The organism is Klebsiella sp. C360 (assembly GCF_048822415.1).
GTDB classification, from domain to species: domain Bacteria; phylum Pseudomonadota; class Gammaproteobacteria; order Enterobacterales; family Enterobacteriaceae; genus Klebsiella; species Klebsiella quasipneumoniae.
Genome location: NZ_JBMEZZ010000008.1, coordinates 111,266 through 208,107, shown reverse-complemented (window position 1 = coordinate 208,107; position 96,842 = coordinate 111,266). Strand labels below are relative to the sequence as shown.

Annotated in this window: 88 protein-coding genes, 6 tRNA genes and 3 pseudogenes (1 of these 97 cut by a window edge); 63 read left to right on the top strand and 34 right to left on the bottom strand. The window is 50.0% G+C overall.

Annotated elements, in window-relative coordinates:
- From ACOI7D_RS20585 to ACOI7D_RS20575, 3 genes and pseudogenes are all read left to right on the top strand, one after another.
- Positions 1 to 1,112, top strand: a pseudogene (locus tag ACOI7D_RS20585) (hypothetical protein); the annotation flags it as partial.
- Positions 1,113 to 1,131: 19 nt separating this feature from the next.
- Positions 1,132 to 6,963 carry a DEAD/DEAH box helicase gene (locus ACOI7D_RS20580; RefSeq protein ID WP_203283443.1) on the top strand — a complete coding sequence of 1,944 codons (5,832 nt, stop codon included), beginning with the start codon at positions 1,132 to 1,134 and terminating at the stop codon, positions 6,961 to 6,963.
- A gap of 94 nt (positions 6,964 to 7,057) precedes the next feature.
- On the top strand, positions 7,058 to 7,471 hold the full coding sequence (locus ACOI7D_RS20575; protein WP_102004311.1) for a very short patch repair endonuclease: 414 nt from the start codon (positions 7,058 to 7,060) through the stop codon (positions 7,469 to 7,471).
- 309 nt (positions 7,472 to 7,780) lie between these two features.
- Here the strand turns inward: ACOI7D_RS20575 and ACOI7D_RS20570 are convergent, their stop codons facing one another.
- Both ACOI7D_RS20570 and pmrD read right to left on the bottom strand, forming a co-directional pair.
- The gene (locus ACOI7D_RS20570) at positions 7,781 to 9,235 is read right to left on the bottom strand and encodes an AMP nucleosidase (RefSeq protein ID WP_117140898.1); all 1,455 of its coding nucleotides are present in this window, start codon (positions 9,233 to 9,235) and stop codon (positions 7,781 to 7,783) included.
- A 129-nt stretch (positions 9,236 to 9,364) separates the two neighbouring features.
- Positions 9,365 to 9,610, bottom strand: a complete 246-nt coding sequence (gene pmrD, locus ACOI7D_RS20565) for a signal transduction protein PmrD (protein WP_023290305.1) — start codon at positions 9,608 to 9,610, stop codon at positions 9,365 to 9,367.
- A gap of 272 nt (positions 9,611 to 9,882) precedes the next feature.
- Here pmrD and ACOI7D_RS20560 point away from each other — a divergent pair, with 272 nt between their 5' ends.
- Complete coding sequence (locus ACOI7D_RS20560) at positions 9,883 to 11,505, top strand: alpha/beta hydrolase (RefSeq protein WP_060590218.1); 1,623 nt, start codon at positions 9,883 to 9,885, stop codon at positions 11,503 to 11,505.
- On the opposite strand, the gene ACOI7D_RS20555 is transcribed toward ACOI7D_RS20560, so the two are convergent.
- The 3 genes and pseudogenes from ACOI7D_RS20555 to ACOI7D_RS20545 form a co-directional block, all read right to left on the bottom strand.
- The gene (locus ACOI7D_RS20555; protein WP_048336040.1) at positions 11,416 to 12,348 is read right to left on the bottom strand and encodes a nucleoside recognition domain-containing protein; all 933 of its coding nucleotides are present in this window, start codon (positions 12,346 to 12,348) and stop codon (positions 11,416 to 11,418) included. The two genes, ACOI7D_RS20560 and ACOI7D_RS20555, sit on opposite strands and share 90 nt — an antisense overlap.
- A 118-nt stretch (positions 12,349 to 12,466) precedes the next feature.
- The gene (locus ACOI7D_RS20550; RefSeq protein WP_074442563.1) at positions 12,467 to 13,381 is read right to left on the bottom strand and encodes an MDR family oxidoreductase; all 915 of its coding nucleotides are present in this window, start codon (positions 13,379 to 13,381) and stop codon (positions 12,467 to 12,469) included.
- Positions 13,320 to 14,145 (bottom strand): annotated as a pseudogene (locus ACOI7D_RS20545) (TetR/AcrR family transcriptional regulator). The gene ACOI7D_RS20550 and the pseudogene ACOI7D_RS20545 overlap by 62 nt, the downstream one beginning before the upstream one ends.
- Positions 14,146 to 14,273: 128 nt before the next feature.
- Here ACOI7D_RS20545 and ACOI7D_RS20540 point away from each other — a divergent pair.
- Both ACOI7D_RS20540 and ACOI7D_RS20535 read left to right on the top strand, forming a co-directional pair.
- The gene (locus ACOI7D_RS20540) at positions 14,274 to 14,498 is read left to right on the top strand and encodes a hypothetical protein (RefSeq protein ID WP_142905849.1); all 225 of its coding nucleotides are present in this window, start codon (positions 14,274 to 14,276) and stop codon (positions 14,496 to 14,498) included.
- A 139-nt stretch (positions 14,499 to 14,637) separates the two neighbouring features.
- Positions 14,638 to 16,272 (top strand): Na+/H+ antiporter, encoded by a 1,635-nt coding sequence (locus ACOI7D_RS20535; protein WP_087827343.1) that lies wholly within the window; start codon positions 14,638 to 14,640, stop codon positions 16,270 to 16,272.
- Positions 16,273 to 16,366: 94 nt separating this feature from the next.
- Here the strand turns inward: ACOI7D_RS20535 and ACOI7D_RS20530 are convergent.
- Positions 16,367 to 16,442 (bottom strand) — tRNA-Asn (locus ACOI7D_RS20530).
- 330 nt (positions 16,443 to 16,772) lie between these two features.
- On the opposite strand from ACOI7D_RS20530, the gene nac reads away from it, so the two are divergent.
- The 3 genes from nac to ldtA all read left to right on the top strand — a co-directional run bounded on the left by nac (position 16,773) and on the right by ldtA (position 19,767).
- Complete coding sequence (gene nac, locus ACOI7D_RS20525; RefSeq protein WP_004203498.1) at positions 16,773 to 17,690, top strand: nitrogen assimilation transcriptional regulator NAC; 918 nt, start codon at positions 16,773 to 16,775, stop codon at positions 17,688 to 17,690.
- Positions 17,691 to 17,796: 106 nt separating this feature from the next.
- Positions 17,797 to 18,747: an HTH-type transcriptional regulator Cbl gene (gene cbl, locus ACOI7D_RS20520; RefSeq protein ID WP_023287797.1), complete on the top strand. Its 951-nt coding sequence runs from the start codon at positions 17,797 to 17,799 to the stop codon at positions 18,745 to 18,747.
- Between the two features lie 78 nt (positions 18,748 to 18,825).
- The gene (gene ldtA, locus ACOI7D_RS20515; RefSeq protein ID WP_109547146.1) at positions 18,826 to 19,767 is read left to right on the top strand and encodes a L,D-transpeptidase; all 942 of its coding nucleotides are present in this window, start codon (positions 18,826 to 18,828) and stop codon (positions 19,765 to 19,767) included.
- A 382-nt stretch (positions 19,768 to 20,149) separates the two neighbouring features.
- Here the strand turns inward: ldtA and ACOI7D_RS20510 are convergent, their stop codons facing one another.
- Positions 20,150 to 21,070 carry a LysR family transcriptional regulator gene (locus tag ACOI7D_RS20510; protein ID WP_023290297.1) on the bottom strand — a complete coding sequence of 307 codons (921 nt, stop codon included), beginning with the start codon at positions 21,068 to 21,070 and terminating at the stop codon, positions 20,150 to 20,152.
- Between the two features lie 140 nt (positions 21,071 to 21,210).
- Between ACOI7D_RS20510 and ACOI7D_RS20505 the strand changes: the two genes are divergently transcribed.
- From ACOI7D_RS20505 to ACOI7D_RS20475, 7 genes are all read left to right on the top strand, one after another.
- Complete coding sequence (locus ACOI7D_RS20505) at positions 21,211 to 21,600, top strand: RidA family protein (protein ID WP_101978053.1); 390 nt, start codon at positions 21,211 to 21,213, stop codon at positions 21,598 to 21,600.
- 682 nt (positions 21,601 to 22,282) lie between these two features.
- Positions 22,283 to 23,146, top strand: coding sequence for a DUF6387 family protein (locus tag ACOI7D_RS20500; RefSeq protein ID WP_000211446.1), 864 nt, complete (start codon positions 22,283 to 22,285; stop codon positions 23,144 to 23,146).
- A gap of 147 nt (positions 23,147 to 23,293) precedes the next feature.
- Positions 23,294 to 23,512, top strand: a complete 219-nt coding sequence (locus ACOI7D_RS20495) for a helix-turn-helix transcriptional regulator (RefSeq protein WP_002911792.1) — start codon at positions 23,294 to 23,296, stop codon at positions 23,510 to 23,512.
- Positions 23,513 to 23,527: 15 nt separating this feature from the next.
- Positions 23,528 to 23,857: a hypothetical protein gene (locus ACOI7D_RS20490; RefSeq protein WP_001588070.1), complete on the top strand. Its 330-nt coding sequence runs from the start codon at positions 23,528 to 23,530 to the stop codon at positions 23,855 to 23,857.
- A 13-nt stretch (positions 23,858 to 23,870) separates the two neighbouring features.
- Entirely contained in the window at positions 23,871 to 24,182 is a 312-nt protein-coding gene (locus ACOI7D_RS20485) for a hypothetical protein (protein ID WP_040177608.1), read from the top strand.
- A gap of 78 nt (positions 24,183 to 24,260) precedes the next feature.
- Positions 24,261 to 24,551, top strand: coding sequence for a hypothetical protein (locus tag ACOI7D_RS20480; RefSeq protein WP_002911787.1), 291 nt, complete (start codon positions 24,261 to 24,263; stop codon positions 24,549 to 24,551).
- Between the two features lie 52 nt (positions 24,552 to 24,603).
- Positions 24,604 to 24,984: a hypothetical protein gene (locus ACOI7D_RS20475; protein ID WP_004151487.1), complete on the top strand. Its 381-nt coding sequence runs from the start codon at positions 24,604 to 24,606 to the stop codon at positions 24,982 to 24,984.
- A gap of 125 nt (positions 24,985 to 25,109) precedes the next feature.
- Here the strand turns inward: ACOI7D_RS20475 and ACOI7D_RS20470 are convergent, their stop codons facing one another.
- The 6 genes from ACOI7D_RS20470 to ACOI7D_RS20445 form a co-directional block, all read right to left on the bottom strand.
- Complete coding sequence (locus tag ACOI7D_RS20470; RefSeq protein ID WP_065519845.1) at positions 25,110 to 25,514, bottom strand: H-NS family nucleoid-associated regulatory protein; 405 nt, start codon at positions 25,512 to 25,514, stop codon at positions 25,110 to 25,112.
- A gap of 158 nt (positions 25,515 to 25,672) precedes the next feature.
- Entirely contained in the window at positions 25,673 to 26,152 is a 480-nt protein-coding gene (locus tag ACOI7D_RS20465) for a DUF4756 family protein (RefSeq protein WP_040177610.1), read from the bottom strand.
- Positions 26,153 to 26,288: 136 nt separating this feature from the next.
- Entirely contained in the window at positions 26,289 to 27,269 is a 981-nt protein-coding gene (locus ACOI7D_RS20460; protein ID WP_001000495.1) for a competence protein CoiA family protein, read from the bottom strand.
- Positions 27,270 to 27,501: 232 nt separating this feature from the next.
- Positions 27,502 to 28,302 (bottom strand): hypothetical protein, encoded by an 801-nt coding sequence (locus ACOI7D_RS20455; RefSeq protein ID WP_000735922.1) that lies wholly within the window; start codon positions 28,300 to 28,302, stop codon positions 27,502 to 27,504.
- Positions 28,299 to 28,868 (bottom strand): replication/maintenance protein RepL, encoded by a 570-nt coding sequence (locus ACOI7D_RS20450; protein ID WP_000572028.1) that lies wholly within the window; start codon positions 28,866 to 28,868, stop codon positions 28,299 to 28,301. Before ACOI7D_RS20450 ends, ACOI7D_RS20455 begins: the two co-directional genes overlap by 4 nt.
- Before the next feature lie 906 nt (positions 28,869 to 29,774).
- Positions 29,775 to 30,104 carry a helix-turn-helix domain-containing protein gene (locus ACOI7D_RS20445; protein ID WP_001076107.1) on the bottom strand — a complete coding sequence of 110 codons (330 nt, stop codon included), beginning with the start codon at positions 30,102 to 30,104 and terminating at the stop codon, positions 29,775 to 29,777.
- A 203-nt stretch (positions 30,105 to 30,307) separates the two neighbouring features.
- On the opposite strand from ACOI7D_RS20445, the gene ACOI7D_RS20440 reads away from it, so the two are divergent.
- The 6 genes from ACOI7D_RS20440 (at position 30,308) to ACOI7D_RS20415 (ending at position 34,754) form a co-directional block, all read left to right on the top strand.
- Positions 30,308 to 30,862 (top strand): hypothetical protein, encoded by a 555-nt coding sequence (locus ACOI7D_RS20440; protein ID WP_000821761.1) that lies wholly within the window; start codon positions 30,308 to 30,310, stop codon positions 30,860 to 30,862.
- Positions 30,863 to 30,876: 14 nt separating this feature from the next.
- On the top strand, positions 30,877 to 31,428 hold the full coding sequence (locus tag ACOI7D_RS20435) for a DNA-directed RNA polymerase subunit beta (protein WP_281166496.1): 552 nt from the start codon (positions 30,877 to 30,879) through the stop codon (positions 31,426 to 31,428).
- A gap of 10 nt (positions 31,429 to 31,438) precedes the next feature.
- A complete protein-coding gene (locus tag ACOI7D_RS20430) occupies positions 31,439 to 31,714 on the top strand; it encodes a membrane protein (protein ID WP_000430100.1) in 276 nt (91 codons plus the stop codon).
- A gap of 889 nt (positions 31,715 to 32,603) precedes the next feature.
- A complete protein-coding gene (locus ACOI7D_RS20425; protein WP_000344776.1) occupies positions 32,604 to 32,789 on the top strand; it encodes a hypothetical protein in 186 nt (61 codons plus the stop codon).
- The gene (locus ACOI7D_RS20420; protein ID WP_001015146.1) at positions 32,779 to 33,798 is read left to right on the top strand and encodes a radical SAM protein; all 1,020 of its coding nucleotides are present in this window, start codon (positions 32,779 to 32,781) and stop codon (positions 33,796 to 33,798) included. Before ACOI7D_RS20425 ends, ACOI7D_RS20420 begins: the two co-directional genes overlap by 11 nt.
- Positions 33,798 to 34,754: a radical SAM protein gene (locus ACOI7D_RS20415; RefSeq protein ID WP_000654196.1), complete on the top strand. Its 957-nt coding sequence runs from the start codon at positions 33,798 to 33,800 to the stop codon at positions 34,752 to 34,754. Before ACOI7D_RS20420 ends, ACOI7D_RS20415 begins: the two co-directional genes overlap by 1 nt.
- A gap of 144 nt (positions 34,755 to 34,898) precedes the next feature.
- On the opposite strand, the gene mobQ is transcribed toward ACOI7D_RS20415, so the two are convergent.
- A complete protein-coding gene (mobQ, locus tag ACOI7D_RS20410; protein WP_000974114.1) occupies positions 34,899 to 36,380 on the bottom strand; it encodes a MobQ family relaxase in 1,482 nt (493 codons plus the stop codon).
- Positions 36,381 to 38,030: 1,650 nt separating this feature from the next.
- Between mobQ and ACOI7D_RS20405 the strand changes: the two genes are divergently transcribed.
- The 6 genes from ACOI7D_RS20405 to ACOI7D_RS20380 all read left to right on the top strand — a co-directional run bounded on the left by ACOI7D_RS20405 (position 38,031) and on the right by ACOI7D_RS20380 (position 42,604).
- Positions 38,031 to 38,345, top strand: coding sequence for a hypothetical protein (locus ACOI7D_RS20405; protein ID WP_135729933.1), 315 nt, complete (start codon positions 38,031 to 38,033; stop codon positions 38,343 to 38,345).
- Complete coding sequence (locus tag ACOI7D_RS20400; RefSeq protein WP_135729934.1) at positions 38,315 to 38,911, top strand: hypothetical protein; 597 nt, start codon at positions 38,315 to 38,317, stop codon at positions 38,909 to 38,911. Before ACOI7D_RS20405 ends, ACOI7D_RS20400 begins: the two co-directional genes overlap by 31 nt.
- A 99-nt stretch (positions 38,912 to 39,010) precedes the next feature.
- The gene (locus ACOI7D_RS20395; protein WP_000340984.1) at positions 39,011 to 39,334 is read left to right on the top strand and encodes a conjugal transfer protein TraD; all 324 of its coding nucleotides are present in this window, start codon (positions 39,011 to 39,013) and stop codon (positions 39,332 to 39,334) included.
- Positions 39,335 to 39,909: 575 nt separating this feature from the next.
- Positions 39,910 to 40,479: a type 4 pilus major pilin gene (locus tag ACOI7D_RS20390; protein WP_004151475.1), complete on the top strand. Its 570-nt coding sequence runs from the start codon at positions 39,910 to 39,912 to the stop codon at positions 40,477 to 40,479.
- 203 nt (positions 40,480 to 40,682) lie between these two features.
- Complete coding sequence (locus tag ACOI7D_RS20385; protein WP_244341698.1) at positions 40,683 to 42,224, top strand: prepilin-type N-terminal cleavage/methylation domain-containing protein; 1,542 nt, start codon at positions 40,683 to 40,685, stop codon at positions 42,222 to 42,224.
- A 161-nt stretch (positions 42,225 to 42,385) separates the two neighbouring features.
- On the top strand, positions 42,386 to 42,604 hold the full coding sequence (locus tag ACOI7D_RS20380) for a hypothetical protein (RefSeq protein ID WP_071606108.1): 219 nt from the start codon (positions 42,386 to 42,388) through the stop codon (positions 42,602 to 42,604).
- A gap of 490 nt (positions 42,605 to 43,094) precedes the next feature.
- Here the strand turns inward: ACOI7D_RS20380 and ACOI7D_RS20375 are convergent, their stop codons facing one another.
- Together ACOI7D_RS20375 and ACOI7D_RS20370 are read right to left on the bottom strand one after the other, a co-directional pair.
- The gene (locus tag ACOI7D_RS20375) at positions 43,095 to 46,055 is read right to left on the bottom strand and encodes a type III restriction-modification system endonuclease (protein WP_004199749.1); all 2,961 of its coding nucleotides are present in this window, start codon (positions 46,053 to 46,055) and stop codon (positions 43,095 to 43,097) included.
- A 9-nt stretch (positions 46,056 to 46,064) separates the two neighbouring features.
- Complete coding sequence (locus ACOI7D_RS20370; protein ID WP_249916591.1) at positions 46,065 to 47,915, bottom strand: site-specific DNA-methyltransferase; 1,851 nt, start codon at positions 47,913 to 47,915, stop codon at positions 46,065 to 46,067.
- 193 nt (positions 47,916 to 48,108) lie between these two features.
- On the opposite strand from ACOI7D_RS20370, the gene ACOI7D_RS20365 reads away from it, so the two are divergent.
- Positions 48,109 to 49,497 (top strand): hypothetical protein, encoded by a 1,389-nt coding sequence (locus ACOI7D_RS20365; RefSeq protein WP_004151471.1) that lies wholly within the window; start codon positions 48,109 to 48,111, stop codon positions 49,495 to 49,497.
- Positions 49,498 to 49,568: 71 nt separating this feature from the next.
- Here the strand turns inward: ACOI7D_RS20365 and ACOI7D_RS20360 are convergent, their stop codons facing one another.
- The 3 genes from ACOI7D_RS20360 to mtfA all read right to left on the bottom strand — a co-directional run bounded on the left by ACOI7D_RS20360 (position 49,569) and on the right by mtfA (position 52,000).
- The gene (locus ACOI7D_RS20360; RefSeq protein ID WP_065519843.1) at positions 49,569 to 50,843 is read right to left on the bottom strand and encodes a tyrosine-type recombinase/integrase; all 1,275 of its coding nucleotides are present in this window, start codon (positions 50,841 to 50,843) and stop codon (positions 49,569 to 49,571) included.
- Between the two features lie 180 nt (positions 50,844 to 51,023).
- Positions 51,024 to 51,099, bottom strand: a tRNA-Asn gene (locus ACOI7D_RS20355).
- Between the two features lie 100 nt (positions 51,100 to 51,199).
- Positions 51,200 to 52,000 (bottom strand): DgsA anti-repressor MtfA, encoded by an 801-nt coding sequence (gene mtfA, locus ACOI7D_RS20350; RefSeq protein ID WP_072096628.1) that lies wholly within the window; start codon positions 51,998 to 52,000, stop codon positions 51,200 to 51,202.
- Between the two features lie 90 nt (positions 52,001 to 52,090).
- On the opposite strand from mtfA, the gene ACOI7D_RS20345 reads away from it, so the two are divergent.
- Positions 52,091 to 52,180 (top strand) — tRNA-Ser (locus ACOI7D_RS20345).
- A gap of 275 nt (positions 52,181 to 52,455) precedes the next feature.
- On the opposite strand, the gene ompC is transcribed toward ACOI7D_RS20345, so the two are convergent.
- Positions 52,456 to 53,592 carry a porin OmpC gene (ompC, locus tag ACOI7D_RS20340; RefSeq protein ID WP_023290294.1) on the bottom strand — a complete coding sequence of 379 codons (1,137 nt, stop codon included), beginning with the start codon at positions 53,590 to 53,592 and terminating at the stop codon, positions 52,456 to 52,458.
- A gap of 542 nt (positions 53,593 to 54,134) precedes the next feature.
- On the opposite strand from ompC, the gene drpB reads away from it, so the two are divergent.
- The 4 genes from drpB (at position 54,135) to ACOI7D_RS20320 (ending at position 57,121) form a co-directional block, all read left to right on the top strand.
- Positions 54,135 to 54,416, top strand: coding sequence for a cell division protein DrpB (gene drpB, locus ACOI7D_RS20335; protein WP_023290293.1), 282 nt, complete (start codon positions 54,135 to 54,137; stop codon positions 54,414 to 54,416).
- Between the two features lie 42 nt (positions 54,417 to 54,458).
- Positions 54,459 to 55,169, top strand: coding sequence for a phosphohydrolase (locus ACOI7D_RS20330; protein ID WP_023290292.1), 711 nt, complete (start codon positions 54,459 to 54,461; stop codon positions 55,167 to 55,169).
- A gap of 76 nt (positions 55,170 to 55,245) precedes the next feature.
- Positions 55,246 to 56,646, top strand: a complete 1,401-nt coding sequence (locus ACOI7D_RS20325) for a DNA cytosine methyltransferase (protein ID WP_072199029.1) — start codon at positions 55,246 to 55,248, stop codon at positions 56,644 to 56,646.
- Positions 56,627 to 57,121 carry a very short patch repair endonuclease gene (locus ACOI7D_RS20320; protein WP_050533831.1) on the top strand — a complete coding sequence of 165 codons (495 nt, stop codon included), beginning with the start codon at positions 56,627 to 56,629 and terminating at the stop codon, positions 57,119 to 57,121. The genes ACOI7D_RS20325 and ACOI7D_RS20320 overlap by 20 nt, the downstream gene beginning before the upstream one ends.
- On the opposite strand, the gene yedA is transcribed toward ACOI7D_RS20320, so the two are convergent.
- Complete coding sequence (yedA, locus tag ACOI7D_RS20315) at positions 57,096 to 58,007, bottom strand: drug/metabolite exporter YedA (RefSeq protein ID WP_023290289.1); 912 nt, start codon at positions 58,005 to 58,007, stop codon at positions 57,096 to 57,098. The two genes, ACOI7D_RS20320 and yedA, sit on opposite strands and share 26 nt — an antisense overlap.
- Before the next feature lie 183 nt (positions 58,008 to 58,190).
- On the opposite strand from yedA, the gene ACOI7D_RS20310 reads away from it, so the two are divergent.
- Both ACOI7D_RS20310 and dgcQ read left to right on the top strand, forming a co-directional pair.
- Positions 58,191 to 59,102, top strand: a complete 912-nt coding sequence (locus ACOI7D_RS20310) for a DUF808 domain-containing protein (RefSeq protein WP_109547147.1) — start codon at positions 58,191 to 58,193, stop codon at positions 59,100 to 59,102.
- A gap of 116 nt (positions 59,103 to 59,218) precedes the next feature.
- Positions 59,219 to 60,898 carry a cellulose biosynthesis regulator diguanylate cyclase DgcQ gene (dgcQ, locus tag ACOI7D_RS20305; protein ID WP_109547148.1) on the top strand — a complete coding sequence of 560 codons (1,680 nt, stop codon included), beginning with the start codon at positions 59,219 to 59,221 and terminating at the stop codon, positions 60,896 to 60,898.
- Between the two features lie 299 nt (positions 60,899 to 61,197).
- Here the strand turns inward: dgcQ and yodD are convergent, their stop codons facing one another.
- Complete coding sequence (yodD, locus tag ACOI7D_RS20300) at positions 61,198 to 61,419, bottom strand: YodD family peroxide/acid resistance protein (RefSeq protein ID WP_004203478.1); 222 nt, start codon at positions 61,417 to 61,419, stop codon at positions 61,198 to 61,200.
- A gap of 138 nt (positions 61,420 to 61,557) precedes the next feature.
- On the opposite strand from yodD, the gene dsrB reads away from it, so the two are divergent.
- A complete protein-coding gene (dsrB, locus tag ACOI7D_RS20295; RefSeq protein ID WP_004203477.1) occupies positions 61,558 to 61,749 on the top strand; it encodes a protein DsrB in 192 nt (63 codons plus the stop codon).
- A gap of 32 nt (positions 61,750 to 61,781) precedes the next feature.
- Here dsrB and rcsA read toward each other — a convergent pair whose 3' ends face one another.
- Positions 61,782 to 62,405 (bottom strand): transcriptional regulator RcsA, encoded by a 624-nt coding sequence (rcsA, locus tag ACOI7D_RS20290; protein ID WP_023290286.1) that lies wholly within the window; start codon positions 62,403 to 62,405, stop codon positions 61,782 to 61,784.
- A gap of 374 nt (positions 62,406 to 62,779) precedes the next feature.
- On the opposite strand from rcsA, the gene yedD reads away from it, so the two are divergent.
- A complete protein-coding gene (gene yedD / locus ACOI7D_RS20285; RefSeq protein ID WP_074186081.1) occupies positions 62,780 to 63,214 on the top strand; it encodes a lipoprotein YedD in 435 nt (144 codons plus the stop codon).
- Positions 63,215 to 63,255: 41 nt separating this feature from the next.
- Here yedD and amyA read toward each other — a convergent pair whose 3' ends face one another.
- Positions 63,256 to 64,743, bottom strand: a complete 1,488-nt coding sequence (gene amyA, locus ACOI7D_RS20280; protein ID WP_109547149.1) for an alpha-amylase — start codon at positions 64,741 to 64,743, stop codon at positions 63,256 to 63,258.
- Between the two features lie 200 nt (positions 64,744 to 64,943).
- Here amyA and tcyJ point away from each other — a divergent pair, with 200 nt between their 5' ends.
- The 5 genes from tcyJ (at position 64,944) to sdiA (ending at position 69,295) form a co-directional block, all read left to right on the top strand.
- Positions 64,944 to 65,744 carry a cystine ABC transporter substrate-binding protein gene (gene tcyJ / locus ACOI7D_RS20275; RefSeq protein WP_004203468.1) on the top strand — a complete coding sequence of 267 codons (801 nt, stop codon included), beginning with the start codon at positions 64,944 to 64,946 and terminating at the stop codon, positions 65,742 to 65,744.
- A 95-nt stretch (positions 65,745 to 65,839) separates the two neighbouring features.
- Positions 65,840 to 66,826, top strand: a complete 987-nt coding sequence (dcyD, locus tag ACOI7D_RS20270; RefSeq protein WP_109547150.1) for a D-cysteine desulfhydrase — start codon at positions 65,840 to 65,842, stop codon at positions 66,824 to 66,826.
- Positions 66,827 to 66,841: 15 nt separating this feature from the next.
- Positions 66,842 to 67,510 (top strand): cystine ABC transporter permease, encoded by a 669-nt coding sequence (gene tcyL / locus ACOI7D_RS20265; RefSeq protein WP_008804215.1) that lies wholly within the window; start codon positions 66,842 to 66,844, stop codon positions 67,508 to 67,510.
- Positions 67,507 to 68,259 (top strand): L-cystine ABC transporter ATP-binding protein TcyN, encoded by a 753-nt coding sequence (tcyN, locus tag ACOI7D_RS20260; RefSeq protein WP_004203465.1) that lies wholly within the window; start codon positions 67,507 to 67,509, stop codon positions 68,257 to 68,259. Before tcyL ends, tcyN begins: the two co-directional genes overlap by 4 nt.
- A gap of 313 nt (positions 68,260 to 68,572) precedes the next feature.
- The gene (sdiA, locus tag ACOI7D_RS20255) at positions 68,573 to 69,295 is read left to right on the top strand and encodes a transcriptional regulator SdiA (protein ID WP_044524003.1); all 723 of its coding nucleotides are present in this window, start codon (positions 68,573 to 68,575) and stop codon (positions 69,293 to 69,295) included.
- Positions 69,296 to 69,362: 67 nt separating this feature from the next.
- Here the strand turns inward: sdiA and ACOI7D_RS20250 are convergent, their stop codons facing one another.
- Positions 69,363 to 69,587 (bottom strand): DUF2594 family protein, encoded by a 225-nt coding sequence (locus ACOI7D_RS20250; RefSeq protein ID WP_023290279.1) that lies wholly within the window; start codon positions 69,585 to 69,587, stop codon positions 69,363 to 69,365.
- 461 nt (positions 69,588 to 70,048) lie between these two features.
- On the opposite strand from ACOI7D_RS20250, the gene uvrY reads away from it, so the two are divergent.
- The 6 genes from uvrY (at position 70,049) to ACOI7D_RS20220 (ending at position 73,580) form a co-directional block, all read left to right on the top strand.
- Positions 70,049 to 70,705: a UvrY/SirA/GacA family response regulator transcription factor gene (gene uvrY, locus ACOI7D_RS20245; protein ID WP_002911539.1), complete on the top strand. Its 657-nt coding sequence runs from the start codon at positions 70,049 to 70,051 to the stop codon at positions 70,703 to 70,705.
- Positions 70,702 to 72,534, top strand: coding sequence for an excinuclease ABC subunit UvrC (gene uvrC, locus ACOI7D_RS20240; protein WP_109547152.1), 1,833 nt, complete (start codon positions 70,702 to 70,704; stop codon positions 72,532 to 72,534). Before uvrY ends, uvrC begins: the two co-directional genes overlap by 4 nt.
- Positions 72,535 to 72,591: 57 nt before the next feature.
- Complete coding sequence (gene pgsA / locus ACOI7D_RS20235; RefSeq protein ID WP_004141115.1) at positions 72,592 to 73,140, top strand: CDP-diacylglycerol--glycerol-3-phosphate 3-phosphatidyltransferase; 549 nt, start codon at positions 72,592 to 72,594, stop codon at positions 73,138 to 73,140.
- Positions 73,141 to 73,290: 150 nt separating this feature from the next.
- A tRNA-Gly gene (locus ACOI7D_RS20230) sits at positions 73,291 to 73,366 on the top strand.
- A 40-nt stretch (positions 73,367 to 73,406) separates the two neighbouring features.
- Positions 73,407 to 73,480, top strand: a tRNA-Cys gene (locus tag ACOI7D_RS20225).
- 13 nt (positions 73,481 to 73,493) lie between these two features.
- Positions 73,494 to 73,580, top strand: a tRNA-Leu gene (locus ACOI7D_RS20220).
- Between the two features lie 385 nt (positions 73,581 to 73,965).
- On the opposite strand, the gene ACOI7D_RS20215 is transcribed toward ACOI7D_RS20220, so the two are convergent.
- Positions 73,966 to 74,856 (bottom strand): DUF1796 family putative cysteine peptidase, encoded by an 891-nt coding sequence (locus tag ACOI7D_RS20215; protein ID WP_109547153.1) that lies wholly within the window; start codon positions 74,854 to 74,856, stop codon positions 73,966 to 73,968.
- 327 nt (positions 74,857 to 75,183) lie between these two features.
- Between ACOI7D_RS20215 and ACOI7D_RS20210 the strand changes: the two genes are divergently transcribed.
- Positions 75,184 to 76,065 (top strand): dihydrodipicolinate synthase family protein, encoded by an 882-nt coding sequence (locus ACOI7D_RS20210; RefSeq protein ID WP_109547154.1) that lies wholly within the window; start codon positions 75,184 to 75,186, stop codon positions 76,063 to 76,065.
- Between the two features lie 98 nt (positions 76,066 to 76,163).
- Positions 76,164 to 76,832 carry a YecA family protein gene (locus tag ACOI7D_RS20205; protein ID WP_004203454.1) on the top strand — a complete coding sequence of 223 codons (669 nt, stop codon included), beginning with the start codon at positions 76,164 to 76,166 and terminating at the stop codon, positions 76,830 to 76,832.
- A gap of 25 nt (positions 76,833 to 76,857) precedes the next feature.
- On the opposite strand, the gene tyrP is transcribed toward ACOI7D_RS20205, so the two are convergent.
- Positions 76,858 to 78,069, bottom strand: a complete 1,212-nt coding sequence (gene tyrP / locus ACOI7D_RS20200; RefSeq protein ID WP_049013750.1) for a tyrosine transporter TyrP — start codon at positions 78,067 to 78,069, stop codon at positions 76,858 to 76,860.
- 192 nt (positions 78,070 to 78,261) lie between these two features.
- Here tyrP and ACOI7D_RS20195 point away from each other — a divergent pair, with 192 nt between their 5' ends.
- A complete protein-coding gene (locus tag ACOI7D_RS20195) occupies positions 78,262 to 78,501 on the top strand; it encodes a YecH family metal-binding protein (protein WP_023290274.1) in 240 nt (79 codons plus the stop codon).
- 36 nt (positions 78,502 to 78,537) lie between these two features.
- Here ACOI7D_RS20195 and ftnA read toward each other — a convergent pair whose 3' ends face one another.
- Together ftnA and ACOI7D_RS20185 are read right to left on the bottom strand one after the other, a co-directional pair.
- On the bottom strand, positions 78,538 to 79,035 hold the full coding sequence (ftnA, locus tag ACOI7D_RS20190) for a non-heme ferritin (protein ID WP_109547155.1): 498 nt from the start codon (positions 79,033 to 79,035) through the stop codon (positions 78,538 to 78,540).
- 57 nt (positions 79,036 to 79,092) lie between these two features.
- Positions 79,093 to 79,203, bottom strand: a pseudogene (locus tag ACOI7D_RS20185) (hypothetical protein); the annotation flags it as partial.
- 242 nt (positions 79,204 to 79,445) lie between these two features.
- Here ACOI7D_RS20185 and ACOI7D_RS20180 point away from each other — a divergent pair.
- On the top strand, positions 79,446 to 80,084 hold the full coding sequence (locus tag ACOI7D_RS20180; protein WP_023290273.1) for an RpiB/LacA/LacB family sugar-phosphate isomerase: 639 nt from the start codon (positions 79,446 to 79,448) through the stop codon (positions 80,082 to 80,084).
- Between the two features lie 37 nt (positions 80,085 to 80,121).
- On the opposite strand, the gene ACOI7D_RS20175 is transcribed toward ACOI7D_RS20180, so the two are convergent.
- Positions 80,122 to 81,543 carry an MFS transporter gene (locus ACOI7D_RS20175; protein ID WP_065812676.1) on the bottom strand — a complete coding sequence of 474 codons (1,422 nt, stop codon included), beginning with the start codon at positions 81,541 to 81,543 and terminating at the stop codon, positions 80,122 to 80,124.
- 146 nt (positions 81,544 to 81,689) lie between these two features.
- Between ACOI7D_RS20175 and ACOI7D_RS20170 the strand changes: the two genes are divergently transcribed.
- Positions 81,690 to 81,941 (top strand): DUF2766 family protein, encoded by a 252-nt coding sequence (locus ACOI7D_RS20170; protein ID WP_004203448.1) that lies wholly within the window; start codon positions 81,690 to 81,692, stop codon positions 81,939 to 81,941.
- 37 nt (positions 81,942 to 81,978) lie between these two features.
- On the opposite strand, the gene ACOI7D_RS20165 is transcribed toward ACOI7D_RS20170, so the two are convergent.
- Entirely contained in the window at positions 81,979 to 83,490 is a 1,512-nt protein-coding gene (locus ACOI7D_RS20165; RefSeq protein ID WP_032453400.1) for an MFS transporter, read from the bottom strand.
- Positions 83,491 to 83,555: 65 nt separating this feature from the next.
- On the opposite strand from ACOI7D_RS20165, the gene ACOI7D_RS20160 reads away from it, so the two are divergent.
- Positions 83,556 to 83,690, top strand: coding sequence for a succinate dehydrogenase (locus tag ACOI7D_RS20160; RefSeq protein WP_065805780.1), 135 nt, complete (start codon positions 83,556 to 83,558; stop codon positions 83,688 to 83,690).
- A 103-nt stretch (positions 83,691 to 83,793) separates the two neighbouring features.
- On the opposite strand, the gene ACOI7D_RS20155 is transcribed toward ACOI7D_RS20160, so the two are convergent.
- The gene (locus ACOI7D_RS20155; protein ID WP_032453399.1) at positions 83,794 to 84,303 is read right to left on the bottom strand and encodes a non-heme ferritin-like protein; all 510 of its coding nucleotides are present in this window, start codon (positions 84,301 to 84,303) and stop codon (positions 83,794 to 83,796) included.
- Between the two features lie 892 nt (positions 84,304 to 85,195).
- On the opposite strand from ACOI7D_RS20155, the gene ACOI7D_RS20150 reads away from it, so the two are divergent.
- The 5 genes from ACOI7D_RS20150 (at position 85,196) to otsA (ending at position 91,095) form a co-directional block, all read left to right on the top strand.
- The gene (locus tag ACOI7D_RS20150) at positions 85,196 to 86,176 is read left to right on the top strand and encodes an arabinose ABC transporter substrate-binding protein (RefSeq protein ID WP_004203441.1); all 981 of its coding nucleotides are present in this window, start codon (positions 85,196 to 85,198) and stop codon (positions 86,174 to 86,176) included.
- A 60-nt stretch (positions 86,177 to 86,236) separates the two neighbouring features.
- Positions 86,237 to 87,751: an L-arabinose ABC transporter ATP-binding protein AraG gene (gene araG, locus ACOI7D_RS20145; protein WP_109547156.1), complete on the top strand. Its 1,515-nt coding sequence runs from the start codon at positions 86,237 to 86,239 to the stop codon at positions 87,749 to 87,751.
- Positions 87,752 to 87,765: 14 nt separating this feature from the next.
- Complete coding sequence (gene araH / locus ACOI7D_RS20140) at positions 87,766 to 88,746, top strand: L-arabinose ABC transporter permease AraH (protein ID WP_109547157.1); 981 nt, start codon at positions 87,766 to 87,768, stop codon at positions 88,744 to 88,746.
- A gap of 161 nt (positions 88,747 to 88,907) precedes the next feature.
- Complete coding sequence (gene otsB / locus ACOI7D_RS20135) at positions 88,908 to 89,696, top strand: trehalose-phosphatase (protein ID WP_023290265.1); 789 nt, start codon at positions 88,908 to 88,910, stop codon at positions 89,694 to 89,696.
- A complete protein-coding gene (otsA, locus tag ACOI7D_RS20130; RefSeq protein ID WP_109547158.1) occupies positions 89,671 to 91,095 on the top strand; it encodes an alpha,alpha-trehalose-phosphate synthase in 1,425 nt (474 codons plus the stop codon). The genes otsB and otsA overlap by 26 nt, the downstream gene beginning before the upstream one ends.
- A 23-nt stretch (positions 91,096 to 91,118) precedes the next feature.
- On the opposite strand, the gene uspC is transcribed toward otsA, so the two are convergent.
- Positions 91,119 to 91,547 (bottom strand): universal stress protein UspC, encoded by a 429-nt coding sequence (gene uspC / locus ACOI7D_RS20125; RefSeq protein WP_004203433.1) that lies wholly within the window; start codon positions 91,545 to 91,547, stop codon positions 91,119 to 91,121.
- A gap of 356 nt (positions 91,548 to 91,903) precedes the next feature.
- Between uspC and ACOI7D_RS20120 the strand changes: the two genes are divergently transcribed.
- Together ACOI7D_RS20120 and ACOI7D_RS20115 are read left to right on the top strand one after the other, a co-directional pair.
- Positions 91,904 to 93,487 (top strand): MFS transporter, encoded by a 1,584-nt coding sequence (locus ACOI7D_RS20120; RefSeq protein WP_023290263.1) that lies wholly within the window; start codon positions 91,904 to 91,906, stop codon positions 93,485 to 93,487.
- 4 nt (positions 93,488 to 93,491) lie between these two features.
- Positions 93,492 to 94,631 carry a glycoside hydrolase family 88/105 protein gene (locus tag ACOI7D_RS20115; protein ID WP_048336026.1) on the top strand — a complete coding sequence of 380 codons (1,140 nt, stop codon included), beginning with the start codon at positions 93,492 to 93,494 and terminating at the stop codon, positions 94,629 to 94,631.
- A 60-nt stretch (positions 94,632 to 94,691) separates the two neighbouring features.
- Here the strand turns inward: ACOI7D_RS20115 and argS are convergent, their stop codons facing one another.
- Positions 94,692 to 96,425, bottom strand: a complete 1,734-nt coding sequence (gene argS, locus ACOI7D_RS20110; RefSeq protein WP_004203428.1) for an arginine--tRNA ligase — start codon at positions 96,423 to 96,425, stop codon at positions 94,692 to 94,694.
- Positions 96,426 to 96,661: 236 nt separating this feature from the next.
- On the opposite strand from argS, the gene ACOI7D_RS20105 reads away from it, so the two are divergent.
- On the top strand, positions 96,662 to 96,842 hold the 5' portion of the coding sequence (locus ACOI7D_RS20105; protein ID WP_109547159.1) for a VOC family protein. 389 nt of this gene lie beyond the right edge of the window; the window shows 181 of its 570 coding nt (coding positions 1-181); the start codon lies at positions 96,662 to 96,664; its stop codon lies off the right edge, out of view.

The following is a 96,842-nucleotide window of genomic DNA, read 5'->3' as shown; positions in this document are numbered from 1 at the left end:
CGCAATTACGTTTGGACGAAGAAGAAAAATTACAAAAGGAATTCGAAGAAAAGCAGTTAAGCATAGAAAAAACGTTAAAATATGAAAAAGACGCTCTCGAAAACGAAATCAACCGGCTGAAAAACGCCGCCGCGGATTTATGCCGTCAAAACGAAAGTCAGCGCCGGACGTTGTCTTCTATGGAGATCAAACGCGAAGCGTCTTCAGGCGCGCTTCGGGAAGTTGAAGAGCGCGTTGCGCTGGCGCGGATCGAACTTGAGAAAATCAATGCCGCTATTGCTGAAAAAGCGCGTCGAATGGCGTATTCGGCGATCCCTGCGATATGTCTTCCCGCCGAAGCTAAAACGGTTTCCCGTGCAGAATTGAGCCGTATCATCAGTGAAAACAAATTACTGACGCACGAAGGAAAAATACTGATGGAGCAATTCCTAGCGTTGACGCTGGCTGGCGAATGCCCGTTGCTCTACGGCTCTGAAACACAGGACTTTCTGGCTATCGCCGCGTCGCTTATTTCTTCAGGACGCGCTATCCGACAAATTGCAGATCCGACGATGATTTCCTATGAGGATCTGTGGATCCGCGCAGGAAATAATCTGGCAACGCCGCTTTATCAAGGATTGTTATTAAGCGACGCCCATCGTCCCCGAACAATTCTTGCCGTCATCGAACGCGTCGAATGCTCCGCCGCGCGTTTCTGGCTGCCTGCTCTGAAAGAGGGGTTGCGTAATGGCGATCTGCCCCGACGATTCCTGGTGTGCGGCACAATTACGAATGAAGATAACGAGGAAGCAGAAAAGATAAAGGAGGAACATCTTTTTCTGCCGGTGGAAAACATTGTCGTTCGAAATGCGATTACGCGTGCGCCGCTTTATCTCTCCGCCAGACATCATAGCGAACTAACGCCCGAAGCCGCGCCGCCAGAATCGCTTGCGGAAAAACTTGCCATTGCGGATGAAATGTCGAGCGATCGTCTGAACGTGGTAAATACGCTGCGGGCGACGAAAGCGGCGCTGGAGGTCGGGTTGGCCGTCGACGAAGACAAAACGGCGCATCAAAAGCGATTAGTCGATTTATTCGCGAATTTGCAAAATAGCAAAATCTGCGCTCCATAAATTACAGGAGAAGGAAATCATGTTAGATCCGATTGGCGGCTTTCGCCGTATTCAGGATTTCTTTATATCATATATTGAAACCAGTTTCCGAATTGCCGATCCGTTCGTCGCGGCGTCAAGGCGCGAATTGCTGAACAGCAGCGGAGAGTTTGCCGCAGAGCCCTATATTGAACCCGTTTTACGGTATGAGTCTTCGAATAAAACTCTTGAAGATTTGGCCGATATGGAAAACGGTCCATTAAGGAGCTTATCGCAGGAAGGCCGAAAAGCGTTCGTCGAACTAGCGTTATCCGGATTGTTTGATTCAAAATCCGGCGACGCGTCTTGGCGGCGTCGGTCAGTCCATGCGCCTTATATTCATCAGGTGAAAATGCTGGAACGAGGCATTCGTGCCGGTTGTCCTGGCATAGTGACATCCGGGACAGGATCGGGAAAAACGGAAAGCTTTATGTTGCCCATACTGGCCGCATTATCGAATGAGGCGATCGGTTGGCCCGCTCCCTGCGACAGTTACCTGCAAAATCGCTGGTGGCATAACACGGAAGCGAACTGGGTTTCTCGTCGTAAAGGAGAAAAACGCCCGGCAGCGATCAGAGCGTTAGTGCTTTATCCGATGAACGCCTTAGTTGAAGATCAAATGGCGCGTTTGCGCAAAACGCTGGATTCCGATGAAGCGCGACAGACGATGGAACATCGTTTCGCCGGCAACCGCATTTTCTTCGGACAATATACCAGCGCCACGCCGGTTACCGGTTACGCCAGCCATCCCCGCCTTTCCGGCGATCGTACGGAGAAAAGCCGCCGCGCCCGTAACCTTGAAAAATTACGTAAGGCGTTGAACCGAATCGATTGCGATCAACAGGCCGCGCGCGCATTCGACAAGGAAAAAGAAAAATCGTCGGAGAAGACACGATATATCTTTCCTTCAACAGACGGCGGCGAGATGGTTACTCGTTGGGATATGCAGGCCGCTCCGCCTGACGTACTCGTCACCAACGCTTCCATGCTGGGAGCGATGCTTTCGCGAGAAGTCGAAGATGCTATTTTCGACATGACGCGCGAATGGCTGATGAGTAATGAAGACGCTTACTTCTATCTGGTATTCGATGAATTACATTTAATGCGCGGCTCCGCAGGAACGGAAACCGCAATGTTGATTAAGTCGCTAATCATTCGACTCGGACTCGACGATCCGAAGCACCGCTATAAGCTGCGTTTACTGGCGTCTTCCGCGTCTTTGCCGATGGAAGGCGCGGATGGAGAACAATCGAGAAAGTATCTACGCGATCTCTTCGCTCCCTTCGGCACTTGTCGCGATCCCCAGGATGAGGGCAGCGACTCTCCGGAATTCTGGCGTAACTGCGTTGTTGAGGGTACCCCCTTCATACCTGAACCAGAAAGTAACGTTGACGCGCGGCCTTTTGCCGCCCTGATGCGGATGGCACTTACAGGACAAGGCGACGTTGTCCGCCACGTAGAGATTACAGATGAGTTTAAGCGAGCTTTGGTTAACGCTTTTGAGGCTCTTGGCGTAAAAGAGCGAGATAGCCGTCAGGGCGTTAAGCTGGCGGCAGAAACCGCAGCCGCGTTATTAACCAACGCCTGCATTGAAAAAAGCGGCGATAAGCCGCGCGCGACGTCACCCAAACAGATCATCGACAAAATTTTTCTGCCGGAAAGCCAAGGTAGGGAAAAAGAATCTGAACTCGCGTTACGCGGATTAATGTTGTTGCGCGCGCTTCCGGATTTTGTACCTGACTGCGAGAAACCTGACGCCGCTACGCCGGCTTTTCGCGTGCATACGTTCGTCAGAAATATTGAAGGTTTCTTCGCGTCGGTCTCGCCTGGAGAACGAAAAGCGAAATTCACCGATTTTTGCCTGGAACGCGGCCTGTCCCACGCGCCTTCAACCTCAGAAGAAAAGCGCGGTCGGCGTTTATTCGAAATGCTATACTGCGAAGCTTGCGGCGATTTACTGCTTGGCGGCCAGAGGGGACAAAGTTGCGAAGGCGCAACGGTAGAGCTATTACCCTCGGCGACCAATCTTGAAAATCTTCCCGAACGCCCCGGCGCGGAATATTACGATGATATGGCGCTGGATGAGTTTGCGGTTTTCTGGCCTGTTGAAAAAACGCCCGCCGCCAGTGAAAAAGGGTGGGACGTCTGGCAGAAAGCGACGCTGAATCCTGTTACAGGCATTGTAACTGTCGGGCAAGAAACATCGCCGATGAACGCTGATGTGGTTCGGGGACATCTCTATTTTCAGAACCCGCCCCCGGCGAAAAAAGGTGAACCGGTAAAACCGCCTTCCGCGCAACCTTTCTGTTGCCCTAACTGCGGTATCGACTATTCCAGTCGACCGGCAACCAACCGCGCCAGAACGCCCATACGCGCATTCCGTACCGGCGTGACGAAATCATCTCAACTGGTGGCGACAGAGCTATTCGAATTGCTGCATGCGATCGGCGCGGATGCGAAGAGTATTGTCTTTTCGGATAGCCGACAGGATGCGGCGTCGATGGCGCTGGAAATTGAACGTCTGCACTTACGCGATTTGCGTAGGGAAATACTGGTCGCAGCCGCAAGAGCCATGATCAGCGAGGCGGAAAAAGAATATATTCCAGATGAAGAATTTAAAGAAAAAAGAGACAAAGCGATACAAGCTGGGAATGATGATGAGATCGACAGGCTATATGAGCTCAAAACAAAGCAAAAAGGGATTGCCAGCCTTTGTAAATTCAGACGGGTAAAAATAGATAGCTTACTGGAGTCAGAAGGAGATTCTATCGGGAAAATATCTTCAGAATTGGCTGGATTAGGAATATCGCCTTACAAATATCGTCCGAGCGCTGATGGAGACGACACAACTGTCTGGCACAACAATTTTGTAAAAGATAAACACCTCGTTAAATACCACGCAAAACTTTCCTTGTCTGACAGGTTGGCGATCAAGCAGAGGATAATTGACGATCAATCCGAATTAATAGACGACGTTATTTTCGCCAATACTTTTTTCGCGTTAGAGGAAACGGGTCTGGCGTATCCCTGCGTCTCGGATAACGAGGATACGCCCGAACTCGACGCCTGGTTAAGAGTGTTCGCTGGCGTTTATCGCGTCAAAGAAAACAAATATGTCGATCCTGAACAATCCGACGGCTGGTACGTTGGAGAAGATGTTAAAAAAGCGAAAGTCAAGCGCATCGCTAGAGCCGTATTCGGCGACGATAATTATCTGAATAATTTGACGCTAGTCTTAAATCAGTTCGCTGATCGGGAGCATACGGCAGGATTATTCAATATTGGCAAATTATTTCTTAAGGTAGCGAAATCAGGCGATCCCTATTGGCAGTGCGGTAACTGCGGGCGAATCCACTTACATTTAGGGTTTAAACGTTGTACCCGTTGCGCGGAACCGCTTGATATCACCCCCAAAGGCTCTGTTGAAACGCTATGGGAAGAAAATTTCCTTGGCAAACGCATTGCGCGCGGCGAACGAGATGGCGTTAAACGCTTTCGGTTGAATGTCGAGGAATTGACCGGACAGACGGATGACTTTTCCGATCGACTTCGTAAATTCAAAGGGATTTTCGTCGATAAGATGAGCGAACTTGAAAAGCTGGACGCCGAGATCGATATGCTTGCCGTCACCACCACAATGGAGGTTGGCATTGATATCGGTTCGCTTCAGTCGGTTTATCAAGCCAACATGCCGCCTCAGCGTTTTAATTACCAGCAGCGCGTCGGTCGGGCCGGGCGACGAGGTCAGGCTTTTTCTTTTGTCATTACGTTTTGCCGCGGACGGACACACGACGCCTATTATTTCGCTCATCCTCACGCCATTACCGGCGATCCGCCGCCTCCACCCTTCCTGGCGGTAGATCACGACGCCATCCCATTAAGGCTTTTACGTAAAGTCTGGCTCAGAAGCGCCTTTAATCTTTTGCGTGAAGAAGATCGCGAGAACGGGATAGATTTTCCTGGCGATAAACTTGTCCCGCCTGACGTTCATGGCGAATACGTTTCGACGCATGATTACTATTATGACGATAACGCGAACTGGGCTAAACGATTGCTGGGCGCGCTGGAAGCGACGCAGAACATACGCGAACGCTTTATCGAAGCGGCGACGTTCAATCCGGAACAGCGTCAGCATCTTTATGCTGCATTGACTGCGAAAAAATTAATTGATGAAATCGCCGAACTGAGCGCTTACGCGCCTGACGACAACGTAGGGCTCGCCCGTTTTCTGGCTGAACGCGGAAAACTGCCGATGTATGGAATGCCGACCCGGGTACGCAATCTATATCTGGGATTACGTGAGAAAAAAGGTCTGAACAACCAGATTGAATACGAATGGTCGACAATGGATCGCGATCTTGACCTTGCGGTATTCGAGTATGCTCCCGGCTCGGTATTAATTAAGGATAAGAAAAAACACAAAGTGATCGGCTTCACAGGAAATTATCGGGAACCGCATAACCGGAATGATCGCGTATCGGATCTCTCTACGGTGGGTTCGTGGCTGGAGTCATCCAGTTATGTCGCATTTTGCCCGACATGCGGTTCCGCAAAGCTGGAATTGCGTCAACCGGACAATGACATTCAATGTAAGGATTGCGGCGCGCCTATAAATCCTGACGAGTTCAAACTCTACATCACGCCTGCCGCTTTCCGTACGGATTTCGACCCCAAAGACGATATGGATAGTTTTACCCGCATGTCTTTAAAGACAACCGCGACAGTATTAAACGAAGAGACTCCGACACACTGCGAACCCTTGATCATACGACGTGGAGAAGTCACCATACTGCGTCTTAACGACGGTCCTATTAATGGAGAAAAAGAAGGAGAACGTTTTACTGTCGACCTCACAAGCGATCAAAAAGCGCCGGTTCCTTACGCTGCTTACCGCCCGCCGATTAAAGGCGAGCAGGCGATTGATTCTAATTGGCTAAGAGAGCAAGATAATTCACGTTGGCGGCGTAAAGGCGAGAGCAGAAATTTCGGTCTGGTCTCCGGTAAGGAGACTGAGTCGCTACATCTCGAATTAACAAGGTTCGATCCTCGTCTTAATTTGAATATGGTCGCCAGGTACGGCGAATATATGCACTTACCTACGCGAGCGGCGGCCATCAGCGCAATTCAGATATTGGCGCATAAGGCCGCCCTCTATCTGGATGTATCGCCTGATGAGTTCGAAACGCTTGAACCTCGATTGCATTTTGGCAAACCTATACTGCAAATCGCAGACGCGTTAATCAATGGCTCAGGATTATGCAGACGTCTTGCCGAACCGGCGGTTTCCGGCGGTTCTCCCTTAATAATCAAATTGCTGCATGAAATTCTGAAAGATGAACGCGGCTGGCCGATGGTCGATTTTCTAAAGAAAGATCATCCTGTTCAATGTCGGACAGCATGTTACAAATGTATACAACGCTACGGAAACCGTCATTATCACGGCTTACTGGACTGGCGTTTAGGAATAGCCTATTTACGCGCCATGGTTATGCCGGAATTCGCATGCGGCCTGAATGTTGAAGACTGGGACCATCCAGAAATGAAAGGATGGAAAGAAAGAGCGTTTCAACTTGCGGAGGATGTCGAGGCGTTACGACCAGGGACTATCAAATTGTTAAAGGATTATTCTTTGCCAGTTCTTGAAATAAATGATGGAAAAGAGCTTTGGCGCGCGGCTGTTACACACCCCTTATGGCTATGCCGGGACGCTGAACGCGATGTCCTAATTGGTTCTTTTGGATTAGATAATGAAGGAGCGCCATTACGATTTATCGACACCTTTGAACTGGAAAGACGGCCACTGCGCGCTTTGGCGAAGCTTAACCGAGGTTAAAATTTAGCTTATCGCTATTGGCCAATGTTCTAAGTCAACCGAAGACGCTTTGTATCTTAAGCGTCTTCAAGCGGCACCACAGCGAGGTTTTCTGATGGATACAGTAACACCGGCTAAACGAAGTTTTGTGATGTCCCAAGTTAAAGGGAAAGATACTAAGCCTGAGCTAATCGTCAGACGCCTCGTCTATCATGGCGGATTTCGTTATCGTTTATGCGACTCCCGACTGCCTGGCAAGCCCGACTTAGTCTTTTGGAGAAAGCGCAAAGCCATCTTTGTACATGGCTGCTTTTGGCATGGTCATGAAGGATGTCGGCGAAATCGCATGCCAAAATCAAATCAGGAATATTGGTTTGTAAAACTGGAAAGAAATAAATCGAGGGACTCCATGAACTTATCAAAGTTACACGAAATGGGCTGGCGGACGTTGGTAGTTTGGGAGTGCGAACTTAAAGAGACGGATATTCTGCTCGAAAAATTGAAAGCGTTTTTAATAGAGGATGCTTAGATAGAAAGTGACACTGTTTTTAACCGCTATATCGCAGGTAGAAAATGGTGGGCATTCTGGTGGTCTTGACAACCCCGATTTTTAGATTTAGCTTACCAATCAGCCAGTTAATGGCAAAGGCGATCCCAGTCAGAGGAGCCAAATTTAAAAAAGCCTGCTTTCGAGCAGGCTTTTTGCTTTTCTGTCTGCCTGTTTCCTTGCGGACTCAACATCCGCAGCCACCGCCGGGCCGTTTGTCTCGCTCACCCGGCCACTGACGCTCCCCTGCGGGGAACGCCAGCGTTTTCCTCTCTCTTCCCCCGTCGCCGGTTAGCGGAACGGCGGTTCGTTGAAGGTGCGTAGCTTACGCGAGTGCATGTGATCCCCCTCGGCGCGCAGCAGGTCGATGGCCCGAATGCCGATCTGCAGATGCTCAGAGATGGCCCCCTCATAGAAGCGGTTGGCCTGACCGGGGAGCTTGATCTCACCGTGCAGCGGCTTGTCCGAGACGCAGAGCAGCGTGCCGTAGGGGACGCGGAAGCGATAGCCCTGGGCGGCGATGGTCGCGCTCTCCATATCGATAGCCACCGCGCGGCTGAGATTAAAGCGCAGCGCGGAAGCGGAATAGCGCAGCTCCCAGTTACGGTCGTCGGTGGTGACCACCGTCCCGGTACGCAGCCGCTGCTTCACTTCCTCGCCCGGCATCCCGCTCACCTGCTTGGTGGCGTCGTACAGGGCGCGCTGCACTTCGGCAATGCTGGGGATGGGAATATCCGGCGGTAGCACCGCATCCAGTACATGGTCGTCGCGCAGATAGGCGTGGGCCAGCACATAGTCGCCGATTGCCTGGCTTTCACGCAGGCCGCCGCAGTGGCCGATCATCAGCCAGACATCCGGGCGCAGCACCGCCAGGTGGTCGCAGATGGTTTTGGCGTTGGCCGGGCCGACGCCAATGTTAATCAGGGTGATCCCTTTGCCGTCGTGGGTGATCAGATGCCAGGCCGGCATCTGGTGCTTCTTCCACGCCAGATCGGAAATGGCCTGCTCCGGCGCTTCGGTTTCGGCGGTGATCCAGATCCCGCCGGCGCAGGAGAGGGCGATATAGGGGCTGTCAGGATCGAGGATCTGGCTGCAGCCCCAGCTGACAAACTCATCCACGTAGCGAGTATAGTTGGTGAACAGCACATAGGGCTGGAAGTGTTCCGCCGGGGTGCCGGTATAGTGCCGCAGACGCGCCAGCGAAAAATCGACGCGGCGGGCGTCAAAGTGCGACAGCGGATAGAACTCGGTAGGATGGAACAGGCCGTCCGCGGTCTCATCGCCAATCTGCGACAGCTCGGTGGTGGGGAAATAGCGCGTCAGACCGGCGCTCATCGAACGGTCAAGGGTCAGGGTGGAACCGTCTATCACGTAAGGGTAGGGGATTTCATGCTGCGACAGCTCGACGCTAATATGGGCGCCATAGTCCTGATACAGCAGGGTCAGCTGTTCGAGCAAATAGTGGCGGAACCGTTTCGGGTTGGTGATGGTAGTGGTATAGCACCCGGCATGGGTGAAACGTCCCCAGGCGCGCGTTTTAAGGGCTTTATGATCGGCGCCGTCCCAGGAGACCGACAGCTGCGGATAGACAAAAAGGCCTTCCGCGCGGGCTTCGGTATCAGGGAGCGTATGATGGTCAATATAGTCGCCGATGGCTTTGCGCAACGCCGTGACCGAGGCTTCATAACGCGCTTCCAGCTCGGCAAGCGCTTGTTCCGGGGTCAGACTGGCGGCCTTGTTATTCATGATTCGCTCCTTGTTTCAGGTCTGCTGACATTCCCGATAGTATGTCACAGCGGGAAAAGGGCGAAGGGGAATTTATCTGTCAGTTGCGAAGATACTCAGATCAATACCGGCACAGGGGCCGGACTCGATTTATTTACCGGCGTTTGCCCAGCGCGCGCTGCTATAATGGCTGGCGTTGCGGATCTTCAATGTCTGCGCCGGATTATTATTCAGACAATAGCGCGCATCGGCCAGCGGTGTGAGTTTATCCCCTTCCCGCAGGCGGAGGCGACAGGCTTCAATCTCAGCGATCATCTCCAGTGCGCCGCTCTGGAGCACGACGCGGCAGGGGCTGGACGGAGAATTATCCTGGACTTTTTTTACCCACCACTCCATCTGTTTTTTTCCTCTCCTGGTGACACATCCGCCGATAATTCATGTTTCTTAAAAATCTGACAATAAGATTATCCCGCTGGTTTATGCAGTGTTTAAAAACAGGCGACCAAACGTTGATCTCAGCGGTAGGTTTTTTTTCGCCGGCAGGGAATGATCTACCGGGTTTAATTTGCCGGAAGCGATGACTATGCTGAAAAGCAGACCGTGAGAAGCGCCTGTCAGGAATAGGGCAGAACGCGTTCGGCTACGCGATAAATATCAGAGAGAGCGTTATGAAGCATCTATTACGACACTGGCGAACGTCGGGCGCCGTTATCGGCTCACTGCTGAAAAAAGGGAGCATTGCGGTGCTGGCGCTGCTGGTGGTGTTTCTCGCCGGACGGATCTATGAGTCGCAGCGCGGCCCGGCGCTGCATCGCTGGCATACCTGGCGCGGCAATGAGATGGCGGCCAAAGAGATCGACCAGGCGACCTTTGCCCAATATCTGGCGCGGGAGAAGACCATTTTCGCCGATCTCCAGCGCGAGGTGACGGATGCTTTACCGGAGGAAGATAAAACCCCCGTCAACCGCTTTTATCGCCACAGCCGCGTCTGGCCGGGACAGTTTACGCAGGACTGGAACCGTTCTTTTATACTGTTGCCGCAGGGCAAGCCGCGCGGCAGCGTGGTGCTGCTCCATGGCCTGACCGATTCGCCCTACAGCGTGCGCTATCTGGCGCAACTCTGGCGGCAGCGGGGCTATGTGGCGGTGGCGCCGCGTTTGCCGGGCCACGGCACCGCGCCGGGGGCGTTAACCGCCGTTGACTGGGAGACCTGGCTGGCGGCAACGCGTCTGGCGGTGCGCGAAGCGACGCGCCTGGCCGGGGCGGACGTGCCGCTGCATCTGGTCGGCTACTCTAACGGCGGCGCGCTGGCGCTCAAGTATGCCCTTGATAGCCTGGAGGACAGCCACTTGCGCCAGCCGCAGCAGATTATCCTGCTGTCGCCGATGATCGGCGTGACGGCGTTTGCCCGTTTTGCCGGTCTCGCCGGGCTGCCGTCCATCTTCCCGGCGTTTGCCCGCGCGGCCTGGCTGAACGTGGCGCCTGAGTTTAATCCGTTCAAGTACAACTCGTTTCCGGTAAAAGCGGCGAGACAGTCCTGGCTGTTGAGCCAGGCGCTGCAGCAGCAGATTATTCGCGCGTCCCGTCAGGGGGCGCTGAAAGCGCTGCCGCCGGTCCTCACCTTTCAGTCGGTAATGGATTCCACCGTCAGCACCCGGGCGGTGGTGGAGTCCCTGTATCGCTACCTGCCGGACAACGGCAGCGAGCTGGTGGTGTTCGACATAAACCAGGCGGCGGATCTCCGGGTCCTGTTCCGTCCCGCGCTTTATGCGGCGGTGAATACGCTGTTGCCGCCGGCGCCGCGGGCCTATACCACGACGGTGGTGACCAACGCGACGGCGCACACCCTGCAGACCATCGCCCGTACCACGCTGGCGCAGGAACGGGAAGAGCATCGTTATCCCTTACACCTTGCCTGGCCGGCGGATATGTACTCCCTGTCGCATGTGGCAGTGCCGTTTCCCCTGAGCGACTCGCTATATGGTCGTGAGCCGGACGAGAAGAACCGCTACGGCATTAGCCTGGGCACCATTTCACTGCGCGGAGAGACCGGGACGCTGAGCGTGGGGCTGGAGACGTTAATGCGCGTCACCTCCAATCCTTTCTTTCCGTGGATGCTGGCCCGCGTCGATGAGCATATCGCCTGCGGCGAGCAGGCGGCGGTGGTGGCCTGCCTGAAGGCGCAGGCCAGCGCGGAGGCGTTAAAAGAGGATCAGGTGCAGGACGGTGCGCAGCAGAATGCCGACGATCGCCGCGGGAGCCACGAAGCGAAACAGGCGGACAAACCGTGAGCTGATGCCGAGGAAAATACCGATCCCGGGCAGATCGAAGGTCTGGATCAGCAGGCCTGCCGAGGCGTTGACCTGGCTGACGGTGACTTTGCCCTGCTGGATCAGCTCGGAAATGACGCCAAAATAAGCGGTGCCCCCGGCGACGCACTTCACCAGCGCCGGCAGCACAAAGTTCTGCGGAATATGCAGCCAGCCGAGCACCGGTTTCAGCAGTTGCTGCAGCAGGTCGATGACGCCAGCGCCCTGCAGCAGTCCGACGATGGTTAACGACAGGATCAGCATCGGCACCGCGCCGAGCGCCAGGCGGATGGCGTCGGAGCCGGCGCTGTTGATCACCGCCAGAATGCCCTGACTGTTCTGCTCGGCGTTGGGCAGCGCTTCCGCGCGAGGGTTCTCGGCGACCGATAGGCGCCGTCCGGTGACGTGCCAGGCGACCGCCGCCGCGCACAGGCCGCCGACCACTGAGATAACGATCGAGGCCAGCCAGTGCAGGCCGAAAGGGGTGAGGGGATAAAAGACGTTGCCTTGCCCCATGGCGAAGACCATGGCCAGGGTGGCGGCCATTTGCCGGTCAGAAACGCCGCGTTTGTCCATAATCGACAGCGTGGCCAGCGGGGCGGCGAAGCTGACAAAGTTAATCTGGATCAGGGCGAAGGCGCTCATCCCGGTTAAGCCGAAGGGCTTCAGCAATGGCGCAACCCAGCGCACAATCACATCGAGGATGCCGCGGACCTCCAGATATTTCATGATAATCAGCATGATCACCATGATCGGCAACAGCGTATACAGCGCGACGTCAACGGACGATTTGCCCGCCGCCATAATGATGCTTATGACATCCATTTACGTTCTTTACCACTCGCAAAGCCATTCGTTCGCGTCATCATAATCCCGTGGGGAAGGAAATGATATGTCAGGATCGCCCCGGGGACCGGCGCCGTGGGGCGCCGGGAGGAGAGGATTACTGGCCGATGTTGACCAGCGTGCGGCCATGAATATTGTTGCTGAGGAAATCTGCGGCATACGCTGGCGCCTGCTCCAGCGTGATTTCGGTGGCTGCCTGTTGGTAGTAGCTTTCCGGCAGCAGCTGGGCCAGACGCTGCCACACCGCGTCGCGTTCTGCGGTGGGCACCATCACCGAATCCACCCCCTGCAGACGCACATTGCGCAGAATAAACGGCATCACGGTGGTTGGCAGATCGAAGCCCCCGGCCAGACCGCAGGCGGCGACGCAGCCGCGATAGTGCGTTTGCGCCAGCACTTTGGCCAGCATCGTGCCGCCAACGGTATCCACCGCGCCCGCCCACAGCTGTTTCTCCAGCGGGCGGGTCTCTGCAAAGTCGCTGCGCGGCAGGATGGCGTCGGCCCCGAGCTGGCGAAGGTAGTCGTGCGTCGACTCGCGGCCCGATACGGCCGTCACCCGGTAGCCGAGCGCTTTCAGCAGGACCACCGCGGTGCTGCCGACCCCGCCGCTGGCGCCGGTGACCAGGATATCACCGCTTTCCGGGGTGATGCCCGCGCTGACGAGGGCATCAACGCACAGCATCGCGGTGAAGCCGGCGGTGCCGATGATCATCGCCTGGCGCGCGCTGAGCGCCTCCGGCAGGGCTACCAGCCAGTCGCCTTTGACACAGGCCTCGGTAGCCAGACCGCCCCAGTGGTTTTCGCCCACGCCCCAGCCGGTGAGGATCACGTCCTGGCCGGGAACAAAGCGCGGATCGCGGCTTTCACTTACCCGGCCGGCAAAATCAATCCCCGGCACCATCGGGAACTGGCGGATGATTTTGCCTTTGCCGGTGATCGCCAGGGCATCTTTATAGTTGAGACTCGACCAGTCGATGGCGACCCGCACGTCGCCTTCGGTAAGGGCGGGCAGGTCAATCGCTTTGACGTCGGCCACGGTGCGGTTGTCAATCTGGTCCAGAACTAATGCTTTCATGACTGAGTATTCCTCGTCTGAAGGGAGTTATCGGCGCTATCGCCGTCCTGTGCAGGTGTTATTGTCATCATAGTGTGCGCAAAGAAATCCCAGTACTGGTTAAGGGGAGCGGCGGACTGGACCAGCCTGGCGCGCATCACCGCGCCTTCCCAGCCGATCCAGAACACCTGGGCCAGCGCCTCCGGCGAGGTGTCGCTGGCGATCGTCCCGGCAGCCCGCGCCTCGTGCAGGCAGCGGGCCACGCGCGCCTCCCATGCCGCCAGGATGGTCTGCAACCGCTGGGGAAATGCCTCGGGCAACAGCGGAGCTTCCTGCAGCAGGTTGCCTACCAGGCAGCCGCGACGAAACTGGTATTTCTCCATTCCCTGACCGGCATCACGCACGAAGGCCGCCATCCGTTCCAGCGGCGGCATGGCGTCGTCCAGCAGGAATTTATCTAATTTATGCGCAAAGTAGTCGCCATAGGCGGCAAGCACGGCGAGGCCAAAGGCCTCCTTGCTTTTGAAACAGTGGTAAAACGACCCCTTCGGCACGGCGATGTTCTTGATCACCGCATCAATACCCGCTGCGAGATAGCCCGTTTCGGTCAGCACCTCCAGGCCCGAGCGAATCAGCGCCTGTCGCGTGTCGACAAACTGGCGATCGGCCTTGGGCGGTCGGCCGCGGCGGGGCTTCTGGTTGGCGGAGGTAGCGGGATTCATCATTTAGACCGTATGGTTTAATTGTTTGTCAGGGTACCCTCAATCCCGGTGGGGGGCAAGCCATGTATGGCAGAGAAGGGCGGGAATTTGAGGCAGTCGACTTATGAAGGCGACGCGGATTATCAATAATGGCTAATGCATGGATATCGGGCCGTTACGATAGAGAATATCAATCCGCTGAGGCTATTCCGCTGACCATATATCTCTCTGGTCGCCACGGAATGATAAGGATGAATGGTAGCGATTATATTGCCGGGCTGACGATGATTTGCAGACTCTGGCGGATTGACAACTCCGGCATGATAAAACACATTGTCCCCCCTGAAGGGGCGCCGGTTGCCACCTCAGTTTAAATAATAACGCCGCAACACAGGAAAGCCTGTCCTTTATTATCGGCGTCTGGATAAATAACCCGCCGCCGAAACCACACCTGCGAAAAAGGAATAACAGCCTGATGTACAGAATGAATATTGCCGTCAAAGGAGGGGATGAATGTCGCTAATCGCTATTGTGCTGGTCTTTATGATGGCCATCGTGGTGACGGTGTTCATTTCCCATCTTCTGCCCGTTAAAGTGCCGCTGCCGCTGATCCAGATCGCCGCGGGCGCCGCGCTGGCCGCCGGTGGTTTTCAGGTCGATTTCGATCCGCACATCTTTTTGCTGTTGTTTATCCCGCCGCTGCTTTTCCTCGATGGCTGGCGGATCCCGAAAGACGCGTTTTTCCGCGATATGAAGCCGATTCTGTCGCTGGCGATAGGCCTGGTGATGGTCACTATCCTCGGCATTGGCCTGTTTATTCACTGGCTTATTCCGGCGATCACCGTGGCGGCGGGGTTTGCCCTGGCGGCGATTCTGTCACCCACCGATCCGGTGGCGGTATCGGCAATGACCGCCAGCTCGCCGCTGCCTTCCCGGATGGCGCATATCCTCGAAGGGGAATCGCTGTTAAACGATGCTTCGGGCCTCGTCGCTTTTAATTTCGCCATCGCCGCGGTGCTGACCGGCAGCTTCTCCCCGGGAGAAGCGGTGATGAAGTTTTTCCTGATGGCGTTCGGGGGCATCCTCAGTGGGCTCGTGGTGGTGTGGGTCACCGGCAAATGTAATAACTTTCTGGTGCGGCGCACCCGCGAGGAGCCGGCCATCCAGATCCTGATCAGCCTGCTTATCCCCTTCGCCGCCTACCTGCTGGCCGAGGCGTTCCATGTCTCCGGCATTCTTGCCGCCGTCGCCGCCGGCATTGCGATGCACTATGAACAGCTGTCGGGGCCCCGGCTACCCGCGACGCGCATGAAAAGCAGCGCGGTGTGGTCCATGCTGCAGACTACCCTCAACGGGATGATCTTCCTGATGCTGGGCGAGCAGTTGCCCCGCATGCTCAGGACGTTGCCGGCGGTAGCCAGCCAGGCCGGCGTCCCTTCGCCCTGGTATCTGCTGCTGTACGCCGTGGCCATCACCCTCGCGCTCGGTCTGATGCGTTTCGCCTGGGTATGGCTGTCGATGACGCTGACCATTTTTCGCCGCAAACGCCGGGGCAAAGCCATCACCGTCCGTCCGCGATTCAGCATCCTCGCCGTCATGGCGCTGGCGGGGGTCAAAGGCTCCGTGACGCTCGCCGGTATTCTGACGCTGCCGGCGGTGCTGGCGGATGGTTCAGCATTCCCGGGCCGCGAACTGCTGATCTTTCTCTCAATGGCGGTGATCCTGATGTCGTTGGTGGTGGCGGCTATCGGCCTGCCGTTCATGACCCGCTATCTTGCCGATGATTTACCCCATGACACCGGCAAAGACGATATTGGCGCCGTCATGACCGAAGTGGCTATCAACCGGCTGAATGCGCTACTCGACGAGCCGGTGGAGGATCCGACTGAGCAGGCCCTGCGGGCTGATGCCGGCAATATGCTGCTGGAAACCTACCAGCGGCGGCTGCACTATAACGACAATGACGAAGGGCAGGACGTCGGGCTGGAGCTGGCTAAGCGCGCCAGGCTGGAGAAATATATGCAAAGAGAGGTCATTATCGCCCAGCGTCAGGAGCTGTTCCGGCTGCGTCGCGCCCACAACATTAGCGATATCACCTTTTATGAGGTGCTGCGAGAGATAGACCTGAAGGAAGAGAGCTTGCGCTAGGGGCGCCATCGCCGGAGGGGGGATCCTTCGCCTTCCGGCAGCGCAGCTGGCGCGGAAAAGCAAAAAGCCTGCTCGAAAGCAGGCTTTTTAAATTTGGCTCCTCTGACTGGACTCGAACCAGTGACATACGGATTAACAGTCCGCCGTTCTACCGACTGAACTACAGAGGAATCGTGTGAACGGGGCGCATATTAACGATGCCACCCGGCCTTGTCAAAGCCTGATTCAAAGAATTGCGTTCGACTGCTGACAATTTCAGCAACCCCCGCGCATGCGCTGTTTTTTTCACCAGATTGCACCGTTGTAGTGCGAATGTACCCCTAATGGGGCATACCACAATCTGCTTACCGGGCAAATAAAAACCGGATTGCTATCACTATCCCTTATAACACCGCCTGTGGCGGGCAACGGCAGCGGAAATGAAAAGCTGGCAAGCAAATTGCAAAACCAGTTTCATCATACTTCCAGCGTTGACGCTGGCGTTCCTTACAGGAGGCAAAATGAACTTAAGACGACTGAAATATTTTGTGAAAATCGTCGATATCGGCAGTCTGACCCAGGCCGCTGAAGTCTTGCACATCGCCCAACCGGCCCTCAGCCAGCAGGTCGCGACCCTGGAAGGTGAAATGGACCAGCAGCTGCTGATACGCACCAAGCGAGGGGTCACGCCAACGGAAGCCGGTAAAATCCTTTATACCCATGCGCGGACCATCCTGCGCCAGTGTGAGCAGGCGCAGCTGGCGGTCAATAACGTCGGCCAGACGCTGCGTGGCCAGGTCTCGATCGGCCTGGCGCCGGGCACAGCGGCCTCCGCCATTACCATGCCGTTGCTGCAGACGGTACGTAATGAGCTGCCCGAGGTGATGGTCTATCTGCAGGAAAGCAGCGGCACTGCGCTGAATGACAAGCTGCTGGCGGGCCAGCTGGATATGGCGGTGCTGTATGAGCGTTCGCCGGTGGCCGGCATCGTCAGCCAGCCGCTGCTGAAAGAAGACCTCTACCTGGTCGGCACCCGCGACTGCCCGGGGCAGAGCGTGGACCTTACGGCGGTGGCGGAGATGAACCTGTTCCTGCCGCGGGATTACAGCGCGGTACGGGCGCGGGTCACCGAGGCGTTCACCCTGCGTCGTCTGTCGGCGAAAATTATCGGCGAGATCGAATCCATTACCACCCTGACCGCGGCCATTGCCAGCGGCATGGGGGCGACGGTCCTGCCGGAATCCGCTGCCCGCTCCCTGTGCGGCGCGGCGAACGGCTGGATGGCGCGGATTAGCACGCCGTCAATGAGCCTGTCGCTGTCGCTGAACATGTCGGCGCGCGGCGGTTTGTCGCCGCAGGCGCAGGCGGTGAAAGAGATCCTGCTGTCTCTGGTGAGCCGTCCGTCGCTGGAGAACCGCGAACTGCAGCTGGTTAGTTAAGCTATATTCTCTTAAGGAATAAGTTGCTGGTTTTTATTATTTGTTACCCGGGACAACAGACTTTAACAATAGCAGATACGTTAAGTCCATTGGCCCGGAGGAAAGGGTGAACTTCCAGCAACTGAAAATTATCCGTGAGGCGGCCCGTCAGGATTACAACCTGACGGAAGTCGCGAATATGCTCTATACCTCGCAGTCAGGCGTCAGCCGCCATATCCGGGAACTGGAAGAGGAGCTGGGGATTGAGATCTTTATCCGTCGCGGCAAACGCCTGTTAGGCATGACCGAGCCGGGTAAAGCGCTGTTATCCATTGCTGAGCGGATCCTCAATGAAGCCAGCAACGTCCGGCGACTGGCGGATCTCTTCACTAACGATGCCTCCGGCGTCTTAACCATCGCCACCACCCATACCCAGGCGCGCTACAGCCTGCCCCCGGTGATTAAAGCTTTCCGCGAGCTGTTCTCCGACGTTCGCGTCGAGCTGGTGCAGGGCACCCCGCAGGAAATCGAAGCGCTGCTGCATAACGGCGGAGCGGATATCGGCATCGCCAGCGAGCGTCTGAGCAACGACCCGACGCTCGCGGCTTTCCCCTGGTTCCGCTGGCATCACAGCCTGCTGGTACCCAAAGAGCATCCCCTGACCCAGGTGTCTCCTCTGACGCTGGAGGCGATTGCCCGTTGGCCGTTAATCACCTATCGCCAGGGGATCACCGGCCGTTCGCGGATCGATGAGGCCTTCAACCGCAAAGGGTTGATGCCGGATATTGTGCTGAGCGCCCAGGATTCCGATGTGATCAAGACCTACGTCGAGCTGGGGCTGGGCGTCGGGCTGGTTGCCGAGCAGTCCGGGGATGCCCGCGAAGCGGATACCTTTACGCGGCTCGATACCCGCCATCTGTTTGATGCCAATACCGTATGGCTGGGACTGAAGCGGGGTCAGCTGCAGCGTAATTACGTCTGGCGCTTTATCGAATTGTGCAATGCCGGACTGTCGCTGGATGAGATCAAGCGCCAGGCGATGGAGCCGGAAGAGGCCGCTATCGACTATCAGATTTAAGGAAATGCTGGCCAGCGGATCGGGGAGAGGAAATGCCGCTATAATTCACACACGAGAGTCGCGACTGAGGAAGGGAAAATGACGATGCGGCGTGTGACATTACTCTGTTCGGCGCTGATGCTGTTCACCAGCCACAGCGCGCTGGCCGTCAGCTATCCGCTGCCGCCGGAGGGGAGCCGTCTGGTGGGCAGCGCTTTTACTATTGCCGTGCCGGAGAACAACACTCAACCACTGGAAAGCTTTGCCGCCCAGTACGGCCAGGGGTTGAGCAATATGCTGGAGGCAAACCCCGGCGTCGATGTTTATTTGCCGCACTCCGGTTCGACGCTGACCATTCCGCAGCAGCTGATCCTGCCTGACACCGTGCGTGAGGGGATCGTTATCAACGTCGCCGAGATGCGCCTCTATTATTACCCGCCGCTGGGCAATAGCGTGGAAGTCCTGCCAATCGGCATTGGTCAGGCGGGACGCGAAACGCCGCGTAACTGGGTGACGGCGGTAGAGCGCAAGCAGGAAGGGCCCACCTGGGTACCGACCGCCAATACCCGCCGTGAATATGCGAAAGAGGGCAAAACCCTGCCGGCGATGGTGCCGCCCGGCCCCGATAATCCGATGGGGCTGTATGCGATCTATATCGGCAGGCTGTACGCCATCCACGGCACCAATGCCAACTTTGGCATCGGGCTGCGCGTCAGCCAGGGATGCATCCGCCTGCGCAATGACGACATTAAATTCCTGTTTGATAACGTACCGGTGGGGACGCGCGTCCAGCTGATCGATCAGCCGGTGAAGTACACCGTGGAACCGGATGGCAGCCACTGGCTGGAGGTGCACGAGCCGCTGTCGCGCAACCGGGCGGAATTTGAATCCGACAGAAAAGTCCCCTTGCCGATGACCTCGGCGCTACGCGAATTTACTCAGGGGCCGGGAGTGAGTCCTTCGCAGGCCGAGCAAACCCTGCAGCGCCGCTCCGGCATGCCGGTGAATATCAGCGCCACAGCGGCGCAGGGGAGTTTGTAGCGGGTCGTTTAGTCTGATTAACGGCTATTGAAAGAAGGCTCTTGTGCTGTCGATGCATTCAACGTTGTTGGGGATAAGGATCGGGAAACCGATCCTTAACTTATCAACAGTGGCGGTGATGGCGTGTTAATGAGGGCGCCAGGAGAGGCTCAGGCGGAGATGATAAAGTCTGCAAATATGTCTATGGACTTGATTGTTACTGAGGATCTTTTTTTTGGCTGCCATTGTCCATGAAAGCGAAGATCCCCGTTATGATAGCCATTATCCACAATATAAGACGGATGAGTTCTGCTGAATCCTTATTGTCAAAACACGCCTGACCACAGTCACTACTACTGACCCCCATCATCGTTGATAAGCGAATCAGGGGGCTGGGATGTCGTTATTTATTGTTGGCAATCGGGACATGCTGCTGCATCACTTCAACGATCCAGTCAATAAAAACGCGCAGCTTGGCGTTGACATGGCGGTTCGGTGGAAACGCCAGGTACAGAGGCATTGGGCTAATCCGCCATTGTGTAAATAACGGAATCAAAGCGCCAACGGCCTGATGCGCTGCCGCCATATAGTTGGGCAACGCAATCACGCCTAAGCCAGCTAACCCAGCTTCGAGGTAAGCATTGCCATCATCCACGGCAAGGACGTAGTTGCCCGTGATTTCAATACGTTCATTCTCACTGCGCAGTACCAAAGGATCAATCTTACTGGTGCGTGAGGACAAGAATCCCACTATGCAATGGTCAGTATTTTGCAGCTCTCGCGGGTGTGCGGGAGCGCCAAGGCGTTCCACATAACGGGGGGCGACGTAGACGCCGATTGGCAAATCGCCGATATGGCGTGCGATTAGGGACTGGTCGGTGATTTCGCCACCGCGCAGGACGCAATCCACGTTGTCGCCGATCAGATCTACCTTCCGGTCGCTCACGCCCATGTCGAACTGGATATCAGGGTAGCGGGCGTGGAAAGCCGGTAGCGCCGGCACCAGGATGAGACGGGCTAGCGGACTGGGCACATCCACCCGTAGCCTTCCCCTGGGCGTCATCGCCGCACTGGACAGGCTGTTTTCAGCATCCTCCATGTCCGCCAGCAGGCGGATGACGCGCTCGTAGTAGACCGCGCCATCGGGAGTCACCCCAAGCTTGCGGGTGGTGCGATGGAGCAATTTGACGCGCAGTCGCGCTTCCAGTTGCTGAATGAGTTGCGTCACCGTGGTTTTGCTCATATGAAGCGTTTGGGCAGCCTTCGTGAAGCTCCCTGCCTCCACCACCCGAGCAAAGGCGCGCATCGCATCGAAACGATCCATTTCTTATCCTGTATTTCATCGATTGTTTGGATATTACAAACAATGAGCGACAAAGTCGCTTGTTTATCCGCACGATCTGGCCGTTGTACAGTGTCTTTACATTCACCGGGCTGAATTCGCCCCAGCATAAAGGTACAAATATGACAGCACGCGAAGCCGTTTTTCCCCTCGGTCGGCAGGCGCTCTATGAGCGCAATCGTTATTCACCGGCCATCAAATCCAATGGTTTCTTGTTTGTTTCGGGGCAGGTAGGTAGCCACGAGGATGGTTCGCCTGAGCACGATCTGAAAGCACAGGTCAGGCTGGCGTTCAAAAATCTTAATGCTGTGCTCGCAGCGGCGGGCTGCACGTTTAGGGACGTGGTTGACGTTACCCTCTTTGTCGTCGATCCTGAGTCAAATCTCGACGCTATCTGGAGTATCCTGCCAGAATATTGGGGAGAAGCGCCTTACCCTACGCTGACCGGGATCGGCGTGACGTGGCTTTATGGATTTAAGTTCGAGATTAAGGTTATTGCCAGGCTACCCTAAGCGTTACGGGTCTTTCCGCCAGTTGGGCAGCCCGCGCTGTCTGCAGCGGTAACTGCCGAATCGGGATCGTCTGCTACCCAGCAGTAGACCCAGTGGTTACCGTCGGATCGAAAGTCTGTAGCCATAAGGTTGGGAGCAGCGGCGCTGCTTTTCACCTGCGGGGATCGCATACGGAACGTTGGACGGTACCAACGGTACGATGCTGCTTATACCCGCTAGCGTGGGTCTCACGGAAAGCAAAAAGCCCGCTCAGGTTTCCCTGAGCGGGCTTTTTAAATTTGGCTCCTCTGACTGGACTCGAACTTCATCTGTGTCTCCTGTTGTTACTGATTTTGTTAAGTTTAACTATATTTTTACCAACATATTTACCATCATTATTGTTTTCTTATCAATAAAATGTCAATTAAAAACAATTGGTTGTTGTCATAACCATCTAACTATACGAATCTGATTTAACTTTATCTATCAACATGATGTTGTCGTTATTCTTGTTAAAGTAATTGATATAAAACAATTAGTTAATTTTTAGTAAAGAAACGATGTTTAGTCAAGATTAAAGCACTTACATCCAAGATCACTTATCTGCTCTCACACCATTTTGAAAACCCGCCCCTCTTTTCCACTTTCTCTATCATGTTGAATGGGTTAACTTTTATGAAACTTAAAAGCAATCGGTAGAATAATGACTACACAAAAGGAAATGGAAGAAATCAGGACTGCATTATCTTGGTTTGATGTACGCCGATACGATGGCCTGAAAGACCTGACCCTAGAACAAATCTATGCAGAGCTTGAAAGACGGATGTTGGCTTACAAAACAAGGCAACAATGGGAAACAGCAGGCAAAGATAATCAAATGCAAGCTATATACCATGATGCCAAAATCCGATGTGGTGATGTGATACTTCAATCGGACTGGATTTCAGGCAATCACAGACTGTCACATAGCTATGCTGTAAGACCAATGAGCAGAGTTCAATTGTTCAACTATGGGCGGGCTATGTATCGGCTGGAGAATTCTGAGCAAACAGACCCTGTTGCTGTGAGTTCTGACTACATCTCTGAGTATCTGAAACAAGGTGGCATGAATCCTGCCAACAAAATACTGGTTGAAATTGACTTGGAAGAAGCCAGCAGCGACGATCTCGCAGAACACCTGAAGGTGCTGATTGCTCTATGGCAAAAGCAGCTTAAAACGGCAAAACCACCAAAACGAACTTTTCGGTTTGGTCATAAGACTTTTCAAAGAATACTTGATTACAAAGTCATCCCTTTGATGGATTTGATCTCATGGGAACAGCTCTACAACGAAGGTAAGAACATACCTTTCAACATCTTAGCTGACATTCTACATGGTACTGGTGGGATTCGGAGCCGTGATAACATCAAAGATACTGATTATGATTACGCGAAAAGTTATCTTGATAACGATGAGTACTTCAAGGTTTTAAATGATTTTTATATTAAAAACAATATGTTAAAGGACTGGAAGATCACTGACGTGATAACATTTAACGATAAAGCCACGGATAAAAACAAAAAGTAAACACAAGGGATGTTCACAAGCTGCGAATGTCCCTATAAAGAGTATCCCTCCAAAAATTTCCGCGAAACTCACGGTTGGTGAACATCCCTAGTTTAGAACCCGCTAAAATCCTAGAATTATCTCCATCGAACAACACAGGAGATAAACATGGTTCAAAACAAAACAGATAAAACTTTAAAACTTATTCGCTTATCAGAAGTAATAAGGAAAACCGGGTTCGGCAAGACGTGGATTTATAAACTTATCAGCGCGGGGAAATTCCCCAAACAAATAAAAATCGGTGAAAGAGCTGTTGCTTTCATTGAAAGCGAAGTTGATGAGTGGATTTATAAAGCTATAACTGCTTCTCGTAATACATCTAACTAATAAAAGGAAAATAACATGAAAAATATAAATGTGCCTGAAATATCATTTATCTTTGATAATGATAAAACTGAAGTTTTCTCAAGAATGGCAATGGATAACTTAGCTCTTTATGTGGAAAACATGTTTAAGATAATGGGTGATCAATTTGAACGTCATCTTTATGATGAAAAATATATGAATATGGTTATGGATCATATTATTTATATCACAAAACCAGACTTCCTCAAGTGGGTGAGAGACAATAATGTTGGGGAATGTATTTTTTTGATTGATGAAGTTATGGAAGATTTAAAATACTCTTATAGAGAGTTCAAAAAAATCTATCCTAAACTTGGCATTAAATAAAGAGGAAGAAATCATGAATAAAGATCTGAAAAAAGAAGCAAACAAGATATTACTGCATTTATCTAAACAATGCTTTGAATTGCGTGTGAGTTCTATTATTCAGAACCATCCTGAACAAGTAGAACAACTCAAGCATGAAGAAGCTTTTATGATGAATACTTATAAGGACAGTATTAAAGTAGCAAAACAGATGTTCCCTAAAGTCGTAAGGAATACATTCTTTGATGTAAAGTTATCACCAAGACTCATTGATAACGATTTTATATTGAAAGCATTAAAGGCATTTCATAAACAAATGGATTGTATGAAAGATTCTCAAAAGTAGTTTTTTGTTTTAGCCCCGTATTCAGGGGCTGTAAATAAGAGTAAGTTAAAATATATCATGTAAAAATGAGGAGTAATCATGACTAAAAATATTGAAATTAAAAATACATCTACTGAGCTGTTCTATGATCTGGCAAAGCGTTCTTTCGAAGCAAGCTGGAAAACAATGCAAGATATGTGTAGTGACAGCATTTCGCACCTTGTTGATGACGCTGATTTTATGAGCGCATTTATACGGCTCACTATTAATCATATTTGTCATAACTTTGAGAAGTTTACTACACAAGAAGGAAATCAAGGACACCTTACAGAGGTCAACTTTGAAGAGGTTGCAGAACGGCTTGTGCGTAATGCTTGGGTGTTTTGTTAATACCTGCGACTACTTTTTATTAAATACTAAATATCAATAAGAGAGGATATAAATGAAAAAAAACAAAATGAATAAAAAAGATGAAACGATGATCTTTGCAATATCAGTGACATTAATGTTATACGTAAACAGGATTTACGGGATGGCAAGTGTAAATGATGAAGATGTTATGACTTTTGTAAAAGAAGAGGATGCTGTTGATTCACTGTTACGTGCTCAAATGTTAGAAATCATTAATGGTTTCGATTATTACAAAGGTCTTTATGGTTCGGGTAAAGAAAAAAAGGAGCATATAGATATGGCAGAGCTATTGGAGAGAGTAACATTTTATTATGACCTTTATATCAGGGATATGTTGATAAGAAATCTGGAAAAAGGACAATCCTTAGTTGATAATGGAGTGCTGGACTGGGATCTGGACATAAATAGATAACATCAGGAAAATGTTATTTAGAGGAATGTATGAGTATATCAATAGTGTAATGACGGAATGGATTCCAGTATTACATATAGCCTGATTTTTAAAACCGTCAAAATATATTGACGGCCTTAGAATGATCAGATTGCGAAGTCTTCCAGTGTTTTACCTGCTTCAATAGCAGTAGCAATTGCTTTAGGAGTACGGCCCTGACCAGTCCAAGTCTGCTCATTGCCATTATCATCTGTATATTTGTATTTGGCAGGGCGTGGAGTTCGTGTCGATTTGGTTTTAGGCTTAGTTGAACCAACCGCTAAAAGTAGTTCAGCAGGATCGATACCATCTTCTAACAGTTTCTGGCGGAAGGCTTCAAGCTTAGCCTGACGTTGTTCTTGTTCCTTGAGTATTGCCTGTTCTTCCTCATGGCGCTCATCAACGATAACAGAGAGTTTTTCCAGCATCTCTTCCAGAGTTGCCAGATCTGTTTCACGAGCCTGTGCGCGGAGTGTACGGATATTATTCAGTGCCTTGAGAGTTTCACTCATACGATGCCTTCCTGTGTTTAAAATGGGGATTTATACAGTTAATGTATAGGATGCGATTGAACAGCCAAAAATATACTAACCGATAAATAATATAGTAAATACTATCGGTTAATCAATCTAATAAATTCCATTTTACACTGAATAGCACAGGATAAGTTTTACAATGGCATTTTCCTGCGTATCTGACTTGATGGTTTGAACTCTGACGAAATGCGGGAGAGTTGCTCAAGGCTCTGTTCAATAGAACGCTGAAACTCCAGAGCGGCTTCTGTACGCTGTTTTACGACCAAGGCAACAATTTCTTCATCACTTTTTTCTGAAAGTGTTTTGGAATAAAGCATTCTCTCATGCAGTACATCAAAATTACCTGATGATTTTGCTGCTGTTCGTGCTGTTGAACTGCTTATCGGGTTAAGTTCATCAATAAACAATTCAATAAGAGATTCTCTCTTTTTATCCAGTCTGCGAAGTTCGGTATGGGCAGACTTAAATTTTTTAATCTTAATCCACGGAATATTATCAGAGCATAGTTTACGATATTCATTTCGGTATTCTTCTATCGGAATATAATTTTTTAGTTCTTTTACTGTATCTAAATATTGGATTAAATCACTGTTGTCTGTTTTTACTTTTCTCATATAAAACCTCGTTAATAAAATAATGTATATATTTATATTACGAGATATGGTGTAAGTGTCAAATGACCTAATATATAGGCAAAAGTTTTATATGTTTTCTACTTCATCAAACTCATCTTCTTGAGAATAATCAATTTTATTTATGGCTTATATTCATTAATTTTCCTCTTAATATATCAAGCTCTTTTTGCTTACTTAATTTGGAACCAAACCATTTATATTCTAGGGTGTATTCAAAATCATTAAGGTATTTAATATGTGTTGTTTCCCAATTAATATATCGTATCCCTATGATTGCTTCACAATGGACACAGGTATTGGAAAGATAACCCTTCTTTACTTTAGGTGTTCTGACAAAACAAATTGTATGAGGAGCTTTATCAGTAGGACCATTGTTATGGATGAATACAGGTGTGTTTTTTTTACAACGGTAGCAAGTAATTATATCAGCAATATAATTGTGCTTTTTGTCATTCGGTATGTTTAATGGAGTATAGAGGTTTCTATCTATTTTATGTTTATCGCATAATCTGATAACATCCATAAAATGATTTATACAATCCTTACAAAAACCTAAGCGAAACCGGAAATCATGGCATCGCCACAAAAATGGGTTTTCAATGACTGTTTCTGATTTTAGCTCAATCCAAGGAATAGACAGTTTTTCTTTTTTATTTTCATCAGTCTCATGGGTATGATAAATTTCAATTGCAATTTTTCTACTGTTTTGAGTGTCAGCGACAACATCACAGCGATAGTTATCTATAGAGACTTCTTCGTGTGAGGAAGAAAAGAAATGTGGTGGGATAGTTTTAATATTTTCACCATGACAACCAAAACATTTACTGATTAGTGTGATTTTTCTATTTCCTCTAGCATTTTCATATACAGCATAACAGATGAGTATTTTTGCTAGTTTGTGATATACAGACTCAGGATCACATTGTGTGTCACTTCTGTGTGAAAAGTGTCTTTTTTTGATTTTCCCTTCCTTAAACGTTAATTGCTCATTGCAACACGGACAATAATATTTTTGGCCTTTAACTGCATCGTGAATATGAATGAGTTTTTCATCAACAGATTTAGCCCAAGGTATCTTAATAACAGTATCATTCATTCTTCATCCTCATTTGAATTTTTACTATTTATTGTCTGCTCTCTATAAAACAACCTTGCCTGATAACCTTTAAGTATTATCTTTGTTCTGGAATAATCAAATAATATATCCATATCTATTCTCCCACATGATTTACAGATCACAAATTCCCATCTGAGGTCATGTAATTTACTTATTGACATACTATCTTTTGTTTCGCCACCACAAGCACATTGCATAACAATCTCCAATTTTAAACTAGTTTAAGGGTTTTATATTGTTCAAATATAAGTTCACCGTTTTCAGTATAGATTTCAACTTTACCAACTTTTCCATCTGGTCTTTTAATTGAAAAGCGGATTAATCTCTCATCACGATACTTTTCAAAAAGTTCAGGTTTCTCAGCGAAGTATTTAGCTTTGGTGGAAACACTAAACAGATAATCACAACTTGAACTTATTGTTCTTTTAAAATCCATTTCGGATAATCCACTTTCTCTTATCTTTTTATTGATAAATTCTTTCAGTGGTCGTTCATAAAGTTCTTTTTCTTTAGCTCTACGTTCTTCCTCTTCTCTCTCTCTTTGTTTTTTAATCAAATAGGATTTATGTTTTTCTTCTTGCAGTTTAATATTTTCGCTGTGAATAATAGCATTTATACTTGAAGCAGGAACAACAGATGTCGTTAAAGCACAATGGGAATATTTATTATTAGCTTGTAGATTTTTTACCGTTTTTTCTATTTTTTCTATATGTAATTTTTTATCAAATGAAACAATCCTTCTGTCATTTTCTTTTCTTACCAATTTTGATGTGTTTTCAATATTATCTTGGCTATCTAAATTCAATGAAGATACAATTCCGTTTCCTACATGGTCGTAGAGAGCTTGTTTTTTCGAATCGATATAACATTCAAGAAATGAGTAGAGTTTAAATTCTTCAACTCCAAATGTTTCTTCAAGCATCGTCATTTGTTCTGCTAGTACATTGAGAATATCATTTTTTGAGAGTCTTTCATGAAGTTTTATTTCAAGTGAACCGGGTAGTTTTTTCATTTTTTCACCTTATTGTTACTGGGTTTATTAGAGTTACTGCTGGAAAGATAATATGTTTTCATAAACGTCAAGCGATCACCATTAAACATATAGTCTGGATTAATAAAGTAATAGTTCTGTACCATAGTCTCTGCGATAAATTTCTTATCAGCAAGTTCTTTCATGCCCTTGAAATAGGTCGTTCTCGATATCTTCACGATATCTTGATCTACAATATCATATGACATTAAAATAGTATCAGTATCCTTATTATCTCTGATAGCAAGATAAAGAATCTTGAAGACTTTCTTACCAGATGAAGACAATCCTTCAATAGCCGATACGCCATCAACATAAAGTTTAACAAACTGTGTCTTATCTACTTCCATAGCCTGAAAGAAGCCACCATTGCCAACGTGCTCTCCCGTATTTTCATTCACTAATGCTAAGCGGTCTTTTCCTGTTGTAATACGTCTAATACCAGTTTTTGTATGTAGATTTGTATCATTAAGAAATGGGTTTTTAGTATGACGTGGGAGACCTCTTCGTGATTTCTTTACTTCAGTTTGTATCTTATTTTCTATCATGGTATTTACTCCTTTATTTTTTTAGTTATACATTTAAGTTAATACTATATTTTGCGTGTAAGTCAACACTTAAGGTTTATATTTTTTAAAATAAATAACACTTAATGTTTTTACTTATGAAACTTGTAGTGCGACAGCATATATATAAATAATACTTTATCATTTTTATTTGAGAATAGTTATCAACTTAAGTACCGGGATTCGGGACTTTAACTCCCGGATGTCGGTACTTGGTTTTAAGCTATAACTGGCCTGAGAGCATTTTCCTTCTTCATTATTCAATTAGTGAAGCTGAGAACAACTATGCAGAGGCATTTTAGGGGTATAGTTTTACTTTTTATTGCATTGGTTTTCTCTCTTCAATTTATATCTCAGCGAAGTGATTGTTTCAAACAATCACTAAGCGCTGCTGATATCTTATTAAAGTTGAAATTTTTTCCCATTTACCTCATAGCGGCTATCGCCGCAATTCTTCATGGATAAATCCATCATTAACAGTGCAAAGCACTGTCCAGCAATGTGATTGTTTCGAAACAATCACGAAGTGCTGCTTCTATGAATATAGTTTCCCTATATGTTTAAGAGCAAATGCTATAGGTTGAAAATAACATGCTAACTTTCAAAACACGATCGTTATTAATTATTATAAGAAAAAAGGATCTAACGTTCATGAATACTTTAAATTTACGATTTAAATTATACATAAAAACTTGATGATTGGTTCAGTGTTAGGGCGTAGCCGTGCGTAAGCACCGAGATAAAAATCCTCAAAAAAGATTTTAAAAACACATTGTTATATTATTGGAAGAATATAAAATAATTTGATTGCTTTAACAAAAAAACTGGAAGTAAATTGGTATAGTTAAAATTTACTAACTAGTAGATGCTAATGAAAACCACATATGTTTACTTCGTAATATTATTTTTATCAATAATTTTTATTATTGTTTTTTTATTGTCTTCAGATAAATTTTCATAATTCATCACGATAGTAGCAAGTTCATCATCTTCCACGTAGAAATATGCTAAAGGCACATTTAACGTTTCTGCTAATTTTTGTGCAGTATGAATATCCGCTTCATGAACTCCTTTTTCGTATCGGTTGATACGAGTGCTTGCTACAAATTCGTCGATCCCGGCAGCAATGCCCAGCTTCTTTTGAGACAAACCAGCAGCCGTACGCGCTTCTTTCAAACGCTTACAAAAGATTTCTCTATGGGATTCTCGCTGGTTCATAAAAGCCCTCATCATCAAGAGCTACGAGAATCGTAGTTTTACCTTGTCTTGAATACTACGTTTAACGTAGTATCTGTTTGGGATGATGTACTGGTTTGCCGATACAGGTGACCTCAATGCTATCAAAAGTGATAGATAGAGAAGTTCACACGACCCATACCAGTTCAAGCCATTTTGTTATGTATTGACCTATGGGAAATGAAATGAAGAGAATCTTACTTGTGGCTGCAATGGCCTTAACAGGATGCCAACAGCTCAATGATGGCGTGAGTAAAGTCAATGGGGCAATCAGCTCTTCTTTGTCTTCAGTAGGTAAAGCGCTGAATGGAAGTACCGCCACTCAAAATCTTGGTCCAGCATCACCAGTATCAGGTCTGGGTGCTGTCTGCAAAGACTATGAAGAAAACGCAATGGCAGCAGAAAAGAAATGGACAGGCAAAAGGATCTCTATCAGCAATGCCACAGTTCTGGAAGTTACTAAGGGCAGAAGTGCAAGCGATATGATGACGGGTATGCCCAAATCAGCCCCCCACTATTACCTGCTCTTTAAAACTGCCGATACAAGCTACTGCGGCGGTATGGTTTGGCTGGATTACTACTCTGGTATTGATGATGCCGTTCTTACTTACAAGAAAGGCCAGAAAGTCAGCGTTACTGGAACGGTAAACAATTTCGAAGTTCGTGGATTTGCCACAGTAAACAATGCCGATATGCCAGTTCGTCTGGTTGTTCTGAGAAACGGCACTATCAATCATTAAAAGGGATGAGAACCATGCGTCAATTTTTAGCCATTGCTGGCCTTGCTGTGTTGCTATCAGGCTGCGGTGAAAAAGGCGATTTTGAGAAAGCGATCAACGCGAAAATTTCACAATCAAAGCTGTGCTACTCACTGCAGAACAATGACTTTGCATTCAATAAAGGTTTTCCTATAAAGGTTAATCATGGCTACCGTTCTGCAGGATACAATGTTAGTGATGAAATCCTTAAAGGACTTGCTGAACAAGGGTCGCTCACTGTTTCACAACAGGCAAATGGCTTTAGCAGTGTCGATGTTCTGGAAGTAACAGACAAAGGGCAAAATGTTGAGTTTTGGAACCGGGCAGAAGGTGCGTGTATTGGTCATCGTGAAGTTGATGAAGTGAAGGAATGGACTGAGCCGGGCAACGGTAATCAGCAGGTTGTTCATGTTAGTTATACATGGAAGTTGGCGGATGTTCCTTCATGGGTGGATAAAAAAGCATTCGCAAACGTCAAGGGTATGAATGAACCTGAAGATGGCGCAATTAATTTAGTTAAAACAAGCAATGGCTGGAAAGCGCTCTAAGGGGTCTATCATGGAAAACAATACAATCCAGTGTCCGTTTTGCCTGAAAGAGAGCCAGCGCGGTGTGCATGTTTGTACTGGCTGCATGGCGACGGTTCTGTATGGAACCTTCCCCGGCTGGTATGCTTTCATTGTTATAGTATTGACCTTCGGCCTGTCTATTCTGATCGGAATGTCTACAGGTATGGCGGGAGCTACTATCAGCCTACCGATAATTGCGGCTGTTGGGTTTGTCGCAGGTAAGGCGATCTTCTCTGATAATGTTGTGTTCAGGAGAAGGATGTAGAAGTTAAAGTGAAAAGAGCTATGTTTTATCATAGCTCTTTTTAATTTCATTTGGGCTATATGAATTTATATCTGATAAAATAAACCATAAGAGCTGTAAAACGTTTAAAGATATTACCCTGACGTGGAGTGGCCTTATGCTTTCTTTCACTGTAAGGGGCGCTTCCGGATGCCTTGTTTGAGGTTTTAGATGGAGCATTCCCCGGCTGGTATGCTTTCGTGGTTATATTATTGACCTTCGGCCTGTCTATCCTGATTCAGAAAAAAAAGTATGTGCGATGCTCAACTTTAGCATTATGAGAAGGAAAAAACCGACCTAAGGTCGGTAAATGGCACGGGGAGAGCTTTTCTATTATATTGTTTAAAATGGATGAAAATTTATTACTAAGTATGATTTGTTAATTTCTATTTAATGTGTTTTGAAAAAGTTGTGTAGTTATTTTATACGGCATTTTTACATAGAGCTTAAGTTTATTTTTGTGATGTGCGTCATGAGATTGTGTTTATTTTGTCATTGGCTGAATTGAATTTTTTATAGTAAGTGTGTCTACTTCCTCTAGAATCATTGTTTTTTGATTAATGTCAATGTGTTCTCATGCAAGAGATATATATTTAAAGAATGTATCATGTAGAGAGGAAGTAAGATGAATGTTAACGAGCAACAAACTGTAGACAACTACGAGATTGATATCTGTGAGTTTGAGGAAGTAAAGGATATTGATCCTGTATCCAAAAGAAAGACTCTTGGATGTTGGGGGCCTAGCCCAGATGATGGGTATAACCAATGTTAAAATAAAATAACTCAAATAAGAGCAATGTGGTTATTGCTCTTATATTATATTGGATAGTTATAAATTAAGATGAAAAGCATATATATACCAAGAAAAATAATGGATGAATATATTGTCATCAATCAATCTAATAATAAGTGCTATAATGTTAACGAACTAGTATTTGATGTTTTAATGTATTCAACTGAAATAAAAAACAATAAGTTGGAAAAGAAATATGGATTTGATGACATTCAAATCCAAAACGTATTAGATAAAATATATGGTAAGCTAAATGAATCATGACTCCTTGAAAGAAAAAGCATTTCAAAGAGAACATTTAATAACCGCTAGTATTGAGTTAACTCAGCATTGTAATTTTAAATGTCTCCATTGTTATTGTCCAACGAAAAAAGTTCATATGGATTATAATGATGTTATTGCATGTATCGATAAATTATACAGCATGGGAGTTTTGTACCTTACATTTACTGGTGGTGAGGCTTTTTTATATAAAAGATTTGATGAGATATATACATATGCAAAAAATAAAGGATTTATCATCTCGATTATGTCAAATTTATCTTACATAACGGATGTGACTAAAAAAATTCTTATCAAATACCCACCCAAAGTTATCATGATTACGTTATATGGTACTGGTGCTGACGAATACGCAAAGTTCACTATAAATAAAAGTGCTTTTAAAAGAGTGATCGAAAATATAAAGTTTTTATATTCTAATAATATTGATTTCATGTTGAAAGCAATTATAGGAAAAGAAACCATACCAGCAGCTTTGGAAGGAAAGTTTGATGATATTGCTAGAGTTTATAAAAAAGAAATTATGTATGATGCCATAATTTTCCCACAAAAAGATTTAATGAGAGGTAAACTATCTCAAAGAGCTAGTATTGATGATATTATTAACTTTGAGCATAGTAATCCAGAAACTGTAAGTTTCTGGAGGAAATCAATATCTAATATGACTTCACAAGCATGTATTAAATGTGGTGGTGGCATTAATAGCCTTTCAATAGATGCTGGAGGATATGCATCTATATGTTCTTTATATGTGGAAGATAAAATTAGTTTTTTGAGTAATGATGAGAAAACCATAAGGAAATACTTGAAAGATTCACATAATAAAATGCAAAGTTATTATATCAATAGCAAATGCTCTACATGTGATCAAAAATCCATTTGCAGATGGTGTGCGGCATATGCCAATTTGGAACATGGAAATTCATCAGAACCGATAGATTTTATGTGCGAGTTAGCACAACGCAGAATTTCTGCGTTTACGGAGGTATAATGAAAGATTTAACATCTGCTACCATTGAAATTATAACATCATGTAATTTTAAATGTCCGCATTGTTATCTTGATAATAAAACCTCATTAGGATTAAATGTGAACGAATGGAAAAACGTGATAACTAAATTAATGCTAAAAGGATGCAGGAAATTAATTATTACTGGAGGTGAGCCTCTTCTTTATAAAGACTTCATTTCATTATATACATTCATTCATCAGCAGGGAATCGATATTTCACTCTTTACTAATGCGAGTTTAATGACTGAAAAACATTTTGAACTATTCGGAAAATACCCACCAAGTTCTGTTTCTGTCTCTATATATGGCAAAGATAATAGAGAGCTTCGTAGCTTTTCTAAAAATAAAAGAGCCAGCCTTCATAGGATAATGTCGAATATATCCAGATTAGAACAGTTAGGCATTACAATATACAAAGGTTTAACCCTATGTAAATCAATATCTGTATCTTCATCAGATCTAGCTTTCTTTTCGGAAAACAAAATTGAGATAAACACATACCTTATTCCATCATTAAACTATCAAAATAATTTAGAAGAGAGGTTGGAACCGAATGAAATTGTTAAGATTGAAAATGATCTTGCAATGGAACGGAAAATTAAAGATGGTAATATACCAATGGATAATTTAGACTATTTTAAGAAATGCTCAGGGGGTTATTCGAGTTTGTTTGTTGATCAGTTTGGTCGCGCATCTATTTGTGCTGTATACAGAAAGAAGCAATATAATATTATTGACGGAAACATTAATGATGTATGGGCAGAGCTAAACTCTATCAGTGAACATTTCCATAAAATATATTATGATAGTAAGTGTGGTCAATGTGTTTTAAACGCTGCATGTAGGAATTGCCCTGCATATATGGACTTGGAACATGGGGGATATAAAAACAAATATCTCTGTGATTTAGCTAATGCACGAATAAATAATGGCTGAATAAATGGTTTTAAAATAGATGTCATTGATTGTCATCCTTCATCTTACATAGATGAATTCGATGGGGGCAGACTAATACCTTCATCTAAATAAAATAATTTATAATTTGTGTTATTGTTGAGTTTTGCTGATCATTTTGTATGTTTAATCGTTATAATAACCCGGTGGTTTCAATTTAGGTATTGGCTTTTTTCTGTCTGCTACTAGTGTTGGTATATAGTCTAGTTTCCTATCAGACTGTTTTGGGCTAACCGGACGACGTGGAAAACGTCTGACCTCATCAGGTGTTGGCCTGTAGTCATCACTGTTAAATCTGACTCGTCTTTCATGTGTAGAGCGTGGAATATAGACACCCAGCACTTCATCAAAGACATAGTTTTCAGCAATACACTTATCGTGTTCAGCATCAACGGGAATAGGGACAGGTTCCTTCTTGGCCCAGATAAATTTCTCTTTGAAAAAATCGACGATATAGGTGGTTAAACGCCTAAATATGCCACGATGATGGGATTTAACCTGCTTCCTCTTACTTTTAACAGGAGCGCGTTTACTCGCTCTGGTATGTTGAGAATAAGGGATTTTCAGTTTAGTGGATTTTTTTGGCTCAGGAGCAATTAGAACAGGAGTTTCTTCTTCAGCCATACCAACCTTACTGGATTTGTTTGGATCGCGGTAAGATTTTACGACTGGCCTTCTGTATGGTTCAGGTGCTCCAAGAGCCGGTTGTTGTTTTTCTGCTTTTGGGGAGTCGAGAAGAATGACCTCTTCTGGTTCAGCAAGATGTGTAATCGTAAAGCTTCTGACATCAAGAACAATTTCAAGGTCAAGTTCACTGAATGTCTTATAGACTTCAACAGCTTCCTGTTTAGCTGCATCACGAACAGCCTGTTCTGCGGCCCTTTGCTCCTGAGCAGCCTTACTACGCCATTTGGCACTGTGGATACGTTTCATTGCAGGGCGGTTTGTTTCTGCGGCTTTAGCAAGCCATAGTGCTTTTTCTTCATTATCCAGAGCAACCGCCGCTTTTTCTAATGCCTCTTCATGCTGGGCCTGAAGGGAACGATGATCAATACGTTCTGACGAACCAGCAGCAGCAAGGTAGCTGTTAGCCATAGATGCCCATGATTCACGCCAAAGGACAGACATTTTTCTGTCATTCCAGCTTCTTTCTTTTTTACCAAAACCTTCAGGGCCTATGGTTTTTAATGTCAACATAACGTGAGCGTGTGGGTTATCGCTATCAAGATCATGAAAAGCGATATCGGCAATCATGCCTTTATCAACGAAATTTTTCTGACAATACTCAAGGACAAGTTTTTTCTTGTCGTCATTGTTTAACTCGGTGGGAATAGCAACATCGAAATAACGAGATGTTTGACCATTTTGCTGACGCTCGACCCGTTCAACTTCATTCCACAATGCTGTAGAGTCTTTTATGATATGTTCCGGTGCATTAACTGGAGCTAATATGAAATGCCCATATAAATCGGTACGGCGGCTATAATCATACGTATCACCTGTTCTTTCATCTGTTATACGTGTACGAGCATGATAGGCAGCCTTCGCAACGGAAGACCTACCTTCTGAACGTTTCACAATTTTAAAATCAAGATGAAAAATAGCCATACAATAAAAACAACCTCAATATAAATTTAAATATCAAACTAAAATATAAATCTCCAATGCGACTATGCTGGTTTTAGTTTTTCGCAAGAAAAACTCTGGTGTTGACGTTGACCTTGTTTCCGAAGGAAACGGTGTTAGCCTGCGGCAGGCAACCGTCGGTAGACCCCACACACTGCGTAGCAGTGTATAGGTGGGCATTGCTTTATTTTTATATCTCCTAAAGGAGCTAAAAATAACGACAATGTTTAAAGTTTTTCTATATTTAAATAATAACTCTAGTTTTACTGTCTGTGAAATTTACAAGGCTAGAATCGGATGAACGGCTGAGGTATTACACGAATATTGATGATTATGGTTTTAGAGAGCGCCCGTAAGGGCAAAAGTAGTTTAATTAGTCTCCCGCCGTAGGCGGGAAAGGTAAATTTCATAAAAATCAGATAAAAACAATAAAGAACAGGTTAACGTGTGAAATTAGCGTGGAAAATAGATAGGTAAATTTAAAATCATGAATAAGAAAAAATAAGTAACGCGATGAGTATTAGACGTTTAAAGTTAGTGTTTGCACACGTATGTGTTGCATAATTACTTATAGAGGCTGTTGCATTTTTGTGTAAACCACTTTTTTTGAATAATCTAACATTAACAGTGCGAAACCCTGTTTCAGCGATGTGATTGTTTATGGCAATCACCAAGCGCTGCTTAAAACTGATAATATAGTATAGAGTATCAAAAAACTTTTCTATTTTTATTTGACAATCTAAATCTGATATTGTAAATAAAATGAAGATACAAAAAAAGCCAACTTCATAAAGTTGACTTTTTAAGGACTAAAAAAGTTTTGCCGACTTTTGAAGTCTTGTAATCAGTTCAACGACAACGTGATTACAAATATAATAAAGTATTAAATAATCTTTTCATATTTGTCAAATCTAAATCGAAACTTTTTACAAGCCTGTCAAATACCATTTCCAAAAACATTTTAGTTCTCGAAAGCAATAACGTTAAACCTGATTGTACGGGTCTGAGAAGGTAGGAGCGACAGTGTTTGATTCATTCTCAAGGTTATTGTTGATGCCAAAGCGGGGAGTCTGCGTAACATCAACTTGAAGCGCACATCTAAGGCTTTTAGAAACAGCAGTATAATTTCTTTAGTAAAACGAGAAATGTTTTTAAAGTTATGATGTTGTCTATGGAAGTGCAGAAGGGTGTCGCAATATGGAAACGTATTGTAGTTCTAAGCCATAGCATGAGAAGCGCCTTTTCCTATTACGTATTATAAAAAAAATTAAACCAGTTTCAACAATCAGTTTTAATACTGGTATGTTTTGATTTTTGTTTTTTATATGCGGATTAGGAGAGGCGAAGCTCTAAGCAAAACCAAGTTTTCCTGACGGAAAACTACTACGACTGAAAGTCGCTATCTAAAACCCCAGATCCTAAATTAATTAAATTAAAGTACTACTAGTACGAATTTTTTTAAATAAAATAAAAAAGTTAAATTCCAGAGAATAAATAAGTAAGGTGCCATTTTATAAAGGCACTAACGACAAATAATTAGAACTATAAGATAAATAAATTACATAGATTAATTTGAGTTTCTTTTGTTTTAGTTGTATTAATTAGTAAATTATGAAAAATAAGGAGAATATAGTGATTAATAAAATACAAGCGGCTGAAAATGTAACTGATAACACTTCAAAAAAATTAAAAAATGAAAAGCAACATAGTGGTGGAAGATTGCAACGAGTGTCATTAACGGAAAAGCGATTTCTTGATGACGCTGTTCATGCAGCGGCTAGAATTAAAGGGAAAAGATTAACAGCAGAGGAGCGAAGGAAAGTATTATGTGTAGCAAGAGAGCAAATACGTTCTCAACGTAAGGCTGAGCAGATTAAAAATGAAAGAAATAAAGAAAGGTTTGAAGCAGAGTTTGAATGGAAAAAACCAGTGTCATTTCGTCGTTAAAGCATCCATTCATTAATGATGATATTATTATTTTTTATAAGAGGGAATACATGGGGAAATTGAAAACAAAAAATCTTAAGGAAAGTGAGTTTATAAGATATATAGAAACTCATCCAGTTTTTTCAGAGTCTTTATGTAAGAAGCATGGGGTTTCTGTTGTATCACTAGGTTATTCCCTTTATGTCCATAGTAATCATTTTTTTCTGGAGAATGGTTATGTGTCAGATGATATTCATTATGACATGGTTAAAAATAACTTAATCATCATGAAACCAACTCTTAAACGATTTTATAAAAGAACAAGGCAGGTAGATTATAATGATTATACTTTTATGTCGGGGATTAAAGAGCATCAAGACTATTGTATGTTATTAACGCTTTGTTGCTATCATTGGATTGCCGATGTGTTCACTGTCTATAATCATAGTAAAGGGAGTGATATAGTCATTGACGTTGCCAATGAGCTTTTACAAAGAAGCATTGACTACTTTTCAATTGAACATCAAAACGTAGTTGAATGTTTTAATGAGTTAAAACATAAGTTCCCACATTATAGAAAGCGATAAGAATAATTACTTAAATGTCGGATCTTTTGTAAAAGTCGATTTGACGATAAAGTTCTATTGTTGTATATGATCCATATATAACCGATAAGAGGAACGATTATGGATGACATATCAGAAAAGCAAAAAAACAGAACTAAGCCACGTATTAAAAAGACATTAGAACAGCAGTTGGCTTCAGCTCAGATGCGTTTAAATCGCTTACAACATAAATCCAAGCAAGAAACTAAACAGATTGAAACTCGTCAGAAGATCATTCTAGGTGCAGAAGTTGCTAAAGCATTAGATTGTGATGTTTTCACGGTTGATAAGGAACTGGTTTTAGGAATGCTGTTGGAGACCCCAAATCTACATCCTGACGATAAGGTGAGATTTAGAAAAAATGGGTTGTTATTTCTGGCTAGCATTAAAGGTAGAAAAACTTAATATAATCTTCAATATTTAATTTGACATGCAAACAATAATATTTTAATTAACATCATGTGTTGATTGCTAAATTAGCAACTTAACATGTTCAATCCTTATGTCATATAATACATTTTTTCACGTCCTGACAACATACCTCCCTATTTAACCCTTATAGGTCGGTTGTTGTTTTTTATTTTTCTTAATTAATGGCATGTTTCTTTAAAAATTTTTGACAAATACTTTTTTTAATTGTATTTTATAAATACTACTACAGATGAATAACTCCATATTCAATCTTGTAAATCTGCGGTGGTTTTAATAAAGTCAGAAAGTTCTCTTCCAGTTAAAGGGTTGGGTTTATCCCAGCCCTTTTTCTTTTAAAATAATCATCAATTATCTAAGTATCCATTAAATTGAAAGTATTATTTATCATCCAATAGAAAAAATCTTGTTTTTCCTCTGTGTTTTTTTGTGCTTTAAAGGTCGTCCGTTTATCGGTTAAGTTTAGATAAAGTTTTATTTGGTATTGTTTTATATGATTTATCCGCTATCTATTTTATATCTTTCAAGTTAACCAAGGAGATATAAAGGAAATGAAAAAAACAGTATTAATTAAAAACAAAAAAAGTAAAAAAGGTTTCTCTCTTTTAGAGCTATTACTTGTTTTAGGTATTATCGCAGCCTTAGTTGTAGCGGCTTTTATAGTATATCCTAAAGTACAGGCATCACAGAGAGCACAGGCTGAAAGTAATAACATCGCAACGATACAGGCTGGTGTGAAAGCACTCTTCACTTCTGCCTCCAGTTTTACTGGATTAACTAACTCTGTTGCTGTTCAGGCGAAGATATTCCCGGATAACATGTTGAGTGGTTCTGGTTCAGCCGCTAAGCCCATCAATGCTTTCAAAGGAGATGTTACATTGGCTGCGGATAAAACTGGTCCGTCAGGGGCGGATGGTTCTTCATTTACTATCACCTATTCAAACGTTCCCGCATCTGAATGTACCAAAATTATCACTGCGGCAGCAGGAAACTTCTACACGGCTGGTGTAGGAACGGCAGGTAATGTTAAAGCAGCAGGTGGAGTTTTAAATGTGGCGTCTGCTGCTACAGAGTGTGATAAAGGTGGAAACAGTAATAAGTTGATTTTCACGTCCATATAAATTGTTTTTCTCTCTCGTGTAATAATCTCACCATCACAGTGAGATTATTATTTTAATAATAAGTATCATTTTCTTAGAATACATCCAGTAGCCCGTCCGTCTAATTTTCATACATGCTTTCTATATTTGTGTTTTTGCGGCCTTGATTTATTTTACACCTCTGTTAATTGTAGGGTTATATATTTTATTATGTGAGGTGGGAAATGAAAATGTTTGGTATAAAAAAGGGGTTTTCACTATTGGAGCTGATCCTTGCTCTAGGCATCGGCAGTGCAATAGCTTTAATAAAATTCCAAGATATGAAAGTTGAACAAGAGGATTTAGTTGCTAAAACAGCAGGGGAACAAATTAAACAATTAGGTGAGGCGGTTAATGGCTATATCAGTATGAGATATGATAAGTTATCTACACTCACATCAAGCAGTAACCAGAGTAGTGATCCGGGACCAAGAACCTGTGATTCTACAGGCTGTGAAATTGATTACCATACTCTTGTTAATGAGGGGTTATTACCCGCGTCATATAACGGGAATAACATATATAAGTCTCCCTATAAAATTATACTTAAACGCGAAGGAACCGTGCCGAACTATGTTATCAACGGTTTGATCACGACATCATCAGCATGGATTGAAGGTGGGCACATCCGTTATGACCTTCTTGGTAAAGCAATGCAGGTAGCTGGCGTTGATAGCGGGATAACAAAGGATTCGACTTCTGTCGCAGGTTTTCAAAGCCAGTGGAATGAGAAGAACACTACGTTTAATAATATTACCAGAGATGGCTTGCTTGCTTTTAGAGTTGGTTATAATAGTGCATTATATGCTCTTTATCTTCGCCGTGACGGAACACTACCTATGACCGGCAACCTGAATATGGGCGGTCATAGCATCACTAATGTAAAGGACATTACAGCGGCAGGGGCAGGGAGTTTTGGTGGTAATATTACATCGAATGGAAATATAAATGCAGCACATGAAGTTATCGCACATAATGGATATGGGGATACAATTACATTAGGGGGTGATGCATCAGGGGAGGATTATGAAATAAGATTAAGTAATGGGGTAAGGCCATTAAGCATTTATTCTCCTAATGCTGCTAATTATACAACAGTATTACAAGTGTGGAAAAACGCAAAAATACAGCAACGCCTTGCGACTAATGGTCTTGATCCTAATGAATTGCCTTCAGGCTGGAGTGGTGGTCTAAGAACTAATGATGTTTATGCTGCCGGAACAGTTGGTGCAGGCTCTGGAGGCGCTGTTAATGCTTATTTGAACAGTGCTGGTAATATTTACGCTTCCAATGACATTAATGTAGGGCATCAGGTCAATACTCAATATGTTTGGGCATCAGGAAACCTTAACTCTAACTACATTCATTCAAATGGTAATATTGATGCTGATGGTAGACTTAATGCCGGGGAGTTTTTATACATAAATGGAAAAGCAAATGTAGGGTCGGGTTGCTCTCCAAATGGTTTACAGGCAACTGCATCAAATGGATTACTATTATCATGTGTTAGTGGTAAATGGGTTAAAGCCTCTGGAACTTCAGGATTTTTTACAATGAACAAAGGCGTTTGCTTGGTTAATAACCCGGAAACAAATGCCTGCTCATGTCAGTCAGGAACTATAGCGAAAGAATTGTTTTATACAACATCAACTGAACAGTTAGGTGGTGGTAGTCATGGTGGCGGCACAACAGTGGTTAAAGATAGAATATTATATCAATGTAGATAAGGATGATTGTCTTATTATACTTGATTTTATCTTAATTTATGCAAGATAAATTTGATTTCCATCGGGATGTAATTATATATTTAATGCATCCCGATTTTATAACAGTTTTTTATGTTTTACATTTCAGGGGAACTTAAACCAAAAAATAACAGGAGTGATTTATGAATAAGAGAATATTAGTATTGTCAGCTTTATTTTGTTTTTCAACTATGTCCCATGCTAGTGAACCAAAGTATGCTTTTCCACAGTCAGATAAACAGGTAGTTTCAAAGATTAAAATAAAAAATGCACCATTGAATTATGATAAATATGGCCATGGTGAGGTTCTTGCTAATGGAGAGTGGGTTAAAGGAAATTCTGGTAGTCAAAATAAAAATTGATAGACTTACTTATTTTTAATAAATAGTTCGATGGGGATATAGGTAAAGCGAGATAATTAGATAAAACTTAAATAGTAACTTGACTTAAGAATAAAGAGTGCTATATCTATTTATAGCTAACATGTTTTTATTTTGGCTGCCAGATGCTTTAATTTTTTCGCTCACATAGATATAAGATCGTTATATACCTTGTCCTGATATTCAGAAATATAACATTCCTTTTTTATTAGATACTACAAGGCGTCAGGAACTTGGTTTGATCCTCCTCACTTTATTGAGGATTGAATTTATTCTTGATCGGTAGTAATGATGATTTTAAACAAATTCAAGTGTATTTGACATCCGATGTTTAATATTACATCCAGTAAAATATACTTTCGAATATTTACTTCATGAATTGTCTGATATGCTTCATATATGGGATATGTACCCTACCCAATGTGTAGTTCCCTTAACGGTAAAAGAAAGGGCCTTTTGGCCCTTTTCTCTTTTATTTGCCACTTAAAACTTCATTTATATTTGTAGCACGAATATATCTCGCAGGATTACTCATCTGATCTTTGAGTGAGATAAAGTGTGCATTACCACAAGTAATTTTCGCCTCTTCTTCATTACCAAGACCAATGTGTTTACTTTTTGTTTCTACAACAAAGTAAATATGTTCTTCACCATTGTCTTCAATAACTAATGCCCAGTCAGGATTGTAAGTCCCTAATGGTGTCGGGATTTTAAACCATCCCGGCAGCTTCACATAAAGCTTAACTTCATTCTGTTCTTCGAGTTCCTGAGCGAAACGGCCTTCGACTTCAGAATCTTTAGGAACGTATTCGTAAACTGACTTAGACGAGGTTTCAAACAGATTACGGGCATATCCCGTCAGTTCTTTATCCATAAACAGGCTTTGCGCATATACCTCGCCTTTCAGTGGATAATATTTAATACCATCAACAATAGACAAGCGCTTGCAGTAGTTTATTCTGGTGATAGCTTCACTAATAAACTGCTGTGGATTTTTAGCAAAATCAGCGAGTCTTCCACTCTCTTTCAGGATGGTGCTTAAACTGCGTTTTGTCAGTCCGGTTTTTTCCTGTAGAACACCAAGAATATCTGGCAATGGCTGCTCTGCAACATCAATTATAGTGCTTGTCGTTCCATTTGACTGAGCTTCAACACCAAGACCTGACTGGCTTTGTTTTATGGTGGCTTTACTGAAACTGACCATTGCTTTTGCTACAGGCTGCATTTCAGAAAGTGATTTCGTACAGGATTTGATCAATTCGTCTTCGTCAAATGCCAGTCGGTACAGCGTTTTTTGACAAATGCGCTGCCATAACGCTTCGAATTCAGGGCTGTTTAAGACCTCTTTCCGGTATTTGATTACTTTACGCTCATCAGCATTATTTATATTGAGTCGTCCTGATGATTTACGCAGGATAGATTCAATTTGCTCCTGAAGGGGAAGGAACTTTTCGCTAACAGTAAAAGTGCCATCGAAAAGAGTCTCTTTCAGTGTTTTGGTGATTTTCCCGGTTTTTTCCAGATAACCTTCAGCATGTAGTTCAGACCATAGCTCCTGTGAAGCCATGATACCTACAACTTGTGAGGAATCAGAGAAGATCAGATGGGCAAACGCATCTTTTTCGATGATACCAAAACGGATGCCTGTTTCATTCTCAATTTCAGACTGTAAGCGCTCAGCGTAGGCTTGATAATTTTCACTGGCAACGACGGTCAGAATGTTAATGCTGTCATCACGAACACGTTCACCCTCTTGGTTAACGCACAGGCGAAGACCACGGCCTAAAGTCTGGCGGCGTTCTCGTTCACTTCCCATCTCTCGAAGGCTACAGATCTGGAATACATTGGGGTTATCCCAGCCTTCTTTCAAAGCAGAGTGTGAAAAAATAAACCTCACCGGATTCGAGAAACTTAAAAGCTTCTCTTTATTTTTCATGATGAGATTATAACCACGTTCCGCATTTTCGCGGCCTGCATTATTGCTTTCGCTTGTTTCAGCCCATGCACCTTTTTTATCAATGGAGAAATAACCATCATGAACGTCTTTAGCATGTTCTGGATGAGAAGGGAGTAAATCTTTATAGGCAGGACTTTTGATGGCTTTAAGGTATTCTTCCTCAAAGATACGGGCATATTCACCCGGCTCACGTTGTCCTTCTTCAGTGAACTGACGGTAGAAATCAACCTTATCGATGAAAAACAGGGTAAGAACCTTGATTTGCTGAGTATTCAGGCGAAGTTCTTTATCCAGATGTTCACGGATTGTACGTCTGATCATATGACGCTGGATAAGCATTGGGTCAATATCACCTACGATATCACCTTCTTTCATATAGTAGGTATTAGAAGGCGTTTCCAGTGTAAGATAACCCTCTTTGCCAGTTCGGATCTCGCTTATCCGATAACCCTGATAAATATCACGTCCTGTTTCGACATCGAGTGTCATACCGTCATATACGGTAATCTCTGAACGATTTACGTTCCCTTTTTTATCGGCAATATCAACAAGAACAGTACCGCTGATAACATTTTTCTTACTATTAATACTGACCAGTTTCACATAAGGACTGTTGCTTGCATTCTGGACTTCAAGCCCGGCAACCTCGATCTGTTTGACCAGTTTTTGGTTGTAAGCATCAATGGCATCAAGGCGGTACACCATATGATGTTTATGAATATGTGTTGCTGAATAGCGTAAGGTGAACATGGGGTGCATAGCATCAAGTGCGGTTTTACCCGCACCGTTCAAGCCACCATCAACACTTTGCGGTTCATCGACAATGATAATTGGACGTGTAGCACGGATTAAATCAATGGGCTTATCCAGATCGTCCACAGTTGTTTTTTCACTGGACTGATAGAGCTTGTTAACATCTTTTTTGTTAATCGCACCCACCGTCATTACCATGATCTGCATAACAGAACTGGTTGCAAAATTTCGAACATCCGCAGGTTTTGCCGAATCATAAAGATAGTATTCGTATGGGATACCCGCAAACAGGCTTTTAAAATGTTCTTCAGTGATTTGTAGTGTTTTATAAACGCCTTCCTTGATGGCAACGGAAGGAACAACAATAATAAATTTACTCATGCCGTAGCGTTTGTTCAACTCAAGCATGGTGCGAAGGTAAACATACGTTTTACCTGTCCCTGTTTCCATTTCGACAGTAAAATCATGGCTGTCGAGCACAGGTGAAGGTGGAAGCTGGTTTTTTAACTGAACATTGTTCAGATTTTTAAGCAGTACATCATCTTCGGGTATTTGTGGGTTAACAGGCATTGAACCCGTAGAACCTTCAAATGAGAGAGCGCCCTGAGCTGGAGCCAGCACAGTCATTTCGCTTTCCCATTTTTCCTGACCTTCAAATAGATCGCAGACCGATGTTATCGCGTTTTTCTGGTATGTAAGGTCTGATTCAAAATGTAGTTTCATCTCATTCCCTTACAGGCTGTGCAGGTTAGTCAGGCCGTGTTGTTCCAGAATGGCGCAAAGATTTGTTTTAGCAACGTTATTTTCAAATGCGTCATCAAGAAAATAGCAGACAGTATCTTTGCCAGCCTTCAAACTCTTATGCCAGTCGATGATCCCCTTGGTCAGTACCTCAACAGAAGAGGCAGGGATTTGACGGGTAAAGCAGGTAAACAATTTGCCACCATCAACACAAGAAACAGTTAATTCATCAAACTGACGGGTTTCAACGTTTACACTCAGATCAATACCACGCTTAAGCATCAGTTCAGTCAGCAAATCTTCTTCACTACGGCCTTCAAGGATTGGGCTTACATAAGCATCAAGCTGTTGTGAAAGTGTTTCGGCAGAGGCTTCCCACGGACGAATGTTAGATGTATCGAGTTTAAACACACGAAAACCGACATCACCATTCCAGTCGGGGTTTCCATCTTTTACTTTCTTACCTGATTCGATAAGACGATATTTTGTTAATTCTGAGATAGTCATAAACTCAGATTTATTGCTTGGCTCGGGTAATTGGATGAGCATGTAATGAATGTTACTATTATTTTTTGAATTGCTTTTCAACACTGCATGGCCAGTTGTTCCTGAACCAGCGAAAAAGTCTAAAACTATATCGTTAGAACTTCTACAAATCCAGTTGATGATTCGTTCTAACAAATCAGTATTTTTTTCGGTGTCGAAAATAGTTTCATTTCCGCTTAAAGAAATATCCATCCAGTTATCGCTTAGTATTTTTCCATCACTTGGTGGAACATAATACTGAACAACATCCTCATCGTTCTTACGAACGAAATTTAATTTTTTATTTGTTGATGTAAGATTATCAAAAAACCAATCGTCAAGACTCATCTGTTGAGACTTTTTTTCTAAGAAAAAGCGATAGTTTTCTATGGCTTCAGCTGTTCTGTTTTTTTCCCATCGCCATTGGCCTTTTTCGGGAGTTATACCAAATAATTCATAACGCATTGTTGGCCTATCTGTTCCTCGCCAAAAGGTGTCCCATTTCCCCGGTTTTTGTTCAAGGTGAGATTGGCTTAGTTTGGGAAGCCGAGATAAGCTGTTTTTTGAATATAAAAGTATATATTCATGTCCCTGAGATAATGCACTCACATCTTCAAACTGGGCTTGGACATTTTTAATGCCTCTGCGTACGGCAATTGTATTTCTATAACATTCCTCTCCAAAAATATCATCCATTATTATTTTTAAGTTTGATACTTCATGCGAATCAATTGAAACAAAAATAAACCCATCAGAGTGCAATAGGTTTTTCGCTAGCTTGAGTCTTGGATACATCATGTTCAGCCATGACGTATGAAATCTTCCACTAGTTTCAGTATTAGTACTGATTTTATTACCGTTAATTACTTGACCGGTAAAATTTAAATATTTACTTAAATTATCTCTATAATCATCAGAATAAATAAAGTCTTGCCCAGTGTTGTAAGGAGGATCAATATAAATAAGCTTAATTTTTCCGGCATAACTTTTTTGAAGAAGCTTTAACACTTCAAGGTTATCACCTTCGATCATGAGGTTTTTGGTGTTATGCCAATCAACGCTTTCATCTTTACATGGGCGTAAGGTGCCACGAGAAGGCGTGAGAGCAAGCTGACGCGCCTGACGTTTACCATGCCAGTTCAGTCCATAACGTTCTTCTTTCTCGTCTACATTTGCGCCCAAAAGTTGCTTCAATACATCAAAATCGATGCTTCCTTCGCTAAATGCTTCAGGAAACAATGATTTAAGTTTGGTGATGTTATCAGCAGTGATATCCATTGATTGTAGTTCGGGCATTTCAGGCGAAATTTTGTTCATTGACCATTCCACGTATCTGTATCAGGTTACTGTATGATGACGTTATTTTACGGTAAATAGTTCATTTCATCAATGAACAGCGTGCTATGAATTTCTTTTTAAATCATTATGTTAATGCTTTTGTTGAATGTTTTGTCCTCATATTAGTACAATTAGCTTTTCTGCGTCTTCTAAAAATTATCAGGATGTAATAATGGCTAAACTGAACAAGAAGCAACTTTCTTTACTCAAGGAAATGCCTGCAGAACAACTAATGCAAATAATTTGTGAAATTGCTGATGATAATAGTCAGGTAAAATCATTTATTATCAATCAATATCTATTGACTCCAGAAGAACTCCTGAAGAAGGTTGAAAGCGAATATAAAAGGAAAATAAAGTCAAAACGTTTCTATGATTATTATGAGGCTGCTGGTTTCTTTGAGGGTTTATACAAGAGCATTATATTACCTCTCGAAAAAACGGTGTCAGCTCGGCCAGATAAAACAGAGGTATGTTGCCATAATTTATTGATCTCTTTTGATAAAGTCAGCGAAATCGCTGATACATCAGATGGTTCATGGATGAACTATTATAATGGTGTGGTCGAGATATGGTTAAAATCCCTAGCTCTGCAAAAAAACAAAGGCATTGATGATATAGCAGATAAAATTTTTTCCGTTCTTAGTGGCGAGGTTTATTTTAACTTTAATATCTTTGACAAGTATAAAAAGGAGCTTGGATATAATGTTATTCGTGCTTTAAGAGAAAAGCTTCTGGACGCAGGTGATGTGAATTCTGCTGTTGAGCTAAGTTTGTATATCAGGGATGTTGATTTCATCAGACAATGCTTTGATAAAATAAAATTTAACCAACCAGAATATGTCATTAAGTTTGCTGAATTGCTGATAGATGAACTGTGTGCAGGGGAAGCGATTCTTGTTCTTAATCAAATTAAAGATGATAAAACCGTTGATCATGCAGGGCTTCGTGATAAATGGGCTGAGGTGTTCGCTTTGGCTCTGATTGAAGAGGGGGAGGTTCAGCAGGCAAAAACAATTTGCCTTGATGGATTTAAGAACAGGTGTGATGTTGTTTTTTATAAAATATATAATAGAGTAGAGAAAGTTAATGACTCACTGGGTTTATTTTCTGGCATAGCAAAGAGCAAAGGTTTCCCCTTTGTTGTACTTTTTTTGTCAGCGATAGATAATTATGGAAAGCTTGATTCGGAAATAATGAATGCGAGTAAAAATGAAATTAAAGATATGATGGTTTTATTACGAGGTTCTTTTATTCGGTCCTTATCAAGTGAGCTTTACAGGCATGGTTACGCATGTCCTGCAACTCTTCTTCGTAGAGTGCTGGTAGAGGACAGTATTAGCCGCAGTCAGAGCAAGTACTACACCTACGCGGCATCTGACATGAAAAAAAGTATTGATTATAGTAAAAATATCGTATGGACTGAAAAAGTCCCTTCAACAGAAGAATATTTCAAATCGCTATTTGTCGAGCATAAAAGAAAATATGCACTCTGGGAAATGATGCTGGACAAAATTGATGGTTTAGCTATAGAGAAAGATTCAGTATCATATTCAGCATAAATTTCAATCGGTAATATTTGAAGTTTTTAGGCATGAAGTAGATATTGAAAGGCCACTAAGGGCCTTTCCTTTTATTTATTGGAAGCAAACTCAAACGGCCTGACCATACCGTTGCTGTTAGCATCAAGGAAATCAGCCCACCACTGGAGCATCAGTCGGCGCTGGTCAAGGTGTTTAGCCTTATGGGTATAAGCAGCACGGACGCTGTTGCTTTCCTTATGACTCATCTGAAGCTCTACAGCGTCTTCTGACCACAAACCTGACTCAATTAAGGCACTACAGGCCAGCGTGCGAAAACCGTGCCCGCAGATGTCCTGCTTCGTGTCATAGCCCATATTGCGAAGGGCTTTGTTGATGGTATTTTCGCTCATGGGCTTAAACGAGTCATAACAGCCAGTAAAGATTAATCCATCATCATGGCCTTCTTCATAAGTCAGTTGTCGGATCTCTTTGAGTATCTTCATGGCCTGCTTACAAAGGGGAACGAAGTGCTTACGCTTCATTTTAGCCCCACGAGTTGAATGTTTGACGTTTTCAATCGCTTCACGCTGTTCGGGTATCACCCATAACTTACTTTTGAAATCAATTTCTGACCAGCGAGCGAAACGCAGCTCACTGGAACGAATGAAAATCATCATATTGAGCTGTATTGCCAGTATGGTTAACCTGCGGCCTTTGTATTCGGCAATTTTTTTCAGTAGTTGGGGTATTTCTTCCAGTTCCAGTGCGGGGCGGTGTTCAGTCTGCGGTTTCTGAATAGCACCTTCCATATCATAGGCCGGGTTATGACGTATAAGTTTCTGCTGAACAGCATGACGCAGGATCGCAGTAATGTATTGTTGAATGCGCATGGCAACTTCAAGATAGCCAAGTGCCTCAACCTTTTTCACTGGAACCAGCAGATCACCCGTATCCAGTTCGGCAACATCTTTATCGCCAATTGTCGGGAAGACATAGGTTTCAAGGCGCTTCCATACGGAATCACCATAATCTTTAGACCATTTTGTTTTCGTGGAGAACCAAGCTTTAGCGACTACGCTGAAAGAGCGTGTTTTATCACGTTTAGCTTTTAGCTCTTTAACTTCTGCCTGTTTCTTGGCATTAGGGTCAATGCCCTGAGCAAGAAGCCTTCTGGCTTCATCACGGCGTTGTCTTGCGTCAGAAAGAGAAACAGCAGGGTAAACACCAATAGAGAAGAGTTTTTGCTTCCCTTCAAAACGGTAGGCCATTTGCCAGTATTTGGAACCCTTCGGGGTAACGCGAAGGAACATACCAAAGCCATCAGTAAGCTTGTATTCCTTCTCAAGGGGTTTGGCATTTTTTGCTTTAATATCAGTCAGTGACATGAAAAAATCCCCTCGATTGTTGGTAAAAGGCAAATCGAACCAGCATTACCAGCATTTTTACCATCAAAATGATATGGCTTCGAGTGGTTTTTAGTGAACGAGGGTGAACGACTGAAGAGGGATAACCGATTGATAGAAATGCAGAAAGCAGACGTTAGTGAACGTCTGCTTCCTTGAAAATGGCTCCTCTGACTGGACTCGAACCAGTGACATACGGATTAACAGTCCGCCGTTCTACCGACTGAACTACAGAGGAATCGTGTGAACGAGGCGCATACTACTGGCCCGGCATTTTTGTGTCAACACTAAAATTAACCTGCTGATTCAAATGGCTAAATTTAGCTCAACACGTTGTTTTAGTGAACAATGCGCCGCTCGTCTTCGTCCTGCAGGCCATTTTCACGTCTGCGCGCCAGCGGATCCTGGCGGTAAAAATGGCAAAAACGTTGCCACAGGGCCGGGAAGCGGGGCGCGAACAGTTCAGGCGCGCTGAAAAAATATTCCGAAAGGACGGCGAAGCATTCCGCGGGATCGGTGGCGGCATAGGCGTCAATGCTGGCGGCGCTTTCCCCTACCAGATCTATCTCATCCTGAATGTTGTTCATCGCCGCGTGGAGATCGTGCTCCCAGCCGGCGACTTCGCGCAGTGGGATCAGCGGCACCCCGCTGGCCCGATCGCCATTCCGCGCATCAAGCTTATGCGCCACCTCATGCACCACAAGGTTAAAGCCTGACGCATCAAAGGAGTCCTGAATATCCAGCCAGTTCAGCACTACGGGACCCTGCTGCCAGCTTTGCCCCGACTGCACCACCCGCTGGTTGTGGACCAGACCAATATCATCCTCCCATTCATCATCCACGACAAAGGGGGCAGGGTAGATCAGCACTTCGTGAAAACCGTCCAGCCACTCAATCCCCAGCTCAAGTACCGGCAGGCAGAAGAGCATAGCTATCCGCGCCTGGTGCAACGGAGTCAGTTCCAGCCCCTGAAGCGCCACCAGACGTTTTTGCTGTAAGAAACGGGCAGCCATCTGCGTCAGCTTGTGCTGCTCAGCGGGCGAAAGGTGGGCTAAAACCGGAATGGCAAGCGCTTGCTCCCAGGGCATCTCTGCGTTGCCGGACTCATCATCTGCTTTCCAGGGCCATTTAAACATCATATTGCTCGCAAAGTCGTCACTTGAACACGATTACCGAAACGGGAGCTATTAAAATGCCAAAGATCCTGGCATTATAGCAACCACAACAGCGGAGAGATGCCGGAGCGGCTGAACGGACCGGTCTCGAAAACCGGAGTAGGGGCAACTCTACCGGGGGTTCAAATCCCCCTCTCTCCGCCAACTATTCTTTCTCTGACCATTCCCCTTCAATAACACCGTTAGCTTCAGGTATAACGCCTGCGCTGGGGTATCGCCATCATCATCGTCCTGGTTTCAGCGTAAAGACGCGGTAGTGCGCCTTGTCCTTTTGTGGTCTTACCGCCGCAATTTGCCCGAACGAGCTTAAACGCATCATAAAGAGGGAAGGTACGCCTGGAAAGCGGCAATGTTGAAAAGAGTGATCTCAACGGAGCGGGAACAAGAAAAAGCCCGCTGAGCGCGGGCTTTGATGGGGATCAGAACTGGTAAACCAGACCGAGGGCCACGATATCATCGGTCGAGATACCGTTGTTGCGGTAGAAGCGGTCGTCTTCATCCAGCAGGTTGATTTTGTAATCCACATAGGTGGACATATTCTTATTGAAGTAGTAGGTCATGCCGATGTCGACATACTTGACCAGATCCTTGTCGCTATAGCGAGAATAGTTGTAAAGATCTTTCCCCTTCGATTGCAGATAGGCCACGGATGGACGCAGCGGTAAATTATACTCATCGAACTGGTACTGGGCGACGACTTCAAAGTTCTGCGTCTTGTTGGCAATAGCGCCGTTGCCGTAGAAGGTCATGTTGCGGGTTTCCGCATACATGGCGGCCAGATAAATGTTGTTGGCGTCATATTTTGCGCCGACGGTCCAGGCCTCGGCTTTATCACCGTTAGCGTAAATATGGCTGCTGCGTGCTGCCGCCAGCTGGTTATGGGTACGGTCGGAAGCCGAGTAGGCGGCCCCGAAGCTGATGCCCATATCGAGATCGTAGTAGCTGGAGATACCAAACCCGTCGCCATTTTCCCGCGCCAGTTTACGAGCGCCGCCGTTGTTTGTGCCTTCGCCAGAACCGGCGTTTTCATTATTCCCCTGATACTGCAGGGCGAAATGCAGGCCGTCGACGAGGCCGAAGAAATCGCTGTTACGGTAGGTGGCCACCCCGTTGGTGCGGCCGGTCATGTAAACGTCGGTCTGAGTGTAGGTATCGCCGCCGAATTCCGGCAGCATATCAGTCCAGGATTCGATGTCGTACACCACGCCGTAGTTACGGCCATAGTCCAGTGAGCCATAGTCAGCAAACTTCAGACCGGCGAAGGCCAGACGAGTCCATGAATTCGCGCCTTCTCCTTCGCTGGTGTTCGCTTTGACATTGTATTCCCACTGACCGTAGCCGGTTAACTCGGAAGCGATCTGCGTTTCGCCTTTGATGCCTAAGCGAGCATAGGTCTGGTCGCCGTCCTCGCTGGTGTCGTCAGAGAAGTAACGCAGGCCGGCGACTTTCCCATAAAGGTCCAGTTTGTTGGCGTTGTTGTTATAAATTTCTGCAGCATTAACGGCATTGACCATGAGTAATGCCGGTACCATGAGTGCCAGTACTTTTCTTTTCATTATATATTCCCTTTTAATAATAATTTCTGTGAATTATGACAATCCCTCCGGAATGCCTGTCAGATACTAACGACTAAGTTCATTTTTATTTAAAATAAAATATGTAAATAAATAATGTAAGATATTACAAAATATTTCTATGTGGTTCATTATATTAAATTTAAATGAATCTGTTTTAATGATTATTTTGTTGTATAGCAATAGGTTATGTTGCTGTGTTGCGATCGCGGTTAACTAAATGAAATTATTTGTATAAATTTACAGTGAGCTGGTTATTCAGCCTTTAAATATAATTTATTAGTCAATGCCGCCGGCGGATTGATAATTACACTACGCGGCATGGCTGGGTGTCGTTAATGTTTAAGCCCGCGGGTAAAGAATAAAAAAAACCACCCCTGCGTATTTCCATGGGCAGAATAAGTGATAAGTGGGTGCAGAAGACAAGGATGAAACTGCTGCCTGTGGCGCAGCATGGCGGTATAATGTGATGAGCGTCACGTTTTTGAGTGGCGGTAGTATGATTTGTCACGGAGAGGAATGAGATGGAAGAGCAGGCAAAACGCAGCCCGGGCGGCAAACTTGCGCTATGGGCGTTGTATGCCTTTTGCGGATATTGTGTCTGGGTCATTGTGCGTTACTGGTGGGTGGTGGGAAAAATTCACAGCGTCCCCGGCGCCAGTGCGGAGGGCGACTTTGGCACCATGGCAGGGAAATGGCTTGGCGCCCTGTTGGGAATGCTGGTGCTCGCCGGCATTGGCGCGATCCTCGGCGCTGTCGTCTGGTATACACGGCCCTCCGGAAGCGGGCGGGATCATCGGTCGTAAAGTTGCTATGCTCGAGGCTGACCTACAGATAAAGGAACGCCTATGAACCTGGTTGACTGGCAGCAGCGATTTGAGCACTGGATATTGACGCATCACGCCCGGGAGGATGCGGCGCACGATCTGTCCCATTTTCGTCGCGTCTGGGCCACCGCCACCCGGCTGGCCGCCGGGGAGGAGGAGGTCGACGGACTGGTGCTTCTCACGGCCTGCTATTTTCATGACATTGTCAGTCTGCCTAAAAATCATCCGGAGCGAAGCCGCTCCTCGATGATGGCTGCCGAGAAAACCCTGGCTATTTTGCAGTCGTCGTTTGCCGATTTTCCCGCAGACCGGTATGCGGCGGTCAGCCACGCTATTGAGGCGCACAGCTTCAGCGCGGCGATCCCGCCGCGCACGCTGGAGGCGAAAATCGTCCAGGACGCCGACCGTCTTGAGTCGCTGGGGGCGATAGGCCTGGCGCGGGTCTTCGCCGTCGCCGGCGCCCTGAACACCATTCTGTTTGATGCCGACGATCCTTTCGCCGACCGGAGAGCGCTGGATGACAGAAAATATGCCCTCGACCATTTCCAGTGCAAGCTCCTGCGCCTGCCGGAAACCATGCAGACCGCCGGAGGAAGGGCTATGGCGCAGCATAATGCGCGCTTCCTCGTCGAGTTTATGGCCAAGATCAGCGCGGAGCTGAAGGGGGAACCCCTGGCGCTGGATGAGGCGGTTTTACGCCGCTTTGCACCGCAGCCGTCAACCGACCAGTGATTTATGGTACTCTCTGCAAAAATCGTCCGCGCTGGTTGAGGATATGCCACAAAAGTTAAGCAAGGAAAACAGGTCGTTGTCATTGACGGAACAGGCCGGTGAAGAGGCTCAGGCGCTGCTGCGCCAGCTGATGACGATCTACGATGTGAAAACGCTGGTCGCCGAACTGGTGAGCGTCGGGGAGCAGCACTGGAGCGCGGCGATCCTCAAGCGCGTGGCGGCCCTCAGCCGCGCGGCAGCGCGTTTGCGTCCGCAGGAGGTCGCTCATCTGGCGACGCTGCTGCCGTCGCCGCCGGCCCATCATCCGCACTATGGATTCCGCTTTGTCGATCTGTTTGCCGGTATCGGCGGGATCCGCAGCGGTTTTGAAGCTATCGGCGGGCAGTGCGTCTTTACCAGCGAGTGGAACAAGCATGCGGTGCGCACCTATAAGGCCAACTGGTATTGTGATCCGCAGCAACACCGTTTCAATGAAGATATTCGCGATATCACCCTCAGCCATCGCCCCGACGTTAGCGATGACGAGGCGGCGCAGCATATCCGCGAGACTATCCCGCAGCATGATGTGCTGCTGGCCGGCTTTCCCTGCCAGCCTTTCTCACTCGCCGGCGTGTCGAAAAAAAATGCCATGGGTCGCGCCCACGGCTTTGCCTGCGAAACCCAGGGGACGCTGTTTTTTGATGTGGTGAGAATTATCGCCGCCCGTCAGCCGGCGATCTTTGTGCTGGAGAATGTCAAAAATCTCAAAAGCCACGATCAGGGGCGGACCTTCCGCATCATCATGCAGACGCTGGATGAGCTGGGGTATGAGGTCGCTGACGCCGGGCATAGCGGGCCCGACGATCCGAAGGTGATCGACGGGCGCCATTTCTTACCGCAGCACCGGGAGCGCATCGTGCTGGTGGGCTTCCGTCGCGATCTGCAGCTGCACGAGGGGTTTACGCTGCGCGATATCGCGGCGCTGTACCCGGCGGTTCGGCCAACATTTGGCGAGCTGCTGGAGCCGACGGTGGATGCCAAATTTATCCTCACGCCGGTACTGTGGAAATATCTTTATCGATATGCCCGCAAGCATCAGGCGCGGGGCAATGGCTTTGGTTATGGCCTGGTGGACCCCGCCAATCCCCACAGCGTGGCCCGGACGCTCTCCGCCCGCTACTATAAAGATGGCGCCGAAATTCTCGTCGATCGCGGCTGGGACCAGCCGCTGGGCGAGACGCATTTTGACGATCCGCAGAATCAACAGCGGCGTCCTCGTCGGCTGACGCCGCGGGAGTGCGCCCGGTTGATGGGTTTCGAATCGCCTCAGGGGGCGCGTTTCCGCATCCCGGTGTCGGATACCCAGGCCTATCGTCAGTTCGGCAACTCGGTGGTGGTTCCGGTCTTCGCCGCGGTGGCGAAGCTCCTGGCCCCGCGCATCGCTCAGGCGGTGGCGCGTCGCGAAGCGGGTGATAACGATGGCGGATGTTCACGATAAAGCCACGCGCAGTAAAAATATGCGGGCTATCGCCACGCGCGATACGGCGATCGAGAAGCGGATAGCGGCGCTGTTGACTCAGGCGGGATTCACCTTTGTTGCCCAGGATCGCGAGCTGCCGGGACGCCCTGATTTCGCTTTACCCGATTACCGTTGCGTCATCTTTACCCACGGCTGTTTCTGGCATCACCATGACTGTTACCTGTTTAAGGTGCCGGCCACCCGGACGGCGTTCTGGCTGGACAAGATCGCCGGCAACGTGGCGCGCGATGCCCGTGACCGGCAAAAGCTGGCCGAGCAGGGCTGGCGGGTGCTTATCGTCTGGGAATGCGCCCTGCGCGGTCGGCTGAAGCTGAATGACGAGGCGCTCACCGAGCGTCTGGAAGAGTGGATCTGCGGCGCCGGACACGACGCGCAGATCGACACCCAGGGGATCCGCGAACTGGCGCTTATTTCGACGCCTTACAAGGGGTAGCTTCGCTGCGAACCGGGAAGAGATATTTCCCCAGCGTCACCAGCACGACGGCGAAAATAATCACCGCCAGCGCCAGCCACTCGATCAGGGACAGGCTTTCGCCACCGAATCCGGTACCAAGCAGAACCGCCACCACCGGGTTGACATAGGCGTAGCTGGTGGCCACCGCCGGGGTGACATTGCGGATCAAAAACATATAGGCGTTGATGGCAATCAGCGAGCCAAAGATAGCCAGGTAGGCCACAGCGGCGATCCCGGACCACGACGGAACACGGGTTAAGGTTTCGCCGCTCAGCCATGACGCGGCCAGCAGGACGATCCCGGCGGCAAGCATCTCGATTGCCCCCGCCATCATGCCGGTCGGCAGCTCGATCCGCGAGCCGTAAACCGAGCCGAAGGCCCAGCTCAGGGAGCCAATCAGGATCAGCAGCGCGCCCCAGGGGTTGCCGTTCAGGTTGCCGCCGCTGTTAAGCATCACAATACCCGCGAGGCCAATGGCAATCCCCAGCCATTCCAGTTTACGAGTGGCGATGCCGAAAAAGCGGCTGAAGCACAGGGTGAACAGCGGAACGGTGGCGACCATGACCGCGGCGATCCCGGAGGGAACGTGCTGATGTTCGGCCAGGGTGACAAAGCCGTTGCCGACGGCCAGCAGCAAAACCCCGATCAGCGCGGCGTTAAGCAACGGTCCGCGGGCCGGCAGTTTATGGCCGGTGGCCAACAGCCATCCCAGCAGCAGCACGCCGGCAGAGAGAAAGCGAATTCCGGCCATCATCAGCGGCGGCCAGCTGGCGACGCCGACGGCGATGGCGAAATAGGTAGAGCCCCAAATGATATACAGCGCAAACAGCGCCCCGATAAGCGGTAACAGCTGACGGGTAGACATACTTCCTCACGACGGTGCAGAGATAGAAAGGGGACATATAGTAAACGTGAAAACTATCCTGCTGGCGAGCGCTTAATTTGCGTCAGGTTGTTAAATTTATATTGACTAATTGTACCTTGGGCAGCGGCCGTTTTTTAACGCATACTCGAGGGAGACATTGATGAAAAGAGAAGGAAAATCATTTTGGCAGGAAGTAGTCTTTTAACATTACTCGATGATATCGCCACGCTGCTGGACGATATTTCCATGATGGGCAAGCTGGCGGCGAAAAAAACGGCGGGGGTGCTGGGCGACGATCTCTCCCTCAACGCCCAACAGGTGACCGGCGTGCGGGCAAATCGTGAGCTGCCTGTGGTCTGGGGCGTGGCGAAAGGGTCGTTCGTCAATAAAATCATCCTCGTGCCGCTGGCCCTGCTAATCAGCGCCTTCATTCCCTGGGCGATTACGCCGCTGCTGATGTTGGGCGGCGCGTTTCTCTGTTTTGAAGGGGTGGAAAAGGTGCTCCACAGCCTGGAAGCGCGTAAGCACAAAGAGGACCCAGCGCAACGGCAGCAGCGTCTTCAGGCGCTGGCGGATCGTGATCCGCTGGCCTTTGAGCGTGACAAAGTCAAAGGGGCGATCCGCACCGACTTTATTTTGTCCGCGGAAATTGTCGCCATCACCCTCGGCATTGTCGCGGAAGCGCCGCTGCTGAATCAGATCCTCATTCTGTCGGGGATCGCGATTCTGGTCACCGTCGGGGTCTATGGCCTGGTGGGGGTGATCGTCAAACTGGATGACATGGGCTACTGGCTGGCAGAGAAACGCAGTACCCTGGCGCAGTGGCTGGGCAAAGGGTTATTGACCGTGGCGCCCTGTCTGATGAAAGTGCTCTCTATCGTCGGAACGCTGGCCATGTTCCTCGTGGGCGGCGGGATTGTGGTTCACGGTATTGCGCCGCTGCACCATGCCATTGAGCACTGGAGCGCGGGGCTGGGCGGCATGTTGGCCGCCTTGCTGCCGATGGTGGCTAATCTGGTGCTGGGTTTTATCATCGGCGCGGTGGTGCTGGCGGGCGTCAAGGCGGTCAGTCGCCTGCGTGGCGCGGTGAAGTAGTCAGGTGCGGCGCCGCATGACGGCGCCGCGTGGTCTACGCTAAACGCGCCTCCGGTATCGACAGAGACCGGGCGTGCTGACGACGTCAGATTTGCGCAACGTACTGCGAGAGAAAGATGGAAAAGCCACTACGGTTGAAGTTGAAAAAACTCTACCACCTGACTCGCCCGGCGCATGTGGTTAACATTTGTTTTATCGTGGTGCTGTTTTTCTCCACGCTGCTGATCTGGCGCGAAATCAATGTCCTGGAAGAGGCCTACGTGGCGAACCAGCGCAATAATCTGGCTAACGTCGCGCATGAAATGGATGGCCTGCTGCAGTTCAACATCGACAGGATGATGTTTTTTCGCCACGGTATGCAGTCCGCGCTTGAACGCCCGCTCGACGTCTATGTGTTGCACGAAGCCAGCCAGCGCTATCTGAGCCAACGCCACCAGGAGACCTGGCGGGTGGCGCTCCCCAACCGCCGGACGCTGCCGGTGTTTGGCGTCTCGGAGGGCGTCGTCAGGGATCACCCGCTGCTCTTGCCGGACGATCCGCTGGTGGTCAATGAACTGATGGCGACGCTGGAGCTGGGTTATCTGTTAAACCTGACGCAGCATGACCGCGATTTTGCCGAGCGGATGCAATATATCTCCCGCAGCGGTTTTTTCACCTCGACCCTGCCGCTGCGCGATGAATCGCAGGTGAAGACCTACTATTCGCGCGCCATCAGCGCCCTCTGGTTTACCCGGCAGACCCAGCGGAACAATCCGCACCGCGGCGTTATCTGGCAAACCTTTCCTGACGATGACCCGCAGCTGGAAGAGCAGGTGGTCACCGCCTCGATACCGCTGGATTTTGCCGGTTACTGGCGCGGCGTGCTGGCGATGGATTTCTCAGTCAGCGAAATAAAAGCATTTTTAATCAGCGCGATGCAGGGCGGGCAGGAGGGGGAATACCAGCTTTACGACAGCCATCTTAGCCTGCTGGCCTCTTCTGCGCCGGGGAATGTCCTGACGCTGCTGTCGCCGCGCGAACAGGAACTGCTCAGCCGCGCGTTTGCCCATGATAATCAGGGCGGCCTGCGTCTGCTGACGCGCTATATCAGCTGGGCCAAACTGCGCAATTTTGACGGCGTGCTGCTGCGGATCCATACCCTGCGGGAAGGCGTACGCGGCAACTTTGGCACCATCACCATCGCCCTGACCCTGATGTGGATCCTCTTCACCTTAATGCTGCTGCTCTCCTGGCTGGTGATCCGCCGTATGGTCCGCAATATGAGCGTCCTCCAGACCTCCCTGGAGTGGCAGGCCTGGCACGATGCCTTAACCCGCCTGCTCAATCGCGGGGCGCTGTTTGAGAAGGCGATGGCGGTAGCCAGCGACTGCCAGCGCAGCGGACGACCGCTGGCGGTCATCCAGCTCGATTTGGATCACTTTAAGGGCATTAACGATCGCTATGGCCATCAGGCGGGTGACAGAGTGCTGTCGATGGTGGCCAGTACGCTTGCCGGCACCGTCCGGGACGGTGATTTGCTGGGCCGCGTGGGCGGAGAGGAGTTTTGTGTCGTGCTGCCGAATACCACGCTGCAGGAAGCGGCGGCGGTAGCGGAGCGGCTACGCCTGCGTATTCATGGCCGGGAGGTCTTTTTGCATAACAACGTGACGCTGCGGGTCAGCGCGTCGTTAGGGGTGAGCGGCAGCGAAGAGCAGGGGGAGTATCATTTTGAAGCCCTGCAGTCGGTCGCCGATGGTCGACTGTATCTGGCCAAGCAAAATGGCCGCAACCAGGTCTGGTATCGCAGCGAAGCGTGAGCAAAACGTTTCGCCCGAATCAGGCAAAATGAGATTTTTCTTAAAGTGTTCGATGGGGATCGCGCTAACGAATGAAACCGGTTTGCGGCTAAGCCTTATCGCATCAGCCCTGCAGCCCTTTCTGCTGCGAAGCGCCAACTTTCTCAATATTTTGCGCCATGAATATCGCTTGTCATGCAAAATAATTGAGGATAATGTTTCAACGCATCGGATTTCCCGGTGTAACGAATTTTCAAGTGCTTCTTGCATTAGCAAGTTTGATCCCGACTCCTGCGAGTCGGGATTTTTTTCGCCCATCGCTAGCGGTTGGCTTCACTGGCGCTGAAATCATGAATATCGAGTTCAAATGCCTCCGCCAGTTCACGCCAGGTATGCGCCCCGCGGCCATCGATACTGGCGCGCTGCGGGTCATCGAGGATGCGATGGACTTCGCTTTCGCTGATCTCATTAATCGCCGCCAGCAGAGCATCAACGTTGACATCAACGTCATTCCCGGTCTGGTCTGTCAATCGGTTCTTCATCATTACCCCCCCTCGCTGAGCGTCGCTCAAGCCCCTTTTTAAGTATAGTCGGTCTAAAAAAACGCCAGTCACTGCCCGCGACGCTGCGAGCGGCGTGGTTTTGTTCTACACTGGCTGGAAATAGAGAGGAGATGGATTATGCAGGTGAACGATCGTGTCACGGTGAAGACCGACGGTGGCCCACGTCGATCGGGCGTAGTGCTGGCAATTGAGTCGTTTAGTGAAGGGACGATGTATCTGGTTTCGCTGGAAGACTATCCCCTGGGGATCTGGTTTTTCAATGAAATAGGGCACCCGGATGGGATCTTCGTGGAAAAAGAAATCTCGTAAAACCGAACTGGCGGGACCACCGCCAGTTTGTTTCAGCGTAGATTCACCTGAATACCGCTGGTAATGTTTTCGGTCAGCCGAACGATGTGGTAAATCACCTGCTTATTATGCGTCTGTATTTTCTTTTTAATATTGCCTTTATGCGATGATACCGTTTTCGCTTTGATGTTCATCTGCGTTGAAATTTGCGAAGTACCATGCCCGGCCATCCACATTTGCAGCATATTTGATTCTGTTTTGCTCAGCGACAACGTCGGTAAATTTAACTGCCCCAGACTCGTGTTCTTGTATTTAAGATAATTAACCAGAATGACATCAAGGTCTTTTGGAGTGATCGATTTTGAGCTGATTAGCAGGTTCTTACGCACCCGTAGATAGCGGTCAAAATGGATGTTCGCCAGCGACATAAAAATCACAAACAACGTCGCCGGATTTTGCGTGATGATCTGGCGAATAATGCCATTACTTTCATCATCATGCACAAAGCAATCTTCATTCAGAAACACCACCGCCGGGCAACATGACGCACAATGCCTGTGCAGATCCTCAGCGCAGTTGACCTCAACGATTTCCTGTTTTTTAATTCCCCGACTGGTCAGATATCCCGTTAGTCCCAACCGGGTATAACTGCACAAATCCATAATCATCGTTGACATGACCCATCCTCAATCAACACGTAACGATATACACTTCACACTGGCTGTGCGAAGCAGTCCTTGCAGGCGGTGATAATAGTAGGTTTAAGAAAGAACCCATTAGTTCCATTAAACTATTCCGCATCTCTGTATATAATTTGCCAGGAAAACTCTTAAAGTAAAGTCAAGAACCGGTAGTGTGAGCGAATTAAAAACAAAAAGTGCCCGCGGATGCTATGGTTAGGCCCCAAAGATTCTTTTACTTTCAGAATTTCCTTATTTCAAATGAAGGCTGCGATGCCTGGCCGTGTTTTGCCCGACTTCTCCGCCTGCGGCGGGGGTGGAAGGCTTAACGCTTTAATGCCACAATACTTTTTTATCAGCTTGTGGGATGAATGATGAAACAGTTAGTTTTTGCTGGCATGGTGCTGGCGCTGGCCGGATGCGTGCAGGTTGATCGTTACGAAGAGGTTGTTAAAGCGCCAGCGCCGGCAGGCCTGGACGGCTACTGGCAGACGAAAGGGCCGCAGAGTGAGATGATGAGTCCGGACGCCATCGCCAGCCTGATCGTCACCAAAGAAGGGGACACCTTCGACTGCCGCCAGTGGCAGCGTGTGATCGCCCAGCCGGGGAAACTGATGAACCGCGATAGCGATATCTACAACGTGACCGCTTCCCTGGATATCTACCCGATCGAGCGCGAGGGCAACACCCTTTCCTACGATCGTATGACGTTGACCCGCGTTGAACGTCTCACCCCGGAGTGCGAGAAGGCGTGGGCTAAAGCGCGTGCGGCCGCTCCGGTCAGCGCGCCGACCACCGCGCGCTAAGGTTCCGGCGGGCCACTGCTGGCCCGTCCGGCGTCAGATGACTACAGCACCGCTTCCAGCACCCACACGCTGACGCTTCCCCCGTTACAGGTAAAGGTTGCGCAGCCTTCGTCGTCGGTTTCGACAATCTCTTGCCGGTTGCCCAGGAAATCCCGCCAGCGTTTGTTGCCATAGTTCTCGCCCAGCGTCAGGGTCTTTTCTCCCTCATCACCATTGGACATCACCACCACGCAGCCGGGATCCTCGTCGGTGCCGCTGCGGCTGAAGGCAATGCAGTTGGGGTGATCGAACCAGAGAGTCTGCACGCCGTGGGCAAAGCGCTGACGGGCATCGATCAGTTCGTGTAGCTGCTCGATGACGGGCATTTCTATGGCGTAGGTTTGTCCGTCGCCGCCGGTATCTTCATAGGAAGCGCCGAAGAGATCGGCATAGAAGACCGAGGGCACGCCATTTTCACGCAACAGGATCAGCGCATAGGCCAGCGGTTTAAACCATGGCTCAACCGGCGCCTCGAGCGCCTGCAGCGGCTGGGTATCATGGTTGGTGACCAGGGTGACGGCATGGAAGGGGTCGGCTTCCACTAGCGTCCCGCTGAAAATCTGGCTCATGTCGTAATCGCGCCCCTGGCGGGACGCTTCATGAAATTTCATCTGCAGCGGGGCATCGAACAGCATCGTCTTGCCCTCGACGAGATCGATATACTGCTGGAGCTTTTCCACTTCATGGGACCAGTATTCAGCGACAATAAACAGCGGCTGCGGGGCCACCTCCTGAACATGTTCGATCCATGCTTTGTAAAACCAGGCGGGGATATGCTTCACGGCGTCAAGACGAAAACCGTCGCAGCCGGTCTGCTCCATCACCCAGCGCGCCCAGTATTTGATCTCTTCGGTGACGGCGTGATTACGAAAATCGATATTGGCGCCCATCAGGTAGTCGAAGTTGCCAAGCTCATCATCGACTTGCTCATTCCAGCCTTCGCCGGTGTAGTCGTTGACGATTTTAAATACACCGTCTTCCGTCGGATTCTCGATGTGGTCAATGCCGCTAAAACACTTGTAGTCCCAGACAAACTGCGAATACTGCCCGGCGCGCACCGGGAAGGTATAGCGAGTCCATGCCTCGCACTCTATGATCGTCTCGTCAATTTGCGTGCGATCCTGCTCATCGACGCGCTGCACGCGCAAGGCCTCTTTTTCATCGGCGCCCATTTTATGGTTCACCACCACGTCCAGCAGCACGGCGATGTCGTGCTCCTTCAGGGCGTTAACCGCCGCCAGCAGCTGGGTTTTATCGCCATATTTGGTGGCGACAGAACCTTTTTGATCAAACTCGCCGAGGTCGAAGAGATCGTAGGTGTCATAGCCGACGGAATAACCGCCCGAGGCGCCTTTGTAGGCGGGTGGCAACCAGACCATATTGATGCCGATTTCGTTAAGACTGGGGGCCAGCGCTTCGACTTCACGCCACAGTTCGCCGCCGGCGGGGTAATACCAGTGAAAACATTGCAACAAGGTGGGGTTTTTCATCTTCCATGCTCCAGACGTCAACAGGCTGACCTTTGCAGTATGGGAGATATCCCGCAAAACGGGTGAGGAAAGCCCTGAATTTCGCTATACCCTAAAGCGGATCATATATAATAAATTTGCATAAGATGTAGCGTAACGATGTTGGTGTCGGGCCGTTAAGCGCCTTACACTACAGGAAAATCCTAATCTTCGGGGTATCTATGAAATTAGCACTTCTGGGTCGTCAGGCGCTGATGGGCGCAATGGCCGTTGTTTTGATGGCTGGCGTTAGCGTGAAAACTTTTGCGGCGGAAAACCTGCTCAATCAGATTAAAGAGCGCGGCACGCTGCGCGTGGGCCTCGAAGGCACCTATCCTCCCTTTAGCTTCCAGGGCGATGACGGCAAGCTGACCGGCTTTGAAGTGGAGTTCGCCAACGAGCTGGCGAAACATCTGGGCGTGAAGGCCGACCTCAAACCGACCAAGTGGGACGGTATGCTGGCCTCGCTGGACTCCAAACGCATTGACGTGGTGATTAACCAGGTCACTATCTCCGATGAGCGTAAGAAGAAATACGATTTCTCTACCCCGTACACGATCTCCGGTGTGCAGGCGCTGGTGAAGAAAGGCAACGAAGGCGCGATTAAAACCGCGGCGGATCTGAAAGGCAAGAAAGTGGGCGTCGGGCTGGGCACTAACTATGAAGAGTGGCTGCGTCAGAACGTCCAGGGCGTGGATGTCCGCACCTATGACGACGACCCGACCAAATACCAGGATCTGCGCGTAGGCCGTATTGACGCCATTCTGGTTGACCGTCTGGCGGCGCTGGATCTGGTGAAGAAAACCAACAATACGCTGGCGGTCACCGGCGAAGCGTTCTCCCGTCAGGAAGCTGGCGTTGCGCTGCGTAAAGGCAACGATGACCTGCTGAAAGCGGTAGATGGCGCGATTGCGGATATGCAGAAAGATGGCAGCCTGAAGGCGCTGTCCGAGAAATGGTTTGGCGCTGACGTGACAAAATAACGGCCAGCGGTGAAAAAAGGCGCTCCTGGAAGCGCCTTTTTTTATTTAGCGCGTAACTGTGTGCATAATGAAGCATAACTGAGTCAGGAGGGGCCATGTCACTGCAAAATTTAACCCGCTTTCCGCGTCTGGAACTGATCGGCGCGCCGACGCCGCTGGAGTATCTTCCGCGTCTGTCCGATCACCTCGGGCGCGAAATTTTTATCAAACGTGATGATACGACGCCGCTGGCGATGGGGGGCAACAAACTGCGTAAGCTGGAGTTTCTCGCCGCCGATGCCCTGCGCGAAGGGGCGGATACCTTAATCACCGCCGGCGCGATCCAGTCTAACCATGTGCGCCAGACGGCGGCGGTCGCCGCCAAACTGGGCCTGCACTGCGTAGCGCTGCTGGAAAATCCCATCCGCACCCGGGCGGAGAACTATCTGAGCAATGGCAACCGCCTGCTGCTGGATCTGTTTAATACCCAGATTGAGATGTGCGATGCCCTGACCGATCCCGCTGCCCAGCTCGACGAGCTGGCGACCCGTATCGAAGCGCAGGGGTACCGCCCGTATGTCATTCCGGTCGGCGGCTCTAACGCCCTTGGGGCGCTAGGCTATGTGGAAAGCGCGCTGGAAATCGCCCAGCAGTGCGAAGACGCAGTGGAGATTTCGTCGGTGGTGGTCGCCTCCGGGAGCGCCGGCACCCATGCCGGACTGGCGGTCGGCCTTGAACAGCTAATGCCGCAGGCGGAACTGATCGGGGTGACGGTGTCGCGCGCTGTTGCCGACCAGCTGCCGAAAGTGGTGGCGCTGCAGCAGGCCGTGGCCAACAGCCTTGAGCTGCAGGCGAAAGCCGACATCATCCTGTGGGATGATTACTTTGCACCGGGCTACGGGACGCCAAACGAGGAAGGGATGGCCGCCGTGAAGCTGCTGGCGCAACTGGAAGGTATTTTGCTTGACCCGGTCTATACCGGCAAAGCGATGGCCGGACTTATCGATGGCATTACGCAGAAGCGCTTTAAGGATGAAGGGCCGATTTTGTTCGTCCACACCGGCGGAGCGCCGGCGCTGTTTGCCTATCATCCTCACGTCTAATATAGAAACCACAGCATGCAAGAAAGTATCCAACTGGTCATCGATTCCGCGCCTTTTCTGCTGAAAGGCGCCGTCTTTACGCTGCAGCTGAGCATTGGCGGGATGTTTTTCGGCCTGGTGCTGGGCTTTATCCTGGCGCTGATGCGCATGTCGCCCCTCTGGCCGGTAAAATGGCTGGCGCGCATGTATATCTCCATTTTTCGCGGGACACCGCTTATCGCCCAGCTGTTCATGATCTACTACGGTTTGCCGCAGTTTGGCATTGAACTTGACCCGATCCCGGCGGCGATGATCGGCCTGTCGCTGAACACGGCGGCCTACGCGGCGGAAACCCTGCGCGCGGCCATCGCCTCGATTGACAAAGGGCAATGGGAAGCGGCGGCCAGTATCGGTATGACCCCGTGGCAGACAATGCGTCGGGCTATTTTACCCCAGGCGGCGCGGGTCGCTTTGCCGCCGCTCTCTAACAGTTTTATCAGCCTGGTAAAAGATACCTCGCTGGCGGCGACGATCCAGGTGCCGGAGCTGTTCCGTCAGGCGCAGCTTATCACCTCGCGTACGCTGGAGGTCTTCACCATGTATCTGGCAGCCTCTCTGATCTACTGGGTGATGGCGACGGTACTCTCCTCGCTGCAGAACTATTTTGAAAACCAGCTGAACCGCCAGGAGCGTGATCCGAAATGAGTGCGATTGAAGTAAAAAGCCTGGTGAAAAAATTCCATGGCCAGACGGTGCTCCACGGTATCGACCTGGAGGTGCAGGAAGGCGAAGTGGTGGCGATCATTGGTCCCAGCGGCTCGGGGAAGACTACCCTGCTGCGCAGCATTAATCTGCTGGAGCAACCGGAGAGCGGCACTATCCGCGTCGGCGATGTGACGATCGACGCCGGTCGCAGCCTCGGGCCGCAAAAAGGGCTTATTCGGCGGCTGCGCCAGCACGTGGGTTTTGTCTTCCAGAACTTTAACCTGTTTCCCCACCGGACGGTGCTGGAGAACATTATTGAAGGGCCGGTCATCGTAAAAGGCGAAGACAAGCAGGAGTCGATGGCGCGGGCGCGCGATCTGCTGGCGAAGGTAGGCCTCAGCGGCAAAGAGAACAGCTATCCGCGCCGCCTCTCCGGCGGTCAGCAGCAGCGGGTCGCCATTGCTCGCGCACTGGCCATGCGTCCGGACGTGATCCTGTTTGATGAACCGACCTCGGCCCTTGATCCTGAGCTGGTAGGGGAAGTGCTCAATACCATCCGCCAGCTGGCGCAGGAGAAACGCACCATGGTTATCGTGACCCATGAAATGAGCTTCGCTCGCGACGTTGCCGATCGGGCGATTTTTATGGATCAGGGACGTATCGTTGAACAAGGCGAGGCCAAAGCGCTGTTCGCCTCGCCTCAGCAACCGCGTACCCGCCAGTTCCTCGAAAAATTCCTGATGCAGTAGAGCAGGCGCTGGCGCGGCGGCGCTCCATCGCGAGGGCCGCCGCGTTCAGCCCGCTTCCACGCCGGGGGAACGCCCCATCATCACATTTTCGTGCTATTGACTCCCCTGGCCGTATACACCGCTTCCCATCCCCCCGTGTAGGGTGTAGAAAATGAAGGGAGGGCCTTAGTTTCAGCGCAGCGAGCGGAAAAAAGGCAAGCCTTCAGGCTAATAAATGCGACAGCTACGATATTTTATACATATAAATAAGATTTATGTGTTAGTTTTCTGTATTTATAATAATGATTATCAATCAGGAGTTATTTGCACAGCTATGAGGGACAATGATTTTTTCAGCTGGCGGCGGGATATGCTGCATCAATTTCAGTCCATGGCCGCCGGTGAGGAGGTTTATAATCTCCTGCAACGAGAAACAGAAACGCTGGAATATGATTACTACACGCTTTGTGTGCGTCACCCGGTGCCTTTCACTCGCCCCCGCGTCACGTTTCAGTCGACCTATCCCCGCGCATGGATGTCTCATTACCAGGCAGAGAATTATTTCACGATAGATCCCGTGTTACGCCCGGAGAATTTTATGCGTGGCCATCTGCCATGGGAAGATGGGCTGTTTCGCGATGCCCAGGCATTATGGGACGGGGCGCGCGACCATGGTTTGCAAAAAGGGGTGACACAGTGTCTGACGTTGCCGAATCATGCTCAGGGTTTTCTCTCCGTCTCCGCGAACAACCGTTTGCCGAACGCTTATCCTGATGATGAACTGGAGCTGCGCCTGCGAACGCTGACGGAGTTGAGCCTGTTGACGCTCTTGCGTCTGGAAGATGAGATGGTGATGCCGCCGGAGATGAAGTTCAGCCGGCGCGAACTGGAGATCCTCAAATGGACCGCGGAAGGAAAGACCTCGGCGGAGGTGGCGATGATTCTCTCGATTTCGGAAAATACGGTTAATTTCCATCAGAAGAATATGCAACGGAAATTTAACGCGCCGAATAAAACGCAAATTGCCTGTTACGCCGTGGCGACAGGGCTAATCTGAATGCGCCTGCCGTTCTGCGTGCCAGACGTGATACCGGCTGTCAGTCATACTTTCAGCCGGTACAAGATTACTGCCGGTATGCTTGTTTAATTTGCTTAACGGTGCTGGAGAATACGGCGGCCTGAGCCTCATCTTCCATCTGCGCGATCTGCTTTTCCATTTTAATAATCACGCGACCCGCGTCTGCCTGACCCATCGCCTGCAGCATTAGCGTCATCAGCGCTTTCAGGCAGGAGACTTCCTGCGCCAGTTCTTGATTATTTTCTGCAGTGGAAAAATCTGGTGTGCTCATCGATATCCTCGTTTGCTCGCTGCGCTATTGCGCCTGTCTGAATGTGAAGGCCGCGCAGTATACCACAAGCGACAGAAAAAAAAGTAGTGCTTAATTTCTGTTCTCTCATCTGAGTTGTGAATGATTTTATGCATCAGATAAGACGTAATAGCTGTCAGCAGCGCAATAATTTCCCCCAATTATTTAGCACGTTAATAATTGTTACATATTTTGCCTCGTATTTATGCGCTACGTAATCTGTTGTGTTTTTTGTGCCTTCTGTATGAGGATTGTTAAAAAATAAGCCTCGGGCAACTGATTGTTCGCAATGACTTTCCACTCAGTGTGCACAGACATTGCCATAAATGAGAGCCAAATCGAGGAGACGGCATTTTTTTGCCTTTTAAATTAGCAATAAAACCCGGTAATATGTGGGAGATAAAGTATCAGTAGCGTTATCCCTCATTCTGGAGATTATTCCTTTGATCAACGTTCTTCTTGTTGATGACCACGAACTGGTGCGCGCAGGGATACGACGCATTCTGGAAGATATAAAAGGGATTAAAGTCGCTGGCGAAGCCTGCTGCGGCGAAGACGCCGTCAAGTGGTGCCGGGCTAATTCCGCTGATGTCGTCCTGATGGACATGAACATGCCCGGGATCGGTGGTCTGGAAGCGACGCGCAAAATCGCGCGCTCGGTAGCGGGCACGAAAGTGATCATGTTGACCGTGCATACCGAGAATCCTTTACCTGCCAAGGTCATGCAGGCAGGGGCGGCAGGGTATCTCAGTAAGGGCGCTGCGCCACAGGAAGTGGTGAATGCGATTCGCTGCGTCGCGTCCGGGCAACGTTACATTGCCTCCGATATTGCGCAGCAAATGGCGTTAAGTCAGATTGAACCGGAAAAAACAGAATCGCCGTTTGCCAGTTTGTCTGAACGCGAATTGCAGATTATGCTGATGATCACCAAAGGTCAGAAGGTGAATGAGATCTCAGAGCAGCTGAATCTGAGTCCTAAAACGGTTAACAGCTATCGCTATCGGATGTTCAGCAAATTGAACATTCATGGCGATGTCGAGCTGACCCACCTGGCAATTCGCCATGGCCTGTGTAATGCGGAGTCGTTAGCAAGCCAGTGAGTGATGTTTTTGACGCAAAAGCTTTCCTGAAAACGGTAACCAGCCAGCCCGGTGTATATCGGATGTATGATGCTGGCGGAACCGTCATCTATGTTGGCAAAGCCAAAGATTTGAAAAAGCGGCTCAGCAGCTACTTCCGCAGCAACCTCGCGTCGCGTAAAACGGAAGCGCTGGTGGCGCTGATCGCGCAAATCGACGTGACCGTCACCCATACCGAGACGGAAGCGCTGCTGCTTGAACACAACTATATCAAGCTGTACCAGCCGCGGTACAACGTGCTGTTGCGCGACGATAAGTCGTATCCTTTTATCTTCCTCAGCGGCGATACCCATCCGCGTCTGGCGATGCATCGTGGCGCCAAACATGCGAAGGGCGAGTATTTTGGTCCTTTTCCTAACGGCTATGCCGTGCGCGAGACCCTGGCGCTGCTGCAGAAAATCTTTCCCATCCGTCAGTGTGAAAACAGCGTCTACCGCAATCGCTCCCGTCCCTGTCTACAGTATCAGATTGGCCGCTGCCTGGGGCCGTGCGTGGCGGGGCTGGTCAGTGAAGACGAGTATGCTCAGCAGGTGGAGTATGTGCGGCTGTTTCTCGCCGGCAAAGATGATCAGGTGCTGACTCAGCTCATCGCGAGGATGGAGAAGGCGAGTCATAACCTCGAGTTCGAAGAGGCGGCGCGCATTCGCGACCAGATTCAGGCCGTCCGCCGCGTGACGGAGAAACAGTTTGTCTCTAACACCGGTGACGATCTTGACGTGATCGGGGTTGCCTTTGATGCCGGAATGGCCTGCGTCCATGTGCTGTTTATCCGCCAGGGGAAAGTGCTGGGCAGCCGCAGCTACTTCCCGAAAGTGCCGGGCGGCACCGAGCTGGGCGAGGTCGTGGAGACCTTTGTCGGCCAGTTCTACCTGCAGGGCAGCCAGATGCGCACGCTGCCGGGAGAGATTTTGCTCGACTTCAACCTCGGGGATAAGACGCTGCTGGCCGAGTCGCTGTCGGAGCTGGCGGGGCGCCGAATTCATGTGCAGACTAAACCGCGCGGCGACCGGGCGCGTTACCTTAAGCTGGCGCGCACCAATGCCGCCACGGCGTTAACCACGAAATTGTCTCAGCAATCGACCATCCATCAGCGTCTGCAGGCGCTGGCCTCCGTGCTGGAGCTGCCGGCCGTGAAGCGGATGGAGTGCTTTGATATCAGCCACACCATGGGCGAACAGACCGTCGCCTCCTGCGTGGTATTTGACAGCAATGGCCCCCTGCGCGCGGAGTACCGGCGCTACAATATCGCCGGCATCACCCCGGGCGATGACTATGCGGCGATGAATCAGGTCCTGCGCCGTCGCTATGGTAAAGCGATTGATGACAACAAGATTCCGGATGTGATCCTGATAGACGGCGGCAAGGGGCAGCTGGCGCAGGCGAAAGCGGTGTTTGCCGAGCTGGACGTCCCCTGGGATAAACATCATCCGCTGCTGCTGGGCGTGGCGAAAGGTAGCGATCGTAAAGCCGGCCTGGAAACGTTATTCTTTGAACCAGAGGGCGAGGGGTTTAGCCTGCCGCCGGATTCGCCGGCCCTGCATGTGATCCAGCATATCCGCGATGAATCGCACGATCATGCGATCTCCGGACATCGCAAAAAACGGGCGAAAGTGAAGAGCACCAGCTCGCTTGAGACTATCGAGGGGGTGGGGCCGAAGCGTCGCCAGATGCTGCTGAAGTACATGGGGGGGCTGCAGGGGCTGCAGCAGGCCAGCGTCGAAGAAATTGCCAAAGTACCGGGCATCTCTCACGCTCTGGCAGAAAAGATCTTCTACTCGTTGAAACATTAGGGGCTCTGTAGCAACATAGGGCTAATTTTTACTTACAACAGATAGTTACCCGTCACTATGCAATTTAATATCCCTACGTTGCTTACTCTGTTCCGCGTCATCCTGATCCCGTTCTTTGTGCTGGCGTTTTATCTGCCTTTTAGCTGGGCGCCGTTTGCCTGCGCGCTGATTTTCTTTGTTGCCGCCGTGACCGACTGGTTTGATGGTTTCCTCGCCCGTCGCTGGAACCAGAGTACCCGGTTCGGCGCCTTCCTCGATCCGGTGGCCGATAAAGTCATGGTGGCTATCGCCATGGTGCTGGTCGCTGAGCACTATCACACCTGGTGGGTCACGCTGCCGGCGGCGACGATGATTGCCCGGGAAATTATTATCTCCGCGCTGCGCGAGTGGATGGCGGAGCTGGGAAAACGCAGCAGCGTGGCGGTCTCGTGGATTGGCAAAGTGAAAACCACCGCACAGATGACTGCCCTGGTGTGGATGCTGTGGCGTCCTTATCCGTGGGTGGAATGGGCCGGGATCGCGCTTTTCCTCGTGGCGGCGGTGCTGACGCTGTGGTCGATGCTGCAATATTTGAACGCGGCGCGCGGCGATTTGCTTGATCAGTGATCGTTTCGCCGTTATTTTCAGCAAACGATGCAAAGTTGCGAAAAATACCGTTGACTCACCGCGAGAGATAAGTAGAATGCAACGCATCGAACGGTGGCACAGTCTTCCAGACGATAACAAAATCAAGTGATTAGCAAATAACTTGATGATGCGGGAATAGCTCAGTTGGTAGAGCACGACCTTGCCAAGGTCGGGGTCGCGAGTTCGAGTCTCGTTTCCCGCTCCAGATTAACAGCATCGGCAGTAGCGGGTGCTTCAGAATTAAAGGCGCGTTAGCAAAGCGGTTATGTAGCGGATTGCAAATCCGTCTAGTCCGGTTCGACTCCGGAACGCGCCTCCACTTTATATCCCGAGCCCGGATGGTGGAATCGGTAGACACAAGGGATTTAAAATCCCTCGGCGTTCGCGCTGTGTGGGTTCAAGTCCCACTCCGGGTACCATTGGGAAATATAGAATAATCAAAGCAATAAGCAGTGTCGTGAAACCACCTACGGGTGGTTTTTTTGTTTTTAAACCCCGCTTTATCACGACATGTCATCCTGTTTTTCTTCTCCACCTTGTCCTGCACCCGAAACATTGTTACTGGCTAAGCCTGCGCCTGATGATACGGGATGCCGTTCTGACTCCGGGCAAGGAGAGGCCTGAAGTCATGGTCTGTGATCGGCACAGACCTCTGGCGTAGAGGCTTACCGTAGTGAAGCCGGTCCGGGTCGCGGCGGATAAAGGCTTAGCGGGTGGGGGATTATATGATCGGAACGATCTCGCTCCCCCAGGCCAGCAGGGGGAGGCAAGCGGGTACACAGCGAACCGGCGTTGAAACCGTCTCTACAGTTCGAGGTTGAAAGAAAGTACTTTCGATATAAATACCATCTCATCCGTAAGCGAGGGGAATTTGCCGGTAAATCTTTCTTCAGACTCAGGGGTAAAACGATATAGCGAATAATTCTCCCCGGACGCGATGCGCTCCAGCTGAAGGTGAGAGGGTTTCCGCAGTGAAAAAGCTAACAGATAAAAGTTCGTCGTGTGCTGAGCAAGTTCAGCGACTAATGCCGGGAGCGCCTTGGCAAGGTCGATCTCTTCTCTGCAGCAAATGACAAAAAGCTTGCCATCCGCGCTTTTTAATATGTTCCTGAATCTCTTTACTGCGCGGAGGTAATACGCATAATCGGCTGGGGTGGTGGGATCGCGATGGGTGAAGATATCATTCAGGTTATATTTTTCTTTATATTTATTGTGGTGGGCGCCGGGTTCTTTGGACTGGCGATTTAATGAGCTATATTCGTTTTTGTCTAAAAAAGTCTGAAAATCGTCCCTCAGGCAATCGATGACCATCGCGGGACAGGAAAAAATCCAGTCAAAAGGCAGAGAGGTTTTTTTCAGATTAAATTTTTTCAGTGTCCACGACGTTAAACAATGGCTTCCTAATGACACAATGTGCTTCACAGCCCATCGCCCTTGAGTTTCAATCCCTGATACAGGATGTGGCGGGATACATACATTCTCGAATGCCATTCTGGATGGTGTTAATCGCTTGAACTCGTCACTGTTCATCAGCGATGCGTTAAGAAGTTGTGCTGATTCTGCAAGCGACTTGTCAGAAATTGCATGGTAATAATTTTTAAGACCGTCAGGATCTGCGGGGCGACCCAGTAATGTTTTATACGTAGACTTTATTAACAATATTTTGAGATATTTTTTCTGGATGTCATCTGCCATTTTTTATCCGCTTGAAGCCATAGTGTTGCTTTATTTAATTGCTGCTTAAATATATAGCCATATAAATTGCGCGGGATTATGACAAGTTGATTTAAGATTGGCAATCCAGCAAAAAAATAGCGACTGCAGGGCACGGCGTCGTTGAATATCCTCGGCAGACTCTGGTGGCTATCGATGACTGGGCTGACGGCGGCAATCTCGCGAACGGGATCACCACGTGGTGGGAAACAATCCATTGTCACCGGCAATCGCTCATTTGTCCCAGGACAAAACGATCTCTCCCTGCTACTATCGTCCGGACACTTCATCCAGCCTGCCGGAGGCATCATGTTCACAGGGCTTTGCGCGTTTCCGCTGACGCCGCTGCATCAGCAAACTATCGATGAAAAAGCGTTTATTCGTCTTCTTGATGGTCTTACCGATGCCGGAGTCGACTCCCTGGGCATCTTAGGCTCAACCGGCAGCTACGCCTATCTCAGTCGTGAACAGCGCAAGCGGGTGGTGCAGGTGGCGAAGGCGCATGCCGGGTCGACCCCGATGATGGTCGGCGTCGGCGCCATCGCCACTAGCGAGGTGCTCCGGCTGGTGGAGGATGCCCAGCAGGCCGGGGCAGATGCATTGCTCCTGCCGATGATGTCCTATCAGCCGCTCTTTGCGGAGGAGATCTACGCTTTTTACGAGGAGGTCTGCCGGCATGCCTCGGTGCCGGTTTGCCTGTATGACAACCCCCGTACCACCCACGTGACGTTATCGGATGAGCTGCAGGGGCAGATTGCTGCCTTACCGGCCATCGCCTCGATAAAAATTCCCGGTCTGCCCGCGCCGCAGGCGAGCGAACGGGTGGCGGCTCTGCGTCGTCATCTGCCTGGCGGCGTGACGCTTGGCGTTAGCGGTGACGTTCGCGCGACGGCGGGCTTGCAGGCCGGCTGCGAGGTCTGGTACTCGGTCTGCGGCGGCCTCTTTCCACGTATCTCTCTGGCGCTGGTGAAAGCTATCTGTCACGGCGATGCGGCACAGGTGGCGGCGCTGAATAAGCAACTTGCGCCCCTCTGGCGGTGCTTTGACCGCTACGGCGGCAGCCTGCGGGTGGTCGCCGCCGCTGCGGCCATTCTGGGATTGTGTGATCCTGACTCGCTTCCCCGCCCCTTGCTGCCGTTAGGGGAGGAGGCCTGTCGCGACGTGGCGGCGGCGCTGCACGGGCTGGCCTGATTGTGTCGGGTCGACGCAGGCGCAATGGGCGCTGCCGGGTGGCTTTCTGCCGGCATTTCGGCTACTGTAGGCCCGATTTTTACCATGCGAGCCTGTGAATGAATACCGGACCTTTAAACGAAAACGAACTGGAATGGCTGGACGAGACGCTGGCGAAATACGCCACCGAAGGCGCTATTCTGGATGTCTCTGAACTGGATGGCCTGTTGACGGCGATCCTCTCGGCGCCCACCGCTATCGAACCCGCCCAGTGGCTGCTGGCTATCTGGGGTGGTGCCGATAATGTGCCACGCTGGGCCAACGACCGCGAGCGCGATCGCTTTGTCAATCTGACGCTGCAGCATATGAGCGATATCGCCGAACGGCTGGAGTCTTATCCCGATCAGTTCGAACCGCTGTTCGGCACCCGTGAAGCGGAAGGTCAGGAGCTGACCATCGTTGAAGAGTGGTGTTTTGGCTATCTGCGCGGCGTAGCGCTGAGCGACTGGTCGACGCTGCCTGCTGAACTTCAGCCTGAGCTGGAGGCGATTGCGCTCCACGGTAGCGAAGAACAGTTTTCCGCGCTGGATAATCTGACGGCGGATGAATTTATCGCCAGCATCGAGCGCATCACCCCGGCGGCGCTGGCACTTTACCAGTACTGGATGGCGAATCCACAGCCGGAGGTGGTCCCGCAGCCGGTAAGAAATGAGACGAAAGTCGGACGTAACGATCCCTGTCCGTGCGGCAGCGGTAAAAAGTATAAGCAGTGTTGCTTAGCGAAATGAAAAAGGGGCCAGTTGGCCCCTTCTTTTATCCCACCGCCGGTAACAGCCCGGCGACGATGCAGAACTGGATCGCTACGATGCCGATCCCGCACAGCAGGACCAGCCACAGCGCCGGGGCGCCGCCGGCCACCCGCCAGGCCGCCTGCGGATGCAGTCGGCGGCTCTTCATGACCAGCATGGCCGGTAACATCAGGGCCAGCACGGCCAACGCCACCCCGGCGTAGCCCAGGGCCATGACGAAGCCGCGGGGATAGAACAGGGCGAACGCCAGCGGCGGCAGAAAGGTGATCATCCCGCTCTGCAGACGCCCGCTGACGCTGTTTTTGCGCTGAAACATATCGGCCAGATAATCAAACAGCCCGAGCGAGACGCCGAGGAAGGAGGTCGCCAGCGCAAGGTCGGCAAACAGGTGTACGGCCAGCTCCACGTGCGGTGACGCTACCACTTCGCGGATCGCCTCCAGCAGACCGTTCAGACCGGCATGTTGCGCCAGCAGGGCGGTAAAGGCCGGAGCGTCGATACTGCCCAGCGTCGCCAGCTGCCAGAAAATATAGGCCACCAGCGGAATAAAACTGCCGATAATAAACACCCGGCGCAGCTTACGGATATCGCCCCCCAGATAGCTGACGACGCTCGGCACGCTGCCGTGAAAGCCAAAAGAGGTAAAGATCACCGGAATGGCCGACAGCGCCAGGCCTTGCTCAACCGGCAGTGTGAGCAGGTTCACCTGATGAATGTGCGGCATCAGCAGAGCCAGCATAATCACCAGGAAGACGATTTTGGCGCTAAACAGGAAGCGATTAAACAGGTCGACCAGCGCGGTGCCAATGCACACCACCGCCCCGCCGAGCAGGGAGAAGATCAGTACGCCGGCAGCCGGCGGCAGCTGCCAGTCCAGCCACTGGTTGAGGCTGGAAGCGAGTAATTCGCCGGCGCCACTGATGTAGGCTGCCGTGAGGGCATACAGCAGAAACAGCATGCAGAACCCGGTGATCCATTGTCCATAACGGCCCAGATAGCGCGCCGCCAGGGAACCGAGCCCCATATCGGCAGGGACATGCTGGTAGACTTCCAGCAGCAAAAGGGCGGTATAGCACATCAATGCCCACAGGGTGAAAAGTAAACCCAGCGTGACGGTAAAGCCGACGCCTGCGGCGGCCAATGGCATCGCCAACATACCTGCACCGATTGTGGTGCCGGCTACGATTAAAATACTGCCCAGAGTGCGGTTCTTCACGCTTTTCGCTATCCCTACAGCAAATCACAATAATTTATGCCGCGCAGAGTAGGGGATAATGCGTCTTTCGTCAAATCAGGGTTACAAGCACTGTAATTAAAACTTTACAAGGTCCAAAGGATGAAAGCCTGCGCTGGCGCAAGGCGCGGGCCGTCGGTCTGGCCTAAGCTGGCGTTTTTTTCCGGAGGGGTTATGTCTTCTATTCATGGTCATGAAGTGCTGCAGATGATGCTGGCGTCGAAGGAGTGCTGGACGGTGGCTTCGCTGGAGGCGGCCATTCACCGTCGCTTTGGCGCAGAGGCGCGCTTTCACACCTGTTCGGCGGAAAATCTGAGCGCTGCGGAGCTGGTGGCGTTTTTAGAGCAGAAAGGCAAATTTATTGCCAGAGAGGCAGGATTTACCACCGCAGAAAACAAGATTTGTCAGCATTGAAAATGCCGCGACGGAGAAGCGTCGCGGCGCGGGCAATTAATTCTGCGTATCGAGGGTGGCCAGCTCTTTGTCGATAAAGTACAGACCTTCACCGCTTTTCCCGGCGAGGGTCAGTTTATCAATTACCGATTTAAATAATTTCTCTTCTTCATGCTGTTCGGCGACATACCACTGCAGGAAATTAAAGGTCGGGTAATCCTGACTGGTCATAGCCGCGTGCGCCAGTTCATTAATTTTTTGCGTGATCAGCTGCTCGTGCTCATAGGTCTGGCGGAACAGTTCATCCAGTGACGCATACTCGGCAAACGGGGAGGCGATAGAGTTGATGCGCGGCAGGCTGCCGGTGTCGGTCAGGTAGTCGAACAGGCGCTGCATATGGGTCATCTCTTCCTGGGCATGGCGACGCAGGAAGGCCGCAGCCCCTTCAAAACTATGATAACTGCACCAGGCGCTCATCTGCTGATAAAGAAGAGAAGAATAGAGTTCAAGATTCATCTGTTCATTCAGTTTGTCGATCATTTCCGTTTTCAGCATCGTCGCGCTCCTGGAATTAAAATATAGATGTTATCGGCTGCCACTATAATTTGTTATTTAATTATTTGCAAAAAGTAAATTTAAAAAGATTTTATTTAAAATGCTAATGGGAATAACACGCATTGGCAGTTTAATAATAAATGAGAATGGTTTTAATTTATTATTAGTTTTTTGCGGAGGCGAAATGACTGCCTCTGCGGATTGCGAGGCGGGGAGCGCCAGGCGGAGTCGTCCTGATGAGGAGGCGACACGCTAACCTGAGCGGCAGAGGCGGCGAAAGTGTGAAGCGATGCGTAATTTTTAAAACAACTTTTCATAAAATTTGAAAGTTTGTTTTCCAGGTAGTAGAGTGCAGTCAACGCCAATGACATTCTGCGGGCAGGCCCGCACAGCATTCAGGAGAGTAAACCATGAAGATTGCACTGATGATGGAGAACAGCCAGGCGAACAAAAACGCCATCATCCTCAAGGAGCTTAACGCGGTTGCCGACGAAAAAGGATTTCCGGTCTATAACGTCGGTATGAGCGATGAGAACGATCATCATCTGACCTATATTCACCTCGGGATCATGGCCAGCATCCTGCTGAATTCGAAGGCGGTCGACTTCGTGGTCACCGGATGCGGTACCGGCCAGGGAGCGCTGATGTCGCTGAACATCCATCCTGGCGTGGTCTGCGGCTACTGTATCGACCCGGCGGATGCGTTCCTGTTTGCCCAGATCAACAATGGTAACGCGCTGTCGCTGCCGTTTGCCAAAGGTTTCGGCTGGGGCGCCGAGCTGAACGTGCGGTTTATCTTTGAAAAAGCCTTTACCGGTCGTAACGGCGAAGGCTATCCGCCGGAGCGCAAAGAACCGCAGGTGCGTAATGCCGGGATCCTCAACCAGGTCAAAGCGGCGGTAGTCAAAGAAAATTATCTCGATACCCTGCGCGCCATCGATCCGGAACTGGTGAAAACCGCGGTCTCTGGCCCTCGCTTCCAGCAGTGCTTCTTCGAAAACTGCCAGGATAAAGCGATCGAAGCGTTTGTCCGCCAGATCGTCGGGTAATCGTTATCAGGGCCAGCGCCGCTGGCCCTTCCAACCTCTACGATTTCTTCGCCGACACGCTGCTGCCTGCCGTTTTGGCCAGATGCAGGCTGTCGATCATCCCCACCAGACAAATCACCGCGATAAACACAAACGCCAGGCGAAAGCTGATCCCCGGTACGGCGGAAAGGTGCAGCCAGTCGCCGACCTGTTCACCCAGGCGAATGCCGATTGCCCCAAGCGTGATCCCCAGCCCCACCGCCAGCTGCGACGCGGTACTGAACAGGGTATTGGCATCGCTCATCTGCGCGGCGGGGACATCGGCAAAGGCCAGCGTGCTCACGCCCGTGAACTGGACTGAGCGAAACACCCCGCCGAGATAAAGGATCAGCATGATCGCCCAGACCGGGGTTTGCGGCGTGAGCAGCGCGCAGGCCAGCAGCGAACAGACGTTCAGCGCGCCGTTGATCAACAGCAGGCGACGAAAGCCCAGCCAGCGGATCAGCGGCGTGGTGGCGGGTTTAATCGTTAAATTGCCGACAAATACCGCCAGCACCAGCAGACCAGAGTGAAAGGGATCCATGCCGAACCCCACCTGAAACAGCAGCGGCAGGAGAAAGGGGACCGCGCTGATGGAGGCCCGGAACAGCGAGCCGCCGTACATCGTCACGCGGAACGTCGGCACCTGCAACGCCGTCAGACGAACCATAGGCGCTGTCGCCCGGCGGAAGTGGCGGATAGCATACGCCAGACAGCCGAAGCCAAGCGTGGCGAGGGCCAGCGTCGGCCAGATCTGCGGCTGACGATCGCCGAGCCGTTCCATCGCCGTGACCAGGCTGACCATCGCCACCGCGGTCGTGATAAACCCTGTCATATCAAAGGCGCGCCGCTCTGCTTCGCGGATATCAGGAATGATGCGCAGCGACAGGATAATCGCCGCGACGCCCAGCGGGACATTGATAAAGAAGATCCAGTGCCAGCTGGCGTAGCGGGTAATAAAGCCTCCCAAAGGCGGGCCGATAATAGGGGCCACCAGCGCCGGCCAGGTGAGGGTGGCGATGGCCTTTATCAGCAGGTGTTTCGGCGTGGTGCGCAGTACCGCCAGACGACCGACGGGGACCATCAGCGCGCCGCCGATCCCCTGCAGGATACGCATGGCGACAAAGATATGCATCTCGCTGGAGAGGCCGCAAAAGATCGAGGCAAGGGTAAAAATGGCCAGGGCGAGGGTGAAGATAGCCCGGGCGCCGAAGCGATCGGCGATCCAGCCGCTGGCGGGGATCAGCACCGCGAGGGTAATCAGATAGGCGCTGATGCCGATATTCAGCTCGACGGCGGTAACGCCAAAATCTCTCGCCATGTCGGGCAGGGCGGTAGCGATCACCGTCCCGTCGAGAAACTCCATAAAAAAGGCGCCAGCCACCAGCAGCGCTGGGGCTGAAAAAGCACGTTCGTTCCCGGAAGAGATCGCGGTATTCATGTTGTCGCTGCCATCAAGGGGATCCTCGGCAAAGCGGCAGCAAAGGTGCCGCCAGCCACTCGGGTGGCCAAAAAACCTGCCACGGCAGGTTTTATTATCGTTAACGATTTAGGGTACTATTACGCTCCTGGAAAAAGGAGTAATTAATGTCTCAACATCTTACCGAACACGACGAGCTGGTTTCCGATGTGGTTGCCTGCCAGCTGGTTATCAAGCAGATCCTCGACGTGATTGACGTCATCGCGCCGGTGGAAGTGCGTGAAAAAATGACCAGCCAGCTGAAAGCCATTGACTTCGCCAGCCACCCGGCCTCTGCCGATCCTGTGACGCTTCGTGCGGTGCAAAAAGCGATTGCCCTGATTGAGCTGAAGTTTACCCCGCAGGAAGAAACGCATTAATAACCGGCCCCGCGGGTGACCGACGGGGCCTTTTCCTTTAATGGGAAACCACGGTCTGCGTTGGCGCAGCCTCAGCGGTTTTAAACAATTTGCTGTTGCCCCAGCACTCTTCGTAGCGATGGCCAACCAGATCCTCAACGATTGCCCGCACCTCCGGCGCAATATCACTGATTTTACCGCCCGCTTTAATCCGCGCGACTTCCTGCAGGACCACCAGATGGGCTTTACGGTCCAGTTTCATCTGCTTACTGAAGACGATGGCGGCCAGGGCTAAGGCGACGACACCGACGCAGAATACCACCGCGATGGCGGTCACGGCGCTTTCCGGTTGGCTGTGCGCTTTTGACTGGAAACCGTAAAAGCTCAGGATGGCCCCCATCGAAAACACCACAATCGAGCGCAGAATTTTCCCTGAGAAGGTCATGGCGCCGGCATAGATCCCTTCCCGGCGGCGTCCGGTGTAGATCTCGTCGACATCGGCGAGGAAGGTGTAAACGGTCCAGGGAATATAGTAAACCCCGCCGGTCCCCAGGCCGAACAGCACGGTAATACCGAACATCAGCACGGTCGCCAGGCCTGACGGCAGATGGAAGAACCACAGCGAGGTATACAGCAGAACTGCGAAAATCACGATCCCCAGCGCGAGGATATAGGGTTTGCTGAAGCCCTTTTTCACACACAGGCCGATAAACAGCGCGGTGGAGATCAGCTGCAGAATCGAGTTCAGGCTGTTCAGCCCGGCCACCATTGCCGGATCGTGCTGCAGAACGAATATCACGAAATAGGTGAAGATGGAGGCAAACAGCCATTCCGCGCCAAACCCGCACAGGTACATACCGAGATGTTTACGGAACACGCGCAGATAAAAGGTGGAACGCATGTCTTTCGCCAGCGACAGCAGGGTACTCAGCAGCCCCTTTTTCGCGCTGGTATCCACGGCTTCCGCACGCTCGCGCTCCCAGCTGCACAGCCACAGGCAGGTAATCGCGACGATCAGGATCGCGCCGTAGGTCAGTCCGGTGAGGAAGAAAGGGGTGGCGGAATCTTTGCCGTACAGCAGAATGAACTGTCCGGGAATAAACGCGGCGAGGAAGTTGGCCAGCTTGCCGAAGATGGCTTTATAGCCGGTGAGCTTTGAGCGTAGCGAGAAATCATCGGTCATCTCTGTCGCCAGCGTTTCATAGGGCACCATGATGGAGGTGTAGATGATCTCAAACACCACGTAGGTGCACAGGTAGTACCAGAAACTCAGGCCCTCTACCCACAGCAGCGGGTAGAACAGCATCAGCGGAATGCCGATCAGCAAAAAGAAGCGCCGACGGCCAAAGCGCTTGCCTAACCGCGTTTTGCCAAAATTATCCGTCAGATAGCCCATCAGCGGGTTGCTGATGGCGTCGATGATGCTGGCGACGGAGAAGATAAATGAGGCCTCGATCAGCGTCAGGCCGCAAAAGGTCGTATAAAAATAGAGTAGCCATGCCCCGCTTATCGCCAGTGCGCCACTCCCTAACAGATTACCGCCGCCGTAGGCTAACTGATGGCGTAACAAGATCGGTCTTCCCTGCAGCCCTTCAGAGGCTGAAGCCGTGTATCGAGCCATAAAAAATAAACCTCGTGTTTTATATTTTTGAAACACTGTTTTTATATTTCTTTGTGGCTCAACAAAAAGTGACCGCGCTCACTAATCCCCCCAAAGGGGTAACGGTGAGGAGGGAATGGGATCGAGTTAAAACTTTTTTATTCTTTTGAGGAATAAATGGCAGGGGAGTATAGCGATAACGGATTAATAAACAGGGCGGGGCAGCGCGAACGCGCTCCCCCTGATCGGCCGAGAAAGACCCGACACCTCTGATTAATGGGGTTTCTGTGACGCTCCGACGAGGGCCATCAGACGGCGATCGGTCTGTTCCATACCGATCCCGGCTTTGTCGGCATTGCGAATTTCCTCGAGCACGCTTTGCAGCAGCAGCCCATCCTGCTGCTGCTCTTCCGCCAGCCGGGTCAGAAAACGCCAGGTGTTGTCATCGCTCTGCGCTTTGGCTTCCTCGGCGAGACCGCTCAGCATACTGCTACGCTGGCGGTAATCAACCAGGGTTTGGGTAAAGAGATCTTCCAGCGAGGTACATTCGGGATTACAGGCGCGGTCGGGATTCACTATCGGCCAGCTGCCGGCTTTTTTCAGATAGTCAAATACGCGCATGGTGAGGGTGATGCTGCATTGCGCGCGGTTGCGCAAAAATGTCGCGGCGCCGTCGAAGCGATGCCGGGCGCACCACTCGCTTAAGTTCAGGTAAACGTTAGAGGCGTGGAACTCAAGGTTCATCTGGGTGTTTAGCTTTTGTGCCATTCCTGGAACTGCCATAAAAATATCCTTATTAACCGGGAAGGGGTTACTGGTGCGCGTCAGCGGTTCCTGCGGTAAACAACAGGATAAAAGAGTGGCGCGCTGCACTGTTGCAGAATAATAAAACTCTACACATTCCGTATGAGTCGGGTAATTTTTCCTCTTGCCGACAATTTTAGAATACTCGCTGAATGGAATTAAGAAAACTCTCAATATGGATAATTTACGTTTTGTTACACGATTATTCCTGAATGACGACTGGCTGGAGGTTGGCGGCGTAGACCGGGACGCTAGCGCGGTGTGCCAGGTATAAGTTATAGGTATTTGACTACGAGATTCGTCGTATAACGCAAAGCTATAAGTTATTTCAGAGAGCAATGTTTCATGGTGATGATAATTATTTTTATTTTTTGTTGCAGGCTTTTTTATGTATCCGGAATATCTTTTTCAATTCGGAATAAAATACGCAAAAGATCCGTTTTATCGCGATATAAAACGGCCGATGCGCGGACTGGCGACGCGCGTCTGTTGATCTTCAGCGCCGGCAGGCAGTTGACCGCCGCTGCGACCCCGTTAGCCACTGGATATAACAGTGCCGTAACCCTCTGTTAAACACCCTCTGACATCACAGGGATAACCCTGCTGGTGGTATAGATGATCCTGCTATTCGCCGGTTAAATTGTATGACAATTATGTCTTTTTTTATGTCTTTTTTTGCTAAATCTATGTACGCAATTACTGTAATTCCGCGATGTGATAATGCTCTCGTATGGAGAAATAATTTCCGGGTATTACTACTCTAACAACGGCAGTAGGGAATGTGATTTTTCTAATGCCTTGTTTTGATGCTGATAAAAAAGTTAATTCCGATTTTTCCCTACATGAAAGCGAATTAAAGCTGGAGTTTACCATGCACAAATTTACTAAAGCGCTGGCGGCCATTGGTCTTGCAGCGGTTATGTCACAATCAGCTATGGCGGAAAACCTGAAATTGGGTTTTCTGGTGAAACAGCCGGAAGAGCCATGGTTCCAGACCGAGTGGAAATTTGCTGATAAAGCAGGAAAAGATTTAGGCTTTGACGTCATTAAAATTGCGGTGCCAGATGGTGAGAAAACCCTGAACGCCATCGATAGCCTGGCGGCCAGCGGCGCGAAGGGCTTTGTCATCTGTACCCCCGATCCTAAGCTCGGCTCGGCGATTGTCGCTAAGGCGCGCGGCTATGACATGAAGGTGATTACCGTCGATGACCAGTTCGTCAACGCCAAAGGTAAACCGATGGAGAGCGTGCCGCTGGTGATGATGGCGGCCAGCGAAATCGGCGCCCGCCAGGGGCAGGAGCTGTATAAAGAGATGCAGAAACGCGGCTGGGATGTCAAAGACACCGCGGTGATGGCCATCACCGCCGATGAGCTGGACACCGCCCGCCGTCGTACCACTGGCTCCATCGACGCCCTGAAGGCGGCCGGTTTCCCGGAAGCGCAAATCTACCGCGTTCCGACAAAATCTAACGATATCCCGGGGGCGTTTGACGCCGGTAACTCGATGCTGGTCCAGCACCCGCAGGTTAAACACTGGCTGATCGTTGGGATGAACGACAACACCGTGCTCGGCGGCGTGCGTGCCACTGAAGGCCAGGGCTTTAAAGCGCCGGATGTGATTGGCATTGGCATCAACGGCGTGGATGCCGTCAACGAACTGTCGAAGGCGCAGCCGACCGGTTTCTATGGCTCCCTGCTGCCAAGCCCGGATATTCATGGCTATAAAACCAGCGAAATGCTCTACAACTGGGTCACCAAGGGCGTTGAGCCGCCGAAGTTCACTGCGGTGACCGATGTGGTGCTGATTACCCGCGATAACTTCAAAGAAGAGCTGGCGAAAAAAGGGCTGTAACAGCCCGGTTGAACTGGCCCCCGCCGCGGCGGGGGCTGAGTGCAGAAGAGCGGAGTCGTTATGCAACAGTCTACCCCTTATCTCTCATTTCGCGGCATCACCATGACGTTCCCTGGCGTAAAGGCCTTGTCCGATATCAGTTTTGACTGCTACCCAGGACAGATCCACGCGCTGATGGGCGAAAATGGCGCAGGCAAATCGACGCTGCTGAAAATCCTCAGCGGTAACTACATCCCCACCGCGGGCCACCTGCAGATCGGCGGTCAGCAGATGGCGTTCACCAATACGATGGCGGCGCTCAACGCCGGCGTGGCGATTATCTATCAGGAACTGCATCTGATCCCGGAGATGACCGTCGCCGAAAATATCTATCTTGGCCAGCTGCCGCACAGAGGCGGCATCGTCAACCGCTCGCTGCTCAACTACGAGGCCCGCCTGCAGCTTGAGCATCTGGGGCTGGATATCGACCCGGAGACGCCGCTGAAGTATCTCTCCATTGGCCAGTGGCAGATGGTGGAGATTGCGAAAGCGCTGGCGCGTAACGCCAAAATTATCGCCTTCGATGAACCGACCAGTTCGCTCTCTGCCCGGGAGATCGACAACCTGTTTCGCGTTATCCGCGAGCTACGGGAGGAGGGGCGCGTCATCATCTATGTTTCACACCGGATGGAAGAAATTTTTGCCCTCAGCGATGCCATCACCGTCTTTAAAGATGGCCGCTACGTCTGCACTTTTGACGATATGCCGAGCGTCAGCCACGACGCGCTGGTTCAGGCGATGGTGGGACGCAATCTGGGGGATATTTACGGCTGGAAACCTCGCCCCTACGGCGAAGAGCGACTGCGTCTGGAGGAGGTGAAGGCCCCGGGCGTACGCACGCCGGTCAGCCTCTCGGTGCGCAGTGGCGAAATCGTCGGCCTGTTTGGGCTGGTGGGCGCCGGGCGCAGCGAACTGATGAAAGGTCTGTTCGGCGGGACGCGGATCACCGGCGGTCAGGTGTATATCGATGGCCAGCCCGTCGACATACGCAAACCGGCCCAGGCCATCCAGGCCGGGATGATGCTGTGCCCGGAAGATCGGAAAGCGGAGGGGATTATTCCGGTTCACTCCGTGCGCGACAACATCAATATCAGCGCCCGGCGCAAGCATATCCACGCCGGGTGCCTGATCAACAACGCCTGGGAGGCGGAAAACGCCGATCAGCATATCCAGTCGCTGAACATTAAAACGCCGGGCCCGGAACAGCTGATCATGAACCTGTCTGGCGGCAACCAGCAGAAAGCGATCCTGGGCCGCTGGCTGTCGGAAGAGATGAAGGTGATCCTGCTCGATGAGCCCACCCGCGGTATCGATGTCGGCGCCAAACATGAAATTTACAACGTGATATATGGCCTCGCCGCCTCCGGTGTCGCCGTGGTATTTGCCTCCAGCGACCTGCCGGAAGTGCTGGGCGTCGCCGACCGCATCGTGGTGATGCGTGAAGGGCAAGTCGCCGGCGAACTGCTGCATGAAGAAGCCAATGAACAGCAGGCGTTAAGCCTTGCGATGCCAAAAGTGAGTCAGGCTGTCGCCTGAGTAAGGAGTAAATGATGTCATCAGTGACTACGTCCGGCGCTACCCGCTCTGCCTTTAGCTTTGCCCGTATCTGGGATCAGTTTGGCATGCTGGTGGTGTTTGCGGTGCTGTTTATCGGCTGCGTAATTTTTGTGCCTAACTTTGCCTCATTCGTCAATATGAAGGGGCTGGGGCTGGCGATCTCGATGTCCGGGATGGTGGCCTGCGGTATGCTCTTCTGCCTGGCCTCCGGCGATTTCGACCTGTCGGTGGCGTCGGTTATCGCCTGTGCCGGGGTCACTACCGCCGTGGTGATTAACCTGAGCGAAAACCTGTGGCTGGGGATTGCCGCCGGTCTGCTGCTGGGGGCGATCAGTGGCCTGGTCAACGGCTTTGTCATTGCCCGCCTGAAGATCAACGCCCTGATCACCACGCTGGCCACTATGCAGATTGTCCGCGGTCTGGCCTACATTATCTCCGACGGTAAAGCGGTAGGGATCGAAGATGAACGCTTCTTCACCCTCGGTTACGCCAACTGGTTTGGTCTGCCGGCGCCGATCTGGCTGACGGTCGCCTGCCTGGTGGTTTTCGGATTATTACTAAACAAAACCACCTTTGGCCGTAATACGCTGGCTATAGGCGGCAATGAAGAGGCGGCGCGTCTGGCCGGTGTTCCGGTGGTGCGCACCAAGATTATTATCTTTGTGCTCTCCGGTCTGGTATCGGCCGCGGCGGGAATTATCCTGGCGTCGCGGATGACCAGCGGCCAGCCGATGACCTCGATTGGCTATGAGCTGATTGTTATTTCGGCCTGTGTGCTGGGCGGGGTATCGCTGAAGGGCGGGATCGGCAAGATCTCCTACGTGGTGGCCGGGATCCTGATCCTCGGGACCGTGGAGAACGCGATGAACCTGTTGAACATCTCGCCGTTCTCACAATACGTCGTGCGCGGGGTCATCCTGCTGGCGGCGGTAATTTTTGACCGCTACAAACAAAAAGCCAAACGTGCGGCCTGATTTCAGGCATAACTTTTAAGTCTACAGAGTAATTACCGCCAGCGCCCGTTTCGCTGGCGGTAACTATCAAAAATGGCGAGGTTGGTCACACTGTCTATACTTACATGGCTAACATATAATTAACAACCAGCTTCGGCTGGCCATGATAAGGAGGAAACAGGGTGGATAACCAGATATCTGTACCGCCTGCGCTAACCGGAAACTACGCTTTTTTCTTTGACCTCGACGGTACTCTTGCCGATATCCAGCCGCACCCCGATCAGGTGGTGATACCCGACAACACGCTGCAGGCGCTCAACGCGCTGGCCCGGCAGCAGGGCGGGGCGGTGGCATTGATTTCAGGGCGCTCAATGTCTGAACTTGACGCGCTAACCCATCCCTGGCGGCTACCGCTGGCCGGTGTTCACGGGGCTGAACGCCGTGATATCAATGGTAAAACCTATATTGTCTCTCTGCCGTCGGCTCTGCGCGATGAAATCGCGGCTGAGCTGACCTCGGCGTTGCAGGCGCTCCCCGGGTGCGAGCTGGAGAGTAAAGAGATGGCCTTCGCGCTCCACTACCGCCAGGCGCCGCAGCAGCAGAGCGCGGTGCTGGAGCTGGCGCAGCGCATCGTTCAGCGCTACCCGCTGCTGGCGCTACAGCTTGGCAAGTGCGTAGTGGAGATTAAACCCCGCGGTGTCAACAAAGGGGAGGCGATCACCGCCTTCATGCAGGAAGCGCCGTTTGCCGGTCGCGAACCGGTTTTTGTCGGCGATGATTTGACCGACGAAGCGGGATTCAGCGTGGTGAATCAACTGCAGGGAATGTCGATAAAAGTGGGCGCCGGGGAAACCCAGGCGCACTGGCGGTTGGCGGATGCCGCCGCCGTAAGGACGTGGTTGCAACATCTGGCGTATGACGCGCAAACCGAAAGGAGGGATGACCATGAGTCGTTTAGTCGTAGTCTCTAACCGTATCGCCTTACCGGACGATAAAAAATCGAGCGCTGGCGGTCTGGCCGTCGGCATCCTGGGGGCACTGAAAGCGGCAGGGGGTCTGTGGTTTGGCTGGAGCGGCGAAATTGGCGATGACCAGCAACCGCTGAAGCAGGTCTCCCGCGGAAATATTTCATGGGCGTCGTTCAACCTTAATGAACGTGACCATGATGAATACTACAACCAGTTCTCTAATGCCGTGCTGTGGCCGGCCTTCCATTATCGTCTAGATCTGGTCAGCTTCCAGCGCGAAGCCTGGGAGGGATATCAGCGAGTTAACGCCATGCTGGCGGACAAGCTTCTGCCGCTGATCGAACCAGACGATACGCTGTGGATCCATGATTACCATCTGCTACCCTTCGCCAGCGAACTGCGCAAGCGTGGGGTCAACAACCGGATCGGCTTCTTTTTGCATATTCCGTTCCCGACGCCGGAGATTTTTAACGCGCTACCGCCGCACGCTGAGCTGCTGGAACAACTGTGCGATTACGACCTGTTGGGCTTCCAGACTGAAAGCGACAGAACCGCGTTTCTTGACAGCATTGCCATGCAGACCCGACTCTCCGACCTCGGAGACAAACGCTATCAGGCGTGGGGTAAGGCGTTCAGCACTGAGGTTTATCCGATAGGGATCGATCCGGACGAGATTATGCGCAATGCCAAAGGTCCGCTGCCGCCGAAACTGGTCCAGCTGAAAAACGAGCTCAAAAACGTGAAGAATATCTTCTCGGTGGAGCGGCTTGACTACTCGAAAGGGTTGCCGGAGCGGTTCCTCGCCTATGAGACGCTGCTCGAAAAGTATCCTCAGCATCACGGTAAGATCCGTTATACCCAGATCGCACCGACCTCCCGCGGCGATGTGCAGGCCTATCAGGACATCCGCCACCAGCTGGAAACCGCATCCGGGCGCATCAATGGCCAGTTTGGCCAGCTTGGCTGGACCCCGCTCTACTACCTGAACCAGCATTTTGACCGTAAGCTGCTGATGAAGGTCTTCCGCTACTCTGACGTCGGCCTGGTGACGCCCCTGCGCGATGGTATGAACCTGGTGGCGAAGGAATACGTGGCAGCGCAGGATCCGGATAACCCTGGCGTACTGGTCCTGTCACAGTTTGCCGGCGCGGCGCAGGAGCTGACCAGCGCCCTGATCGTCAACCCCTACGATCGCGACGAGGTTGCCGCCGCGCTGGATCGCGCCCTTAGCATGCCGCTGGCGGAACGTATTGCCCGTCATTCTGCGATGCTGGACGTGATCAGAGAAAATGATATTCATAACTGGCAGGCGCGCTTTGTCGACGATCTGCAGCATATTTCACCGCGCAGTGAGGAGAGCCGCCTGCGGGGGAAGATAGCCACGTTCCCTAAACTGGCCTAGTTCAGGAAAAGGGCTAACCGGCGTTAGCCCTTTTCAAGGGAAACCAGCAGGACATCGACGCCGCAGCTGCCGACGATATTTTTCGCCGAGCAGGTGGCGCGCGAAAAAAGGGAATGGTTATGATTGCCGCAGATCACCAGATCGACCTGGTGCGACCGGCAGAAGTCCTTAATATGATGGCCCAGTTCGCCGCAGGCGATGGTCATTTTCTCTATCGGGTAGTCCGCGTGACGCGCCAGCTCGTTGAGAAAATCACGCGTCTCTTCCTGCATCACCTCGCGCAGATTTTCCATCATCGGCGCAGCGAACTGGTTATACAGCTCCGGATCCGTGGCGAGGGTGATAAAGCTCACTTTCGCGTTCACGGGCCGGGCAATCGACACCGCTTTTTTAATTAATACCTGACTCTCCGGCGTTGGCGCGACGGCAACCAGCAGATGTGAATAAGGCATCTGGCCTCCTTGAGATACGCGGAATAACCCTCTCTTTCCTTCTTTCTTTACTCCTGTTTACCCGGCTGCGCAAGGGCCGATCCCGGGATTTGCGAGCCTCTTCGCCAGTCGGTGTTTTTCCGGTCAGATTACAATGATGAACCTATCTTTTGATTTAAAAGAAATGCCGTTTTATAAATGAGTGAAGTGAAGACGTCATCTCTTTGTCATTTTGCCACCGGCGGCGGTTGCGTGGCAAAAGCACAAAGGTAACGTCGTTTCGCTGCTTTTAGTGTAGCCAGGTACCCACTCCCTTCCGGTGGCAAATCCGGAAAGATTGTCGGCGTTCTCTTAAAAAAAGACACAGGATCACGGCGATGAAAACACGAAAGATTGGACTGGCTAACTACCTGGCCTACGGCGCGGGCGATTTCCTCGGCGCCGGCACCACGGCGCTAACCGCCGCATGGCTGCTCTACTTTTACACCACCTTCTGCGGACTCTCTCCGATAGAAGCCACGCTGATATTCGCTTCCGCCCGCGTACTGGATGCGGTGGTGAGCCCGCTGATGGGCTTTCTCACCGATAACTTCGGCACCACCTGGCTCGGCAAGCGCTTCGGCCGCAGAAAATTCTTTATTCTGCTCGGCATCCCGTGCGTATTCAGCTACTCGGCGATGTGGGTTGGCGAGATGGGCTTCTGGTACTACCTGATCACCTATCTGCTGTTTGATATGGTCTACACCATGATTCTGGTGCCCTACGAGACGCTGGTGCCGGAGATGACCGATGACTTTAAACAGAAAACCAAATTCTCCGGCGCGCGCATCTCAATGGCGCAAATGTCGGCGATTTTAGCCTCCTTTCTGCCGGGGATCCTCCTTACCTGGCTCGGCAAAGACAATGCCAGCTCGTTCTTTTATGCCAGTCTGGTGTTCTCGGTCCTGTGCGCGGTGATGCTGACCTTCGTCTGGTGTTTCACCTGGGAGCGGCCGCGTGAGGCCTGGTCAGAGGCGGCGCTGCGGGCGGAAGCGGAAAAACAGAACTTAACCCTCGCCCAGAGCCTCAATCGCCTGGTGATTGAGCTGAGCTCCACGCTGCGGATAAAAATTTTCCGCCAGCACCTCGGCATGTATCTGGGGGGCTATATCGCCCAGGACGTCTTCAATGCCGTGTTCACCTATTACGTGGTCTTTGTTCTGATGCAGGAGGCCTCTGTCGCCTCGAATCTGCTGGGGACGATGGCGATTTTCCAGTTTATCGCCGTGATCGCCATGATCCCGCTGTGCATTCGCTTTGGCCCCGCGCCGTCGTACCGCATGGTGGTGGTCCTCTTTGGCCTGAGCTCGCTCTCCTATGCGCTGCTCTACTACGCCGGACTGAGCGACGTCTATTCGTTATTGCTGCTCATCTCTGCTGTCGCCGGACTGGGACGCGGCGGGATTAACTACGTACCGTGGAATACCTACACCTATATTGCCGACGTCGACGAAGCGATCACCGGCCAGCGCCGGGAGGGGATTTTTGCCGGCATCATGACGCTGACCCGCAAAGCCTCGCAGGCGGGGGCGGTGATGCTGGTGGGCATCATCATGCAGCTGTCCGGGTTTGTCTCCGGGCAAAAAATACAGCCTGAAGGGGTCAGCCATACCATTTTGCTGATCCTCAGCGTCGGCACGCTGGTGGTCTTAGCCTGCGGCTTCCTCGTTTCGCTGCGCTTCAAACTCAATCTGCATACCCACAGCGTCCTGCGCAGCGAAACCCTAAGAATGCGCGAAAGCGGTCACGCCCAGCCGGAACTGACCAGTGCGGAACATCGCGCGGTCGTCGAGATGCTGGCGGGGATGCCCTACGACTGCCTGTGGGGAAATAACAATATTGGCTACCTGAATCGTCATAAACCTGCTGCCCCGGCGCTCACCCAGGGCGGCGCTTTGAATTCGACATATACCCGAGGTTAACAACATGAAAGTTTGGCCGGTCAAACATAGCCCATTACTCTGTCAGCCTGAGCGTTTTATCGCCCGTAGCGAACTGCAGGCGCTCATCCGCAACGTGACGCAAAACCTGGTGAATATTAAGGATGAGAGCGGGCAATTTTTACTGCGCCTGGATGACGGGCGCGTTATTGATACCAAAGGCTGGGCCGGCTGGGAGTGGACCCACGGCGTCGGGCTGTATGGCATCTATCAGTATTATCAGCAAACCGGCGATCTCGAGATGCGCGATATTATTGACCGCTGGTTTGCCGACCGTTTCGCCGAGGGGGCAACGACCAAAAACGTCAACACCATGGCGCCGTTCCTGACCCTGGCCTATCGCTTTGAAGAGACCGGATGTAAGGCGTATCTGCCGTGGCTGGAGAGCTGGGCGGAGTGGGCAATGTATGAGATGCCTCGTACCGAGCAGGGCGGCATGCAGCACATCACCCTGGCGGAAGAAAACCACCAGCAAATGTGGGATGACACCCTGATGATGACCGTGTTGCCGTTAGCCAAAATTGGCAAGCTGCTTCACCGTCCGCAGTATGTGGAGGAGGCGACCTATCAGTTCCTGCTCCACGTGCAGAACCTGATGGACCGGGAAACCGGGCTGTGGTTTCACGGCTGGAGCTATGACGGTCGGCATAATTTTGCCCGGGCGCGCTGGGCGCGGGGCAACAGCTGGCTCACTATGGTGATCCCGGATTTTCTTGAGTTAGTGGATCTCCCGGAAGGGAATGCGGTACGGCGCTATCTGACCGAGGTGCTGAACGCGCAAATTGCCGCCTTAGCGAAATGTCAGGACGACAGCGGCCTGTGGCATACCCTACTGGACGACCCGCACTCTTATCCAGAGGCCTCGGCGACCGCCGGCTTTGCCTACGGCATACTCAAAGCGGTGCGCAAGCGATATGTCGGGCAGCACTACGCCGGGGTGGCTGAAAAAGCGATTCGCGGAATTGTGCAGAATATTTCGCCGCAGGGGGAGCTGCTGCAGACTTCCTTTGGCACAGGAATGGGGTCAGACCTTGATTTCTATCGCCAGATCCCGCTCACCTCGATGCCCTACGGCCAGGCGATGGCGATCCTCTGTCTGACCGAGTATCTGCGCAAGTATTTCTGAGCAGGAGACCCCGCAGGCGCGGCGCCTGAAAAAACTAACCCGGCTTTCGCCGGGTTGGTTTTACATACGCTCGACGGTTTCGATACCGAGGGTATCGAGGCCCAGCTTGAGGGTTTTCGCCGTCAGCAGCGCCAGCTTCAGGCGGCTGTTGCGGGTCGCTTCGCTTTCCGCGCTGAGGATCGGGCAGTGCTCGTAGAAACCGGAGAACAGGCCCGCCAGATCGTAGAGGTAGGCGCACATCACGTGCGGCGTCCCTTCGCGAGCGACCACGGAGAGGGTCTCTTCAAACTGCAGCAGGCGCGCGGCCAGCTGGGCTTCGCGATCTTCCGCAATCACCACCGGCGCGTCGGTGAGGGCGTTTTCGTCAATGCCGGCTTTGCGGAACACGGAGAGCACGCGGGTATAGGCATACTGCATATACGGCGCGGTGTTGCCTTCGAACGCCAGCATATTATCCCAGTCGAAAACGTAGTCGGTGGTGCGGTTTTTCGACAGGTCGGCGTATTTCACCGCGCCGATACCCACCACTTTCGCCAGATTTTCCAGCTCATCAGCGGACATCTCCGGGTTCTTCTCGGCCACCAGGCGACGCGCGCGCTCCAGCGCTTCGTCCAGCAGATCCGCCAGCTTCACGGTGCCGCCGGCGCGGGTTTTAAACGGCTTGCCGTCTTTACCCAGCATCATGCCGAACATATGGTGTTCCAGCGGCACGGAGTCCGGCACATAGCCTGCTTTACGCACGATGGTCCACGCCTGCATCAGGTGCTGGTGCTGACGGGAGTCGATGTAGTAGAGCACGCGGTCGGCGTGCAGTGTTTCATAGCGATACTTCGCACAGGCGATATCGGTGGTGGTATAGAGGTAGCCGCCATCCTTTTTCTGGATGATGACGCCCATCGGTTCGCCTTCCTTGTTTTTATACTCATCAAGGAACACCACGGTGGCGCCTTCGCTCTCCACGGCCAGCCCTTTGGCTTTCAGATCGGCGACGATCCCCGGCAGCATCGGGTTGTACAGGCTTTCGCCCATCACGTCATCGCGGGTCAGCGTCACATTCAGGCGATCGTAGGTGATCTGGTTCTGCGACATGGTGATGTCCACCAGCTTACGCCACATCTGCAGGAAGTACTCATCGCCGCCCTGCAGCTTAACCACGTAGCTGCGCGCGCGCTCGGCGAAGGCTTCGTCTTCGTCGTAGTGTTTTTTCGCTTCGCGATAAAAACCTTCGAGGTCGGCAAGGGCCATTTCGCCGGCGTTTTCCTGCTGCTGTTTTTCCAGATACGCGATCAGCATGCCGAACTGGGTGCCCCAGTCGCCGACGTGGTTGGCGCGGATCACCTTATGGCCCAGGAACTCCAGGGTACGGACCGAGGCATCGCCAATGATGGTCGAACGCAGATGGCCGACGTGCATCTCTTTCGCCACGTTTGGCGCCGAGTAGTCGACGACGATGGTCTGTACCTGCGGCGTGGCGACGCCCAGGCGTTCTGACTGCAGCGCGCGGTTGACGTTGTCCGCCAGGAACGCGGGGTCGAGGAAAATATTGATAAAGCCCGGCCCGGCGATTTCAACCTTGCTGGCAATGCCGTTGAGGTCAAGATGAGACAGTACCTGCTCTGCAAGTTGTCGCGGCGCCATGCCCAGCTTTTTGGCGACAGCCATCACGCCGTTGGCCTGATAGTCACCGAACTGAACTTTTGCTGACTGGCGGACCTGAGGTTCGCAATCGGCAGGCGCGCCTGCCGCGATCAGGGCCTGGCTGACTTTTTCTGAGAGAAGAGCCTGAATATTCACCGGAATACCTTACGTGTAATGCGCCAGCCCCCGAGGGAGGCGGCGCCGGAATGTGGACAAATTAGGGCGGGAGTATACTGCATTTGTCCCCGTCCGTCAGCATCGCGCGCGGCGCGGCGGCATGGGCAATCCATCGTCGGTCGGTCACGCAGCGGCAGGGTGGCGGTTGGTCCGCGGCCTAAAACACGGTAGATTAGCCTTTTTATTATTGATGAACATAAGTGACGAGCAAACCCATGGCGAACTGGCAGCAGATTGAACAACTGGCCGATATTACGGCGGATCTCCCGCGATTTTCCGATGCGCTACAGCGCTTCGCTGCGCGACTGGGACTGGAGATCGGCGGACTCGACGCCGACCATATCTCCCTGCGCTGTCATCAGAACGCCACCGCGGAGCGCTGGCGCAGTGGGTTGG

Excerpts from the sequence above, each read along its gene's own strand:
- ACOI7D_RS20580 (WP_203283443.1), top strand. The coding sequence starts at position 1,132 with ATGTTAGATCCGATTGGCGGCTTTCGCCGTATTCAGGATTTCTTTATA.
- ACOI7D_RS20575 (WP_102004311.1), top strand. The coding sequence starts at position 7,058 with ATGGATACAGTAACACCGGCTAAACGAAGTTTTGTGATGTCCCAAGTT.
- ACOI7D_RS20570 (WP_117140898.1), bottom strand. The coding sequence starts at position 9,235 with ATGAATAACAAGGCCGCCAGTCTGACCCCGGAACAAGCGCTTGCCGAG.
- pmrD (WP_023290305.1), bottom strand. The coding sequence starts at position 9,610 with ATGGAGTGGTGGGTAAAAAAAGTCCAGGATAATTCTCCGTCCAGCCCC.
- ACOI7D_RS20560 (WP_060590218.1), top strand. The coding sequence starts at position 9,883 with ATGAAGCATCTATTACGACACTGGCGAACGTCGGGCGCCGTTATCGGC.
- ACOI7D_RS20555 (WP_048336040.1), bottom strand. The coding sequence starts at position 12,348 with ATGGATGTCATAAGCATCATTATGGCGGCGGGCAAATCGTCCGTTGAC.
- ACOI7D_RS20540 (WP_142905849.1), top strand. The coding sequence starts at position 14,274 with ATGGCTAATGCATGGATATCGGGCCGTTACGATAGAGAATATCAATCC.
- ACOI7D_RS20535 (WP_087827343.1), top strand. The coding sequence starts at position 14,638 with ATGTCGCTAATCGCTATTGTGCTGGTCTTTATGATGGCCATCGTGGTG.
- nac (WP_004203498.1), top strand. The coding sequence starts at position 16,773 with ATGAACTTAAGACGACTGAAATATTTTGTGAAAATCGTCGATATCGGC.
- ldtA (WP_109547146.1), top strand. The coding sequence starts at position 18,826 with ATGACGATGCGGCGTGTGACATTACTCTGTTCGGCGCTGATGCTGTTC.
- ACOI7D_RS20510 (WP_023290297.1), bottom strand. The coding sequence starts at position 21,070 with ATGGATCGTTTCGATGCGATGCGCGCCTTTGCTCGGGTGGTGGAGGCA.
- ACOI7D_RS20505 (WP_101978053.1), top strand. The coding sequence starts at position 21,211 with ATGACAGCACGCGAAGCCGTTTTTCCCCTCGGTCGGCAGGCGCTCTAT.
- ACOI7D_RS20500 (WP_000211446.1), top strand. The coding sequence starts at position 22,283 with ATGACTACACAAAAGGAAATGGAAGAAATCAGGACTGCATTATCTTGG.
- ACOI7D_RS20495 (WP_002911792.1), top strand. The coding sequence starts at position 23,294 with ATGGTTCAAAACAAAACAGATAAAACTTTAAAACTTATTCGCTTATCA.
- ACOI7D_RS20490 (WP_001588070.1), top strand. The coding sequence starts at position 23,528 with ATGAAAAATATAAATGTGCCTGAAATATCATTTATCTTTGATAATGAT.
- ACOI7D_RS20485 (WP_040177608.1), top strand. The coding sequence starts at position 23,871 with ATGAATAAAGATCTGAAAAAAGAAGCAAACAAGATATTACTGCATTTA.
- ACOI7D_RS20480 (WP_002911787.1), top strand. The coding sequence starts at position 24,261 with ATGACTAAAAATATTGAAATTAAAAATACATCTACTGAGCTGTTCTAT.
- ACOI7D_RS20475 (WP_004151487.1), top strand. The coding sequence starts at position 24,604 with ATGAAAAAAAACAAAATGAATAAAAAAGATGAAACGATGATCTTTGCA.
- ACOI7D_RS20470 (WP_065519845.1), bottom strand. The coding sequence starts at position 25,514 with ATGAGTGAAACTCTCAAGGCACTGAATAATATCCGTACACTCCGCGCA.
- ACOI7D_RS20465 (WP_040177610.1), bottom strand. The coding sequence starts at position 26,152 with ATGAGAAAAGTAAAAACAGACAACAGTGATTTAATCCAATATTTAGAT.
- ACOI7D_RS20460 (WP_001000495.1), bottom strand. The coding sequence starts at position 27,269 with ATGAATGATACTGTTATTAAGATACCTTGGGCTAAATCTGTTGATGAA.
- ACOI7D_RS20455 (WP_000735922.1), bottom strand. The coding sequence starts at position 28,302 with ATGAAAAAACTACCCGGTTCACTTGAAATAAAACTTCATGAAAGACTC.
- ACOI7D_RS20450 (WP_000572028.1), bottom strand. The coding sequence starts at position 28,868 with ATGATAGAAAATAAGATACAAACTGAAGTAAAGAAATCACGAAGAGGT.
- ACOI7D_RS20445 (WP_001076107.1), bottom strand. The coding sequence starts at position 30,104 with ATGAACCAGCGAGAATCCCATAGAGAAATCTTTTGTAAGCGTTTGAAA.
- ACOI7D_RS20440 (WP_000821761.1), top strand. The coding sequence starts at position 30,308 with ATGAAGAGAATCTTACTTGTGGCTGCAATGGCCTTAACAGGATGCCAA.
- ACOI7D_RS20435 (WP_281166496.1), top strand. The coding sequence starts at position 30,877 with ATGCGTCAATTTTTAGCCATTGCTGGCCTTGCTGTGTTGCTATCAGGC.
- ACOI7D_RS20430 (WP_000430100.1), top strand. The coding sequence starts at position 31,439 with ATGGAAAACAATACAATCCAGTGTCCGTTTTGCCTGAAAGAGAGCCAG.
- ACOI7D_RS20425 (WP_000344776.1), top strand. The coding sequence starts at position 32,604 with ATGGATGAATATATTGTCATCAATCAATCTAATAATAAGTGCTATAAT.
- ACOI7D_RS20420 (WP_001015146.1), top strand. The coding sequence starts at position 32,779 with ATGAATCATGACTCCTTGAAAGAAAAAGCATTTCAAAGAGAACATTTA.
- ACOI7D_RS20415 (WP_000654196.1), top strand. The coding sequence starts at position 33,798 with ATGAAAGATTTAACATCTGCTACCATTGAAATTATAACATCATGTAAT.
- mobQ (WP_000974114.1), bottom strand. The coding sequence starts at position 36,380 with ATGGCTATTTTTCATCTTGATTTTAAAATTGTGAAACGTTCAGAAGGT.
- ACOI7D_RS20400 (WP_135729934.1), top strand. The coding sequence starts at position 38,315 with ATGGAAAAAACCAGTGTCATTTCGTCGTTAAAGCATCCATTCATTAAT.
- ACOI7D_RS20395 (WP_000340984.1), top strand. The coding sequence starts at position 39,011 with ATGGATGACATATCAGAAAAGCAAAAAAACAGAACTAAGCCACGTATT.
- ACOI7D_RS20390 (WP_004151475.1), top strand. The coding sequence starts at position 39,910 with ATGAAAAAAACAGTATTAATTAAAAACAAAAAAAGTAAAAAAGGTTTC.
- ACOI7D_RS20385 (WP_244341698.1), top strand. The coding sequence starts at position 40,683 with ATGAAAATGTTTGGTATAAAAAAGGGGTTTTCACTATTGGAGCTGATC.
- ACOI7D_RS20380 (WP_071606108.1), top strand. The coding sequence starts at position 42,386 with ATGAATAAGAGAATATTAGTATTGTCAGCTTTATTTTGTTTTTCAACT.
- ACOI7D_RS20375 (WP_004199749.1), bottom strand. The coding sequence starts at position 46,055 with ATGAAACTACATTTTGAATCAGACCTTACATACCAGAAAAACGCGATA.
- ACOI7D_RS20370 (WP_249916591.1), bottom strand. The coding sequence starts at position 47,915 with ATGAACAAAATTTCGCCTGAAATGCCCGAACTACAATCAATGGATATC.
- ACOI7D_RS20365 (WP_004151471.1), top strand. The coding sequence starts at position 48,109 with ATGGCTAAACTGAACAAGAAGCAACTTTCTTTACTCAAGGAAATGCCT.
- ACOI7D_RS20360 (WP_065519843.1), bottom strand. The coding sequence starts at position 50,843 with ATGTCACTGACTGATATTAAAGCAAAAAATGCCAAACCCCTTGAGAAG.
- mtfA (WP_072096628.1), bottom strand. The coding sequence starts at position 52,000 with ATGATGTTTAAATGGCCCTGGAAAGCAGATGATGAGTCCGGCAACGCA.
- ompC (WP_023290294.1), bottom strand. The coding sequence starts at position 53,592 with ATGAAAAGAAAAGTACTGGCACTCATGGTACCGGCATTACTCATGGTC.
- drpB (WP_023290293.1), top strand. The coding sequence starts at position 54,135 with ATGGAAGAGCAGGCAAAACGCAGCCCGGGCGGCAAACTTGCGCTATGG.
- ACOI7D_RS20330 (WP_023290292.1), top strand. The coding sequence starts at position 54,459 with ATGAACCTGGTTGACTGGCAGCAGCGATTTGAGCACTGGATATTGACG.
- ACOI7D_RS20320 (WP_050533831.1), top strand. The coding sequence starts at position 56,627 with ATGGCGGATGTTCACGATAAAGCCACGCGCAGTAAAAATATGCGGGCT.
- yedA (WP_023290289.1), bottom strand. The coding sequence starts at position 58,007 with ATGTCTACCCGTCAGCTGTTACCGCTTATCGGGGCGCTGTTTGCGCTG.
- dgcQ (WP_109547148.1), top strand. The coding sequence starts at position 59,219 with ATGGAAAAGCCACTACGGTTGAAGTTGAAAAAACTCTACCACCTGACT.
- yodD (WP_004203478.1), bottom strand. The coding sequence starts at position 61,419 with ATGAAGAACCGATTGACAGACCAGACCGGGAATGACGTTGATGTCAAC.
- dsrB (WP_004203477.1), top strand. The coding sequence starts at position 61,558 with ATGCAGGTGAACGATCGTGTCACGGTGAAGACCGACGGTGGCCCACGT.
- rcsA (WP_023290286.1), bottom strand. The coding sequence starts at position 62,405 with ATGTCAACGATGATTATGGATTTGTGCAGTTATACCCGGTTGGGACTA.
- yedD (WP_074186081.1), top strand. The coding sequence starts at position 62,780 with ATGATGAAACAGTTAGTTTTTGCTGGCATGGTGCTGGCGCTGGCCGGA.
- amyA (WP_109547149.1), bottom strand. The coding sequence starts at position 64,743 with ATGAAAAACCCCACCTTGTTGCAATGTTTTCACTGGTATTACCCCGCC.
- tcyJ (WP_004203468.1), top strand. The coding sequence starts at position 64,944 with ATGAAATTAGCACTTCTGGGTCGTCAGGCGCTGATGGGCGCAATGGCC.
- dcyD (WP_109547150.1), top strand. The coding sequence starts at position 65,840 with ATGTCACTGCAAAATTTAACCCGCTTTCCGCGTCTGGAACTGATCGGC.
- tcyL (WP_008804215.1), top strand. The coding sequence starts at position 66,842 with ATGCAAGAAAGTATCCAACTGGTCATCGATTCCGCGCCTTTTCTGCTG.
- tcyN (WP_004203465.1), top strand. The coding sequence starts at position 67,507 with ATGAGTGCGATTGAAGTAAAAAGCCTGGTGAAAAAATTCCATGGCCAG.
- sdiA (WP_044524003.1), top strand. The coding sequence starts at position 68,573 with ATGAGGGACAATGATTTTTTCAGCTGGCGGCGGGATATGCTGCATCAA.
- ACOI7D_RS20250 (WP_023290279.1), bottom strand. The coding sequence starts at position 69,587 with ATGAGCACACCAGATTTTTCCACTGCAGAAAATAATCAAGAACTGGCG.
- pgsA (WP_004141115.1), top strand. The coding sequence starts at position 72,592 with ATGCAATTTAATATCCCTACGTTGCTTACTCTGTTCCGCGTCATCCTG.
- ACOI7D_RS20215 (WP_109547153.1), bottom strand. The coding sequence starts at position 74,856 with ATGGCAGATGACATCCAGAAAAAATATCTCAAAATATTGTTAATAAAG.
- ACOI7D_RS20210 (WP_109547154.1), top strand. The coding sequence starts at position 75,184 with ATGTTCACAGGGCTTTGCGCGTTTCCGCTGACGCCGCTGCATCAGCAA.
- ACOI7D_RS20205 (WP_004203454.1), top strand. The coding sequence starts at position 76,164 with ATGAATACCGGACCTTTAAACGAAAACGAACTGGAATGGCTGGACGAG.
- ACOI7D_RS20195 (WP_023290274.1), top strand. The coding sequence starts at position 78,262 with ATGTCTTCTATTCATGGTCATGAAGTGCTGCAGATGATGCTGGCGTCG.
- ftnA (WP_109547155.1), bottom strand. The coding sequence starts at position 79,035 with ATGCTGAAAACGGAAATGATCGACAAACTGAATGAACAGATGAATCTT.
- ACOI7D_RS20180 (WP_023290273.1), top strand. The coding sequence starts at position 79,446 with ATGAAGATTGCACTGATGATGGAGAACAGCCAGGCGAACAAAAACGCC.
- ACOI7D_RS20175 (WP_065812676.1), bottom strand. The coding sequence starts at position 81,543 with ATGAATACCGCGATCTCTTCCGGGAACGAACGTGCTTTTTCAGCCCCA.
- ACOI7D_RS20170 (WP_004203448.1), top strand. The coding sequence starts at position 81,690 with ATGTCTCAACATCTTACCGAACACGACGAGCTGGTTTCCGATGTGGTT.
- ACOI7D_RS20155 (WP_032453399.1), bottom strand. The coding sequence starts at position 84,303 with ATGGCAGTTCCAGGAATGGCACAAAAGCTAAACACCCAGATGAACCTT.
- ACOI7D_RS20150 (WP_004203441.1), top strand. The coding sequence starts at position 85,196 with ATGCACAAATTTACTAAAGCGCTGGCGGCCATTGGTCTTGCAGCGGTT.
- araG (WP_109547156.1), top strand. The coding sequence starts at position 86,237 with ATGCAACAGTCTACCCCTTATCTCTCATTTCGCGGCATCACCATGACG.
- araH (WP_109547157.1), top strand. The coding sequence starts at position 87,766 with ATGTCATCAGTGACTACGTCCGGCGCTACCCGCTCTGCCTTTAGCTTT.
- otsA (WP_109547158.1), top strand. The coding sequence starts at position 89,671 with ATGAGTCGTTTAGTCGTAGTCTCTAACCGTATCGCCTTACCGGACGAT.
- uspC (WP_004203433.1), bottom strand. The coding sequence starts at position 91,547 with ATGCCTTATTCACATCTGCTGGTTGCCGTCGCGCCAACGCCGGAGAGT.
- ACOI7D_RS20120 (WP_023290263.1), top strand. The coding sequence starts at position 91,904 with ATGAAAACACGAAAGATTGGACTGGCTAACTACCTGGCCTACGGCGCG.
- ACOI7D_RS20115 (WP_048336026.1), top strand. The coding sequence starts at position 93,492 with ATGAAAGTTTGGCCGGTCAAACATAGCCCATTACTCTGTCAGCCTGAG.